Here is a 115343-nt window from a genome sequence, read left to right on the forward strand (position 1 = left end):
GTTTTTGCAGACGGGCGATCGCAACCTCAACTCTATGGTTGAAATCAGCACCCAGCAGGGCAAAGAGCCGGTGATGGTGCAGACCTACCTGCCCGCTGCCAAAGACGGCGACAAGCGAATCATTTTGCTCAACGGCGAACCCATCGGCGCGGTGAACCGCATCCCCACGGGCAGTGAGTTTCGCGGCAACATGGCGGTGGGGGGTCGGGTGGCTCAGGTAGACATCACCGATCGCGAACTCGATATCTGCCGCCAGCTCGCCCCTACCCTGATTCGCGATGGCCTCTACTTTGTAGGCATTGACGTGATTGGCGGCTACCTTACCGAGGTTAATGTCACCAGCCCCACCGGCATTCGCGAAATCGATCGCCTCAACGATGTGCGCCTGGGCGACCAGGTAATCGCCTGGGTCGAGCAGGGGTAAAGCGCTGATTGATGCGAGGTTACACTAGTGTCATACTCGCAAACAATGCCGTAGGGAAGCCTATGCAAGCGTTATCTGATCAAGAACGGCAACTGATCGACAAAATTCGTCAGTTCTCTCCTTTGCAGATTGCTGAGATAGAAGATTTTATTGACTTTCTCAGTCAGCGCTATTCAGATAGACAGCTAGTTGCTGCCGCTGCCCAGGCCTCTGAGCCGTCGTTAGCTCAGGTTTGGGATAACCCAGAAGATGCTGCTTACGATGACCTTTGAGTTCGGCCAGGTTGTGCTGGTGCCGTTTCCTTTTACTAACCAGAACGCCCAAAAGAAAAGGCCTTCAGTTGTCATCAGTTCGCAAGACTGCAATACAGCTCGTCCCGATCTCATTCTCATTGCGGTAACTAGCCAAGTGCGAACACCCTTGTTATTTGGTGAGGTGATGATTACTGACTGGCAGGCGGCAGGACTACTTAAGCTTTCGGTTATCAAGCCTGTGATCACGACAATTCAAAAAGATTTGGTGATTCGGCAGTTGGGCAACCTTGCGCCATCAGATAGTCAGTCATTGAAGGATTTGCTGCTGCTTTTGCTTAGGGAGTAAGGCGACAGCGGCTAGCCAAAGTATTGCTGGTGCTCTTCTGAGGCGAGCCAGTAGGCGCTGGCGGGTTCGATTTGAGTGACGATGGGTTTGGGGTAGTGGCCTGAGTCTTGCAGTTTGTTTTTGGCCTGGCGAGCGGCTTTGCCCTGTTCTGGGGTGTGGTAAAAAATTACGGAGCGGTACTGTTCGCCGCGATCGCCCCCCTGGCGGTTGAGGCTGGTGGGGTCGTGGATGCGCCAAAAGGTGTCGAGCAGCGCGTCGTAGGAAATTTCGGCGGGGTCAAACTGCACCTGACAAACTTCGGCGTGGCCGGTGATGCGCGACAGCACGTCGAGGTAGCAGGGGCTCTCGAAGTGGCCGCCCATGTAGCCGACGGAGGTATCGATCACGCCGTCGAGTTTGCGAAAGGCGGCTTCGACACCCCAAAAGCATCCGGCCCCAAAGGTGGCAAGTTCAGCAGTAGCGGTCATTGGCTTGAAACCTTTAGGAAAACCCCACCTCTAATTGTAGGAAGAAGTTACAGTTACATCGCCAAGTCTAAGGGCTCCGCTGCTGAATAAATGCACTAACAAATCAAGGATTGCTTGAGAGCACCCAGCATCGTTACAACGAGTTGCAAACAAAGCTCCAGAATGGTGCGCTCGCCCCAGAGGAACACCAAGAACTGCTGCGACTGGTTGACGTTGTAGAGCAATCTGATGCCTCTCGGTTTCAAGCTTTGGTGGGACTTGCTCTGTTGCGAGAGGGTACTTTGCATAACTTGACGACTCAGTTGGATCTGTAACCGCTAATGGTTTATGCCTATGCGATACATTGTTACTGCAAACTCAAGCTAAAATGGCAAAAATTGAGGGCTTAAGGACGTATGCCAGAACAATTCGACCCACTAAAATTCTTAGAGCAACTCTCACCATCAGAGAAACTAATTGGCATAGTATTAGTATCTCTTCTATTTCTATTACCTTCCATACTGGAGAAATTTAGCTCAGAGAACTTGAAGTTAATTGTATTAGTACTTTTCACAGGTTTAATCTTAAGCATTGCTTGGCTCGCTACTTACAAGAATAAGAAGATTGAAAACGATAGAAAGTTAAAAATATCTTTTGAAAATAAATTAAGGGCACTGAGAGATAGAGAAGCTGAATTAATGGGCGAGGAACAGAAAAATCTGACGGAAGTAATTCAGCGCTTGAGATTTATAAGCAATCAAGTAACTACATGTCTCGAGAGGAGCAATAAGAACTTGTCAGAAAGAGAAGAGGTTGCAACCTTAAAGCCAGTTGTACTAGATGTGCAAAAACAGGTAAGGCAGATTATAGTTAAGCTAGAAGTAAAGCTTCAAACTTCTGATAATCGAATCAATGATCTTATGGGTGCAAAAACCTTATTTGAGAAAAGTGATGAGATAGCTAAAGCTATAATTTCTTCTAAGGAATTAAAGTAGACAGGAAAAGCCGAGGAGAAAATCAATTTCTATAGAATAATCAATATTTAGACAACTCGTTTGCTAGATATTTGAAGTGTGAAGAAGTATTTTGGGGAACTATACCAGCTAAGCCACCTTTGAATACGCTGATATATTGCGAAACTGGCTCTGCTAGCACACGAAAAGCATTATTCGCGGGGTACTCCACACCCCATTTCTTCAAAAAAGCTATGTCATCAAGCACAATTGAGTGACCAACAAGTTCTATGTATGTCTTTACATCATTCTCAAATGACTTTGGACTGGAAGGAAAAGGTTTAAACCTGCCAAGATACTGCTCGACAATATTCTTGTAATCACTTCTTACTCGTAAAGTCTCGGTTTGACCATGCCAAAGTTCGTTTTTAAGCTCTAGGAGTTGAGACTCTAACTCCGTGTGATCAGAAGAAGAAAATGAATGCCTCAAGTTATTCATGGCCTGCTCTAAATCACTAATCCACAAGGATAGGTAGTCTCTGGTTTGCATGGCAAGAAGAAGTCATAGCTACAAAATTACTATTCATCCATTCCATTTAGAATCTGGACAAAAAGCAAAATCAGCTAGACTTAACAACATCTTGCATAAATTAGTTCATTAGTACTATATATCATGGCAAAGAACTTGGTCAAGCCCAATATTGCAAAGATTTTCTTGGGAAACTTCTTTCTGTGTTGCCCTATTTCTCATGCGTAGTCAAATTCTTACGCTTTGCTAAATGCTGGTGGCCCAAAATCTTCTGGTATGTCTTCTAAAGACCACTGAAGGACCTTGCAGAGCTTTTTGAACTCCCGAGGAGTCATTTTTGGCTCATAAATGCCGGTTTCCCAGTTGCTGATGGTCTGATCGGTCTTACCTAGAGCTAATCCAATATCCCGCTGGGTCAGCCCAAGCTCTTCCCTACGCCGCTTCAAGGGAGACTCTTTGGACTGTGGGACGTCATTACTCATTGATTACAAGCAGGCTTATACACGTACGCTTGACACGCTCGTTACAAGCGTGCTTGGATTGTTGTTGTGAATTACAAGCCGACTTGGATAGACAGCTGTCTCCGAGCCGAATCAGCTAGCTGAAAAGCTTCGGCTTGTTTCCATTTGTCATGCCACAGTTTCCCATTTCGCGGAAGGTTTCGCACTCTTCGTGGAGTTTCCTGCGGCAAAAGATCTCAAGGCTTTTCAAAGCCCTGAGATTTGGATCCCTTTTGTTATCCTTTATTCACCAATCGCCATGTCAGAATTCATCCCCAACAGCGAAATCTATAGCCAGCCGCCCTCCAGCAACCCACCCAGCGCAGAGCCAGCCGACCCGCGCGAACCCGTGCGAGTCATGCTCATCGGCACCGCCACCAATATGGAGCTAGTCATCGCCCATCTCCACAGCATCGGCTTCGCCGAACCCCGCGCCTGGAGCAAACCCCAGCTCGACCCCACCACCGGCCAACCCATGCGCATCCTCACCAAATGGATTCGCCGCTAGCGCTTTGGGCCATCTACCAATCCAGCGGTTTGCCATCGCGAAAGAACCCGCCCGTGGGACCATCGTTGGGCAGTGTCGCTGCCCACACAACGCTGGCAGCGCCATCGGCCACCGGGCGACCTCCGCTGCCGCCCATGTCGGTCGCCACCCAGCCAGGGCACACCGCATTCACCAAAATGCTCGTGCCCTATAGCTCAGCAGCCAGCAGTCGGGTAAACGCATTTAGGGCCGCTTTAGAGGTGCTGTAGGCCGGGGTGCCTGCCCCCATGCTGCTCAACGCCCCGGCTCCACTAGAAACATTGACGATGCGACCGCGCGGGCTGAGTTTGAGCAGGGGCAAAAACGCCTGAGCCATGCGCCAGGGGCCGAGCGTATTGGTGGCGATCGCCTCCTGCACCACCGCCAGGTCGGCATTGCTGGCCTGCTGCCACGTGTCGTAAAGAATGCCTGCATTGTTGACCAGCACATCGAGGCGGCCGAACCGCTGCTCTACGAACTCGGCCAGGCGGGCAATGCTGGCTGGGTCAGTCACATCCAAGGGCTGGGGCAAAACCCCCAAACCAGCCTGAATCATCGGCGCGGCGGCAGCTTCTCCTTTGGCTGAGTCGCGGCTGCCCAAAATTACCGTCATCCCCGCCTGGGCGAGCTGGCGGGTAACTTCTAAGCCAATGCCCCGGTTGGCCCCAGTGACCAGGGCAACAAGGGTTGAGGGAGAGGTTGCTTCGACCATCAACGGTGCCCGTAAGGAGGACTGTGACCACAATTCTGGTGCATGCCCTCATTCTACCGATCGGGCATGTTGCCGCCGTTGTATTGAGGCGGTTGAGCGCGCGATCGGCGCAGGCTAGATCATAAACTGAGGGACTTTGGCTAGCCCCCTTAGTTTGATAGAATCAAGAGCTTGCACAGAAAACACCGCAGCCCGTCAAGTTCAAGGAGAACCCCATGGCCCGCATGTATTACGACAGTGACGCCAACTTAGATTTGCTCAACGGCAAGACCGTCGCCATTATTGGCTATGGCTCCCAGGGCCATGCCCACGCCCTCAACCTCAAAGACAGCGGCGTCAACGTCATTGTGGGTCTCTACGAAGGCAGCCGCTCCACCGCCAAAGCTGAGGCCGAAGGTCTGACCGTCAAGCCCGTCGCCGATGCCGTCAAGCTCGCCGACTGGATCATGATTTTGCTGCCCGACGAAGTGCAGCGCACTATTTATAACGAGGCGATCGCCCCCAACCTAGAAGCGGGCAACGTGCTGCTGTTTGCCCACGGCTTCAACATCAACTTTGGTCAGATCGTGCCCCCCGCCGATGTGGATGTGGTGATGGTGGCCCCTAAAGGCCCCGGCCACCTGGTACGCCGCACCTACCAAGAGGGCCAAGGGGTGCCCTGCCTGTTTGCTGTGTATCAAGATGCCACGGGTCAGGCCCGCGATCGCGCCATGGCCTACGCTAAAGGCATCGGCGGTACTCGCGCTGGTGTACTCGAAACCACCTTCCGTGAAGAAACCGAGACCGACCTGTTTGGCGAGCAAGTGGTGCTCTGCGGCGGCCTCAGCGAGCTGATCAAAGCCGGTTTTGAAACTCTAGTGAATGCTGGCTACCAGCCCGAGCTGGCCTACTTTGAATGTCTCCACGAAGTGAAGCTAATTGTCGATCTCGTTGTGGAAGGCGGCCTCGCCAAAATGCGCGACAGCATCTCCAACACCGCTGAATACGGCGACTACACCCGTGGCCCCCGCATCATCACCGACGAAACCCGCGCCGAAATGCGCAAGGTGCTGAAGGAAATTCAGACCGGCCAGTTTGCTCGCGAGTTTGTGCTTGAGAGCCAGTCGGGCAACGCCGGCTTCACCGCCATGCGCCGCCGCGAAGCCGAGCACCCCATTGAAGAAGTGGGTAAGGATCTGCGGGCCATGTTTAGCTGGCTGAAGAAAGCGTAGGGGGTAACGGAGTGATGGGGTAATGGAGTAATGGGGTGATGGGGTAGCAGTCAGAAGTTCTGTACTCTCCTACTCCATCACTCCCCTACTAGCCCACCCTATCACTCTCCTACTCGCCTACGCTTCTACCTTCACCTTGTTGCTATAGAACGCCACGTAGCCCTTGATGTCGCTCGCGGCGGGCTTGGGTTCGGCGTAGTACCAGGCGGCACCAGAATTCACGTTGTTATCAACAACGATGTCGTAGTAGCTGGCAGTGCCTTTCCAGGGGCAGCCGGTGGTTTTGCTGATGGGCTTGAAATAGTCCATATTCAGCGAGTCGGGGGGGAAGTACTGGTTGCCTTCGACCACTTCGCAGGCGTCGCTTTCAGCTAGTACAACACCATTCCAGGTAGCTTTAGCCATGGGATATCCTCCGATTTTTCCTCTCAGACTATAGCGAATCTGGGGTAGGTGATGAGGGTGGAGATCCCCCCTGCCCTCTTATCACGGTGATACGTGACAAGTCTTTAACGGCAAGGAACTGAGGGATCAGAAGGCCCGCTTAGGAAGGCATTTCACCAAGCCCGAGCAACGCTACAGAATCGGCTCATAGGTTTTTTGCAGCCATGCTCGATCAGTCCCAAACCCCTATTCTCTCGGCGTTGCAGGCGAGCAGTCGGCGACCCCATGCGGCGTTTTACGCACCAGGTCACAAGCGGGGGCAAGGAGCATCTTCTCGACTGCGAGACCTGCTGGGGGCAGCGGCACTGGCGACAGATCTGCCAGAATTGCCGGAGCTAGATAACTTGTTTGCTCCAGAAGGCGTAATTCTGGAAGCTCAGGAACTCGCTGCCGAGGCGTTTGGGGCTGAGCGCACCTACTTTCTCACCAACGGCTCGACCTGCGGCATCGAGGCCGCTATTCTTGCTACCTGTGGCCCTGGCGACAAAATTATTGTGCCGCGGAACGCCCATCGCTCGGTGATTGCGGGGCTGGTGCTGTCGGGAGCAATGCCAATTTTTGTGGCACCCGAGTACAGCCCAGAACTGGGCTTGGTGCTGGGGGTGAAGGCAGAGGCGATCGCCGCTACCCTCAGCCACCATCCCGACACCCGCGCAGTGCTGCTGGTGTCACCCACGTACCACGGCATTTGTTCGCATGTGGGGGCGATCGCATCCCTCGCCCACCGCCACGGCATTCCCTTACTAATAGATGAAGCCCACGGGCCGCACTTTGCTTTTCACCCTGACCTGCCAATCCCGGCGTTGGAGCTGGGCGCTGATCTGGTGGTGCAGTCAACCCACAAGGTGCTGGGAGCACTAAGTCAGGCGGCGATGCTGCACACGCGGGGAGACCGCGTCGATCGCGATCGCCTGCAAGCGGCCCTACAGCTCACTCAATCTACCAGCCCCAATTCTCTGCTGCTGGCTTCCTTAGATGCCGCCCGTCACCAGGTAGCGATCGAGGGCAAGGGGCTTTTGTCGGATACTTTGGCCCTAACGGAGCACATGCGCACGGAGCTGGCTACGGTTCCTGGTTTGCGAGTGATCGGCAAACCGACGGTAACGGCATTCTCCAGTGCTAGCGATCTGGATCTGACTCGGCTGACGGTAGATGTATCAGGCTTAGGGCTCACGGGGCTAGAGGCTGACGAAATTTTGCACGAAGAACTCGGCGTCACCGTCGAACTGCCGGAGTTGCAACACCTGACCTTGATTGTCAGCCTTGGCAATACAGACGAGGATGGGAAGCGGTGCGTGGCCGGTTTTCGAACGCTAGCAGAGAGCTACGCCAAGCAGTGTGTCGCCGTCGAGGTCTGGCCTCAGCCCGCCCCCAGCACGGATACCTCATTTACCCTGCCGGTAGTATCGCCTCGCGAGGCGTTCTTTGCGACTACAGAAACCGTTGGGGCTGAAGCTGCCATTGGCCGCATTAGTGCCGATACGATTTCGGCCTATCCCCCAGGGATTCCCGCCATTGTGGCAGGCGAGGTGATTGGTGAAGGGGCGATCGCCCATCTCACTGCCATCAAACAACAGGGTGGCTACGTGACCGGCGGCGATGCACCAGAAGCTTTCCGGGTTCTGGCCTAAAAGCACGAACAACCATCGCTCTCAGCCTCTGAGTTAGGATAGTTTGGGTTTTTGTCAATCTATTCTTTAACCGTTTCTTGCCCCCATGGATTCTGTGTTTAGTTCCGTTGATCCCCAACTGGTGCTGTTGATTGCGGCGATTGCAGTCATCGTTTTAGCTGCCCAGCTGTTTCTCAGAATTTTGAGCGTAGGACTTGTCCCCCTCATTGGTCTGGTCGCGATCGTTGTGGCGCTGCAATACCTGTTTGGCATCAGCCCTAAGCAGCTGTGGCTTGAGGTCAGCCACCTACCCCAGATGGCGATGGAATTCTTCAATAGCCTGGCCTGATACTGAATTTGCCTTCTCACCCGGCTGGGCTGAGCAAACACCGTTTGCCCCTACGCCAGCCTCCTGTTTGGCCTCGGATAATGCAATTTGGATCTGGAATGGGACCCCAAATTTTCCCCTAGCTAGATAGGGGCGATTGGCGATCACCAATTGTGTCTTTTTAGACACCTAAAGCCTGATTTCGACCCATGAGGCTAGATTGGGACAGTTTAGATCGCCTCTTTGAAGCTGTGCCGATGCGTTTGTTGCCGCTGTTGACTCCGGTTCTCTGGGCGGGGGTAGCGCTGCCCGCCCTAGCCCAAGCCGAGCCCCTTCATACCAGCTTTGCCGCCTGGTGCAATCACTACGACAGTCTTGCCCCAGAGACGCAGCATACGGTTGAGGCCATGCTCGCCTACACAGGCACCGACGACTGTGCTGCGGCTGAGCAGCAGCTAACTAGCAGCACGGCGCTCAGTCTGGAGTATGCCAACATCAGCGATCTGCGTCCGTTGGCGTCCCTTACTCAGCTGGAGCAGCTCTACCTTTACAGCAACCAGATTACGGATATTCAACCCCTAGCTGGGATGACCCAGCTCATTGATCTGGGCCTCAGCGACAACCAAATTTCAGATATTAGCGCCCTGCGATCGCACCCCTCCCTGCAAGTTATCAACCTGGGCGGCAATCAAATCAGCGACATCAGCGACCTGGCCGATCTGCCCCAGCTCATTCAGCTCGATCTCTACGCCAATCAAATTTCAGATTTGGCCCCGCTGGCTGACCTTACCCAGCTCACCCGTCTCAATCTACGAGACAACCAAACCATTCAAGACCTGCGCCCGTTGCAGAGGCTTAGTCAGCTCTCGACCTTGATTCTTAGCAACAATCAGATTGACGACCTCACCCCGCTTCAGTCCCTCACCAATCTCTACGAGCTAGATCTGAGCCGCAACCAAATTAGCAATCTCAGGCCGCTACAGGCTCTATCCCTAAGCGAGCTACATCTTAACCACAACCAAATTCAGGATGTGCAGCCTCTAGCCACCCTGAGCGATCTACAAATTCTGACGCTCGATCACAACAACCTTGCTGACCTGACACCCCTGAGCGCTCTAGAAAATCTATTCTTACTGAGCCTGAGCGGCAATCAAATCAGTGAGCTGGCTCCGCTAGCCAACCTTCAGAACCTGCTGGATCTGGAACTCGACGCCAACCAGATTACCGATATCTCAGCAGTGCGATCGCTCACCCGTCTTACCCGCCTTTCCCTAGAAAACCGCGTTTGGGTCGATGATTACCGCCAGCCCCAGGGCGACAACTACGTCACCGATCTCACTCCCTTGCAACCGCTAACCGAGCTGTCTGAGCTGTATCTAGACGGCAACGGAGTCACCGATCTCAGCCCTCTGGCCAACAAACCCTACCTGTTTCAGCTCGGGCTGAGCCGCAACCCGGTCAGCGACCTGGCCCCCTTGGCAAATCTACCCGTAATAGAGCTCGATATTGACGCTACCTCGGTCAGTGATTTTGGCCCTCTGACCACGCTTACCGATCTCACCCGCCTCCACGCCAGCCACACGGGCTTAAGCGATCTGCACCGCCTGCCGGTTTTGCCCCAGCTCAGCACCTTGACCCTACAAGGCAATCAAATTGAAGATCTCAGCCCTCTAGCCCAGTTTCCCAACCTTCTTGGGTTAGACCTCAGCTCTAACCAAATTGAAGACCTCAGTCCCCTGGCTACGCTGTCGCAGCTAAGCTTCCTTTACCTGAGCGACAACCAAATCCGAGATCTGACGCCGTTGGCCAGTCTAGGTAACCTTTCTACCCTGGGGCTGACCAGCAACGCCATTGAGGATGTTATCCCCCTAGCCTCCCTCATCTCCCTCGGAACGTTGACCCTTGGGTTTAACCCGCTCCAAGACATTCGCCCCCTCTCGGAGCTAACCAGTCTAGAAACGCTAGTGTTGGTCAACACCGAGGTCCAAGATGTCAGCCCACTCGCATCACTGCTGAATTTAGAAGTGCTGTATCTAGACGAAACCCCCGTCACCGACCTGAGTCCGCTGGGCGCTCTGCCGAATTTGATGCGTCTTACCCTTGGGAGTGTCCCGGTAACGGAAGCAGATTGCCCCCTAGTCCCGCAAAGCGCGTGTGAATTTTAGACAGAAGCAGCCCATCGAATACGTTCTGTTTCAAGGCCAAACGGTGTAGGGGCAAATGGTTGTTTGCCCGCTGCAAAGCCCCCTGTTTTTAAGCAGAGCCGCTAATTTCAGTGCTAGTGCGATCCAGCCCTAGCGCGAGCACTCCATTCTGCCCCCCGAAGCCAAAGCTAAGGCACAGAGCCACCTCCAAATCAGTAGAAATGGGGTGAGTCACGAGCTTGGGGTAAATGCTCCCGCCCTGCCCCCCCGTGTTGGGCGGCAGCACTTGATGCCGCAGCGCCAGCAGGCAAAGCGCCGCCCCGATCGCCCCCGAAGCCCCCAACGTATGCCCTGTCGCTCCCTTGGTCGAACTCATCCACGGCGGTGGCGAAAACCCCTCAGTCAATAGCTGCACCTCATGGGCATCGTTGAGTCTAGTTCCGGTACCGTGGGCATGAATGTAGCTAACCTGCTGAGGCTTCAGCCCGCTGTAGTAAAGACAATTCTTGAGGGCCAAACGACTGCCCCCCAGTGTTGGATCTGGCGCCGTGCGGTGGTAGGCATCAACGCTAAATCCGCCACCCAGAATGCAGCCGTATACCTCTGGCCCCGATCGCTCTAGCCAAGAAGATACTGACTCTAGCACCAGCACCGCAGCGCCCTCCCCCAGCACTAAGCCTTCTCGTTGGGGGGCAAAGGGGTAGCAGCCGGTGGTTGCGAGGGCTCCTAATTGCTCAAAGCCTGCCAAGGTAAGGGGGGTAACGGGCGCTTCGGCGGCACCAACGATGACGCGATCGCACTGTCCCCGCCGCACTAGCTCATAGCCCTGAAAAATTGCCGTCAGCCCGGTAGCACAGGCCGCCATCGGGGCCAGCACCGGGCCTTGAGATTGAATCTGGCGGGCAGCGGCGATCGCCCCCATGTGCGGCAGCGCCTCCAGCCAGGGGTTGTCTGCCCAAAATTCATTGCGAGCCATCCGTTCCCAGCGGCCCTGAAAGCTGCGGCTAGAGCCGATTACCACGCCGCAATCGGTCAGGGGAGGTGTGAGCTGAGCATCGGCGATCGCCTCAGCCACCGCCAACCCCAGCAAATCCTCAATGTCAGTGGGCTTATCGCCTACCATAGCCAAAGGCCGAGGCGGCAGTTCCGGAAATGGCTGTCTGATCCGAATACCCGATTTTCCGGCCAGAAGATTGTTCCAGGTGGCCGTTGCTGTAGTCCCTAGGGCTGTGACCAGCCCCATGCCGGTTACAACAACGGCCCGATCTCTACCTTGCCTACTCAGTCTTCAGATTCTCCAGCCCGGCTGTGACTCGCGCCGATTCAATGCGATCGCCCTGCTGAATGGCATCCACCGCCTCCATACCGCTGGTGACGTAGCCAAACACCGCGTAGCTACCGTCCAAAAAGGGCAGCTCCGCCAGGGTGATATAAAACTGCGCCGAGGCCGAATCTACCGCCTGCGATCGCGCCATAGCTACAGCACCCCGAGTGTGGGGCAGTTCTGGGGCATCGCTGATGCCGGCTTCTTCAAGGGTTTGGCTATAGATTGGCTCTGCTGCCCCAGCGGGCTTAATTTCTAAGGGAACGTAGCGGGGAGCCTGGGTATCAGGGTCAATAAAGCTACCTGTACCCAACTGCTGAGCCGGCACGCTAGGGTCTTTGCTCTGGGGGTCGCCGCCTTGGGCAACAAAGGGCTGTGGGTCACGCACCACCCGGTGAAACACTAGGCCATCGTAGACGCCACGGTTCACCAAATCTACAAAGTTACCAGCGGTGACTGGGGCATTGGCACCGTCTAGCTCTATCACAATGGGGCTGCCGTTCACTACCATCTCCACCGTTGCCGTACCCTCTAGCACGGGCAAACCGGTTGGGGCCACCGCCACCGACTCAGTTAGGCCGGGGTCTGTGGGGGCTTCGCTAGTCGAGTCTAGGCTTGGGGAACTGGTGCAAGCGCCCAGCCATAGGGTTAGCAGGGCAGCTAGGGCTAGGGTAAACGGGCGTGTCGAGAGAGCCATCAATACGTCAATTCCTAATAGTTCAACCGACCCCCCATGTTATCGCACGGGCTCAAAGCCGGGGGCTGCCGCTCAGCATAGACCTTTAAACGGTCTATAGCCCCTCTAGCGGCACCTGCAAAAACCGCGCCAACTCTGCCCCCTGATTTTCTAAATCAGCTAGGGGAATCGGCTGGCCCACCCGAGTCAGCGGAATATCGGGGCGGCCCTTGATGCGCAGGTAGAGGGTGCGCTTGGGGTTGAGCCCTTCTTTAATCGCCACCCGCACTGCGGTCACGTCTTCTAGGGGATGCTCAAATTCAATGCGGCGGTTTTTGCCCCAAAAGCCTTTGCGTACAATCTGTAGGCGATTGCTGGCTTTGTCGAAGCTGTTGTACCCGCCGCCCACATCCAAACTGATAACAATCCAAAGGAACGTGGCCAGACCAAGGGCAGCCACCCCATAAAAGCCCATGGCAATGCCTTGGGGAATAAACACCAACTGAGTTGGGTCAGCGAAGGGCAGTAGGTTCTGTTTCAGGTAGCTAGAAGCTCCAGCCAGGGCAAACCCTAGCCCGCCTAGGGTGAGCACCACGGCCCAAAAAATGTTGCTCACACGACGGGCCCCCAGCACGGTGCGCTTAAGGGCTTGAGATTGAGTAGTCGACAGAGAGGCAGTCATAGATCTTAACAAGCGATAGTGATAGATGAAGAGCGACAAAAACCTAGAAAAAGCTTGGGTGGGGCGGCTTCAACGCCACCACTTTCTTCAAATTAAACTGAGCGAACTGGGTTACATCACCCGCTATTACTCTATATAAACACTGAATCAGCCCAGTCTAAACCCCACGGCGACTTCGCTAGTCAACCCCTGTGGCCAACACCGGCTTCATTACAGCCAAGCCCCCGACACTACTAGCCTGAGAAACTACGTGTCAGATTGTAAAAAATTAGAACACTCCTTATCATAAATAGAAACCCAGTCTTTAGACGCTTGTCTTCAAGGCTGCTGGTGCGACTCAGGCAGAGGTATCGGCGATTGGAGCAGGAATATTATTCTCCCTGGCTCTAATATCTGGAATACTTAGTAGTTACTAACCCCTGCTTTGAGGTGATGCTCTGCCAGACTAGTCTGGATCCACCAGAGTTGCGACCTTATGGATTGGATGTCATATAAAGAGGATTTGACATGACCATAGCAATGGGACGCGCGCAAGCCGAGCGAGGATGGTTCGACGTCCTTGACGACTGGCTAAAGCGCGATCGCTTTGTGTTTATTGGGTGGTCGGGCCTTTTGCTGTTCCCCTGCGCCTTCATGGCCGTAGGTGGATGGCTAACCGGCACCACCTTTGTCACCTCCTGGTACACCCACGGCCTCGCGTCGTCGTACCTGGAAGGGTGTAACTTTTTGACCGTTGCCGTTTCTACCCCCGCCGCTAGCCTGGGTCACTCCCTGCTACTGCTGTGGGGCCCCGAAGCCCAGGGTGACTTTGTGCGCTGGTGCCAACTCGGTGGCCTGTGGAGCTTCGTCGCCCTACACGGCACCTTCGGTCTGATCGGCTTCATGCTGCGTCAGTTCGAAGTGGCTCGTCTCGTCGGCCTGCGTCCCTACAACGCCATCGCCTTTTCGGCCCCGATTGCGGTATTTGTCAGCGTCTTTCTGATGTACCCCTTAGGTCAGTCGAGCTGGTTCTTTGCACCTAGCTTTGGCGTAGCGGCCATCTTCCGCTTTCTGCTGTTCCTACAAGGCTTCCACAACTGGACCTTGAACCCCTTCCACATGATGGGTGTAGCGGGTGTGTTGGGTGGAGCACTACTGTGCGCCATCCACGGCGCCACCGTTGAGAACACGCTGTTCAAAGACAGCGAGAACGCCAACACCTTCCGTGCGTTTGAGCCGACCCAGGCTGAAGAGACCTACTCGATGGTGACTGCCAACCGATTCTGGTCTCAGATTTTTGGGATTGCGTTTTCGAACAAGCGTTGGTTGCACTTCTTCATGCTGTTTGTGCCGGTCACCGGCTTGTGGATGAGTGCAGTGGGCATTGTGGGTCTCGGGTTGAACCTGCGGGCCTACGACTTTGTGTCCCAGGAGATTCGGGCGGCAGAAGACCCAGAGTTTGAGACCTTCTACACCAAGAACATCTTGTTGAACGAAGGCATTCGGGCTTGGATGGCACCGACTGACCAGCCCCATGAGAAGTTTGTATTCCCCGAAGAGGTACTCCCCCGTGGTAACGCTCTCTAGCAACTCGTATATTGCTGGGCGCGACCAAGAATCCACCGGCTTTGCCTGGTGGTCTGGTAACGCTCGTTTGATCAACCTATCCGGCAAGCTGTTGGGTGCCCACGTGGCCCACTCTGGTCTGATTGTGTTCTGGGCCGGGGCTATGACCCTGTTTGAAGTAGCCCACTTTGTTCCTGACAAGCCTCTGTATGAGCAGGGCTTCATTCTGCTACCCCACCTGGCTACTTTGGGCTGGGGTGTGGGTCCTGGTGGTGAAGTCATCAACACCTTTCCCTACTTCGTTGTCGGTGTGCTGCACCTGATTTCGTCGGCGGTGCTGGGTCTCGGTGGTATCTACCACGCCCTGCGCGGTCCCGAGGTGCTGGAAGAGTACTCTTCCTTCTTTGGCTACGACTGGAAAGACAAGAACCAGATGACCAACATCATCGGCTACCACCTCATCCTGCTGGGTTGCGGTGCGCTGCTGCTGGTTTTGAAGGCTTGTGTGTTCGGTGGTGTCTATGACACTTGGGCACCGGGCGGTGGCGATGTTCGCATCATCACCAACCCGACCCTAAACCCCGCTGTGATCTTTGGTTACCTATTGGGTTCTCCCTTTGGTGGCGACGGCTGGATTGTCGGCGTCAACAACATGGAAGACATCATCGGCGGCCACATTTGGGTTGGCCTAATCTGCATCGCTGGCGGCATTTGGCACATTCTGACCAAGCCCTTTGGCTGGGCCCGTCGTGCTCTGATCTGGTCTGGTGAAGCCTACCTGTCGTACAGCCTGGGCGCTCTGTCCCTGATGGGCTTTATCGCCTCCTGCTACGTGTGGTTCAACAACACGGCCTATCCTTCTGAGTTCTACGGTCCCACCAACGCCGAGTCTTCTCAGGCCCAGGCGATGACCTTCCTGGTGCGCGACATGCGCCTGGGTGCTAACATCGGTGCGGCCCAAGGCCCCACTGGTCTGGGTAAGTACCTGATGCGCTCCCCCACTGGTGAGATCATCTTTGGTGGTGAAACCATGCGCTTTTGGGACTTCCAAGGTCCTTGGTTGGAGCCCCTGCGTGGCCCCAACGGCCTTGACCTCGATAAGCTGACCAATGATATCCAAGATTGGCAGGTGCGTCGCGCGGCTGAGTATATGACTCACGCGCCCAACGCCTCGATCAACTCGGTGGGCGGTGTGATCACGGAAATCAATTCTGTGAACTTCGTGAACCCCCGCCAGTGGCTGTCGACCTCTCACTTCGTACTGGGCTTCTTCTTCCTGATTGGCCACCTCTGGCATGCTGGTCGCGCTCGCGCGGCTGAGGCAGGCTTCGAGAAGGGTATCGATCGCGAAACTGAACCCGTGCTCGCTATGGGCGACCTCGACTAAGGTTGAGGCCAGCCTAAGGCTCAATAAGAAAAGCTCCTGCCCTAGGGCAGGAGCTTTTTTGTTGTGAAGTAGGTGAATGGGACACAGCGGCACCGCGCCTTAGCCAGATAGCAGGCTAAGCTCTACTGGCAAAAACCTTTTTGAGGACACTACGGCAATTAAAAAGCCGCTGATCGACATCAGCGGCCCTAAGCGTCAATAAATTTCTGGCTCTGGCAGTGGGACAATAAAATTAGAGGGGTCATTGAGATAGCGGATGGTGTCTTCTTCAAGGCGGTGGACTAGGTATGGCTCGAGGGCGTCAGAGTGACGGAGGGCGGCTAGGTAGCCTTCAAGGTAAAGACGCAGCTCGCTGGTGCGATAGCCTCGGTTCCACTGGTCGACGAAGGCATCGGTAATCCGTTGATAGTACCGAACAGCTTTGGCATCCTGAAGCATGGGAGGTAGACCTATAAACTCGGCGGTGGTTAGGGGTAGATCTCGCTCTGTAACTAAATTTTCCCCCAAAGGGTGAAAAACCTGATGAGTTTCTTAACGTACCGTTATACGTATCTTTATACACCGTTTGCCTAGGGCAAGGAGTGCGGATTATGACACTATCTAGGCGACGGTTTTGGGGGGAGCGAAATTTTGGAGTTGGCTAAGGGCTTGGGCAAAACAGAACGGTAAGCGGCTAGGGTGTGATGGGCGATCGCATCCCAGTCGTAACACTCTCTAGCATAGGCTCTAGCTCGCTGCCCCCGTAGCTGCCGTTGGGCAGAATCTTTCAGCGCCTCAACTAAGGCTTGGGCTACACCGTCTACGCTCAAGTCGCACACCCAGCCGCTGCCGCTGCTGGTAATGTCAGGCCAGATGTATACGCCTTTAGACACTACCACCGGCACCCCCGCCGCCATGGCTTCCGCTACGGCAATGCCAAAATTCTCGTAGTAGGAGGGCAGCACGAATAGATCGGCAGCTTGTAGCAGGGCGGCTTTGGTATTGCCGGTGACAAAACCCGTGAGCGCGGTGCGATCGCCCAGTGAAGTAGCCCGCAGGCGATCGCCAATAGCCTGCTCATAGGCAGGATCCTGAGGATTTCCCCCCGCCAGCACCAGATGAAACTCTACGCCCTGAGCCGTGAGCTGCTCTAGAGCCGGCAGCAGCAAATCGAGCCCCTTTTTAGGATCTAGTCTAGAGAGGTAGAGCAGGAGAGGGCGATTATGAGGGATTCCTAGCTGGGCTAAGATTTGCTGACGTTCATCCACAGGTAATGCTTTTGGCGGCTGTACTCCCAGAGGGATCACCCAATCCTGAGTGCTGGCCCCAAACCGATAGGAGACTTCTGCCTCGATCGGGCTGGTGAAATGCAGCGCCGCCGCCCCACCAATATTGGGGGCCTCAAACAGCCGTCCGTAGATCTGCTTGAGGCGCTTTTTTTTCTGCAAATCTGCCGGGTCAAGGGTGCCCAGGGGGCGCAGCACGTAGGGCAGGCCGCGATCGCGCGCCACCGTTGCCGCCGCCGTGCTTAGGGGCGAAAACAACGCGTGAATGTGGACCAGGTCAAACTCATGGGCGTGCTGGTAGAGCCAGGCCAAAAGCCCCGCCGAAAACTTGTACCGCCGCCAGGGCGAACAGGCAAAGTAACGCACCGTATAGTTCTCTTCCTGTACCGGTACGCCTAAGGGAACCGCCAGCGGTGACTGACCTGAATCGCCATTGGCGTTAGTGGTAAGAATGGTTACCTCCGCCCCTGCCGCTGCCAAGCCCTGGGCAAAGCCGCGCACCATCTGGCTCGGACCGCCGTAGATAAGGGAGATGGAGGGGACGATTTGGAGGATGCGCATGGGGAAGTAGGGGAGTGGGGGTGAGGGGGTGGATGGGTAGGCGGGGGAAAGCTGGGTGAATCAGTTTTGAGTTTTGAGTTGGGCTTGAAGCTAAATTCAACATTCAAAGCTTCTCTATCTCCCTCACCTTCCCCATCTCCTCATCTTCCTTGCCTCCCTCATCCCTCGACCCCAATCTCCCGGTAAAACTCCAACAGCTGCTTCGCCAGTGCCCGGTTCGTGTAGCGGCTCATGGCGCGGTGATGACCTGCTTCTGCTAAGGCCTGCCGCTGTTCGGGATTCTCCAGCAGGAGGCGAAGGCAATTGGCTAGTTCAGGGGCATTGCCTTCGGGAAAGACGAGGCCAGACTGGTCGATGACGTGGGGAATCTCGCCGGAGTCGGAACCAATCACGGGGACGGCGCAGGCCATGGCTTCGATCAGCACGTGGCCGAATTGTTCTTTCCAGCCTTTGGAGGTGAGGGTTTTGAAGGTATTGGTGGTTTCGGAGGGCAGCACTAGGGTGTGCATGAGGTTGATGTAATTGGGGACCTGATCGTGGGGAATGTCGGTCACCCAGCGGAGGCGATCGCCGATGCCCAACCCATCAGCCTTGGCCTGAATGGTATCCCGCAGCTCTCCCCGACCCACTAGCAGCCACACCCAAGGTTGTGGGTGATCGCACAGAGTCGCCAGGGCATCGCAAAGAGTCAGCAGTCCCTTTTCTGCGACAAAGCGACCGCAGTAGCCCACCACAAAGGCATCGCTGGCGATGGCTAGGGCCTGGGACAACTCTGGCTGGGGCTGGGGACGGAACAGGGTTTCATCGACACCAAGCTGAGGCATCACCTGGTAGGGAGCAGTGCAGCCGCGATCGCGCAAGATATCGGCCCCGTCTTGGTTGCCCACCACTAGACCGTGGGTATGCCGCAGGTTGTAGGCTTCGAGGGCAGAGATGGGGAATTTGAGCTGGTAGGGCAAGTTCCACCAGGTGAAAAGAACGTTTTTGACCTTAAGACCCAGCAGGCGGTTGAGGGTAATGGTTTGGGTGTAGGCCAGCGCTTTAGCTCCCTGCTCAACCTGAATGACGTGGGGCCGAAATTCTCGCAGCAGTTTAACCAGATCGGGGCCAAAGGTGAGCAACCCTTGGTTGTTTTGGCTGAGATTGCTGAGGGGCTGCACCCGAAAGTTGCCCGCCTGGAGGGGTTCAGACACAATTAGCCGGTTTTGCACGCCGCCGGGCTGCCAGCGGCGAGGAACGCCCACCACTACCTCTATCTCTGGGGAAAGCTGGGCTAGGGCGCGCAGCTTTTCGCGGTTGAGGTCAACGATATAAGTGTGGCTGAGCACGAGCACACGCATGGTTGGCAACATCCGCAAAAAGGGGCACCTCTAGGTTGCCCAAAGGGTGCTTAGGGGTTGCACCGTCAGCCAGGCAGGCGAGGGCGATCGCTCAGATATGCAGGAGCCAAGCGCTGCTAGGGCTGCTCGCGTGCCTTTAGCCATCGCTTTTAGAAACTATGCCCTCATCCCCGCGATCGCCTGCTGCCCGCTTGGCCTGGCCGTAGCGAATCGGTCCCCTAGCTGTTTTGGGATCGACCACTTGCCCTCGCTGTCGGACAACAATTTCCCCCTCGGCGGCTAGCTCAACCCCGACCTCACGGACAGCAGGCATCAACTCGCGCCAGTCTTCATGACTGAGGGCGCGGGCGACTTCAGAGGGGCAGATCGTTTTGCTGGGGCCGCGCTGGGCAAGCAAACCGAGCAAGGTGGCGCGCAGGTCAGCAGAAACGGTCATGGCCCCAAGGCGAGGAATTCGTCCATGAGGGTATTGACCTGGTGAGGGCGCTCCTGCTGCACCCAATGGCTGCAATGGGGAATGTAGCGCAGGCGCAGATGGCGCACGTAGTCTTCAGTGCCAAGGGAAAGTTCTTTGCCCAAGGCTGCATCGGCTTCGCCCCAAATCAGCAGGGTGGGTACTTCGAGAATGCCCCAGGGTTGCCACTGTGGGCCGCTAAAGCTCAAAGCCCGGTAGTAGTTGACCATGGCGGTGAGGGCACCAGGCTTGGCAGCGGCGGTCTTGTAGGCTCGTAGATCGGCGTCGCTAAAGGTACTTTTATCGACGGCCATGCCCAGCAACATTTGCTCGATCGCCCAGTAGTCGCCCGCCTGCAATAGTAGTTCGGGCAGCAGCGGTAGCTGAAAGGCCCCGATATACCAACTGCGCAACAGCTGCTGGGGATGGCGTAGCCCTTCGGCAAACTTGGCTGGGTGGGGAATATTCATCACGATCAGCGACTCGAGCAGTTCGGGGTGGGCGTAGGCAAAGGCCCAAGCGATCGCGCCTCCCCAGTCGTGCCCTACCAGTACCGCGCGGTCATAGCCCAAGGCGGCGATCGCCCCCCGTACATCCTCCACTAAGACATCCAAACGATAGGCATTGACATCTGAGGGCTTGTCGCTGTCGTTGTAGCCCCGTAGGTCCAGGGCGACGCAGGTATATTTGGCCGCAAAATGGTCGAGCTGGTGCCGCCAGGAGTACCAAAATTCTGGAAAGCCATGCAAAAACAGCATCAGCGGCCCTTGGCCCTGGCGGACGTAGTGCAGGCGCAGGCCATTAGTTTGCAGAAACCCGTGCTGTTTGCTGACAGTTGCGGTCATGGCACCACCGGGGCCAACGTCTCCTTAACTATACTGAGAACTCCTAGGGCTGGGGGCGATCCCCCTGACTTGGACCGGGTTGTCAGTTACGTAAATATATTTAACCCATTTCTCCCAACCCCCGGATGCTGATTTTTACCACCTGTAAATGGTAGGGAGCACAGCAGAAGCTGACGTTGTGTGGGTGGCCTTCACAACACCTAACCAGATCACAGCTCAGAGTCGTTTGCTCACCCGCCAGACCTAATGGGGTTAACTGGCTTGCGAAGGCTCATTCTCTACGTGCTGCCCTTGGGGCGCTGGTTGCTGACCGTCGCGATCTGGAACGACCTGGGAAGGTTTGGCCCTCGTCACGTTCCTTGCGATTGTTCCTGATATGAACTCACTAGACGACTTGACCCTGTTGCAGTGGTTTGTTTCGGGGGATGCCTCCCTAGAAGCAAATCAGTCGCTCCGGATTCAGCCCGCCAACAACCTGCGCCAGCTCTTGGGCCGTAAAGGCTCGCTGCTGGCCACCGCCTACGATGCTGCCCTGCCGCCCCGCATTGAGGTGCGCCGCCACACCGAATACGCTGACATACTACACCAGATTTTGGTCGACCATCACTTTGTGCCCGTTGGCCAGGAGTTGGACAGCCAGGTGTTGTGCTATGCTCACTACCCAATTCCTGAGGGCTACCGCATTGTCTATGGCCAGGCTCGCCAGCTGTGGAAGCAGTGGTGGACCCACGCCAGTCGCCTCAGCGATCGCCACCTTCAGCTCGACCTGTTTGTGCTGGCGAGCAGCCAGTGGTACCCCATCCGCGACGTTGCCATCAACAGCGGCACGCTCTACATTGACACCTTGCGGGGCGAGACCGTTCACCACGGCGATGACATGATGGTGTGGCTCGAACAGGAGCGCTGTGATGAGACCGATGAAACCTGTTTTTGGGCATCGCCTTCAGGCCAGCTAGTGCCGCACCAGCTTCCAGAACAGACGCCTGCCGCCACCCTGACTAGCCCGCCCCATCAGTCTCAGCCCTCCGGCCGGCCGCTTTTGGATGGTGCAGTTTCCTCGGCTACTGTAGACTCCACCCTGGCCCCGGTTGTGTATGCCCTAGACGGCAGGGTCTACGTGCAGACCGCCCTAGGCGTTATCGTCGTCGAAGGCGAAAAACTGAGAGCCTACAAGCCTGCGCCCCCAATGGCGACCCCCAGGGATCGAGCTACGACCGTCGCCACCGTTCGACAGCGCCCCAGATAACCGGCGGCTCCAGCAATAGACTTCGCCAGCTTTGCCTAGCGTCTCGGTCAGCAACTAGACCCTAGGCAAATTATGGCGGCGATTGTGACACCCCAGCTACCGGCAAACTGTATAAGAATTTACAAAATCTTGTTGATATCACGGGGGAAACATCCGGATTCCTAACGTCAGATTTCATAGCATGGGATTGTGTCGATCCGATGCAGGGCATTGAGCAGCCTCTATCTGGATCAGCGTTCACGGCTCTCCTGCTAGACCCAATGGGCTTAATCAGTCTGCGATGGTAAAAGCTTTTCAGCGATCGCGGCTGAGATGATTTCCAGGGTTTGGCCCTCATCACGTTCCTGCAATTGTTTCACCCATGACCTCACTCGATGATTTAACTCTGTTGCAGTGGTTTGTCTCAGGGGATGCCACCCTAGAAGCGAACCAGTCGCTGCGCATTCAGCCCGCCAACAATGTGCGCCAGCTTCTGGGCCGCAAAGGATCGCTGCTGGCGATCGCCTACGATGCCACCACGCCGGCTCGCATTGAGGTGCGCCGCCATACTGACTACACGGACGTACTGCACCAGGTCTTGATCGATCATCACTTTCTACCCGTTGGTCAGGGGCTAGATAGCCAGGTATTGTGCTACGCCCACCACCCTATCCCCCAGGGCTACCGGGTCAATTACGCCGCCGCCCGACAGCTTTGGAAGCAGTGGTGGATGCAGTCAAGCCGCCGCGGCAAGCGCCCGCTGCAGCTTGACCTGTTAGTGTTGAGCCAAAACCAGTGGTACCCCGTCCGCGACATTGCCATCAACAGCGGCACCCTCTACGTCGATACCCTGCGCGGCGAGAACGTTTACCACGGCGATGACATGGTGGCCTGGCTCGAAAAAGAGCGCTGCGAAGAGGGCGACAAAACCTTTGTTTGGACATCGCCACCGGCTCAAGCTGTCCCAACTCCTCCTGAGCCGCCCGCTGCTGCAACTGTGCCGGCAAGGGCACCCGCTCCAGCCCCTCGCCCTGCCCCGCCGCCGAGATCACCGGTTACCCTAGCCCCTCTAGCTAGCATAGACCCCACTCTGGCCCCGGTGGTCTATGCCTTGGACGGTAAGGTTTATATCCAGACCGCCGTGGGAGTGGTTGTGGTTGAGGGCCAAGGGCTAAAGGCTTATAAATCTCTACATCAGCCGGCGATCGCCCCTGACCGGCTTGCGACCGTGACAACCGTCAGGCAACGCTTTAGGTAAACAGCCTAGGGGGCAGCAGCCACAGCAGGGTGCCTCGGCCATAGTCAATTTGAGACCAGGTGGTGATTTCAAACTCAAGGCAGACCATGGCCGCTGTGGGCATGTGCACGATACCGCCGCCCAAAAAAAACGAAGCTGCGTCAGACCAGGTCGGCTGATGGCCTACCAGCATAAGCGAGCGGTGATGGTCTGGCACCGCGTAAATCACCTGTAACACCTGGTCGATCGAGGCTTCGTAGAGGTCGTCGGTGACGCTCATGGGGCAGGGCCAGTGACCGGCCTCCATGGCAATCTCTAGGGTGGTGCGGGCTCGCACCGCCGACGAGGTAATGGCCAGGTCGGGGACTTTGCCTGCCGCCGCCAGCAGCTTGCCCATGGTTTTGGCGGCGATAATGCCGCGCTCGGCGACGGGGCGATCGCGATCGCGCCCGTTACCCACATTCCAGTCAGATTTGCCGTGGCGAAAAAGAATTAGCTGCTTGGTCATGGTAGGGGGGCGATCGTGGCTCCAGGGCGGTGTGCCCTTGATCACCTTAGGGGATCGCCCGGGGGGAATCAATGTTGGCCCCCAGTTTTCTCCAGCTTTAGGATGCGGCCCGCATCGATAGGCCGATGCGCTTGAGCTTGACATCTACCTCCATCACCCGCACCGTCACCACCTGGCCCACCTTGACAATCTCGTTGGGGTCGCTAACAAAGCGATCGGCCATCTGCGAAATATGCACCAGCCCATCCTGGTGCACCCCCACGTCCACAAATGCGCCAAAATTGGTGACGTTGGTGACGACTCCCTCTAGGGTGAGACCAGGCTTCAGGTCAGTGATTTCGTTAATGCCCTCCTGAAAGCGGGCGTAGGCAAACTGCTCGCGGGGGTCTCGACCAGGCTTTTCTAGTTCCTGCAAGATATCGCGCAGGGTGAGTTCCCCAGCCTCGGCGGTGGTGTATTTTTTGATGTCGAGCCGCTTCAGGCGATCAGCGGCTTTGGGAATCTGCTCTAGGGATAAGGAGAGATCGGCGGCGATCGCATCCACAATGCCGTAGCTCTCGGGGTGGACCGCCGTGTTGTCGAGGGGGTTTTTGCCGTTGCGAATACGCAGAAACCCCGCTGCTTGCTCAAAGGCCTTGGGCCCCAGTTTTTTGACTTTCAGCAGCTCCCGGCGCGACTGAAATGCCCCATTGGCATCGCGGAATTCGACGATATTGTTTGCCACCGCTGGGGTCAGCCCCGACACGTAGGTGAGCAGCTCGCGCGAGGCCATATTGAGATCCACCCCCACGTAGTTGACGCAGCTCTCGATGGTGTCGTCGAGCTTTTGCTTGAGCCGCTTTTGATCGACATCGTGCTGGTACTGGCCCACACCAATCGATTTGGGGTCGATCTTGACCAGTTCGGCCAGGGGGTCTTGCAGCCGCCGGGCAATGCTGATCGCCCCCCGCACCGTCACATCTAGGTCGGGGAACTCCGCTGCGGCCACTTCGCTAGCGGAATAGATCGACGCCCCCGACTCATTCACCAGCACTTTTACCGGGGGATTTGACAAGGTTTTGAGCACTTCCCCCACGAAAGCGTCGGTTTCGCGGCTGGCGGTGCCGTTGCCGATCGCAATCAGCTCGATCCTGTGTTTGCGAATCATCCCCGCTAAGGTCTGGGCCGCCTGCTGCCGCTGGTTTTGGGACTGGTGGGGAAACACCGCCTGGTATTCCAGAAACTTGCCGGTACTATCCACCGCAGCTACCTTACAGCCGGTGCGAAAGCCGGGGTCAACCCCTAGGGTGGGCTTCATGCCCGCCGGGGGCGATAGCAGCAGGTTCTTCAGGTTAGCCTCAAAGTTTTGAATCGACACCTCATCGGCCCAGGCCTTTTTCTCGGCCATCACCTCGCTGGTCAGCGACGGCTTCATCAACCGGCTGTAAGCGTCTTGAATTACCCCCCGGTAGAACTGGCGAACCTCAGGTACGGGAGTTTTCACCACCCGCTTTTCGAGGGTTTGCAGCACGGGGTCGGGCTCAACCTCCAGCCCCACCTTGAGAATGCCTTCGCGATCGCCCCGCAGCAGCGCCAGCAGATTGTGGGAGGCGATGGAGCGCACCGGTGCCTGGTAAGCCCGATACATCTCGTATTTGGTGCTGCCCTCGGGGTGACCTTTTTTGATGCTAGCGGTGAACTGGCCTTGCTTTAGCAGCTGATCTCTGACGTACCGCCGCAGCTCCGCCCGCTCTGCCACCTGCTCTGCCAAAATATCCGCCGCCCCCTGAAGGGCTTCGTCCGTAGACTGAACCCCTTTATCCGGGTTCACAAACGCTTGCGCTTCCTGAAGCAGAACCGCCCGTTTGCCCGTTTTATTCAGCTCCTCAATTTTTTGGGCCAGCGGCTCTAGCCCCTTTTCTTTGGCCATGGTGGCGCGCGTGCGGCGCTTGGGTCGGTAAGGCAGATAAAGATCCTCTAGCTCCGTCTTTTGCTGGCAGGCGAGAATGGCAGTCTTTAGTGCATCCGTGAGCTTGCCCTGGGATTGAATCTCGCTTAGCACCGTCTGCCGTCGATCCTCAAGCTCCGTTAGGTACTGGTGGCGCTCGGCAATCTGCCGCAGCTGCACCTCATCTAGATCCCCCGTGCGTTCCTTGCGGTAGCGAGCCACAAAGGGCACCGTAGCCCCTTCGGCAAACAGCGACAGGGTGGCCTCTACTTGGGCCGGGCGGATCTCAAGTTCGGCGGCAATGGTGGTCGCGAGCGAAGTCATGGGGCAGCTACTGAGGCAATAACAGTCCTCCATTGTAAATGTGGCCTGAACAGCTCAGAGAAAGTAGCTAGCATTCATTGCGATAGCTAGCTCAACCCTTTGAATAGTGATTAGTAACTGACGATCGCACCCAGGGATTTCAGCATTCGTTCTTCGGTGTCGGATAGGCCAGTGGCCCCACGGATATTGACGCCTTCGTAAGGGCGATCGGGGCGCAGGGTTTGCTGGCACAGGCCTGTCGCCAGATCCCATACGCGAATTTCGTCGTCTTGGCTGGCGGTAATTAGATGGGTGCCGCTAGAACAACCCGAGACTTGCCAAATATCTTGGCTGTGACCCTTGAGGGTGTGACGGCATTGGTTGGTTTTAACATCCCACACCTCGACCTGGGCGTTTTGGCTAGTCAGCGCTAAAATGTCTCCCGCCGGATTTAGGGTAACCCCTTGCAGCCATTGCTCTGTGGGGTGTTGCCACTGGCCGAGACAGCCATTGTCTTGCCCCAAATTCCACCAGCGCACGGTGCCGTCGTGGCTGGCGCTGGCCAGCCTCTCGCCCTGGGCCACAAGACTGTGTACCTGACTTTGATGGCCCGATAGAATGCGGCGATCGGAGCCCAGAGTGCCCTGCTGCCACGACCAAAGGCCAATGGTGCCATCCCTAGCACCTACTACAATCCAGTCGCCGTTGGGGCTAAATAGTAGGGCTGACGGGCTGTCAGGGGCGTCTTCTAGCTCTCCTACGGCGCTGCCAGTAGTGCAATTCCACACCAAAATGCCGCTGTCGGGGCCTGCGGTAGCTAACCACTGACAATCCGGGCTAAAGCGCAGCAGGGTGGCCGGGGTTGGCTTGGCGACCACCCACTGGCTCTGGCCGTTCGCGATCGCCCAGAGCCGCAGGGTCTGGTCGTCGGCGCTGCTAGCTAACCACTGACCATCGGCGCTAAGGGCGACGGTGCGCACCGAGCCGCTGTGGCCCGCTAGGGCACGAGGGCCGATGGCGTAGGGGCTATGGGCGTTGACCTGCCACAGCCGCAGGTGGGTATCGTCATGGCCAGTGAGAATGGTGCCGCTGTCAGCGCTAGCGCTAAAGGCCAGGCAGCGCACCGGATGCGCTTGGCTGAGAAAGCTGCGCCAGCACTGGCCCCGTTTAACGCTCCAGAGCTTGACGGTGTAGTTACTGCCGGTGACGAAATAGCGGCTGTCGGCGCTAAAGGCTAGGGTCCATACCGGCGCTCCCAGTGATGGCAGTGCATAGCAGAGGCGACGATTGGGAATATCCCACACCGTGACGGTGAAGTCTTGGCTGCTAGACACCAGATAGCGCCCATCAGGGCTGAGGGCGAGGGCGGGCAAAGCCTGTACGTCGATGGGCAAAATCCAGCAGGGCAGACCGGTGGCCAAATTCCAAATGGTCAGGCAGTGGTCGTCACAGCCCGCTGCAAAAGGAATTGCTTGGCAGTCAGGGTCGTTGGGGTCGGACAAAAACCCAACTGTGCGAATCGTCGCCGTCGATCGCGCCTGGAGATCTTTCAGCAGGGTGCGATCGCCCACATTCCACAGACAGGCGCGCTGGTCATCGCCGCCGCTCACCAGGTGGTTGCCCAAAGTGCTGTAGGTTAGGCTGTGAATAGCGCCAACGTGGCCTTCTAGACAGCCCTGGCTAAAACCTGATGCGACTTCCCACAGGCACAGCCGACCGCTGTCATCGCCGGAGGCTAGCTGGCTGCCGTCGGGGCTAAAGGCTAAGGCTCGCACTGGGGCCTGGTGATCGTCCAAAATGTCGGTTTGGTAGGTGGAGCCCACTGACCACAGCCAGATTTGCCCACTCTCGGTACCTACGGCTAGCAGATCGCCTCGGGGGCTAAAGGCCAGCGATCGAATGCGTTGGCCTTCGTCAAACATCCAGACCAGCTTGCCCCGCCGCAAATCCCACAGCAGCAGTCGGCCCTCGTGATCGCCCGTGGCTAGGTGCCATCCCTCCTCTAGAGACGATCCGCGCTGGCCTTGCTTATCTTTAGGACCGACGGGGCTGAAGGCGGCCACCGGATCGCGCCCGAGGGCGGTAGCAAAGGTGGTGTCGCTAAACTGAGCCTGGCTAAAGTTGGCTCCCTGCACGCTTACCCGCCGCAAATCGCTCTGCCAAATGGCTAGATGAGAAAAATCAACCCCACTAATACCCAGGCCCAGATGTTGGCAGAGGTGAATTATGTTGCCGGCCCCGTAGCCCGGCTGACCCACGAGGGGCTGTAGGGCCTCGAGCAGGCGATCGCCCTTAGCAAACAGAGCCCCATCGGTAGCGCACTGTTGTCGCAGCTCCTCTGCTAGAGGAAGCAACATAGCCGTCCGCTGACGTTCCTGTACCACCTCTCGGGCAGTCATGGTAACGAGGGGCAACCGCTGGAGCCAGTCAAACGTCTCGGCCTCTAGCTCAGCGGCCAGCACGCCCTGCAGTTGTTCTAGGACTAAGACCTGCACCGAGGGGCCGAGGCTCAACACTAGCCCACGCCCTCCAGTGGCCTGAGCCTGAACCCAGCCCCGCCCCAGGGCTGACTGCACCACCGCGTCGGTCAGGGGTGGCTGCATAGCCCCGTCGAGGTCGTCGAGTGTAACTGGCTCCTGGGCTAGGGCTAGCCAGTACAACAAGGCCCATTCGTCAGCCGGCAGTCGCTGGAGGGCTTGGGTAAAGGTGCGGTGTACAACGACGGGTACGACTGACTTAGCTGCCTGGAGCAACATCTGGGGCTGCCCCTGGTAGACCTCTCGTAGCGTCGCCCCTAGCCCCCGCAGCACCAGGGGATGGCTGCCGTAGCGATCGATCAGCGCTCCCCAGTCGTCAGGGGCAACTGGAACGGTCGGGGCCTGGAGCAGCGATCTGGCCGCCGATGCGGCCAGATCGCCGAGGGCATAATCTCGCACCCGTGGCCCCTGCACATGAGAAAAATCGGCGGGCTTTTCGCGGCTGAGCCAGACTAGACAACTCTGGTGATGGCGCTCGGCTCCCTGGTGAAAAAGATGCTGTAGGGCGTCGGTATGGGCGCGGTAACTGCCCGCTGGCTGCTGAGGTTCAAAGAACTGCTCTAGACCATCGATAATCAGCAGGGCGCAGCGCTGGCTTAGCTGATCGAGCACCCAGTCTACTTGGGCTGGGGGCGCGATCGCCGTCTGCGGGTCAAGCCAGTGAACGATTGCCCCCAGTACATCCTGCTCGGTGGCCTCGGCGGTTAGAGCCAGGTAGCCGCACTGATCGACCTGGGGGGCAACGGTGGCGGCGATCGCTGCTGCCACCGTCGTCTTGCCCACGCCTGGCAGCCCCCATAGCACTACCGTGCGGCAGCGCTCCGCCAAAACCCACTCGGTTAGGGTGGCCAGTTCTGCCTGGCGGCCCGCACAGTCGTCTAGATCGAGGCGTGGGGATTCACGCACCACTAGGGTGGGGGCGGGCAGGGGCGATCGCGGCTCCACTACAATATGCGGCGGCGGGGCCGGTTCAGTCGCCACTACCCCCTGCATCATCCAGGTGTGCAGCACGTTCTGAATATTGCGCTTCGTCACCCGAACGCCCTGGAGATCAGCATCTACCAGCTCGGTCAGCAGCTGCCAGAGCTTGGGGCCGACGTCTTTTTTGAGATAGTCTTCGGTGTAGCCAGCGGTGGGGGTTGCCATCGCCGCATAGGTCTTGTTCTCCCAAGATCCCTGTAGCACCAGACGCTCGACATCCTTTAGCGGTCGCCCCTTGCGCTCCACAGCAACTTGGTTGATGTGTACAGCAATTTTCTCAAAATCCATTGGCTAAACCGCCGCGATGCCCCAAATCTGGCCTCAGTCTAACCTGAATTTTTCAGAACTTCTCAGCCGCCGTGCCCAAGAAATTTGGCAAAAAAAATTCCCCAACCCAAGGGCAGGGGAATGATCAGGGTGCATCTACCAGTTCATATTTCTGCGCCAGGTGAGTGAATCAGGATGGTTTGGGAGGGATTTTGTTAGAGTGCCTGGGGAGGTGGGAGTAGATGGGTGGATGAGTAGATGGGTGGGAGGGTGTCTCTATATCTCTCAGTCCATCGGTGGGGCTCATCATATTGCTTCAGCTTTCTAGAGGGCAACTTTGCCCATCGCCGTGACTTTGGGTAGAAGGAAGAAGGGGCACATTGTTGGGCTGTTGGGAACTTTTTGAAGGCATTTCTTAGGAGCAAATTTTGTCGGATTCGCTGAACTTAAAGGCTTACGACCTTTGGAAAACCTATGGTGACGAGGCGGTGGTGCAGGGCATCAGCTTTTCCCTGGCACCGGGTGAGATTGTCGGTCTGCTGGGGCCTAATGGGGCGGGCAAAACCACGACGGTGGGCATGCTGTTTGGCACCGTTGTCCCCACTAGGGGGTTTGTGCAGTTTGGCCCCTGGCAACTGCCGGGGCAGGGACAGCTGGCCCGCGCCCAGATGGGCATTGTCACCCAGGAAGACAACCTCGACCCCGACTTTACGGTGTTTAAAAACCTTACCCACTTTGCCCACCACTACCGCATTACGGGCGCGGCGGCACGGCAGCGGGCGGGGGAGCTGCTGGCCCTGGTCAATCTAGAGCACCGAGCCGAGGCTCAGGTGGATGAGCTGTCGGGCGGCATGAAGCGCAAGCTGGTGCTGGCCCGCGCCTTACTCAATCGGCCCAAAATTGTGTTTCTAGATGAGCCTACCACTGGCCTCGACCCCGACGCTCGCCAGGATTTTTGGCGGCTGGTGCAGCACCTCAAGGCCAGCGGCTGCGGCATTTTGCTGACCACCCACTATATGGATGAGGCCCAAAGGCTGTGCGATCGCCTCCTTCTCCTACAGCAGGGCAAGGTGATTGACGAGGGCACCCCCACCGATCTAGTCGCGCGGGTGATTGGCCGCGAGGTGGCTGAAATCGGAGGGGTTGAGGCCCAAATTCTTCAGGATCTAGCGGCCCGCCACGGAGCCTGGTATCGGGCTTTTGGCAATGGTCACCTGGTGGCGCTGCCCGATCGCGAGCCTGAGGTGGTTTGGGATGCGATCGCCGCCCACCATCCCAGCCGCCTCCTGCGGCGGCCCGCCAATTTAGAAGATGTGTTTTTGCGACTCACTGGGAGCGTGCTGGAATGAAGCTGATTACCGCTACCCCTTGGGGGGTGTATTCGGTTTGGTGGCGACACTTTCAAGTCTATCGCAGCACCTGGTTGGTGAACTGTCTGCCGCCTGTCTCCGAGCCAATTGTGTATCTGCTTGCCTTTGGCTACGGTCTTTCTCCGCTGATTGGTGAGGTGGACTATTTGGGGCAGATGATTCCCTACGCTCGGTTTTTGGCTCCGGGGATGATTGCGATCGGAGTGCTGTTTCAGTCGTTTTTTGAAGGGGCCTACAGCAGCTTCATTCGGCTCAACTTTCAAAAGACCTGGCAGGCGCTGCTAACAGCCCCATTGAGCTATACCGACGTGTTTTTGGGCGACTGGTTTTGGGCGGCGACTAAGGGGTCAATCGCCGGCACTATCACCGGGCTAGTCGCGGTGTTGGCCAATCTCTACGACCTCTCTAGCCTGGTGCTGTCGCTGCCGCTGATTGTGCTTGGCAGCCTGCTGTTTGGGGCCTTTGGTCTGTTGGTAGCCGGGGCTGTGAATAAGGTTGACCAGGTAAATGTGCCGATTTTTCTGGTAATCATCCCTATGTTTACCCTCTGTGGCACCTACTTTCCGCGCGATACGCTGCCGCCGCTGCTAGCCAAGTTTGCCGCGTTTTTGCCCCTGGCCTCCCTGGTTGACCTGCTGCGCTGGCCCCTGGGTCTGCCCCCCTGGTGGCCCCTGCTGCTGGTCTGGCTAATCGGCTGGATGGTGCTGACGGCAAGGCTGGCCGCCCTGCGGATCTATCCGAGATTGTTTAGCTAGTAAGTTCATTCAGCTAGCCAAGTTGCAGGAGCGCTCTTGTCTTGCTCTTTTTGAGCAGGAACTGAGGCTGAAGCACGATATTGAGAGAAAAGTGACAGATTTGCTGGTTTCTGCCGTGATATGGTGTAGCCTTCCATAACCTTTGGAGTAGGAGTCGGCGGCCATGGGATCTGTTCAATCTACAGCGCTGACAGCTTTAGGGCTGGTCGCATTTGCGGGAGTCGGCATTGTTGCCCAAGATGCCGAAGCGGTGGAGACACTAGATGATGCGATCGCCCTCGACACCGCTTCAGGGCTCAGCAACTCCACCGTGGTCGACCTGAACGATCTGACGACCAACCCCAGCAACTACGACTTTTTTACCTTTAGGCCAAATTTAGAAAAGCTGATTCTCTCCGGTGCTGCCGACACTGAGCACATCAGCATCTTGTGGTACACCATTCCCGACGGCAGTGTGGGGCTGCACTACCATTCCATGACTGAGTCGGTCTATGCGATCGCGGGTACCCAGACCGACGCCAAGGGGTTTTACCCCACCGGGTCGCTCTACTTCAACCCGCCGGGTAGCGGCCACGAAGTCTCAGACAGCACCGGCTTCTTTCTGCTGGCCTACGCTTCGCCGCCGGATTTTGCTAGTACCGACCTGATCGAAGCTTACACCCCCATTAATATCAACACTGCTGAATCCGACTTTGAGACAATTTATCCATTTGAAGAGGTGCAAGCGGGTGTCTCCACCTACGAAATTCCGCTCGAGCCAGAGGGCGGCATGAGTTCTCAATTCATCAAAAGCACTTCTTTGGAGAGCTATGAATACACCGGCAACTATCTGCTCGTGCTGAAGGGCAGTTGCAGTATCGATGGCACTACCTTCGCCAAAGATATGCTGGTGGTGGCTACAACCGTTGAGACCCAGTCTTACCAAGTCAGTGCCGCTGAGGGTAGCGATTGTTTGGCCCTAGGTCTGTCGTTCTAGGCTGGCTTGTGGTTGAGGGGGTAATTCACCCCCTCAACAATTCTCAATTACGGCTGCGCGATCGCCATCAGGCTTCTAATAGTTGCTCAGCAGGCTCTACCGCCAACGGCTTCACCTCGCTTTTCCAGCGGTTGGCGATGGGCATGCGCCAGCCCAGGCCAAAAGCGCGATCGGTCACCTTCAGCACGGGCGGGGTCTGCCGCCGCTTAAATTCAGCCCGCGACACCAGCCGCAAGACTTTGTCGATCACTGCTGCATCGTGGCCAGCGGCGACCATCTCGGCTACCGACTCATGGCGCTGCACCAGGCGATCGAGGATGTCATCTAGCACGTCGTAGGGCGGCAATGAATCTTGATCGACTTGACCGGGCTTGAGCTCGGCGCTGGGAGGTTTTTCGAGAATATTCTGCGGAATCAGAGCGTCAGTGAGGTGGCTAACCCGTGCCGACAGTTCACCTAGGGCCGCTGGGGCTGCAGACCCAGAGCCGTTGCCCACTTGCCGATTGAGCCACTGACAGAGGGCGTAGACTCGCGTTTTGGGCACATCGGCAATTACCGCTAGGCCGCCATTCATGTCGCCGTAGAGGGTGCAGTAGCCCACTGCCATTTCTGACTTGTTGCCGGTTGACAGCAGCAGGTGGCCAAATTTATTTGAAACCGCCATCAGCAGATTGCCACGAATGCGCGACTGGATATTTTCTTCGGCAAGGCCGGTGGCAGTGCCCGCGAAGAGGGGATCGAGCACTTGGTCGTAATCGGCCATCAGCGGGCCGATCGCTAGGGTTTGGTGGTCAATGCCCAGGGTTTGGGCCAGGGCCAGCGCGTCGGTTACCGAGTGGTCGGAGCTATACGGGGAGGGCATGAGAATGCCGAGCACGTTGGTCGGGCCAAGGGCTGCCGCTGCGATCGCCGCCACCAGCGCCGAGTCAATGCCGCCACTGAGGCCAATCACCGCCTTAGAAAAGCCGCATTTGTGGGTGTAGTCACGCACTCCCAGCACCAGGGCCGACCAGATTGCCTCGTTTTCGTCGGCGGGCAGGGGGGCAATATCTCCAGGACACAGGTCGTGCTGGATGGGGTCATATTCCACCACCGCCAGCCCAGCCTGGTAAGAGGGTAGACGGGCCACCAATTCACCCTGGCGGTTGAAGGCCGTGCTGGTGCCGTCGAAGATCAGGTCGTCGTTGGCCCCCACCTGGTTGGCGTAGAGAATGGGGCAGCGAAACCGGGTGGCGCTGTGGGCCAGCATCGAGGCCCGCAGCTGCGCCTTGTTGACCGAGTAGGGCGAGGCGGAAAGGTTGATCACCACATCGACGTGGTCGTCGGCTAGGTCGGCGATCGGGTTGCGCGGGTAGCTGCGCCCGCCCCAAAACTCTTCGTCGTTCCATAGGTCTTCGCAGATGGTGACGCCGACCCGCAGGCCCCAGTCACCCAGGGGAATAGTGAAGCTGCTCGGCCCCGACCCGGGGGCAAAATAGCGATGCTCATCGAAGACATCGTAGGTGGGCAATAGCTGCTTGTGAAAGACCTGCTGCACCTTGCCGCCCTGGAGCAGGGCGGTGCTGTTAAACAGGGGCTTTTCGCCGTGGTAGCGGGCCTTGGGGTTGGCGGAGGCATAGCCCACCAGCACGGCGAGGTGGGGGGGCAGCTCGGCAGCCAGAGCGTCGAGCTGGTCAGCCATAGCTTGAATAAAGCTGGGCTGAAGTAGCAGGTCGCGAGGCGGGTAGCCGCACAGCACCAGCTCGGTGGTGACGAGCACCTGGGCCTCCAGGCGATCGGCCTGGCGAGCGGCATCGAGCACCTGCTGAGCGTTGTGGGCCAGGTCGCCAATGGTGGGGTTGAGCTGGGCGATCGCAAATTTCATAGGAATTAATTAATAAAAAAGGATTTCGACCAAAACGCTGGCTGTAATCGTCTTTAGGCTGCCGGCAATTTCGGCTTCAGCTACCGGCAATTGGCGGGGAAATAATCAGGCTTCTGAGGAAATGGACTTTTTGGGGCGACTGCGCTGGGCGGACAGGGTGTTTCGCTCCCAAAAGACGCCATCGGCGTAGCCCTGGATTGTGGGGTCTGCATTGGCTATGGCCAAACGCTTTTCAGCCAAGCAGCAGTAGTCGGAGTTTTGCTCAATGCCTACATACTGCCGCCCTAGCTTTTTGGCGACCACAGCAGTTGTGCCGCTGCCGAGAAAAGGATCGAGCACCACAGCGCCAGGGTTAGAACTGGCCAACAGCAGTTTGGCCACCAGTTTTTCGGGTTTTTGGGTGGGGTGATCGGTGTTTTCAGCCATAGACCAAAAGGGCACGGTAATGTCGGTCCATAGGTTAGACGGATGGGTGAGACGGTAGTTTTTTAAACCTGTGTCGTCCCAGTCTTTGGGTTGCCCGGCCAGGTCTCTGTAGGGAGCGATTACCTGACGTTTGAGCTTTACGGCATCCACGTTAAAAGTGTAGGTTTCGGAGACGGTGCAGAACCAAATATCTTCGCTGGCGTTCTTCCAATTAGCTTGGGCACCGCGTCCTTTTTCGCGCTCCCAGGTGATTCTATTCCTGACGGTAAAGTATTTTTCTAGCACTGGATACATTGCGGTTGAGGTCGCCCAGTCGGCGCAAAAATAGGCGGAAGCGTTGGGTTTGAGAATAGCTTTGAGCTGGGAGATCCAGCTGTCGAGCCAGGCGGTGTAGGTGGGGCGATCGCACTGCCTAAACTTGCTGCCATTGAAATCTTTGGTGAGATTGTAGGGCGGGTCAACAATTAATAGATCCACAAAGCTGTGGGGCAGCAGAGGCAGCACCTCGAATATATCCTGGCAGATTACCCTATCCACAAGTTGCTCCGGGACTGCGCTCTCGGCCAAACGCACCAGCCGCTGGCCAAAGATCTGCCGATCTTGCTCGGTGAGCTGGAGGGTTCTATTTCTACTTGCCCTAGTCTTCGTCATCACTTCGGTTTCTGTTCAGATTTGCGGGGATAGCTGAGCGCGTCTAGGTCAAGTCTGAGGCGATCGATTGCCCCGACATCTGAGCTTATAGTTCGAGTGTTTAACGCTCGCATGCGCTGCTCAACGGAGTGCACCAAACGATTAAACTCAATTGCTTGAATGGTGCCAGGCTGGTTAGAGTCACCCACAAAGCGCTCGGTGGCCAAAACTGTGCAAATCTCCTCTTCCAAATTTACGTAGCCGACATACTGAGTCAAATTAGCCTGATAAATTTCCTCAGCTGACAGTACGGCTGGCAGGTTCAAAAATAAAACGTAGGTACTGCCAAAAAGAATTAGGGGAAACACTAGGCCGGGGTTACTTTTGATCTTTCCTTCCCAAATATCGCCACTAATAAAAATCAGCACAATACTGCCAAAGAGAAGCGCCAGAGAAGCGCCAACAGAACCCGCCTGGTGAGTCGCGTAGAAGGTTCTGGTAATGTCGTAATGCACATAGATTCGATCTTGGATAGCCTGGTCCTGTTCACTTAGCTGGGTAACCTCGCCCATAGAAATTTTTGGTACGCCTAAAATCCTTAGAAGTTTATCCAGCTCATTGAGCCTATTGTCTCGCTCTTTGATTTTTTGCTCAACAGTTACTAAATCTGCTGTCTTCTTTTCCTTTTCCTCTTTCTTTTTCTTTTCTTTTTCCTTTTCCTCTTCCTTTTGCAACTGAGAAGTTGCTTCTGAGGTATTGTTTTGCGATGGAGCAGCGGCGCCCAGGTTCTGAATCTCGTTTTGCAGAGTGTTGCGCTGGGTTTCTAGCACCAGCCTATCGGCACTGATCTCCTGCCTTTGGTTGATGGCGCCGAGGCGAGAGTTTCTCAGGCTCTCCTCGCCATTGGCCGCATCGCTTGAGTTGGAATTGAGCATGCTAGGAAGCATGCCTTGAAAGTGCCTTTGCACACAGCTAAGTTGTGCTTGACCTTGTGCTCGACCATTTTTAATTGCGCCAATCTCCTGTCCTCGATTGAGCCAGTTGCTGGCCTTTAAATAGGAAAACGAAAACGTGAGTGCTGCGATCGCTAGGGTGGCAAACCAAGCGCCGAGAAAAATTTTGCCCGAAAGGTTTTTAGACGCCTCGGAAACAATCGCCGCCAACATAGGTTTTTCGGCTGAATTAGCTGTGGTGGTGGTTTGGTCAGTGCTGACAGGCGAGGCTGGCTCTGTCCCTGGTGTGCCTAAATCGGCAGTTTGGGTATCAACGGGCAGGGGGGCTTGCGGTGGCTCGGTATTAGCGTTGACGGGCGAGGCTGGCTCTGTCCCTGGTGTGCCTGAATCGGTAGGTTGCGGATCAGTGGGTAAGGGGTCTTGCTGTGGCTCGGTCATGGCGGCTCCTAGAAGCATGAATTAAGCTGCTGCCTGCTCTGGGCTGGCCCGACTAGGGGGCGCTGCCGCCAGGGCAAACCTGAGTAGATTGGCTCGAGCCTGAGCTGGGGATCCGGTGCGACTAGATAAACACCTTTCCGTCGGAATCCCCGACTATGCCCGCGCCATGGCCTACTATGCCCGCGCGCTTAAATAAACACCATCGCCTTTTCCTTTAGGGGCTCAAATGCAGCGGCGTCAAACCGATACAGGCTGGCAGGACGTCCGGCACCACGGGAGGTTTTTTTGCCCGTATCCTGCAAAAAACCCAGCTTGAGCAGTCGAGCTCGAAAGTTGGAATAATCCGAAAATCCTTCCCCCAAAACGGTGACGTAGAGCTGGTAGAGATCGCCCAGGGTAAAGACCTCGGGCAGCACGTCGAAGGCGATCGGGCTATATTCCAGCTTGTTGCGCAGCCGCCGGTAGCCGTAGGTAAGAATTTCGTTATGGTCGAAGGCGAGCTGGGGCACCTGGGCCAGTGGATACCAGGCGATGCCGCTGACCCCATCGGCAATCAGTTCGGCATCCTCAAAGCGCACCAGGGCAAAATGGCTGACCGACAAGTAGCGCACATTAAAGGCTTGGGGCGACTCGCGGGGGTCGCGATCGGGGCCGCCGAAGGTATAGAGCTGCTCTAGATAGAGGGTATTGACGCGGATTTTTTCGGCTAACACCCGGTAGGCGGCGGCTTCTAAGGATTCGCCCTGGCGCACCAGGGTGCCAGGCAGGCTCCAGTAGCCCGCGAAGGGCTCGTCGTGGCGCATCACCACCAGCACCATCAGCCGATTTTGCTGGGTATCCACAGAAAAAATCACGTTGTCGACTCCCACTTTGAAGTCGGCCAGGGGCACCGAGCTTAGGGGGTGGTCAGAGGTGCGGTGGAGTTTTGCGGACATGGGTAGAGGTGGTGTTGGGCTATGTAGGACTGCACCGCCGGGGGAATTTCGGGGGCGGTGGCGGCGGGGATGCCGTCGCACTGGCGATAGCGGGACGACGACACATCGATCGCAGGCATCTCGGCCACGGTAACGGTCGTATGTTGGCGCAGATTAGCCAAGTTGGCCTCCGTGAGGTCGTAGCCGGGGCGCGGAATCACCAAAATGTTCGCTGCCGCAAAGATTTCCTGAGCTCGATGCCAAGTGGGTAGCTGCTCCACCAGATCGGCCCCCACCACCAGCGAGAACTCGGCTTGGGGCCAGACCTGCCGCGATCGCTCCAGGGTGATCACCGTGCGCATGTGGCTAAGTTCGGGGTGTACCTGCACCCGCTGGGGCGGCACCGCCAGATCGTCGATCAGCAGCTCCAGCATGCGGAAGCGATCGCCCAGGGGGGTCTGGTGCTCTTTAAATGGATTGTTGGCCGTCCACACCGCCACGTGGTCAAACTGGGTGGCCAACCACGCGAGGATAGATGCGTGGCCCTTGTGGGGTGGGTCGGCACTGGTGCCAAATAGGGCGATGCGAAGCGCCAGAGAATTGGTTGCGGTCATGGGAGCCATCCTCAGGGCTGAGAGGGGGAATGCTGGCGGGTGCGGGCCGCCAGATCCACCAGGGCATCGGACAATGCTACGCCATAGTCAGCCGGTTGCTCTAGCTGGCGCACGGCGGCGGGCAAGCTGGCCACCGAGGCGGCGGTGCGGGCAGCGATCGCATCCAGCGATTCTAGCTCCTGCACGAGCAGCCCCTGCTTCACCACTAGCTCAAGCAGCGGCTTTTCGTCGGGAGCGGCGGTTTCTTCGAGCAGACCGAGGCGATCGCCCACCGCCTGCCCACCCTCATAGCGTCGAAAGATTTGCTTGCGTCCGGGGAGGGTAGTTTTGCCGCTGGCCTCTTTCATCACGGGTGTACCGTCGATATCGACTAGTTTATACACCCCATTCACCGGGTCGCCCGTCACCAGCTTAGTGCCCAGGCCGTAGCCGTCGAGCACCGCTCCAGCCTGCTTGAGGCGAACGATTTCATACTCATCCAGGTCGCCGCTGGCCAAGATTTTGGCGTTGGGCAGATGCGATCGCACCGCCTTTGACAGTTCTACTAAGTCGCCAGAGTCGAGCCGTACGCTGGCGACCTGGGTTTCCCCCCGCTGCACCTGGGCTGCCAGCCGCTTAGCTGCCGCTACCGTGTCGTAGGTGTCAATCAGCAGCGCCGCCCCCGGAAAGTAGCGCTGAAAGGCCGCAAAGGCCTCGTCCTCGTTACCTTCTAACGCCGTAAAGACCATTACAAGGGCGTGGGCCATGGTGCCCGCTGGCTGGCGTCCCAGCGCCACCGCCGCTAGCACGTTCGAGGTTTCGTCAAAGCCCGCTGCTAGGGCTGCCCGCGCTGCCCACAGTGCCCCCTGGGGACTAAAAGCCCGACGGGTGCCAAACTCCAGCAGCCTGGCGTCAGGCCCGGCCACATCCCTCAAACGAGCGGCGCGGGTGGCTACTAGGGTTTGATAGTTAAGCGTGTTGAGCAGGTAGGTTTCGGCAATTTGAGCCTGCCACAGGGGTGCTTCTACCCGCAGCAGCGGCTCGTTGGCGAAGACCGCCGTACCCTCGGGTACAGCCCACACATCCCCAGTAAAGCCCCCTTCGGCTAATCGCTGCCAAAATTCGTCAGGAGCATGGTCGAACAGCCCCGTTTGCCGCAAGGCCTCTAAATGGTGTTCTGAAAACCGCAGATTGTTCAAGTAGTCGATCGCCTGGGTCAGCCCCATGGCAATCAAATAGCTGTAGCCAGGGGGTAGCCGCCGGGTAGATAGCTCAAAACTGGCCCGGCGATCGGCCAAGCCCTCACCCGCATAGCAGCTCACCATGGTGAACTGGTACAGATCCGTCAGCAAACCGTAGTTGTCAGGGGTAGCCAGAAGAGTGGGATAGGGCATTGAGGCAACGGTAATTTTGGTTATTTACACCATAACTAATTCTTTCGAAACTCGCAATAATGTAGAGAGGTAAGGGTGATCACCCTCCGATTTACCCGTGTTTTTGGTGAATTTCACCGATAAAATTCTTTGAAAGGGGACACAATAGCTATGTATTACCCCCTCTGTCTTTAGACGGCTAACGCTTCAATATCTGTCACAGGGATGACGTTTAGCCGAGGCTCTGCCTTCTATCGTCCATCATTACTGGTTTAGAGCAGCCCTGGTTCAGAACACCTGTTAGAACTGGGGCCGCTCCAAAGCCTACGGCCTCTGGTTTGGAGCACCGTCCTTCAAATGTTGGCCCTGGAGTACCGCTATGCACATTGGGCTGTCACAGCCTGCACCCAACCATCACTAACAAGTAAGTACACACCCCATCTGGGACATCACCGGGAGGATAGCGATGAATCTGACCCACACTCTGGAACTTTTTGAAACTCCTAAAACCGCGCGGGTAGAGCGCCCCATTACCGCCCAATCACAGGGACGGGTCTACTACGAAGGTACCTACTGGCCCGCCAGAGTCTATGAAGGCGTCATTGACGCCGGTATTGCCCTAGCTCCCTCAAGCTGGGTGACGGTGGTGGGCCGCTATGGGCTCACCCTGCTGATCGTGCCACCGCTGGGGCCAACCTACGCCTAAGAACGGGGAATTGCTGGGGTAGAACGTCTTTGGCTAGATTGGGGCGATCGCTCCAGCAACCCGGCGTTTTCTGTGAAAATCTCCAGGGAATAGGTAAAAACCACTATGATTAAGGTAGTTTTGCCTATTCCTTCTGCCACCACCGTCGACCTATGGATAGCCTGGCCCAAAGCCTTCTTTGGCTCCTCTGGGAAACGCACCCAGATGTTGATCCTGTCCAAGCGGGTTCTGTCTCTACCTTGCCGTTAGCGCTTAGGCAGGGCAAAGGAGCACAGGTAGCGTCAGTGAGCAGCATGCCCTTGAGGAGCTGGTCACTGGCTGCGGTGGGGGCGGTCGCTTTAGGTAGCGGCCTAGGAACACCGGCCTTGGCCAATGGGCACCTCTGGGGCAGCACCGTCTACGTCAACACTCCCGAGGGGTACGCCCTCAACGCGCGCTGGGGACCAGGCACTAACACTGGCGTCTATCGTCGTGTGCGCCGAGGCAGTGCCCTGCAACTGTCTGGAGTGCGCCGCAATGGTTGGGTGCAGCTAGTCGATGCCACCTGGGTCGCAGGCAACTTGGTCAGCCGGTCTCCTGTTCCTGGATCTGGTGCCACTCCCCCCGGCAACGCAGAGAACCTGGCCACGGTAGTCACTCCGCAGAACTTTGCCCTCAACATTCGCTCTGGCCCTGGTCGCAACTTTCCGGTGGTGGGGCAGTTTGTTAACGGCAGTCGTATTGCGTTAACGGGTCGATTTAGCGTTGGCTGGGCGCAGCTCACCAACGGCAACTGGGTAGATAGTGGCCACATTCAATACAGTGGCCCTATTCAGGGCGGCAACCAGCCTAACCCCACCAACCCTAACCCCGGTCCAACCCCCAATGCCGACGTGTTGGAATTACAGCGGCTGCTGCGCCAGGCCGGCTTCTTACCGTCCAATTTTATTGCCTCTGGCATCTACGACCAGACGACTCAAAATGCTGTGCGTGAGTTTCAACGGGTGAATGGACTACCGGTCACCGGCGTCGTAGATGCGGCAACCTGGCAGGCCCTTTACCGGGCTACTGAGCTACCAACGCCGCTGCCTTCCCCTAAACCCGACCCTAGCCCCGACCCCACGAACCCACCGCCTAGTGGCACTAGTCAGCGGCGGGTGGTCACCGATGGCGACTCAACCTCCGTGTATGACGGCCCAGGCACTGAGTTTGGCCTCGTCAGAACCGTACCCAATGGCTCGATTGTGACTATCACCGGGCGCACCTCTGGCAATTGGTCAGAACTGCTCGATGGCGGCTGGATCTTCTCCGCCTGGCTAGATCCGATTTAGGATAACGGGCTATTGCTTAGCAGTACGTCAAGATGAAAGTCATCTAACCAATGGAATAGATCAAGCTATAGGAGTTTTTCTATGGTTTCTAAAAGTTTATTCCTAGCGGCTATGAAGAGCGTCAACCCCAACTGCTGCAAGGGTTTGAGTAGATCTAAAACTCTTTGCAGAAATTTCTGGCTGGGCGCAACATCTTGTGACTTAGTGACATTATGTGTATAACAATACTTAAGCAAAACTATTGAGTAGTCCACGAACCGTGCCGGATGCCTCAGTAGAAGCCCTGAAAGGTTAGTCAATGCGTCGGTTTACCGGTCTTGGCGAATCCTTACACCGGTCACTGGCGTTTCGAGGAGCTTAACCTTGTTTAACGACACTAAGTCATCTTCTACTCTTCGGACCTCTGTCCAAGACGCTGCCTTTTGGGTGCTGCAAATTGTTGATATTCGTCTGGCCTTGGTGATAGGTCTAGCGGCTTTTATGCTAGCTGTTGGGTTTGACTCCTCGGGCAACAAGGCTGAGGCCGCTGACCTAATGACAGGCCCATCGTTAGTGCCCGTCTCCGTAAGCGTGGCTGCTGCACCCAGCTATGGCTTTGAAGAGCAGCCCATAGTTAGAAACGCTCAGCTCGCTACTGCCCGTCGTCTGCGTCACGGCAGTTTGACCAGCGCAATCATCACCAGCAATCGCCTAACGGATTCCCACTTCTTCATTGACCTGCCCTCAGAGCATGAGTAGATAACCTGTTGCCGTAATACACAGGGACTCATGACAACCAAATATACTGACTGCGCTGAGGGCTAAAATGTTATGTTGGCCCCCAGCGTTGCTTAGTTTAAGCATCTTCTGGCACGGCCTTTGCTACCTGGTTCGTTTGTTTGCTTTGATTCTCTTCACGTCGGCACATTCCTATGACCTCCTCCATTCGTTTTCTCATGTGCGCCCCTCACCACTACGAGGTGGATTACGTCATCAACCCCTGGATGGAGGGCAACATTCACCGCTCGTCGCTTGAAGCCGCCCAAGAGCAGTGGCAAAGCCTCTACCAAGTTATTAGCGATCGCGCTGATGTCAATTTGGTCAAACCTCAGCAGGGCTGGCCAGATATGGTGTTTACCGCCAACGCAGGGCTGATCTTGGGCAACCAGGTAGTGCTGAGCCGCTTTCTGCACCCCGAGCGTCAGGGTGAGGAGCCCTTCTTTAAAGAATGGTTTGAGGCTCAGGGTCACCAGGTGTTTACCCTGCCCCCGGAACTGCCCTTTGAAGGTGCAGGCGATGCCCTGCTCGATCGCGAGGGGCGCTGGCTGTGGGCGGGCTATGGCTTTCGCACCGAGCTAGACTCCCACGGGCTGGTGGCCGAGTGGCTCAACATCGAAGTGCTGTCGCTACACCTGATGGACGAGCGCTTCTACCATTTAGACACTTGCTTTTGTCCGTTGACTGGTGGCTATTTGCTCTACTACCCCGCCGCCTTTGACGCATACTCTAACCGGCTGATCGAGCTACGGGTGCCCCCCGAAAAGCGCATCGCCATCGACGAACCCGACGCCATCAACTTCGCTTGTAACTCGGTGAACATCGATCGCACCGTGATCATGAACAAGGCCAGCGATGAGCTGAAGGCGCAACTGGCCGACGCGGGCTTTGAGGTGGTAGAAACGCCCCTAACCGAGTTTCTCAAGGCCGGTGGTGCCGCTAAGTGCCTTACCCTACGAGTCACCGAGCCCCTGCACCCCGAGCCCGCTGGCGAGAAGGGCATCATCGCTCGCACCGTCACCATAACTGGCCACTTGCTCGATTCCGGTCTGGTTAGCCGGGCGCTGGATTTAGTGATGGAGGGCGGCGGCAGCTTCCAAGTGCTGAATTTTGATCTGGGCGAGCAGCGCCAGAGCACCTCATCCGCAGAAATTCGCGTCTCGGCCCCCGATCGCGAGGTGATGGACGAGATCATGGCCCAGCTGATCGATCTGGGTGCGGTGGCTCTGCCTGAAGAACAGCAGGATGCCCATCTGGTGACCATTACCCAAGCCGGGGTTGCCCCTGACGACTTCTACAGTTCCACCATTTACCCCACTGAGGTGCGGGTGCGGGGGCAGTGGGTGCGGGTGCAGGGTCAGCGCATGGATGGCGTGATCGTGGTGTCGGAGACTGAACCGGTGGCCAGCTGCAAGCTGCTGCGCGACCTGGCGGTGGGCGATCAGGTAATTGTCGGCTACGACGGCATTCGCAGCGTGCGCAGCACCAAGGACCGCAGCCGCGCCGCTGCTATCACCGAAGAATTTAGCTTTATGGGCTCGGGGGTCTCTAGCGAGCGCCGCGTGGAGCTGATTGTTGAACAGGTAGCTTGGGATCTGCGTCGCCTGCGCGACCAGGGCGGCAAGGTGGCTGTAGTGGCTGGCCCGGTGGTGATTCACACTGGCGGCGGCGACCATCTGGGGCGGTTAATTCGCGAGGGCTATGTGCAGGCGCTGCTGGGGGGCAATGCGATCGCCGTCCACGATATTGAGCAGGCCATGCTCGGCACCTCTCTGGGTGTTGATATGAAGCAGGGCACTTCAGTACGCGGCGGCCACCGTCACCACCTGCGAGCGATCAACAGCATTCGCCGCTGCGGCAGCATTGCCAACGCCGTCGAGCAGGGCGTGCTGACTCGCGGCGTGCTCTACGAGTGCGTCAAGCACGATGTGCCCTTCTCTCTAGCCGGTTCCATTCGCGACGACGGCCCTCTGCCTGACACTAAGATGAACCTGCTTGAAGCTCAGGCTGAGTACGCTCGTCTGATCGAAGGCTGTGACCTGATTCTGATGCTCTCGACGATGCTGCATGCGATCGGCGTCGGCAACATGACCCCTTCGGGCGTGAAAATGGTCTGCGTTGATATCAACCCCGCCGTGGTGACGAAATTAGCCGATCGCGGCTCACTGGAATCCACAGGAGTGGTGACCGATGTGGGCCTGTTCCTCAGTCTGCTGGTGAAGCAACTTGATAAGCTCACCCAGCGCCATGTGATGGCTTAGCCGTAGAGGGCTACATAATCAGCGTCCTGAGTCTATTTCGACATTAGGACGCTGATTTTTTCTAAATTAAATGGTTTAGTCATCAATCCATCTTGGATTACCTAACGCTCCGTAGTTAGCCTCACAGGTTGTTTTGTAAATCTCTAGAGTCATTTGGAGAATTAATCGCTCTGAATCACTGATTGAAGCATCTTCTTTTACCAATCTATCGCTCAACTCTGTCCTCAGCTCCCCCGCGTACATTGCTGTTAAAGCAATAGCATCGTTCTCTTGCCGGTGAGTAAGATACTTTCCAGCCTTTGTGAAAAGTTGTTCGTTAGTAACAAAATCAAGCGTTCTATATAAAGATTCGGCTTGTAAAAAAAGGCTTCGTACAGCTTGATAAGCAACACCTTTCTGACCCTCTAAGCTAATTTTCTCTTTTACGGCTTCATGAAATTGGCTGGTGTTCGGCCTCATTGTTTTGGGATTGAAGTATTTCATCTTTGCTTCTCCTGGAGCAAAAAATTGTGTTGACGATTCCGAACTAATTAGCTACTGTAGCGAAGAAAAATCTAATGCTTAAGAAATCTTCGAGTTGACTTTTTAAGGACTCGAAAATACGTTCCAAACAGCACCAGTGACAGCGCCAGATAACTCAACGCATAGGTAACACTGAGCGAAATCAAGATCAAAAAAGGTATGAAAGTTGTCGCTAGAGCAAAAACCGAAAGAAAGGCGGCGAAAGTAGATCTATAACTCTGTAGAAGTTTTGCTTCTTTTTCAAGGTTAAGACCAAAAACCCCTGACCCTTCGATCACACTTAGTTCTTTTCTGATTTCTTCTTCGTAGCTCTGAAGATTGTCTGCAAAAAAGATAATAAAAGATTGCTTGATCAGATTCCAGAACCCTATGATTGCAATGATCAGCAGCAGGCTAAGAAAGCCCAAAAATAGCAACCCGCTAGCATCAATCTCAGGTTTTGCTAGCGAGACAAAATCGACGATGGGTTTCCAAAGAGCGATGGTGGCTCCAATCACTCCCATCAGCTTGAGATCTTCAAAGGCGCTTTGGATATAGTTTTCTGCCTGCTGGCTTAACCTCACATACTCTTTGTAGAGATAGTCCAATCGTTGTTCAGGTTCCATGGGCGTGCTTAGAGCAATAGTTAGTCGACTATGTTCAATATTGCCCACCAACCGGTCTATCAATCTGCAAACCAAAGATTAGTCGCCAACAAACCTACCGCTTTTAGAGAGGCACGAGTCGATGAACAACTTTGAAAAGCTTAACCACTCACTAGGGCTTCGACAAACTCATAGCTAGAGAAAGGTCGCAGGTCTTCGATGCCTTCCCCCGCACCGATAAAGCGGATGGGTAGCCCCAACTGCTCGACTACCGCCAGGGCGACGCCGCCTTTCGCGGTGCCGTCGAGCTTGGTGAGCACTACACCACTAAGGTTGGCGGCTTCGGCAAAGACTTCTGCTTGGCGCAGACCGTTTTGGCCCAGGGTAGCATCAAGCACCAGCAGGGCTTCGACATGGGCATCAGGAGCTTTTTTATCGACGATGCGGCGAATTTTTGCCAGTTCGTCCATCAGGTTCTTTTTGTTTTGCAGGCGTCCGGCGGTGTCGACCAGCAGCAGCTCAATGTTGCGAGACTGGGAGGCGGCGATCGCGTCATACACCACCGCTGCCGGGTCAGTGTTCTGCCCTGGGTTGGCGATTACCTCCACATCGCTGCGGGCACCCCAGGTTTTGACCTGCTCGACAGCGGCGGCACGGAAGGTATCGGCGGCGGCAATCAGCGTGTTGTAGCCCGACTTTTTGGCGATGTGGGCTAGCTTGCCGATAGTGGTGGTTTTGCCTGCGCCGTTGACCCCGGTCATCAACCAGATGTTGAAGCTGCCCTTCTCGGGGGTAAACGCCAGGTTGTGGGAGTTGGCCAAGGGCGCATTGAGCATATCCCGCAGAATCGATTTGAGGTAGGCGATCGCCTGATCGGGCGGCAGCACCTCCTGGCGCATGCGAGCTTGCAGCGCCTCAATCACTTTGTCGGTGGCGGCAACCCCTACATCGGCCTGCAGTAGCAGGGCCTCAATTTCCGTCACTGCGTCGTCGTTGAGCGGCCCCTGGCCGACGATCGCCTTAAGCTGGTTGACTAAGCCGAGGCGAGTTTTGTTGAGCCCCTGGCGCAGCTTGTTGAGCCAGGTAATCTCTTCGGCAGAGATGTCGTCGGGCCGTCGTCCTTGAGCAGCGAGGACTTCCGCCGACCAGAGAAAGGCTTCGTCTAAATCAATATCGGGTAGAACGGGAGCGGGGGGCGCAGCAACAGCGGCCATGGGTGCAGGCTCGGGCTCGGGTTCTGCGATCGCCGTTGCCTCCAGCTGAGCTAAACGCTGCAGGCGCTCTTCCTCCGCTTGTGCCCAAAAGGGGCGAGGCGCAACGGGTTCCGGCTCGGCTGCTGGCTCTACCGCTGCTGGTTCCACGGTGGGGACTTCAGCTTCAGCAGCGGGTTCGACGACAGAGGCTTCTACGGTAGATTCGACGGTTTCTAAGGATTCTGAAATGGCTGAATCTGGCTCAGCTGCCGATGTTTCCGCTGGTTCTGCAATCTCAGTCTCAACGGCTGACTCACCAGCCACAGACTCTTCAACGGCTTCAGCCTCAGTCTCTGTCACTGCAGCGACAGTCTCCTCCACCGCTTCAACAGGCGCTGCCTCGGCAGCTGAATCGTCAGTCTTAGTCTCAGCCTGCTGTTTTTGAATGTTTTGGTAGGCGGCCTTGGCCCACTTCAGATAGTCTTCTGATGAGAGTTGCGGGGTAGCCGGGGTGGGTGCCTGAGAGGGTTCTGGGGCTTTAGCTTCAGCCTGTTTAGCATCAGCATCGGCGCTGTTAGACTTATCAAAACTGCGCTGAAACCAATTGAACCCAGCCATATCAGAGCTACCTTGGACGTTGTTATTGTTGTTAATAGTATCGTTCTCAGGGCAAAGCACGGGTACGTTCATCCACACCCGAGCAGAGCTTGAGACCCCTTAGCAGAATGGATGGAACCAAGCTCCGCCCAGCTCAACCCGCCGCTAGCCTCCTAACCCATCCACTCCCTACACCACGGGACTATCGGTCTCTACTTCCACCTCACCCTCATCCCCTCGGCTCACCACTCGGCGCAGCACGCCATTGATAAAGCGGTAGCCGTCGTCGTCGCTGTAGCGCTTGGCTAGCTCCACCGCTTCGTTGATGGCGACTCGGTCTGGGGTGCCCAGGTAGTTCATTTCGACTACGGCCAGACGCAAAATGTCGCGATCGATGCGGGGCAGACGCTTGAGGTTCCAAGCTACCATCGCTTCATCGAGAACGCTGTCGACCTGGCTCTGGTACTTAGCGGTGTTAGTGAGCAGTTCTAGGGCAAAGGCTTCGATCTCAGACTGGTTGCTGAGGCGAATGAACTCGGGCAGCTCTACCGCGTGGGCCAGCCGATTGATGGCGGTTTGGGTGAGGGCGATCGCCTCTTCAACCATGGCCCGGCCCTTCTCCACATCGCTAGCGCGGGTGCCGCTGTCGACCAGGTGCTGGTTGCCCCGCTTCAGCTCATCAGCGGCGGTTTCGAGGGCGTCTTTGGCCTCGGCAGTCAGGGTTTGAATGGCCGCCAGCAGCAGTTTTTCAAAGTCTGGGGGCGCTAGTCTGCCGGGCTTGTCAGAAAGCTGGCTGAGGCCCAGTAGGGCCAACTCGCGGGCCATACGGCGAGCTTGCATAGTCATGTCTCCCAGGAGCGGCGGTGCAGGATCTTCCCAAGGCAAAACTGACCCGGCGAAGTTTTACGCACACCGACGGTCAACCTCACCCCAGGGCTAGAACCAGGCTATATCTTAGCAATCTTCGTCTACCGGCAAGACGGAAAGTTGCTGGGGATATTCGGCCAAGTCGGGGGCAAGTTGAGAAACGCCTAGATCTAGAGCAATGGGGCCGTTAGCTTGACCTTCATTGGCTATAGATACTATGCGATCGGGTGGAACCGCCGCCGCCAGGTTGGGCCCGACAATACCACCCGAGAGAATTAGCTTGAAAGCGTCTTCAATGGATATCGACAGGTTGACGACGTCGCTTTCGGGCACGATCGCATACCAGCCACTGGTCGGGTTAGGGGTCGTGGGCACAAAAATACTCAGCATCTTGGGGGTTGCTGAAGCTGTAGCCGTCATGGCTCCGGTGACAAAGGCAACTGCCCAAATACCCCGACGGGGATACTCCACTAATACTGCGCGCCGAAACCGCGTACTAGAGTCTTGAAAAACAGTTTGCAGCAGCTGTTGCAGCGTTTTGTACACCGACCCCGCTAGGGGAATTGACTGCACCACTTTTTCGCCCACATCTAGCAGCCAGCGACCGGCGATGTTGCGGGCCATCAGGCCAATAATCAAAATAGCCAGCAGGGGCACCGATAGGCCAATCAGCAGGTTGATCAGGTCGACCAGAAAAGGGTTGAGACCATCAAAGGGGGTCAGCTGCTTGGGAAATCGGGTGAGCAACCGCACCACCCAGGCCGAAATGGTGATCGCTAACCAGATGGTAGTTGCCAGGGGAATAACCACCACCAGTCCGGCAATTAGATCGTTCTTGAGGTCTTGCTTGATCTTTTGCAGCACAGGGAGCTCAGGGTGATCAGGGCTGGAGAGAGGAGGCTTGTTCAGAGTAGGCGAACCGTTTAAGTCCATAATCCCAAAATACTAGCTAGGGATGGCTGAAGCTGAGCAGGCGAAACAATAAACTGAGCTAGCCTGAAACGAACTTATTTAAGTATGGGCAGTCGGCTAGTCTGATCGGCAACGACCTTTAGAAGTATTGTAAACATTTGTATAGAGAACCGGGCAAAAAGACTGCCCGATTGGCTCAAGTCTGGCTTTTATGTTCTTCTATCCTAAAGCAAATCAGTAGCGTGGCTAACAGAATGGCCTGAGGGGCAGGGCCTGAGGTTTGGGATTGTTGGATACGGGTATAAATCAAAAGCCGTTTCTCGTAAGGGCAATCGGCCGTTCGTCCCTAACCCAGTTCAGGCTACCCTTTAGCAACGCCAAATTTAACCACTGGCCTGAAGACCCGCTCAATGTCTTGCCTAGGCCAACCCCAGCATGTGGCGGGCCAGGGTGAGGTAGAGCAGCACCCCCAGCACATCGACAATGGTGGTAATAAACGGAGCCGACATCAGGGCTGGGTCAAATTTCAGGGCATCAAACAGCAAAGGCAACGCACCTCCAGCCGTAGAGGCCAAAATAGAAATGGCTACCAAGCTGATGCCTACAGTTACAGCCACGGGCAGGTTGCCCTGGAGCACGTAGGCCCAGACGGTAACTACCGCCCCTAGCATTAGGCCTAGCACGGTACCGGCGATCGCTTCTCGCCGAATCACTGAGAGGGCCTGCTTAGTGCTAATTTCTTCGGTGTTGAGGCCGCGAATCACCACCGTAGACGACTGTGCTCCCACGTTGCCGCCGCTGCCAATCAGTAGGGGAATAAAGGCCGCTAGGGCCACTACCTGCTGCAAAATATCTTCCTGGCTGCGAATGACGGCGGTGGTAACGGTATTGGTAATCAGCAGCACCGAAAGCCACACCACCCGCTTGCGGGCCACATCAAACAGGTTTGACTGAAAATAGCTGTCACCGCCGCTTTGGACGCCGCCTAGAGCGTAGATGTCTTCGGTAGTTTCGGCCTCAATTACGTCGATTAGGTCATCGACGGTGATGATGCCCACCAGACGCTCTTCGGTATCGACCACGGGCACCGCCAAAAAGTCGTAGCGCTGCACCAGGCGGGCAACGTCTTCTTGGTCGGCGTCGGTGCGTACCGAGATCACATCGCGGGTCATCAGGTCGCCGATGGTTTGCTCAGGCTGGCCGGTGACCAGGTGCCGCAGCGAGAGAATGCCGGTCATGCGGCGGGCGGCATCGGTGACGAATAGGTAGTAGATGGTTTCGCTGACGAAAGCGCGGCTGCGGATGTAGTCTAACGCCCGTAAAACTGTCCAGCCTTCCTTGAGGGCCACGTATTCTGGGGTCATAATCCGCCCAGCGGTACCGGCTTCATAACCCAAGAGCTGAGCGGTGGCTTCGCGCTCCTGGGGGCTGAGCTGAGACAGCAGACTGCGCACAAACTTGGCGGGCAACTCGTCGAAGAGCCTGGCCCGGTCATCGGGTGACATTTTGTCGACAATGTCGAGCACATCCTGGCGCTTGAAATCTTCGATCAGTGCCTGCTGCACACTGGTGTCAAGGTTTTCGTAGACCTCGATCGCCTCACCTTTGCCCAGTAGCCGAAAGGCGATCGCCTGCATGGCCTCGGGTAGGTCTTCAATGGCTTCGGCAATATCCGCAGGTCGCACCGGCACCAGCAGCGCTTTGGCCCCTGGCAAATTGCCCTGCTCTAGCAGCACTTGTAGCTGCGATCGCACCAGCTCTTGCAGCTCCCTGCGGTCTATGGCGAGGGTACTTGGTGTGTTTTGCGTTTCACTCAACGCCTGTCCCCAGCTACAACATTGCCTCTAGTCTAGTGGCCTCTGGTCTCGCAGAGAAGTCAAACCGTTAGGATTATTCTCTTAACCCCAGCAAAGACAAATTTTAGGGCTGCAACTGGCCCAATTCGGCCGCCTCAGATAGTCTCAGCAGCCATTGAGATTTAGCCGCAGCCAGATTTTGTCAAGGGCATAATAGGGAAGCATAGGCCATCTTAAATCGTACCTCTGCCATGGAACCTACCCAGGCTACTAGCGCCATCATCGACGGTCGCTATCGAATTTTGCACCGCCTGGGTCAGGGCAGCAGCGGCACAACCTACGCCGCCGAACGGTTGGCCACAGGTCAGACCATCGCCCTCAAAGAACTTTCCCTGCGCGGCCTGCAAGATTGGAAGAAGATTGAGCTGTTCGAGCGCGAGGCCCACATTCTCAAAACCCTCAATCACCCCGCGATCCCTCAATACATCGACTTTTTTCAGGTTGATACTCCTGACAACCGCTGGTTTTATCTGGCCCAAGACCTGGCCGAGGGCACCTCTCTGGCCGACTGGATTGAGGCGGGCGGCTGGGTCGATGAAGCCGAGGCCCGCCGCATCGCTATCGCCGTTTTAGACGTGCTGATCTATCTGCATGGTCTCAACCCACCCGTTATTCACCGCGACCTAAAGCCGCAGAACATCATTCGTCGCGACGACGGCCACATTTACCTAGTCGACTTTGGCGCAGTGCAGACGGTTTATCGCGATAGCCTCCGTCAGGGCAGTACGGTGGTCGGCACCTACGGCTATATGGCCCCCGAGCAGTTTCGCGGTCAGGCCGTGCCCGCCACCGATCTCTATAGCTTAGGGGCAACGCTGCTGTTCTTGCTTACCCACCAGTCGCCCGCCGATCTGCCCCAGGAGCGGCTGCGCATCAACTTTCGCCCCTACGTGGCGGTGTCTGCCGCGTTTGCCAACTGGCTCGACCAGCTGCTTGACCCCTTAGTCGAAGACCGCTTTGCTTCGGCACAAGTGGCCCTCGCGGCCCTGACTCAGCCCGCCCCACCCGCCTCACCCGCTCTGCGCCGGTTGGCCCCGCGCCCCCCAGTGGGCACCCGCGTGCAGGTACAAACGTCGCCAACTGAGCTGTCTATCTATATTCCACCGCCGGGTCTGCGGGGTGAAACCGCAGGCATTGGCCTATTTGGTCTGTTTTGGAACGGTTTTGTGCTGGTCTGGACAATTGGGGCCGTTACCGGCGGCGGGTCGCTGCTGTTTGGCCTAATTGCTATTCCCTTTTGGGTGGCCGGCTTTAGCATGATTAGCGGCGTGGTCAATGCCCTGTTAGCCCACGTGCATCTGCGCATCGATCGCCAGCAATTTTCTCTCACCCGCCGCATGCTGGGTCGCACCCGCCGAATTGAAGGCTATACCGCCGACCTAGCGAAGGTAGAATTGCAAACCGCCTACACCCAAAACGATCGCCCCGTGCATACGATCGCCCTGCTGGAAGGCATCAACCAGCACAAGTTTGGCACTCCCCTGCAAACAGTCGAAAAAGTCTGGCTGGTGGACGAAATCGAGGCATTTATCAGGTCGTCTAAGGGCGATCGTTAAAGTTTTCTATCGTATTCAATTCCTCAGCATTAAGGAGTAAGCTTTCAGGGACGCACAGAATTTCTTGAGATACGCAGATTGCTTATTCATTGGGAATGGAGTCTTTCACGAATTTGGTCAATCCTTTCCTTCAATTGTTTATTGCCCCAATCGATCTCAATTCTATAAGACTTATCATGATTTGCAACATATAATTTCTCATGCTCTGCAAGCGGATTGAAACACTCTTCTAAATCTTGAGAAATAAGCGCGAACAATTCGCCTGATTCTGTAACGACAAACTCTAATTCACTAGAAGGCATACGTAATGGATCAGAGCTTGAGAAAGATGTTTTCAACCGAATCATCATTAAATTTGCTGTAACTAAGGAGCCATAGTTCTTTTTGTCGAACGTGGAATTCTTAAAAATTTTGTGCACGGTCAAGATAGAAGAGCCCCAGTATGATTTGCAAAAGAAATGAAAATCTTGCATGGATGCAAGATTTAGCGCTGACGACAAAGCGACAAACTCCCTCTCCTCAAGCTTGCCGACAATGTAGCAAGAGAAGATTTTTGCAAATAAATCGGATTTTGTGAAATCATCAAATTTATCAATTTTTAGAAAAATTGAATTATAAAGATTGTCTCTTTTGGCTTGGTCTTTTTTTATCTCCTTTGAAAACAACAATCTCTCTTCTTGGGTGGTTTTATTGTTGACTGTTTTAATAAATCTTTCAGCTTTTTTCAGGAAAATAATATCGGGAATAGATCTTGCTGCCTTAGCAATCTTCCAAAGCATTCCTGCCATAGGTATCTCTTGAAAAAGTTCGCTTTCTGTTAGAAGATCAATTGCGGTATCAATGCTGTCAGCACCAAGCTCAATTAGATTTTCTTTGGCTTCGTCATTCGCACTCATCTCACTTTGCTCTCTAACATTTGTTTTGTCATAAAATATTTAAATTTGATTAGAAGAAAAAATGCATTAATCCAATTTTTTGGCGTAATATTCTGCTTTTGAACATTTAAAGGTAAGTCGAATTAAAAAATATGTTGATAGTGCTATTCCCTGATAAGGTAATGGTAAATATCCCGAATTAGCTACTATCTCAAGGTGTACTATGACACCAGAAGAGCGTGCTGACGGGAATGGTTCGACGCGCACTTGTATGCATAATACACTCTGTCAATAGGTGGGATGACTTGCTTGAGACTTTCACTTTATTCTCTTGCAAGAGAGCATAGCAAGATTGCTCATTTGACGCCTGCTCATATCAAAAAGTAACTCGTGAGATAAGATTTGACTTCGCAAGAAAATGATCGCATTTCCCTAATTACCGGCCCGGCGCGATCGGGCAAAAGCGAATGGGCCGAATCCCTGGCCGCAAACTCTGGCCAATCGGTGATTTACATCGCCACCTCTAACGTTGACCCAGCGGATTTGGACTGGCAAAAGCGGGTAGAATTGCACCGCGATCGCCGTCCCGCCCACTGGCAGCTGCAAGAAGTGCCCGTCGCTTTACCCGAAGCTATCCTGGCCGCCACCGCCCAGGACTGCCTGCTGATCGAATCCCTCGGCACCTGGCTGGCCAATCTGCTAGAGCAAGACGACGCCACCTGGCAGGCCACTATAAATTCACTGGTCGAAAGCCTGCGGCAAACTCCCAGCACCGTGGTTCTAGTTTCCGAAGAAACCGGCTGGGGCGTGGTGCCCGCCTACCCAATCGGGCGGCTGTTTCGCGATCGCCTCGGCACCCTCACCCGCCGGGTCGGCACCGTCGCTGACGCAGTGTACCTAGTTATCGCTGGCTATGCGGTCGATGTGAAGGCGCTGGGTAGGGGGGTGGGAGAGTAGGAGAGTGGGAGGGTAGGGGGTGGGAGGGCAAGGCCGATTCGTTTACCCATCACCCCATTACCCCATCACTCCCCTACACCCCTACACCTCAATCCCCTCCATCTCATACCCCTTCCAATCGCCGTCGTACTTCTCGGCCACCAAAGGGGTGACCGTCAACTTGGGTGGGGTTCCCGCAGCTACATTGACCCGCAGTCCTGAGTAGGGGCGCTTAAGGCGACTGCGGCTACCACCGCGGCCCAGGTAGAGGTGAGATTTGGCCACGGCGCGGGTGCCGTTGTTATCGTCTTCCGTTAGCTCAGGGCCTTCTTTTCGCTGGCGACGTAGGCTGTAGCCGCTGCCGCCGCAGATCACCCAGGGAATGTTGGCATCGCCGTGACCGGTGTCGCCCGTGCGCACGTAGTCGAGGCAGTGAGCATGGCCATTGAGCACCAGATCGACCAGGGGGCGGTCTTTGGAAATGTCGGCCACTTCGGCGGCGACGGCATCGAGCACTTGGCGAATGTGATGGCGCACCGCTAGGGTTTGCCCCTGGTCCCACTTGGTGGCCTCGGTGACGTAGGGCGGGTGGTGAAAGAACAGCACGCGCCCGCGCACCGCTGGGTTTTGCCAGGAGGCAATTAGGCGATCGCGCAGCCAGTAAAGCTGTTCCGTATCCACCGTTTGCAGGCGAGAGCTGTTGAGCTGCTTGGTGATGTCGTTGATCTGCTCATCGATCGCTTCAATGCGCTCCGTGCGTTCTTCTTGCTCGTCTTCATCGGTGGGAGTCAGCGCCCCAATGCCCGCCTGCCGCAGGAGTTCATCTTTCTTGGCTTCGAGTAGCTGACATTGCTGCTGCAACTCCTTACGACCGGCTTCGCCATTGGCCATAGGCAACGGCTGGTTGAAGGTGTTGGAATCGAGGGCAAAAAAGTCGATGCCGCCGTAGCGAAAGGTGTAGTAGCGGTTGGGCAACCGGGTAAATTCGCCAGGGCGGTAGGTCAGCGCCCGCGCGTCGTCGAGCTTGCTGCTGTAGTGGGTATCTAAATGCGCCCCCAGCCCAGTCTCAGGCACCGCCTTTAGATAGTCTAAGAAGGCTCTGGCATAGGCGTCTCCCCGGTTAGAGCCGCGCCAGCTCACATCTAGATCGAGGTAAGAGCGCAGGGCATAGCGCAGCGGCCCGCTAATGCCCGACAGCAGCCCTACCACACTACGCAGATCGTAATAGTCGTGGTTGCCCAGGACAGGAAGAATTGGCCGCTTAAACACCATGCGATCGTAGGCAATCTTGCGGTAGTCATCGCCCCCCATCAGCCACTCCTGGTAGGGCTTGATGAAGTTTGAGCGATACTGATCGCGCGACCCCACCAGATACACCACATCGCCGGTGTGCAGTGTGAACCGGGCCGAGTCAAGGTGTTTCAACAGTTGCTCGGCCACCTGCCGCTGGGGGCTGCCGCTGCGGTGCCGCCCGGTGCCGCTGTCGCCCACCACTAAAAACGAGAATGTTTCGTCCTCGGCGCTCGGCTCGTCAATCACCAGGCTGGTTTGGTCAATGCCTCGCTCGGCAATCTGGCGGTGCTGCCACCGCACTCGCTGCTGCATCCGCTCAATTTTGGTTTCGATGGAAGGCTCAGTGACCAGTTTTGGAGGCATGGTGCTTTGGTGCGGTGGGTGGGCGGTGTGTAGAATAACCCCGTAGCTTGAATCTCGCTAGACCAGCGAAACAGCAGCCACTATGGGCCTTTATAACGACAGAATTCTGCCTTACCTGATCGAGCTTTCCATGGCCGATTCTATCCTGGGTTCTTATCGGCGGGATGTATTGGCCGATGTGAGTGGCGACGTGCTCGAAATTGGCTTTGGCACGGGGTTAAATTTGCCATACTACCCCGACCAGGTGCGCCAGATCGTCACCGTGGATCCTAACCCTGGGGTGCATCGTTTGGCCCAACAGCGCATCAATGCCTCACCTATCACGGTAGACCATCGCATGCTCAGCGGCGAAGCACTACCGATGGCTGACCACAGCTTTGACAGCGTCGTCAGCACTTTCACCCTGTGCAGCATTCCCAAAATTGAGCAGGCGCTGGCCGAAATCTATCGGGTGCTGAAGCCCGGTGGTCGCTTCTTTTTTGTCGAGCACGGCCTCAGTGATGAACCCTCGATTCAAGCCTGGCAGCATCGCCTGACGCCGCTGCAAAAGCGCATTGCCGGCGGATGTCACTTTGACCGCGACATGGGTCAGCTGATCGAGCAGCAGTTTGACCAGGTTGAACTAGAAGCCGCCTACGCCAAGCAGGTGCCCAAGGTAGCTGGATATTTCTATCGAGGTGTGGCGATTAAGCAGTAGCGATCGCGGCTACTGAGTATTCCTGGCACTATGCCATTAGTCGTAGGTACCGTTAGGCTAATAAGCACACCCAGCCATCAGTACCCTCAGCCCATTCCCAACTGCACCCGCCCGAAGCTATCCCCTAGAAGACTCTGCTTGCTATGGCCACCCGCCTCTGGAACTTTCTCACCACCGACCCCGACCTGGCTTCGCCAGAGACCGCCGATAGAGCGGCCGATGCCGCCGATGCCGTGCTGGGCCTGGCTGAGGTGCTAAAGGAAAAAAGTCCTAATCTGCGGCGAGTAGCTTCTTTGGTGAGCCAGCTTGACTCGCTATTGGAGGCGATCAATGCCCCCTTGGGCAAGCTCATCGGCGCAACGCTACCTTTTGTTCCCATCAGTACCGGGCTGCTGAAGGTCTACGGCGAGACTACAAAAAAAGAGCCGACCCTGGCTCAGTCGGTAGCCCTAATCAGTCAGGCGGCCTATTTGGAAAGTTTGCGAGAATTTGTCAAGCAGCACCCCAAAATCGAGCAGTGGCTGATTGCCAAAGACGGCACCCCCCAGGCTAGAACTATCACCCTCCCCGTTAAAGCGCTGGGCATTTTTGAGCTGACGGAGCAAGAAGCTCGCCTCGCTACCCTGCATTTCCATCAGTCAGCTTTGGCCGGAGTGTTCAACAGTGCGCTCCAGGCCCGATTGGTACAGTTGGGGACAACCCCTGAGCAAGCCGATCGCATTACCAAAGTTGTGGCCAAAAACACGAATCGACACATGAAAACGGCGATCGCCGACGTCGGCGACTCACTTAAGCATCAGCTGGACGGCGATCGCCTATAGGATACTGAGCTGCTGGTCAATACTTCGAGTAAAGCCGTAATATCCTACGATCAGCAACGCACTGCTGTTGCTAGATCAAGAAGTTTTTCCACTGCTAGAGACCAAAGCGAGGGCCGCCATTGATCATCTACCTCAAGCTTTTGGTCACCATGGTGCTGTGGGGCGGCACTTTCATCGCTGGGAGGCTAGTGGTGCAGGATATGGGGGCCTTTGCGGCGGCCTTCTGTCGCTTTGCGATCGCTTTCCTCGCCCTCATGGTGCTCACCTACACCGTCGAGGGCAGCCTCCCTAAACCACCCCGAAAACTGTGGCTGCCCATCGCCCTGCTGGGGTTAACTGGCATCTTTGCCTACAATGTGTTTTTCTTCTCGGGGCTCAAAACCGTTGAGGCGGGGCGAGCGGCGCTGATTATTGCGCTCAACCCGGTGGCGATCGCCTTGGGGGCCGCCCTTTTCTTCAAAGACCTGCTCAGCCGCGTCAAGCTATTGGGCATTGGCCTCTCGCTGCTGGGCGCAGCGGTGGTGATTAGTGACGGCGACCCAGTTCGTCTGCTGCGGGGGGATGTGGGCATTGGTGAACTGTTTATGCTCGGCTGCGTAGTCAGCTGGATGGGCTACAGCCTGCTGGGCAAAACTGTGATGCAAGAACTTTCCCCATTCGTGGCGACCACCTACGCCTGTGGGGTAGGGACGCTGTTGCTGCTGGGGCCAGCGCTGAAAGAGGGATTGGGAGACGCGATCGCCAGCGCATCTCTCACCACCTGGGGCGGACTGCTTTACCTAGGCCTGCTCGGCTCGGCGGTGGGCTTTACCTGGTACTACGATGGCGTGCGACAGCTCGGCCCCGCGCGTGCCGGGGTATTTATCAACCTGGTGCCGGTGTTTGCGATCGCCCTGGCCGCCCTATTGCTGCAAGAAACCCCCACCTCATCGCTGCTGCTAGGCGGCAGCCTGGTGATAGCTGGCGTGGTGATCACCAACCGCGAGGGCAAAAGAATGAAGATGTAAGGGCGAAGAATGGGTGTAGGGTTCAGGGTGTATGGTCTAAGGCCCGCCGTGAGTTCGAGACCTTGAACCTTACACCTTGAACCTTAGGCTTTGAGACTACCAGACTTCATCTTCGATCGCCGCTGCTCAGGCACTAGGTTTGCTGGGCCGCTTCTAGCAGCGGATATAGGGTATCGAAGGCAAACTCGTTAATCTGCCAGCTCAGCCAATCGATCAGGGCTTTTTGCTCAATGGGAATTTGGGCCAGCAGCTGGGTGAGCCGATCGCCGTCGAGTTGCACCGTGGCCTGCTGGAGCTGGGCCAGCAGCGGCTGAGGCAGCGATCGCAGCAGGGCGATCGCTGCCTCAGCGGACAGCACGGTAGCATTGCCTTCGGTGGCGAAGACCGGGCTATAGGTGTACTTGACCCCCAAATGCTCAGCCAGCTTGGCGAGCAAATGGTCAAACTGAAAAGGCTTGCGCACAAAGTCGTCACAGCCCGATGCTAGAGCACGGGCGCGATCGTCTTCAAAGGCGTTGGCGGTGAGGGCAATAATTTTGGTGGGAGCTGCGCCTGCGCGCAGCTCCTGACTGCGCAGGGCGCGGGCCGTCTCGGGGCCGCTGAGAATAGGCATGCGCATATCGAGCCAAATCAGCTGGGGTCGCCACTGCTGCCAGAGGTCGAGGGCGGTCTGGCCATTGTCGGCCTCGCGCACCTCAAAGCCCACCGCCCGTAAGAGCTCGCCCAACAGGTGCCGGTGAGTGCTCTCGTCGTCGACGACCAAAATACGGTAGCTAGGCTGCCCGGCCGCCAAGCCAGCGACGGGAGTGGTCGGTGACAGCGTTTCACCATCTACGCTATCAGCTACCTGCATCGTCAGGGTAAAGGCAAAGGTAGATCCCTGGCCGGGCTGGCTTTCGACCGTCAGATCGCCACCCAACATTTGCACAAACTGACGGCTAATCGAGAGGCCGAGACCGGTGCCTGCCCCTTGCCCCACCTGCACAAACGGCTCAAACAGGCGATCGCGATTGGCAGCGGTGATGCCAATGCCGGTATCGATGACGGCAAAGGTCACCCCCAGCAGGGCACCTAGCGGGGGGGACGAGGGCAGGGGATGGGCCGGAGTTACTCGCAGCGTGACCTGCCCGACTGGGGTGAACTTAATGGCATTGCCGAGCAGGTTGATCAACACCTGGCGCAGCTTGGGCTCGTCGGCGACTAGGTAGCGAGGCAGGGTCGGATGGCAGTCTAAGACCAGCCCCAGCCCTTTGTCTTGGGCCCGCAGGTAGAGCATATCGCCCAGGGCCTTGAGCAAGGTGTGGAGATCGAAACGGACGGCGTTGAGGCTGACCTGGCCCGCCTCGATTTTGGCCATTTCTAAAATGTCGTTGATCAGCATCAGCAGGTGCTCGCCGCTGCGATTAATAATGCTGAGGGCCTGACCGTGGTCGCCGCTGAGGGTGGCGTCGCGGGCCATGAGCTGAGCAAAGCCCAAAATGGCGTTGAGAGGGGTGCGCAGCTCATGGCTCATGGTGGCCAAAAAGGTGCTCTTGGCCTGGTTCGCCGCCTCGGAGACCTGGACGGCCTGCTGGAGTTCCCAGGTGCGCTCCCGCACTCGCTGCTCTAGCTCCTGGTTGAGCTGGAGTAGCGATGCTTCCACCTGTTTGCGGGCGGTGATATCTTCGTAGCAGCCCAGCACGCCGATCACCACATTGTCAGCGTTGGTGAGGGGCACCTTGCTGGTCAAGGTCCAGAGGTCCTTGTTGCCGACCGTGCTAGCACGCTCTTCGTAGCCCAGTTTGGGCTGGCGGGTGGCCATCACTTGCCCATCGTCGGCCTGGTACTTAGCGGCATATCTGGCCGAGGGCAGTTCATCCTCGGTTTTACCAATAACGCGATCGGGAGTCAGGCCGTAGTCGCTGGCAAAGGCTGGGTTACAGCCCAAGAACCGATGTTGGCGATCTTTCCAAAACACTCGCTGGGGAATGGTGTCGAGCACGAGCTTGAGCATGTTGCGAGACTCTTGCAGGGCTAGCTCGGCCTGCTTGCGATCGCTGATGTCGTTCACCACCCCCAGCAGATATTGCGGCTGGCCCTGGGCATTCCGCACTAGCGAAACCGCCAGCGCTACCCACACCGTCGATCCGTCAGAGCGCACGTAGCGCTTCTCGATCATAAAGCTGGAGAGATCGCCCTTGAGCAGCTGCTTGACGTGGGTGCGGTCGAGTTCCACATCGTCGGGATGGGTCAAGCGGGCGTAGGTCATGGTTAGCAGGTTGGCGGTGGTGTAGCCCACCAGGTCGCAAAAAATTTGGTTGACCCGCACAATGCGCTCGTTTAAATCGGCCTCGATAATGCCCATGGCCGACTGCTCAAAGATGCCGCGAAAGAGTTCCTCGTTCTCCCGCAGCGCTTGCTCCGCCTGGCGGCGCTCGGTAATATCGGTGGCCACCCCGACTACGCGGTAGACCTCGCCGGCTTCATTCAACACAGGAAAGGAGCGATCGCTAATCCAGCGCAGTTCGCCATCGGCGCGGTAGATGCGATAGACCTTGTCTAAGGTGGTGGCGGCTGTGGCCGGCAGGGTGGCCTCCACCGCTGGTCGGTCGTCGGGGTGAATGCTGTTGAGCCAGACCGATGTCGACTGGTAAAGCGCCTCGCAGGACAGGCCCCAGATCTGCTCAAAGCCAGGGCTGACGTACAAAATTTGGGCGGTGTCTGCGGTGCTCATCCAAAATACCTCTTCAATCGCCTCAGCAATTTGGCGAAAGCGGGTTTCACTCTCTTGAACGGCAAGCTCCGACCGTTTGCGATCGCGAATGTCGCGGCCAATGGTGGCCAGACACAGGGGCTCTTGGGTATTAGGGTCTTTGACTAAAAACATCACCTGCTCAACGGCGATCGCCTCCCCAGTCTGAGCATGGCAAAAGGTAGACTCCCCCTGCCACATCCCATCAGCCATCAGGGTGGGCAGGGCCTCCTGCTCAAATTGAGGCACTGTGGCGGCACTCAAAAGGCTTTTGATGGAGCGACCGGCGACGGGTTCATGCTCTAGCCCTACCAGGCGCTGGCCGGCTTGGTTGAGGTAGATGGCAACCCCGTCTAGGGTGGCCGTGCCGATTAAGTCGGTGCTGTTTTCAACCACGGCAGCCAGAGTTTGCATGGCCTGGGTGCGCTGCTGTACGCGTTGTTCCAGCTCTTCGTTAAGCTGTTTGAGGGCCAGCTCTACCTGCTTGAGGGGGGTAATGTCGGTGGTGGTGCCCAAAAAAGCCTCGGGCTGGCCCTGGGCATTGCGTCGCAGATGCCCTCGCGATAGCACCCAGACCACCGAACCGTCGCGGTGGGGCATGCGGTACTCAAACACGAATTCCTCGGTCTTGCCCTGGATGCAGGCTTGAATCGCAGCGTTCAACGGGTCTCGATCTTCGGGATGAATCAGGGTGAGCCACTGATCGAGGCTTTCATCGATGACCTCACTGTCCCATCCCACCAGGGCTTTGATGGTGGGGTCGAGGTAGCCTGTGTTGGTGGCAAGGTTGAGTTCCCACACGCCCGCTCTGGCCGCCTGGGTGGCGCGACGGTAGCGCTCTTTGGCCAGCTCTAGGGCCAGCTCAGTGCGCTTGCGATCGGTAATGTCTGTCACCCGCACCAGCAGCATGGGGGTGTCGGCTACGGAGATGGGCTTGGCGGCCAGGTTGCCCCAAAATCGCTCCCCCTTGAGGGTCAAATATTCGACCTCAGTGCTCCAGAAGCCGTGTTTGGCCACTTCCTGGCGGGCTACTGTCAGCTCAGCCTCGCTAAAGGGCTGGCACTGAAGGCTGTTGCCCCGCCGCTGGAGCAGGCGATCGCCGCTGTCGGCCTCAAACAGCATCACCGCCCGCTGGTTGCAGTCGAGAATTAAATCGGTCTCGCTATCGACGATAAACAGGGCATCGGTCGATTCGTTGAATATGGCCTCCCGCAGATCGCGGTGGCGGCGCATTTCCATCTCAATGCCCTTGCGATCGCTGATGTCGCGCACCAGCACCAGCACCTGGTCGGCTTGGTATGGCACCATGCGCACCACCTCATACTGCGTGCGATCGCCAAAGCTTAGCTGCTGCTCAAAAAACTGTGCGGTGCCCGTGGCCAGAGTGCGCTCGATCGCCGTCAGCCACTCGTAGGCAAGCTCGGGGGACAGCACGTCAGCAACGTAGGCACCCACAATACCTTGGGCGACTTGGGGCAGGAGTTCTCCTGTAAAGCGGTTGTAGGCAAAATCGACATACTGCCCCTGGGCGTTGACCACCGCCGTTAGGTCGGGCACCGCCGAGAAAATCGCCTGGTTTTTAGCCTCGCTTTGCCGCAGGGCCAGCTCCGCCAGCTTGGCCTCGGTGCAGTCTTGGCCGGTGCCCCGCAGCTGCACCACCTCTCCCTGGTCGTTATAAACCGCCTCGCCCCGGCCCAAAAGGTAGCGCACCGAGCCATCGGGGCGGACAATGCGGTGCTCGACCTCGTAGGGGGTTCCCAGGGCGATCGCCTTCCCAATGGCCGCCTCTAGGGGTAGCCAATCCTCCGGGGGAATCATCTGTCGCCACTGGTCGTAGTCGGGCGCGGGCTGGGCCGGGTCGAGCCCGTAGATGCGCAACAGCTCTGCCGACCCGCTGATGGTTTGGCTGGCCAGGTCAAGCTCCCAGCTGCCCAACTGGGCAATGCGCTGGGCCTCGGCTAGGCCGCTCTGGCTGCGGCGCAGGGCCCGCTCGGTCTGAGCGCGATCGCTGGCGCTAGCTACGCCCCAATCAAGCTGCACCATCAGCGCCGACATCCGCCTTCGCAGCACATCTAGCTGCCGGTGGGCGTCGGCTAGGGCGGCTTGGCTCAAAGTTAGCTGCTGCTCCTGGCGATAGTGCTTCAGGGCAGCGGTCACCGTAAACACTAGCTCGGCATCGGTGCCAGGGTGGGGCAATCGGCGATAGACCGATTCAGAATAGTCGGTGCTGGGTTGATCGGCCAGGGGCGGCTTCACTACCGGATCAAGCACTACCATCAGCGCCTGGGGAAAGCGATCGCAAAACGAGCGCAGAGCCTCGGTGCCAAGCCAGCTTGCGGGAACGATGGCGATCGCCACCTCGGCGGAGTCTAGCTGTGCGAGGTAGTCCGTCACCGCCGAGCCTGTGGTCGCCAGCACCACGCGACAGTCGGGAAATCTGGCGGCGAGTAGGGGGGGCACCTGGGCTAGGGCGTCGGCAAAACAGAACAGAGTGAGCGAACTCATGGGGGTTCCGAGAGCAACTTAGAGAGAAGACGAGGCTAGCCGTCACTGTCGGGGACAGCCCGCAGGGTGAAGTAAAAGGTGCTGCCCAGGCCCGGCTGCGATTCTGCCCAAATCTGGCCGCCGTGGCGTTCGACAATCTTTTGACAGGTAGCCAAGCCAATGCCGCTGCCAGGGTAGCTCTGGGCATCGTGAAGGCGATGAAAGGCCTCGAAAATTTGCCCCAGGTGCTCGGCCTCAATGCCAATGCCGTTGTCGTGAATGCTGAATTGCCAGGCCTGGGGTAGGGGTTCTACCGACAGAGTGATCTGGGGCACCGTATCCGGCCGGACAAATTTTAGGCCGTTGCTGATCAGGTTTTGAAACAGCTGCATGAGCTGCACTTCGTTCCCCATCACGGTGGGCAAATCGCCATAGCACAGCTGTGCCTGGGACTCGGTCAGGGCCACCTTGAGATTGAGAATCACCTGGTCGAGCAGGGCGTTGCCATCAACCGGGGCAAAGGTCGGCTGGGCCTGCCCCGCCTGGGCGTAGGCCAGCCAGTCTTGAATCATCTGCTGCATGCGATCGCTGGCATCCAGAATGCTTTTCAGGTAGGGCTGGGCCGGCGACTGCTGCACGGCGGGGCAGGTGAGGCCAATCAGTTTGGTGTAGCCCAAAATACTCTGTAGCGGCTGCTGCAAATCGTGGGACACCACCGATGCAAACTGCTCGAGCTCTCGGTTGGAGCGCACTAGCTCTTCGTTCTGAGCCACCAGCTGGGCCTGAAGCCGCCGCAGCTCTAGCTGGTGGGCAATGCGAGCCAGCACCTCCGCCTCCTGAAACGGCTTGGTGATGTAGTCGGCCCCGCCGGCAGCAAAGGCCTTGACCTTGTCGATCGCATCGTCGAGGGCGCTGATAAAGATCACCGGAATGGCTTGGGTTAAGGGATCAGCCTTCAGCCGCTGGCAGACTTCATAGCCGCTCATCTCCGGCATTTTGATGTCGAGCAAAATTAGGTCGGGGGGGGCGGCCTGGGCAGCGGCGATCGCCCACTGACCGGTCAACGCCTTACGCACCCCCAGTTGATGGCGTCCTAACATCGCTGAGAGCAGCCGTAGATTGTCGGGAGTATCGTCAACAATCAAGATGTCGCCCTTGACGACTGCATCGTTAGGGGAAGTCATGGGGTACCTCCCGCCTCGATCTTGTACACCGTTCACCTCCGTTCTCTAGATCTGTTGTATCGCTCTGCGATCGCCGTCTCAGCCTACCGATCCTCACCCCTGCGGTGAATCTAGCTGGGGAAAGGCAACATTTATCTACACCGCAGCGTCTCCCTGGCGGGTCGCCTCGGCCCTAGGGCGCAGACAGTCAAGAATGCGATCAAACTCAAAGTTTCTGGCCCAGCCAGTCAAGGTTTGAGCCACGCTAACTGGAGCGTCGGGCATCTGGTTGAACAGCTCAAGCAGACGATCGTCGGAACCGGCAATGGCCGCCTGGGCCAAACTTTGTTGCCACTCAGGGGACATCGTTCGTAACCACAGCCCCAGCTCCACCAGTGCGGGCGGGGTAACTCCTACTCCAGCCCCCCTAGCAGCGCTGGGAGAAGGGGGAGAGGCGTCAGCCTCAGCAGCGTAGCGGTAGCGCACCGGCAGATAGGCAGCGATCTTTTGCAGTATCGCCTGCATCTGAAAGGGCTTGCGTACGAAATCATCGCACCCGGCGGCTAAGATTTTAGCTCGCTCTTCTTCAAAAGGGCTGGCGGTGAGGGCAATAATCACTGGTTTAGGGTCAAGGTGCAGGGCCCGAATTTGGCCCGTAGCAGCATAGCCGTCGAGACCGGGCATGCGAATGTCCATCCAGATCAGGTGAGGACACCAGCTGCGAGCCTGGTCGACGGCGGCGTAGCCATCCTGGGCCGCCTGCACCTCAAATCCGGCGGCGGTGAGCAGGCGCACCAGCAGGTAGCGGTTGGCCGGGTGGTCTTCAACCACCAACAGCCGCCAGGGGGGGTGATTGTCGGCCAGACCGATAATTGGGGGTTCGTCGAGGGCCGGAAACACCGCCGATCGCTCGATCCGCTGCACGGGCAGCACAAAGGTAAAGGTTGATCCCTGGCTAACTCGGGTCTCAAGGGTGAGCTCACCTCCCATCAGCTGCACAAACTGTTGGCTGATGGGCAGACCCAAGCCGCTGCCCTGGTGCGATGGCCCTAAACCGGCCTCTGACCATCGCAGCCCCGCCGCACTCTGAATGAAGGGCTCAAACAGGCGGTTAATATCCTCAGGGTCAATGCCGGGGCCGGTATCAACTACGGCAAACTCCAGGGCTACGTTGGCTTCAGGACTGGCCACCCCGGGCTGTTCCAGAACTGGCTGGCAGCGCACTCGCAGCATCACCCGACCGGCTTGGGTAAATTTGATGGCGTTGCCCAGCAGGTTGATCAACACCTGGCGCAGTTTGCCCTCGTCGGTGGCGATGTAGGTGGGCAAGGCCGGGTCACAGTCAAAGCTCAGACTGAGCCCTTTGGCCTCGGCCTGGAGGGTAAGCATGGCCTCTAGGCTAGACAGCAGGTACGACAGATCAAAGGTGGTGACATGGAGCGAAATCCGCCCAGCTTCAATTTTTGACATCTCAAGCACGTCATTGATTAGCGCCAGCAGGTGCTCGCCGCTACGGCTAATAATTTTTAGGTAGTCTTGGGCCTGGGTCTCTAGATGGCAATCACGGGTAATCAGCTGGGCAAAGCCGATGATGGTGTTGAGGGGTGTGCGCAGCTCGTGACTCATATTGGCTAAAAAGGTGCTTTTGGCCTGGTTGGCGGCGTCGGCGGTTTCGCGGGCCTGGCGCAGGGCATCTTCGGTCTGCTGGCGCTCTAGCTCCGCCGCCGCCCGAGCTGCAAAAATGCGCAAAATTAGCTCGCGGGTGTGGTCGTCGACCATGGGTTTGTCGTCGATCACCGCCAGGTGGCCAATCACCTGGGAGGCCGCATCCACTAGGGGAATGCCCAAGAAGCTGATTGCCCCTAGCGACCTCAGCTCGGCATCGTCAGGGTAGAGCACTTGCACCCGCTGAGGTATATAGATCACTTCGCCCGCTATCAGTCGCTCACAGGGAGTGCCCGCTAGGTCATGCTCTAGGCGATCGCCCAGTTGACCCTGCTGCCAAAAGGCCAGGGTGCGGGTGCGGCTTGGGTCTGCCGGCAGCCGTTGGGTGACCAGGACATGGCGCACCTGCAAAATATCGGCTAGATAGCGCACCAGCGACTCAAAGAAATCGCTGCCTGTTTTGGCGGCAGTGCCTTCCACAATCAGCCGTAGCGATTCCTCTTGGCGCTTCACCTGGGTCAGGTCTTCAGCTACCCCCACCAGGCGATAGACTTCCCCCTGCTCGTTGCGAATGGGAAAGGCCCGCACCCGCACCCAGGCTGGTTGGCCTAGGGGACGAGTGATGCGAAATTCTTCGTCGTAGCTGAAGTGGGCCAGAGCTTTAGGCGCCGGACGGCGGGGCAGGCCTCGGATTACCCGATCGCGATCGTCAGGGTGCACCGCCTCGACCCAGGCCCGCGCGTTGTGGTAAAGCTCTTCCCGACTACGGCCCCAAATGCTTTCGTAGGCGGGGGAAACGTAGGCAAACTGGCGCTGCTGGGGCTCGTAGATCCAAAAAACGCTGTCAATGTATTCCGCCAGCTGGCGAAATTTTTCTTCGCTCTGGCGCAGGGCGGCCTCAGCCTGCTTGCGTTCGGCTTCAAGCCGCATCCGTTCGCTGATATCGCCAGTCGAGCCCACTAGGCGAATCGGCCGACCCTGCTCATCCCACAGGGCTTGACCCCGGGAGATCACCCACTTGTAGCTCTGGTCGCGGCAGCGCAGCCGATACTCAACTTCGTAGGTGGGCAGGCGGCGCTGAATTAGGTAGGCGTGGTGCACCGCCATAACGCGATCGTAATCGTCGGGGTGAATGCGCGACTCCCAGCGCAAGTCGTCATCGCTCAGCCGTTCGTTCGTAGCCGGGTCGCTGAAGCCCAGCAGCGCCCTGTAGCGCTCGGAGAAAAACGCCGTTTGAGTGCGAAAGTCGAGGTCGTAGATGCCCGCGTTGCTGCCCTGAATGGCCAACTGCCAGCGCTCTTCACTCTGCTGGAGTTTGACCCTGGCTCGCTGCCGCTGCTGCTCTAGTCGGTCGGTGCTGATCACCTTGCCAATGCTCTGGGCCATCAGCTCAATAATTTCGGTTTCGTGCTGATTGAACCCATGGGGGCGCGGGGTGGTGTCAAAAAAGCACAGGTTGCCATAGACCTCGCCCTCCACCCAGATTGGGGTGCCCAGGTACGACTCTAGCCGCAGTGCTTGATATAGGGGGTGCTGGCGCAGCTCCGGCTGGGTACCAATGTGGGTAAAGCTGACGGTGCGCTGCTGATAAATAGCCAGGCTGCAAAAGGTGTCGTCGAGGGGGCAGCGCCAGTCGGGCTTTAGCCTCGGTAGATTGGCCTCCGTGGCGATCGCCACGTAGTCTCCGTCCTCGATCTTGCCCACTAGCCCACCGGTAAATCCCAGCATCTGACGGCCGGTATTGAGGTAGTCGTGGAGCAGGGCATCAAAGCTGTCAAACTGGGTCAGGCTGAGGCGGTGCAGGTGCTTTAGGCTCTGGCTAAAGTGGTTGAGCGCCTGGGAGTTTTGCAGCAAAATTTGCTCGGCTTGCTTGCGGGCAGTAATGTCGCGGTACTGCCAGAGGTGACCCTCTAGGCCGCGATCGCCTCCTAGGGGCACGTAGTCGCGCTCTAGAGTGCGACCATCGGCTAGGGCAATCTCTTCGGCCACCACCGGCTGCTGGGCCTGCCGCAGGGCTGCTATGCGCCGAGTAAAGGCGATGGCATCGACCCACAGACCGGCACTATCCTGGGCAAAGGCTTGGCCATCGGCCCCAACTAGAGCGGCTGGGGGCAGATCCAGGCGAAACAGGTCGCAACAGGGCTGGTTGACCATGAGCACCTGGCCGGTTGGGGTCTCCAATATCACCCCCACCTGAAGGTGCTCAATCAGCGTAGACAGCTGAGCCGTTGCTTGATGAAGGCTGGCCTCGGCCTGGTTGCGATCGCAGATTTCCTGCTGAAGCTGCTGGTTTTGCACCGTCATGCAGTGCTGCAAGCGCCGAATTGTCAGCTGATTTGCCACTCGGGCCAGCAGTTCTTCAACTTGGAAGGGTTTGGTGAGATAGTCGGCAGCCCCCACCTCAAAGGCCTTAACCTTATCGAGCGCCTCATCCAGGGCGCTGAGAAAAATCACCGGGATGGCCTGGGTATTGGGGTCAGCCTTCAGCCGCTGACACACCGCATAGCCATCCATCTCGGGCATGCGAATATCTAGCAGAATCAGGGCGGGCTGGGTGGTGTTGACGGCCAGCAGCGCCATGGCCCCGCTGCGGGCGCACCGCACCCTATAGCCCTGGCCCTTAAGGGTTTTAGAGAGAAACCTGAGGTTTTCTAAGGAGTCATCTACGATCAGCAGAGTTTCGCCCGCCGCAACTCGATCGGCGTAGCGCATTGCAGGGTCGGGGCAGGGAAGCGGCATGACTCGAGGCGTTAGAGCAAGACCAATGTAGCCAAGATTCCCGAATTGGAGGGGTTTTGCCCAAAACTAGCCAAACCGCTGTTGGCGACGACGGGAAATTTGGTTGGGGGCCTCAAGCATTTCATCGGCCAGCTACGCCACCACGGTAGCTAACCCGTAGCCATTGGGGAGGGGGGTTAGATCCCTCTTCCCGACAACTCTTACCCCGGGGCGGGCTATAGACAACCGGCGGAACTCCTGCTCCCTTGCTGTGACGCTATCTTGGGAACATATTCATAGCGAGCGGCAACTGTGGCAACAGCGTGAACGCAGCAGCGGCAATCCGATCAGGCTGGGGCGGGGCGATGCTGCTGGCGCGGAAATTCTGCGATCGCTGCGGGCATTCTAAGCTACGCACCCCTGCGACGGCTGAGGCCACCATGAAAATTCTTCTGGTCGACGACGACGAGGTCTTAATCGAGCGGCTGACCAGCGATCTAGCCGCCCAACATTACGTTGTCGACACCACCACCGACGGGTTGCTGGGCTGGGAGTATGCCCGGTCTACCTCCTACGATCTGATCGTTTTAGACATTGATATGCCGGGTTTAGATGGGCTGTCGCTGTGTCGTCGGCTGCGCCAGACGGGCTATGTCGGGCCAATTTTGCTGCTGACCGGGCGCGGCAGCAACAGTGACAAGGTCGAAGGGCTCAATGCCGGTGCCGACGACTACCTGGTTAAACCCTATACCCTGACTGAGCTGACCGCCCGCCTGCGCGCGCTGCTGCGCCGCCCCACGGTGATGAGCAGCCCCACTCTGCACTGGGGCCAACTCCGGTGCGACCCCAAGGCGAATTTGGTAACAGTAGCCGACCAGACGGTGGTGCTTTCTCCCAAGGAATATGGGTTGCTGGAACTGCTGCTGCGCCACCCCGATCGCATTTTCAGCAACACAGTGTTGCTAGAACGGCTGTGGAGCGCCGACGACTGCCCTGGAGAAGAAACCATTCGCACCCATATTAGGCGGCTGCGGCGCAAGCTCAAGCAGGCCGGTGCCGACGATATGGTCGAGAACGTCTACGGCATGGGCTATCGCCTCAGGCCTGCTCCACCGGCCGCCGAGCCAGAGTTGCCTCAGCCCGACCCCTCCCCAGAGCAGGCCAAAGCAGCGGCCGCCCGAGCCGCGGCGATCGCCGCCTTTGACCAGTTTCGACCCATCCTTAGCGATCGCATGGCCACTCTGCGCCGGGCGGCGGCTGCCCTCAACCAGCCTCCTTTGCCCGAGGAGATGCGATCAATGGCCCAAGGCGCTGCCCACAAGCTGGCCGGCTCCCTGGGCCTGTTTAGCCTGACCGAAGGCTCACACCTAGCCCGCCGCCTTGAAGACTGGCTCATGCAGCCCGATGCAGCCCAGGGAGCCGAGTTTATCGCTCTAGTGGCTCAGCTCGATGCTCAGCTAGCCGCCGGCCCCAAGGAGATCTCCACGCCCCCCGTTGAGTCACGCATTGTGCCCTTGGCCGTGCCGCCGCGCCCCACAGATACCCGGTATCGGGTGCTGGCCGTTGATGACGACCCGTTAATTTTGGCTCAGCTCCAGCGCCTGCTGCCCCCCTGGGGCCTCGACGTGGTGACGCTCGACGACCCCCGCCAGACCTGGGCTGCCTTGGAGGCCAGCCCTCCCGACCTGGTGCTGCTCGATTTGGACATGCCCCATGTCAGGGGTGTGGAGCTCTGCCGGCAGCTGCGCCAGCAGGAGCGCTGGCAGACCCTGCCGATTTTATTTCTCACCGCCTGCCGCGAGGCGGCTGCCGTCTACGAGCTTTACCAGGCGGGAGCCGACGACTATCTGCCCAAGCCCATTCTGGAGCCGGAGCTGGTCAACCGGCTGTTTCAGCGACTAGAGCGGGGCCGCCTGCTGCAAACCCTAGCCGGCACCGACCCGCTCACCGGCCTGGCCAACCGCCGCAAGGGCACCATTGAATTCGACCTGCTGCTGCACCTGGCCCACCGCTCCCCGCAGCCCCTCAGTCTGGTGCTGCTGCACCTGAGCCCTGATCTGGCCTCAGTAAAGGACTTAATGGTGGCTCTGGCGGCGGTGCTGCCGACCCTGACGCGCCAAGGCGATGCGATCGCCCGCTGGGGATCGCAAGAAATTTTGATCGGAGCGCTGGCCCCTGCCTGGTCTTCCCCCCAGGATGCGCTGGGACCACCCCTGGCTCAGCTCTTAGCTGACCAGCTGCGCTCAAGCTCAGGCAGTCTAGATCTACCCCTGGGCTTGCTCTTGGGCGCAGCCACTTTCCCAACCGATGGCCATACCCTAGACCGCCTGTACCAAGAGGCGACCCACCGCCTAGCTCCCCTCGGATAGACTGACCGAGAGCAGGCTCTGGGTGGGGTTTAGCCCCGCAGTGATCGAGTTCTGTATTTCGCAACCGGTATGCACCGGCATTTGTATCATGGCCGCCAAACGCATTTTAATTATTGATGACGAAGCCGACGTGCGCGAGATTGCCAAGGTCAGCCTAGAAATCACCAAAAACTGGGAGGTTACAACCGCCGCCTCTGGGGAGGAGGGCGCGGCCTTGGCAGCCACCTATCGTCCCGACGCCATTTTGCTCGATGTGGTCATGCCCAAGGTTGACGGTCTCGCCACCCTGCTCAAACTCGGTGAAAATATTGAGACTCAGCACATTCCAGTGATTTTACTGACGGCTACCCTGCGGCTGGCCACCCAACAATCCTTTGTGGCGGCGGGGGCACGGGCCGTGCTGATCAAGCCCTTTGATCCCGGCCTGTTAGGCGGACAAATTGAGTCTGTTTTGGGATGGCAGTAGCGCCACTGTGAGAAGATTTAATGTGTTCACATAGCTGTCACTTTTGTTTTCTATTGTGAAGAAGACGTCTTGCCAGCAGCCCCGCTATGCTCCCCCTAATAGTGGTCGAGGAGTTCATCTCTTCCTTTAAATTCTGGAATCAGGGCATTCATGACGGCATGCTCTACCGGAATGACTTTTACATTAGCTTGCAGCAGTTCCCCCTAGCTGACCGGCTCCAGGCCTACCGCCAAGCTACCCAGGAAAGTAACAAAGGATTTAAGGTGTGCATCACCGTGTCAAAGACCCACTACACCATCTGGGTCGAGATGCGATCGCAGACCGCCTAGTCTCCTGGTACCCCCGCCCTGCTTGCTCCACCTAGCCTCGCCCCCAATGTCTCAACCCACTAACGTTTCTATAGCCTTAAGCATCTTCCATGGCGTACTCCAACTCGGCTCAGCCCAGTGAGGATTTGTGTTCGATTGCCGACTGCTCAGCCCACCCCTTTGATGATGTCTCGCTGCTAATCTGTCACGAGCTACGCACTCCCCTCGCCTCAATTCAGGGGGCGCTTAAGCTTTTGGGGTATCAGCAGTCGGGGTCGCTCTCCGACGATGGTCAAAGGCTGCTGGCGATCGCCATCAACAACGCCGACCGCCTCAACCGGCTGGCCAACGCCCTGGAGAACCAGCCCACGCCCCTACTGACGCTGCTCTCAACGGCCGAGCTAGAGCTGCTTCAGCTCGAAAACGATCTGCACCAGGCGGTGGAGGAGCAGGCCATCCACCTGGCCTACCAGCCGATTGTGTCGATTGAGCACAACCGGATTATTGGCTTTGAGGCGCTGGCCCGATGGCAGCACAGCAGCCGGGGCATCATTTCGCCAGAGGTATTTATTCCCCTGGCCGAGAAGGCCGGTCTGATCGATACCCTGGGGTTGTTTTTGCTCGATCAGGCCTGCCAACAGCTGCACCAGTGGCAGGTGCAGTTTCCGGCGGTGGCTCCCCTCAGCGTCAGCGTCAATCTCTCGGCGGTGCAGCTGCGCCATCCCCAGCTGGTGGAGCACATTGGCCAAATTCTTGAGCGCCACCACATTGCCCCCCACAGCCTTAAGCTCGAAGTCACCGAGAGCGCGCTGATTGAAAACAAGGACTTAGCCCTCAGAGCTTTAGTCGAACTGCAACAGCTGGGCATACAGCTCTACATCGACGATTTTGGCACGGGTTATTCTTCCTTGGGGCGGCTGCAAGACTTGCCCTTTGACACCCTCAAAATCGATCGCTCGTTTATCCGCAACAAAAACTGGGCGATGAGCGAGGCCATCTTTATGTTGGCCGAGCGGCTGCGGCTCGATGTGATTGTTGAAGGCGTAGAGACTCTCGACGACTTGATCACCCTCAAAGAGCTGGGCTACAAGAAGATGCAGGGCTACTACTTCTCCCGGCCCATCGACGGCCAAGAGATTGCCTGCCTGCTGATGCGCCAGGTGCTGGATGGTCAACTGTCGTTTGCCCCTGAGCTAGCACGGGTCGCCTAGGCAACCTCGCTCCCCTCAACCGGCCGGGAAACGCGCTCTACAACTGGTGCCCTGTATGATGACCCAAATTAAAGAGACTCCGTGCCAGGAGCGGGAGGATGACTGCCCCAATCTGGCCCTGCTGATCCAAGATGGTGAGCGCCGCCAGATTATGCCGCTGGGCAAGCGGTTTTACTCCATTGGCCGCGATCGCACCAAAGATATTCGCCTGGTGTCTGAGGGGGTCTCGGGCCACCACGCCAGCCTAGTGTGGCTCGACCACTGCTATGTGATTCACAGCGACGATGCTACAAACGGCCCCAGCTGTCAGCCGCTGACAATTAACGACACCCCGGTGCAAACTAGCCCCCTCCGCCCCGGCGATGCCATTGGCTTTTGCCATGGCGTACGCGCCCGGCTGATTACTGTGCGATCTGGGCTTCCGGTTGCTCCGCCTCTCTGTCTGCTGCCGCCGGCCCATACGATCGAGCCTGGTGCCGGCCTGCTGAATCACTTCCCTGACCTGATGCTGAAGTTTGATGCCAATGGCTCCATTCTCGATGTTAAGCCTTCTGTAGACCCCGACCTCAGTCGGTTGCCCATCGCGGCGGGCCAGTCGATTGTGAGCTGCTTTGAGTCGAGCTTTGCCGCTAAATTGTTTAGCTACGGTCAGATGGCCAGTCGCACTCAGTCGCTGCAATGCTTTGAGGCCGAGTTGACTGTAGAGCAGCAGAAGATTTTTTGCGAAGCCCGCCTGCTGCCCACCGAGCAAGGCCACCGAATTGCCATTATTCGCAATGTCACGGAGCGCAAGCGGCTGGAGCTGGAGTTGCGATCGGGGGCAATTCACGACACCCTAACTAGCCTGCCTAATCGCCGCTTTTTTATGGAAAAGGCGGCCCAGGCGATCGCCCTCAAACGCACCAGCGCCGCCTACAGTTTTGCGGTGTTGTTCATTGATCTAGACGACTTTAAAGGAGTCAACGATAGCTTGGGCCATCGGGTGGGTGACCAGCTGCTGGTGGAAATTGCCCTTCAGCTCAAAGCCTGCCTCCGCCCCCAAGACACCGTGGCCCGGCTGGGGGGTGACGAATTTGCCATCTTGCTGCACGAGGTTGCCTCGGGCGAAGCCGCCGTTGCGGTGGCCACCCGAATTCAGCAGGCGTTAGCCCTGCCGCTGCTGCGCGACCACCCGGAGGTGTGTTCGAGCGCCAGCATTGGTATTGCCCTAGGGACTGAGGGCGATGACAGTGTAGAGGCTATGCTCAACCACGCCGATATGGCCATGTATCGGGCCAAAGCCCTAGGCGGGTCGCAGTACGCGGTGTTTGATCCAGCCATTGATCCCGCTTGACAGCGGCCAGTGACAACGCTGGCCAGTAGGTAAGGGAGGCGATCGCCTGTGAAAGACCAGATTGACCTAACCTTCGCCGCTGCTCCCCATCGCACAACGAAAGGGAATGGCCTTGAACCCTTCACCTTGTACCCCACAGCTTTCACAAACCGCTAGGGATTTTCTTTGCCGTAGGCCTGCCAGGCTAGGTCGACTAGGCCGTTGACGATCGCAGCGGCAACTACAGGGCTGCCTTTGCGGCCGTTGATGGCCACATGGGGCACCATGGTGTCTTGCAGGCGGCCTTTGATCACAGCGGTTTCTATGAACCCGGCGGGGGTCGCGACCACCAGCGCCGGGCGCACCTTGTCGGCGTCGATCAGGTCGACCAGGGTAGACAGGGCCGCCTCTGAAGACCCGATGATAAAGATGCCTTCGGGGTAGCGCTGGGCTAGGGTTTCTACCCCCCACGAGGCCTGGCTTTTGCCCTTCTGAGGCCGGGTCAAGGCGTCCATGCTGCAATAGACTGGGTTGGCAAAGGTCTGCTGAATGCAGGGGGTAATGCCCACCTGCACCATGGGCACATCGACAACAATGGTGGTGCGGGCCGCCAGGGCTGCGGCCCCCGACTGCAGCGCCTGGTCAGAGAAATGAATGAGATCTTTGAAGGCAAAGTCGGCGGTGGCATAGATTACCCGGCGCACAATTTCGTATTCCGACGGCGAGAAGCTGTGGTCGCCAATTTCGGAGTCAATCACGCGCAGGCTTTGGGCATCGGTCACATGCCATTCCATAGGGGGCCGGTTAAGAGGGGTGGGTCAGTTTGCTGGGCTAAGTTTAGCCAGGTCTGGGGTGTAGCGCAACCAGCAGCGCGATCGCCACAGCTGGATCCCTCAAAGATTAGATCCCGAAGGCGCTGCGGACCACGTTCCTTAAACCCTACACCCTCGCCGCCGATTGTCCTGCTGTTGGGGTCAATGCCGGCCCAGAATAGTGCCCATGGCCGCTAACAGCCGCTCAACCTGGGGCGGCTCAATCCAGTAGTGGGTGACGGCTCGCAGGCGGCGATCGCCATACCCGCCGATATGCAGTCCGTACTCAAGCTTCAGCGCTTTGATCAAGGCTTCTGGGGAAATAGCAACTCCCTCAGCTAAGTCAAAAAACACCATATTGGTTTCAACCGCCGCTGGGTCAATTTCAATGCCTGGAATGGTCGCCAATCCCTGAGCTAGAGCCTGGGCGTTATCGTGATCGCTCTGCAATCGCTGGCTCATGGTCTTGAGGGCAATGATGCCTGCTGCAGCTAGCCCGCCGGCCTGGCGCATGCCACCGCCTAGCAGCTTGCGGTGGCGGCGGGCCTGGTGGATAAACGCCTCGCTGCCCACCAGCAGGGAACCCACTGGAGCGCATAGCCCCTTGCTGAGGCACACGCTCACCGAATCGACATGGGCGGTAATGTCGGTGGGCTCGACCCCAAGAGCGGTGACGGCATTGAACAGTCGCGCTCCATCTAAATGCACCTTGAGATGATGCTCGTGGGCTAGGGTGCCGATCGCGGCAAAGTACTCGGGCTCGATCGCCGCGCCATTGTTGCCGCCGGAGCTGTTTTCGAGCAACACCAGGCGGCTGTGGGGCAGGTGTGGATTATCCACTCGAATTGCTGATTTGATCTGATCGATCGCCATGCGGCCTCGACTGTCGGTAGGCAGCGGTCGAGTGGTGATGCCGCCCAGCACAGCGATGCCGCCCGCCTCCCAGCAGAAGGTGTGGGCGTCTTCGCCGAGGATGGCTTCGTCACCGCGCTGGGCGTGGGTGAGGGCGGCGATCAGGTTGCCCTGGGTGCCGCTGGTGACAAACAGCCCCGCCTCTTTGCCTAGCAGATTGGCGGCTAGGGCTTCTAGCTCGTTGACGGTGGGGTCTTCGCCGTAAACGTCATCTCCCAGTTCGGCGGTGGCCATGGCCTCAACCATGGCGGGGGTGGGCCAGGTGACGGTGTCGGAGCGGAAGTCTGTGGCGGGGTGGATGGTGGACATGGGAGGGGTAGGGGTAGGGGGTGGATGGGTGGGGGGTGGATGAGTGGTCGGGTAGAGGGTAGGGGACGGGGCTTTCAGGATGGATACTTGTTTTGCACTGTGGGGTTTTCTTTAGGGCTGTAGTTCCTCGATGATGCGGGCGGGGCTGACGAAGGATAGGCCCTGCTGGGAGGCGGTGCTGATCATCACTGCTTCGATGACTGGGTTGCTGACGGGGGCAGCGGATTGCCAAGTGACGATGAAGTTAGCTCCTACCCCGCCTGCGACGTTGGTACGATCGACAACGACTTCGGTGGAGGCGAGGGGGGCGAGCTGAATGGGGGCATCAAGGTAGGTGACGAGGCGATCGCCTCCTGAGTTGTAGTAGTCCAGCGTGGTGATGGTGATGGGCTGGTTGCGATCGCTGTTGCGCAAACTCAGGGTCACGGTCAGTTGAAAGGTGCGATTGGCTTCGGAGTCAAAAATTTCGGAATACACCGGTACGTAGAGGGTTTGCCCCTGCACCGCCGAGGCGGGAGTAGTGGCTAAGACGGTGACGCCGGGGCGATCGCTGAAGCGCTCCTGGGCAGAGAGCAGGGAGGCTGGGCTGGTTGCTGGGGTTTGGATTGCGCAGGCCGACAGCAGACTCAGGCTTAAACAAATCAGCGCTACTCTAAAGCTCATCATTAGACGGGTTCCTCTGATTAGTTGACCCACGCGCACCGACAGTATCACTGGTTGCTCAGGCCGCTAGCTCGGCTCGGCGATCGCCACATACGCGCCCAGACCAATCATGGTGCAGCCTGATGTGAGGCGCTGACCGCGTCTAAAGCTGCCGCTCGTCCGCAGTCTCTGCCCCAGCGGTCCGGCGAAAGACGCCACAAAAACATCCACTGCCAGATTCAGAAAATCTGTAATCAAACCCAGCACCAAAAACTGGGTAAAAATACTCCCGCTTTCAACATTGATGAACTGCGGAATAAAGGCCAAAAAAAACAGTGCCGTCTTCGGGTTGAACACCTCAGTAATCACGCCTTGATAAAACGCGCTGCCTCGACGGGGCAACGGTACAGCAGCATCAGCATTGACGAGTAGCATATCTCGACTCAACAGCGTGCGCAGCCCCAAATAAATGAGATAAGCAGCGCCGGCATATTTCACCAGGGTGAACGCCACAGTCGAGGTCATCAGCAGGCTAGAAATGCCGACAGCGGCGGCAAAAACATGCACCAGCCCGCCGACAAACAGGCCCAGGGCCGATGAAATGCCCTCAGATTTGCCGCCGTTGAGGCTGCGAGCCAGCGTGTAGAGAATGCCCGGCCCTGGCGTAATGCTGAGAACAAAAGCGGCGGTAAAAAACAGACTAAGCGTTGCTACATCGGGCATGTCAATCTCCGTTAGGTTGAAGTCTTCTATCTAATATCCGCGGTTCTCCAATATCTACAATGGCGACCCAGCAGACTGTGCCCTACTCCCCAAACCGGGCGGTTCGGCGTTTGGTGCCAAACAGATGGGCGTAGACAAACGAAAACTCGCAGCCCGCAAAGAAAATTTGACAGGCCAAAAAGATCCACAGCATCAGAATCATCACGCTGCCGATCACGCCGTAGGAGACGAAGCGGCTGCCCAGGGTAATGACGCTGTTGCTGACCAGCCACTGCAAGCCCGCCAGCAGCAGAGTGGTGAGCAGGGCCCCGGGCCAGATGTCGCGCCAGGAAAGTTTGATTGAGGGCAGAATGCGGAACAGCCCGGTGATCGCAAAACCCAGCGCCAAGAATGACCAGCCTGCTTCCAAGCTTTTGCCCAAAATTGCTTCGTCAATGGTGAGGAAGTCAAAGGTGGCCTGAAAGGTGTTTACCAGGGTGAGAATGACCTTGATGACAATCTGCGACAGCAGCGAGGCCAACAGCAGTAGCGCTGTGGCGATCACTAGTACAAAGGCCGACAGTTTGTTGACAACAAAAAACAGCGCTATGCGGGCCGGCGACCCCGCTTCGCTGACGCGGCTGGGGGTTTCCCAGATTTTGTTCACCGATCGCTTCAAAATCGCAAAGATGGTGCTGGCGGCAAACAGCAAGATGCCAAAGCCAATTAGTCCTGCCCCAACGCTATTTTCGTTGAGGGCGATGATGGTGTCTTTGATCAGATCGTGCACCTCGGGGGGCAGGTAGCGCACAATGATCTCCTGCATGGCGACCAAGGCCTCTGAATCGGGGCCAACCAGCGCCCCCACCACGCCGAGAATCACCAGCAGCAGCGGAAACAGCGAAAACAGCGCGTAGTACGACAGCGCCGCCGCCATGCCGGGAACATTGTCGCGATCCCACTTCAGCCAGGTTTGAATCAGCAGCTGGGCGGGTTTGGAGGGCAGCACCTGGGTGCGCAGATAGGGCAGCAGGCGCGATCGCACGTATTGCAGCATAGGTGACGGGCAGAGCAACCGAGGCTATTATCGCCTACCCCCAGAGCCGGTGCAGAAGAGAGCGATACATCTAGTAGTCTGCCAGGCCAAAGGTGACAGGTTAGAGAGGGCATAGGGTTTAAGGGTGTCCAGTTCAAGGTAGGTCATGAACCGGACACCTTAAACCCTACACCCCTAGCTGTTAGAGCTTGTCACAGTCAGCTTGGCTAAACACTAACCGCCGGTTGCCGGTGGCGGCTGCACCAGCGTGGCGATCGCGCTCACCAGCAGGTCTGGTTCAATGGGTTTGGCTAGGTGCAGCTGAAAGCCAGCGGCCAGGGCATGCTGCTGATTGATCTCTCCCGCGTAGGCCGTCAGGGCGATCGCAGGAATATTGCCGCCCTGGTCGTGGCGTCTTTTGCGGATTTGCTGAATCAGCGCGTAGCCATTCATCTCCGGCATGCCGATGTCGCACAGTAGCAGGTCGGGCACAGACTGATTGAGCTGGCCGAGAGCTTGCAGGGCTGAGGCGGCAACGGCTACCTCGGCCCCCGCCTGGGTGAGAACGAAGGACGCCAACTCCCGCATGTCGGCCTCGTCGTCTACGACTAAGACCTGTAGCCCGGTTAAGTCGGTCGCTTTTTTTAACGGTTCAGCGGCAGAGGGTTGATCCTGCCCTTCTAGGTTGAGGGGCAGCAGCACCGTAAAGGTCGCGCCCAGGTTTTGTCCCGGACTGTCGGCCCACACCATCCCGCCGTGCAGTTCGGTGAGCTGGCGCACGATCGCCAGGCCCAAGCCGAGGCCGCCAAACTGTCGGGTGGTGGTGCCGTCTTCTTGACGGAAATAATCAAATACGTGGGGCAGAAAGTTGGGATGAATGCCTTTGCCGGTGTCTCTCACCTGAATTTGAGCATAGGCGTCAACCTGCTCTAGGGTGATGGCGACTTGCCCACCCGCTGGGGTGAACTTGACCGCATTGGAGAGCAGGTTCCAAATCACTTGTTGGAGCCGGTTGGTGTCGCCTAAAACCTGGCCCGCGATCGCATTCAGCGTGGTTTGAATGCGAATCCGTTTGGCTTCCGCCGCCAGGCGCACGGTTTCAGTCGCCGCTTCAATGGTGGTGACGAGATTTACTGGGGCTACGGTCAAAGTCAGCTTGCCCTGCAAAATGCGGGAGACATCGAGCAGGTCTTCGATCAGCTGCGCCTGGAGTTTGGCGTTGCGCTCGATGGTTTCTAGGGCTTGGTCAGTTTTAGCGGCATCCAGCTGTCTGCTGCGCAATATTCTGGCCCAGCCCAAAATCGGATTTAGGGGTGACCTGAGCTCATGAGACAAGACGGCCAAGAATTCGTCTTTGATGCGGTTGGCGGCTTCGGCTTTGGTGCGATCGCGCTGGGCCGCCTGATAGAGCTGAGCATTTTCGATCGCCAATGAAGCTCGGTGCGCCAATTCTTCTGCGAGCTGCAAATCTGCGGTGGTGTAGCGGCGGCCCGACTCCGCCGAGATAAACGAGATCACGCCAATGATGCGGTCCTGGGTGCGTAGCGGCACCGTCATCACCGAGCTAAAGCCCACCTGTCGCAAAATCTCTAAATGCTCAGGGTCTTTGGCGGCATGGACCAACAGCTCATCGGGAATTTCAGGCACCAGGTCGGGTTGCCCAGTGCGCAGGGTCAGGGCGGCACCGCGCTCTGCATTGGTATCTAGGGGATACTTGTCTCGGATTTGGTGGGCCCATTCTAGCTTGGCCGGGTCAACGTGGGCCACGGCAATTTGGTCGATTGCGCCATTCTCTTCCACGATGTGAACGGTGCACCAGTCGGCCAATTTCGGTACGGTGAGCTGGGCAACTTTCTCTAGGGTCGTTTGGTAGTCGAGGGAAGAGGCCAGCACGGCGCTCGACTCAGCGAGATACTGCTGGGCGCGCTCTAGTTTGACGCGCTCTGTGACATCAATAACGTAGGCTAAAAGTCGTTCTACCCGCTGATTTGAATCAACCGTTGGCAAATAGTAAACGTCGTAATAGCCGGGGCGGCGATCCTCATGGCCAGGGGCATTGAGGGGCAGGTTGGGCGAAATAAACGGCTGTCCCGTGGCATAGATCTGGCGAATAACCTCGACGATGGCGGGGTCAGACGCACCAAATAGGTCTGCAACGGATTTACCCAGGTGATGGTCACGGGGCAACCCATTGATCCCAGCCATGGCGTCGTTGATGGCGATAAATTGCTGCTCACCGTCTAAGAGCGCCAGCCCAATTGGGGAGGTGTCAACCAGGGTGGCCAGCTGCTGTTGGGCAGCTTCAGCCTGGGCCCGGGCTAGCCGTTCCCGCCCGAGCAGTTGTTCTCGCTCCTGCTCGGCTCGCTTACGATCAGTGACATCCATCACCAACGACAGGATAGAGGTCATCCGTCCCGACTCGTCTTTAAGGCTGGAGTTGTACCACTCGCAGTGAACCACGGCGCGATCTTTGGTGTAGTTGCGGTTGGAGGAAAAAATGTGGGACTCTTCACCGTAAACTAACCGGCGGCAGGATTCAGTAACCGGTTCTAGATCGTCTTCATAGACAAGGGGGATCTCGGCTAGCGTTTTGCCCAGCATTTCGTCGGCCCGCCAACCCAGAATGCGCTCTGCACCCGCCGACCACCGAGTCACGCGAAAGTCTCGGTCCCACTCGATCACCGCCATGGGGGTGTTTTCAACGTGGAAATTGAGCTTCTGCAGCGCCTGATGCAGGGCCTCCTCTGCTTGCTTGCGCTCGGTAATGTCGATCACCGCTCCGAGCGACTGCTTAGGATGGCCTTGAATATCGTAGGAAAACTGCCCCCGAACCTCGACCCAGCGAGTGGAACCATCGGGCCAGCGCAGTCGATATTCGTGGTGGTAATCGGTGCGATCTCGAACCGCCTGCTGGAGCTTTGCCCTGGTCAAGGCTAGATCGTCGGGATGGACGCGATTGGCCCACATTTTGTAGCTCGGCTCGCATTCGTTGGGCTGGTAACCCAGGATGGTGAAATGCCCAGCCGACCAGCGGATGGTGCCAGTTTGCATGTCCCATTCCCAAGTGCCCATGCGGCCGATATTGAGGGCGAGCTGGAGCCGTGCTTCGCTTTCGCGCAGGTTCGCTTCGGCCCGCGATCGCTCTACGGCCAGCCAGGTTTTTTCGGCGATGCGCTCCATCAGGGCCACATCGTTTGCCGTCCAGGGGCGGGGTGCCGCATGGTGCAGCACCAGTAGGGCAACGAACCGCCCGCGCTTGACCAGGGGCACGCAGAGCAGCGATTGGGTTTCAATGGCGGCAAAAGCCGCCTCGCCAACGCCAGCGGTGCGGGGGTCGCGAGCGACATCGTCGACCACAACGGTTTTGCCCTGCTTTAACTGGGCAATGATCTCAGCCCCAAACGAATCCATGTGGTGCTTACCCACAACACTGATGACGCCGTCGCAGTAGTCGCGATCGACGATCACATGTTCTTGGGCCTGATCAATTTCACCGTAGGCACAGCGCGTGACGTTGAATTGCTTGCCGGTGGCGTTGACGACCTGCCAAACAATTTCCTCTGGGTCTTGCAGGGTGCGAGCGGCATCGTTCAGTTCAATCAAAAATTTCTGCTGCTGTTCTTTGCGCTGTAACTCTGCGAGTAGGGCCTCGCGGTTGGCTTCGATTTGCTTGCGCTCGGTAATATTGATTGAAACCCCGGCCATGCGAACAGCTTGCCCAGATTCATTGAGATAAATCTGTCCCTGACCCTTGAGCCAGCGCACCTCACCGTCGGGAGCGACCACGCGATATTCTTGGGCAAAAGTCTGGTTTCCCTCCAGGGCCTCTACGGTCGCTTGCCTGAGCAGTGGACGATCCTCTGGGTGAATGAGGGCCCGAAATGCCTCTGTGGTGCCGACTTGCATGCCCCAAATTTCTTCGGCATTAGGAGAACACACGACCTGATCCGTTTCTAGATCCACATCCCAGGCCACCATTTGGGCCGATGAGAGGGCTAGCTGTAAGCGTTCTTCGGCCTGCCGCAGGTTCGCCTCAATCTGCTTGAGACGGGTCACATCCTGAAACATGCCAATGCCGATCGCCGGATGCCCATACATGGCGGGCAATATTTCTCCCCAGCAAAGGGTGGCCCGCACGCCGTCAGGGGTATGCCAGTTCATCTCATAGTTCTGTAACTGCTCCCCACGGGCAACTAGCACGGCTGGCATTTGTTCAGTGGCAATGCGATCGCCCTGAGCATCGGTGCAGTAATAGGCGCTGGCGTATTCCTCTAGAGATTTGTTTTTAGGTAGATCACCGCCGGCTAACTCATTCGCTATTCGGTTAGCAAAAATCACTTTTGCGGTTTCTGGTTCAATAAAAACGGTCGGCGTTGGCATTGAATCGAGAACGGCTTCTAACCATTTTTGCTGGTTTTCGAGGTGTTCCGCCTGCTGCCTGAGGAGCTTTTCGGTTTGCTGGCGTTCGGTAATGTCTTGAAACACTACGGCGGCCGCCAAAATTTGCCCTTGCCCATCTAAAATTGGGGCGGCATTCACTGTAATTACGGTCCGTTGACCATCGTCCTGGCGAAGCTCCATCTCCTCGTCGGTGACGACTTCGCCGGTTCTCAGCGATCGCGGCAGGGGAAATTCATGGGGCTCATATTTTTGCCCATCGGGGCGAAACGCTTCAAAGGGAGTGATGGGTACATAGGCTTCTAGTTCGTAGGACTGCTCGTAGCTACAGCCCAAAATTTGTTTCGCCTGCTCATTGGCTAGGATCAATTTGTTAGACCCGGCCTCAGCAATCAGCACGCCCGCCGGCATCTGCCGCAGCACCGCTTCAAACTGGGCATGTTCTGTTTCCAAATCGCGGAGCAGTCGCTCCCGTTCTACCTCGGCCTGCTTGCGATCGGTCACATCTCGAAAGTAAACCGCGATTCCTTCAGCGGACGGATAGGCTTTGACCTCCAGGCAGCGTTGAAGGGGCTCGCCAAACTCTTCCCAAGCCACCGGAATTTGCTCTGCGATTGCCCGGTGCATGGCCTCGTAGGCCACCCCACCCACTAGCTCCGGAAAAACGTCGTTCCAAACCTGTTTGCCAATCAAATCTTCAGGGGCTTTGTGCAGAATTTGGGCCGCGGCCTGGTTGACGTAGGTGTAGTGCCACTGGCGGTCAAAGGCCACAAACGCGTCGGTGATGCTTTCTAAAATAGCTGCGACTTTGTGCTCTGTCGCCTGCTCGACTGGGCCTGGCGTATGGGCTAACCGCGCTTCTAGCGCCTGGTTCTGCTGCTGTAGCTCAAGTAGTTGGTTTTGCAGCCGTACAACTTGAGCATTGTCTCCAGGGTCGCAGACAGCATGCTCTGCCTCTAAGCTGCGGGCAAACTGCTCGATTACTTCAGAGCGAGAAGTTTTCTGTTGTTGGGCCGTTTGCTCGAGCGATCGCCAAGCCGTGTGGGTTAGAGATAGGCTGACTCGATGCTTGGTCTCTCGCTCCCAATTGTTCACAAACTTCCCGCTCGCGTTGCGTTTCATGGAGGATGGAGCCGTATACATAAACGGTAAATCCATTCAACCCGACTTTGGCAAGGATATAAATCATCCTTTAGATAGACGTTTAACTTAAAGAGGTTTGCACGGGGTTGTATTCAGCAGTTGGACGGGTTGGCGGAGAGCACTCTGAGGTGCAGGTAGGGGAGAGTGTGATCGCACCTATTGCAGCGTAGGTGACAGGGCTAAAGAGTCCGAAGGTATCATCGCCCATTCTTGGAGAAGGTGCAGAAAAAGTTGGCACGACCAGTTGCCTAATCCTGATACAAAGTTGATCAACCGGGATAGCGTTCCAGTTGGCAGTTGCTAGTAGCCTTTTTTGCAACATTGACCGACTTCACCAGTCCGCTTCAACTGAGTTGTTACGTCGCGATCGCTTTCTTAACAGCCGTTGCTGTCATCATTCCCCACAACCAATCAATTTTGTATTTCTCAATTGAAACTTTAGCTAATCCTTCATCTTGGAGCATTCTTTGGCATTCACTTGTGCCATACGTCCTAAAATGAGCGCGATTGAAAAGGCGTAGAAAAATATCGCAAATACGACATGTCAGATAATCGTCGCACCAGTCTGTAATCACTAGATGCCCATTAGGCCCTAGAACTCGCTTTACTTCTTGGATGGCCTGATAAGGATGACGAAAGTAATGAAACGCATTGGTTGAGATCACCAAATCAAAACTCTCGTTTGGAAATGGAATATTATCTGCACTACCGATTCGCAACTCAACTGACTTCGGTAATTTCTGTCGAGCTACATTTAACATCTCTGCGGAAGGATCTAATCCGATAATCTCTGTTTCTGGATTTAGGCGCAAAAGGCACTGAATTAACGTTCCTGTTCCACAACCCAGATCTAAGATGCGCTCATGAGAATTGAGCTCTAAACGATGCATGGTCTCTTGAACAGTGGCATCAACATAAAATGACCAACGGCGATCGTACCAAGGCGCAAGACGGGCGTATTCCTTCTGAACAGGATCAGCGTGCATGTCCTTTACCTCCAACTAAATTACGAAAGATGTAGATCAAGTCCTTACGTTAAACCGACTGGGGCAAGCCCTGTGGGAAAATAGGCCCCCTACCTTTCAAAGGTTAGGGGGCTGTTGCCGCTCAGGGGTTAAGCCTTCAGACTCCATCCTTCACTGACCTCCTGTCTAGGCTCTGCAATATGCCCCCATGGGGCATGCCTAAGGAAACAGCCGGTGCATCTCTCAATGGTTCCTGTTCCTTATAATCGTTGCCGTGATGCCAAAGCTATTGGCTCAGTCTATAGGTGCGCTTCGCCGCCGTCGGTTTATGCAGCTGGCAGCGGCAGCGGGGATGGCGAGCTTAACCACCTGCCGACCGTCGGCTCGACCTCCTACAGATGGAGCGGCGATCGAGTCGGGCCAGAATTTTGACTGGCGTCAGTTTGCGGGTAATCAGATCGGGTTGCTACTGGATGATCACCCCTGGACCACGGGCCTACTGCCCTACCTGCCCGACTTTGAGGCCCTGACCGGCATCACCCTAAAGCCGCGCACGGTGGCGGAACCAGCCTATTTTGCGGAGATGGAGGCCCTGTTGCGGGCTGACCCTGTGCCGATGGATGTCTTCTTTTTACCAATGGATTCCACGGCCTACCGGCTGTGGGAAGACGATCTGCTGCTACCGCTGACGCCGCTGCTCAACAACCCCAAGCTGACGGCGGCTAACTACAACCTGTTTGACTTTCCTGAGGGGTTTCGGCTGGCGGCCATGTATCCGCCAGACAGCAGCAGCCCCCAGCTGTTTGGCATTCCCGCCACCTTTGAGGCGTACATTTTGTTTTACAACAAGCGCCTGGTGAATCAGTTTTTGGCGGGTCAGGTGCCCCAAACTATGGTTGAGCTGGTGCAGGCCGCGAACCAGATCAACGAGAGCGGGCAGGCTATTGGGGCAGTGATGCGTGGGGTTAAATCGGACGTCATTATCGATACGGTAGCGGGGATTGTGCTCAACGGCTGGGGAGCCGAGCCCACCCCGCTGCCCTTTAACCTCTGGTTCGACGGCGACTGGCAACAGCCTAGCCTCACCGATCCTCGCATTGTTGAGGGGTTGACCACCTACGCCCAGCTGATGCAGGCGGGGCCAGCCAACATCAAACAGATGAACTGGCCCGAGGCTACCCAGCTCTTTCAGGCGGGGAAAGCGGCGTTTTACATCGATGCCAGTCTGTTTGGGCCTGTCTTTGAGCGGCGTGACACTTCTGCGATCGCCGGTCAGGTGGGCTACACCGTGCTGCCCCGGGTTCACCAACAGAGCCTGACCGGTCACTGGCTTTGGGGGCTCGGCATTCCCCGGCTGTCTAGTCACCCCCAAGCCGCCTGGCTGTTTATTCAATGGGCCACCAGCCCGGAGATGGAAGCCAAAATTGCTGTGGCCACGGGTGGGGCACCCCGATTTTCGAGCTGGTTGACGCCGTCGGTCTACACCGAGGCGATCAACTTTGACTATGCTCTAGCCGTACAGACCGCCATGCAAACCTCGCGCCCGACAGCGGTGCTGCACCCCCGCTGGAACCAGGTTGCCCTGGCGATCGCGGCCACCATTCACGATATCTACGATGGGGTAGAGCCAGCCTTGGCCGCCGACCAGCTCCAGTCCACCGTGAGGCAGCTGATGGCGAGTGAGGGCCCGCCATGATCGGTCGTCTGCGGTGGTTTAGAACCATTCGGGCTCAGCTAATGCTGGGGTTTGGCATTATTTTGCTGCTGCACGGCATCAGCGCCGCCATTGGCTACGGCAGCTTGCAGCGGCTCCGCTTGCGCAGCCAGGCCACCCTCGACAACGCCGCTCAGCTGCGCGAGCTCAGCCTAGAACTAAAAACCAACTTTTTGCTGGCTCGCCAGGCTGAGGAGGCCTATTTTGATACCTGGCAAGGGGGCAACATCGACGCTAATGCCCGGGTGCATGTTCAAACCAACCAGGACTATTTGGCCCAGGCCCGCCAGAACTTAGCCGCTCTGAGGGAATTGGAAGCCCAAAACCCCGAGCTGGCCGAAGAATTTGCCCTACTGGACTCGCTGTTCGACAACTACGAATCGGCCTTTGAAACTACCACTCGCCGCATCGCGGAGGATAGCCTGAACCATGAGGTTCACCGACAGCTAAAGGATTTGCTCGCCATCCTACCCGACAGCCAGCGCGCAGAGATCACGACTTTGCGCATGCTGGTGTGGCAGCTGATGGCTCAGCAGCAGACCTACCTAAATACCCAAGACCCTGCCTATCTCGACGATCTGCAATCGAGTCTAGACCAGCTATCTGCCGCCCTAAAGCAGCTACCGTTGGAGTCGTTAGACCCTGAGGCCCGGGCGCTGATGCAAACCTACCGGATCTCCCTCAATGCCCTGCTGTTTCTCGATCAGCAGGTGCAGGTCAACCGCATCATTGCGGCCAATATCAACCAGGACATTAACGAGATTATTCAAACCGTTAGCGATCGCTCAGCAGCCCGCGCCGCTGCGGCCCGCCTAGAGTTAGACAACACTGCCAATCAAAGCAGCGCGGCCCTGCTGGCTACGGCCTTAACGGCCCTGGCCCTGGCGATCTGGGCCAGTGTTGTGCTGGGGCGGCGGATTATCACCCCCCTAACGCTGATGGCGATCGCCGCCGAGCGCATTGCCCAGCAAGATCTAAGCCAGCCCCTGCAACTCACCGGAGACAACGAATTTACGGCGGTGGCTCAAGCGTTTAACCACATGGTGAACCAGCTGCGGCAAACCCTAGACACCCTAGAGCAACGGATCGACGAACGCACTGTGGCTCTGGCCACCGCGAATCAGACGCTACAGCAGCAAACCTACTCGCTAGAGATTGCTCTGCAAAAACTGCGCCACAGCGAGGCTAACTATCGCCTGCTGGTCGACCATCTCCACGCTGGGGTGATTGTCCACGCTCCCGACACCACCGTTGTCATGTGCAACCAGATGGCGGTGCAGCTGCTGGGGAGGCCGATGGAAGACATGGTGGGCCAGCGGACTGACAATCCCCCCTGGACGATTGTGGATGAAACCGGCGCGGCGTTAACGCTCGATCACTATCCAGTGACGCAGGTGCTCGCCAGCCAACGCCCTCTGCAAAACCGCGTATTGGGTATCCGTCGCCTCCAGGCCCCAGACTGCACCTGGGTCTTAGTCAATGCATTTCCCACCTTTGACGATGCCCAGCAGCTAACCCAGGTGGTGGTGACCTTTATCGACATCAGCGATCGCAAATTGGCTGAAGAAGAACTGCGCCATCAGGCCCTGCACGACGCCCTCACCGGCCTACCCAACCGAGCCCTGTTTACTGAGCGATTAGAGCAGGCGGTGCAGCGGTTCAAACGCCACCCCGAGCAGCTGTTTGCGGTTTTGTTCATCGACCTAGATCGTTTTAAGGTGATCAACGACAGCCTGGGTCACCTGGTGGGCGATCAGCTGCTGGTGCAAATTGCCCACATTCTGCAACGCCACGTCAGGGCCAGCGACACGGTCGCCCGCCTGGGGGGCGATGAGTTTGTTATTTTGCTGGAGCAAGTCACCAGCTTGAACGAAGCCATCCAGGTGGTGGAGCGCATTCAGAGAGATATCAAAGCGCCATTTAGGCTGACGGGCCACACGGTGTTTACCTCTGCCAGCTTGGGCATTACCCTGGCCAGCCCCAACTACATTCGAGGCGAAGACATGCTGCGCGATGCGGATAACGCCATGTATCGAGCCAAGGCCCAGGGGCAATCCTCTGGCTACGAAATCTTCAGCCCGGCGATGCACACTAGCGCGATCGAGCTATTTGAGTTAGAAACCCATCTACGCCAAGCTTTGGAGCGCCAAGACTTCATTCTTCACTATCAGCCCATTGTCAGCCTGCGCGATCGGCAGCTACTAGGGTTTGAGGCGCTGGTGCGGTGGGTGCATCCCCAGCGCGGGCTAATTGCCCCCGGCGAATTTATTCCCCTGGCGGAGGAAACGGGGCTGATTATTCCCTTGAGCCAGTGGATTTTTGAGACCGCCTGCCGCCAGATGGCCGATTGGTGTCACCGGTTCCCAACCGTCGAGGAGCTGAAGATGAATGTGAATGTGGCGGCGGCGCAGTTTGAGCGGCCCGAATTTTTTGAGCAGATCAAGGCTACTTTGGAGCGAACATCGTTGCCGGCCACCAACTTTGGTTTAGAGGTGACCGAAAGTCTGCTGCTGCTGAACGTGAAGGGCGTGCTGTCAACACTGTCGAACCTTCAGAAGCAGGGGGTTGATATCAAAATTGATGACTTCGGCACCGGCTATTCATCCCTGAGCTATCTCAAACGCTTTCCCATCAATACCCTGAAGATTGACCAGTCGTTTGTTGAAAATATTGATGTTGACCACGACGATGTCAGCATCGTCAAAGCCATTATTCAAATCGCCAAGTCGCTGGGCATGACCGTGATCGCCGAAGGAGTCGAAACTGAGTTTCAAACCCGCCGACTGGAGCAGTTGGGCTGTGACGCTATTCAGGGCTACTGGATTGCGCCGCCGCTGCCCCCCGACCAGGTGGAAGCATTTATTCAGCAGCCTAGCCATAGATCGACCTAAACAGTTGCTATTCGCAGGGTGGATGGGGCTACCGGTTTCGAGCTGGCCAGCCGCTGGTCCCACGACCTGCGCCTGGCCAGCCGAAAAACTGGATGACATTAGCGCTATCGTGCTGGTACGCGCTCGCGCTCGCTTTACCGCCTTCCGGGTAGCCGGTCTGATCATCAAGCCCTTTGACCCGTTCACCCTGGCTCAGCAAATTGCTAACCTGCTCCATTGGGCGCTTTAGAATTGGTCACCAGCTGCATCTTCCGGTTACAACTGGTATAGCCATCGCCCGGACGGTTACGACATTCTGTATAACCCTCAGCCGCGATCGCTATCTGCCAGTGCGCCAACCCAGTTTTTGCCAGTAGCAGTGACTACTATTCGCGCAGTGGCCAACGCTATCCAGTACGTTTGCCAAGGGTCTGCTCTATGTCGTCACCATCTCAGCCAGGCTGCCCCATCACCGATTTAGTTAGCCAGTTCATTCAGGCCCGCGCCATAACCAAGACCCAGTATCAGGAGCTAACCACCCTAGTACTGGCCGACGGCACCATTGATGAGAGCGAGCGCAAGCAGGTCAATCGCCTATTCGACGCAATTCAGCTCGGGCGAGTGAAGATTTTGGACTAGGAAATGGGGTGACGGGGTAAGGGAGTGTTGGGGTGATGGGGTATTGGCAAAGCCTGACCAGAGGACTTAGGGATGACTCGCTCTAACTCCCCCACTCCGTTACCCTCCTACTCCATTACTCTCCCACTCTCTTACTCCATCACTTCCCTACTCCGTCACCCGCCCCGTCAGCGGCGAGCTAGCACTGGCTACCCCCTGCACCGGAATCCGCCCGGCGCGGTAGGCCAGGCGACCGGCGAGGGTAGCTAGCCCCATGGCGCGACCCATGGCAATCGGGTTGACGGCTTTGGCGATCGCGGTATTAATCAGCAGCGCATCGGCCCCCATTTCCATGGCTTCGGCGGCTTCGCTAGGGGCGCCAATGCCAGCATCTACTACGACTGGCACCTTGGCAGTTTCGATGATGATTTGAATATTAGCGGCGTTGCGAATGCCCTGGCCCGAGCCGATGGGTGACCCCAGCGGCATGACAGTGGCGCAGCCCGCCTCTTCTAACCGCTTAGCCAGCAGCGGGTCGGCGTTGATGTAGGGTAGCACCGCAAAGCCTTCTTTGACCAACTGTTCAGCGGCTTCCAGGGTGCCAATCGGGTCAGGCAGCAGATACTTGGCATCGGGAATGACTTCGAGCTTGACGAAGTTGTTGTCTTCTTGGCCTAGCAGTTTGGCCATTTCGCGGCCCAGGCGGGCGACCCGGATGGCTTCCTCGGCGGTTTTGCAACCAGCGGTGTTGGGCAGCATCCAGATCTTTGACCAGTCGAGGGCTTCGGCTAACCCCTGGTGACCGGGGGCGTTGGTCTGCACCCGCCGCACCGCTACGGTGACAATTTCGCAGCCGCTGGCGGCAATACTCTGGCGCATCACCTCAAAGTCGTCATACTTGCCGGTCCCGGTCATCAGCCGAGACGAAAAGGTTCGCCCAGCGATGATCAGGGGTTGGTCGGTCAAGTCGTTTTCTAAGGACATAGCCCCCAATGGGGCGGGGGTAGGCGGGGCGACATTGGTAAAGGTCATAGCTTGAGGGGTAGGAGAAACAGCGGGAAGGTTAGGAAGGGTTGGCGGGGCGGTGTGGAAGCGCTGCCAAGAGAAGGCATCTAAGCGCGGGTCTGGCTTGCCCAGCACTGCCTGAGCCACTAGCTGAGCGGTAATGGGGGTGAGCAAAATGCCGTTGCGGTAGTGGCCGGTGGCTAGGGTGAGGTTGGCGGCGGGGCCAGGGCCAAGGATGGGCCACTCGTCGGGGGTAGCGGGGCGGTATCCCCACCAGGTTTCTTCAAGGGTGAAGTCGGCCAGCAGGGGCAGCAGGGCGATCGCATTGCCCACCAACTGATGCACTCCGCCCGCCGTATTGTGGGGCGCGAACCCAACGTCCTGGCTAGTGGCCCCCAGCACAATACGACCATCCCGGCGGGGCACGATGTAGATGTCTTCGCCAAACAGTACCCGCTGTAGGGGTTGCGGTGTGCCATAGCCGAGGGGCACCCGCAGGCTCGCCATTTCGCCTTTCTTGGGAAATACCGGTAGGGGTAAGAGTTCGTGGGCCCAGGCTCCGGTAGCCAGCACCACCTGGTCAGCGCTAAAATCGCCTGCTTGGGCTGTGCAGACCTGCTCAACACGTCCCTGATAGTGGCGTAGGGCGATCGCTCCAGTGCCCTCGTGCAGAGTAACCCCCAGGTCAATCACCGCCGATCGCAGCGCCTGCACCAGCAGGCGGTTGTCCACCTGGCCTTCATCGGGGTGCCAAAATGCTCCCTGCACATCCCGTCCCAGGCCCGGCTGGTAGTAGGCCAAAGTTGTGGCATCCAGCCAGCTCTCGGTGGGTAGCTCTGGTGCCGTGCGGCGCGGGGCCAAAATGCCGCAGGGCCAATAGCCCGCCGACTGTCCGGTGAGTGCTTCTAATTTATTCACCCAGCTGGGATACAGTGCCAGACTGGCGAGGGCGAGATCGAGCATCGGCCCTGGTGGTAACCCTTCTGCCTGGGGGGCTAGCATACCCGCAGCGGCGTGGCTGGCAGCCTGCTGAAAGTCGCGGCTGAGCACAGTGACGGTCGCCCCCTGCTGTCGCAGCTCCAGGGCGATCGCCAAGCCAATAACCCCGCCGCCCACTACCAGGACGTCGCTTCCCTGATTTGCCATGCCGTTTAACTTAAGTGCTCAGCCTCATTTTAGGCCACTGGAGGGCGCGACGCCGCGTCTCTACCGCAGGAGAATGGGCCTACCACAGGGCTGGAATCGAGTCTAATTCGGGGTCGGTTGCCGGACGCTGGACCGCACCGGGCTGCACCAGGCCCGGCTGAATGGGCGCAATGTCGCCGCTCGTAGCGGGATAGGTGGTCGCCGCCCCGGTGCGGGGAATCACGTTGCCGGAGGCAGGGGTTGTGCCGTTGGCTCCGGTCGTCCCTGTGTTGTTTGGTGAGATGGTGGGGCGATTGCTGCCTTGGTCGGTAAACGAGCTGTTGCCCGTGGCCGCAGTGCCGTTGGTGCCCACCTCGCTCTGGCGCTGTACCAATTGACCAGCCTGTTCGAGGGGCAGTGCGCCCAAACCATCGGCATTCTGAGCAGTTGTATTCTGTTGGCTAGCGAGCCGTTCTCTTTCGGGGCGATCGCCCGAGAGCCGACTGAGGCCGCTCATCAGCATCAACACAAGACCCGCCAAAACGCCACCGATAATAAAGCGATTCATAGCCTTCCTCACCCATACCTACGTTCTATGATTGCGTAGATTGACCCCGTTAACCCGATGGACGCAGCTCCTCGCCTGGCTTTGCCCTCTTAATGTTACGCCGGTTGAAGAATTACGACCTCAATCCTGAGGTCATTAAAGTCGTCTAGGGAGTCTTGATCTTCAAAGTCAACCTCGTAGCGGTTGCCGTTGGTGTACCGAGTGCGTCTGACTTTCACCCCAAAGCCATCGCGCCAGGGGCTTCTGGCCGTCAGACGATTGTCGCCGTCGAAATAGTAGGTAAACACATCTGCCTCGGGGGCAAAGCGATACCAGCGGGTGGGGTCGTTATCAGTAATTTCTGCCTTCAACTGTGACTCGGGGGGAAGCTGATTGATGGGGCGAGGGCCAGCATTTTCTTGATAGACCCGCAGCCGCTGCCGAAATAGAGCATTACCACCATGGATGCGATACCACACCTGGTGAGGAGTCGTAAGGTTATTGGTATAAACCGAGTAGGCGGTAGCGGTGGGCATGCTCAGCATCTCGTACTGCCGCACGACGCTACCGAGGGGCGGGGGAGAGCCAGCGCTTTGCTGGGCCGGGGCTCGTAACCCCAAGGGCCAGATCAGCATCACGGTAACCGCGATCGCTAAAAACAAACTATTGACTATGCCGCGCCGTTTCATGCTCTTAGCCACCCGAAGGAATTTGTCCAAAGAATACCCTAGATGGCTAGGCCGAGAACACTGACGAGCCAGCTTGAGCTGGCCAGTGTTGCTGGAAAATGGCCAGCCAGGACAGTCATCCCACAAGATTTTTCTGGCGAGAAAGTAATCGGTCGGCAGGTGCGCTACCGTCCTGTGGGTCTCAAACGGTGCGGAGGGCCTCTTGCAGGGCCTGGAGGTCAGCCCCACAGATAATGGGCAAGTGGCGGGTGATTTTTTCAATCTCCCAATGCCACCATTGAACTTCTAGCAGGGCCTCAATGGTGGCTTCGTCGAAGCGGTAGCGAATCACCTGGGCGGGATTGCCGCCGACAACAGCGTAGGGAGGCACGGCCTTAGTCACCACCGACTGAGCCGCGATAATCGCCCCATCCCCCACCTGCACGCCGGGCATGAGGGTCGCGCCGTAGCCAATCCACACGTCGTGGCCGATGACGGTGTCGCCTTTGTGGGGCCATTCACTGGGCATGACCGACTCCCAGCCCTGGCCAAACACGGGAAAAGGGTAATTGGTAAACCAGTCGGTGCGGTGGTTGCCGCCGTTCATGATGAATTTGACGTCGGAGGCAATAGAGCAGAATTTGCCGATGATCAGTTTGTCGCCGACAAAGTCGAAGTGGTAGAGCACGTTGCGCTCAAAGTTCTCAGGATTCTCAAAATCGTCGTAGTAGGTGTAGTCGCCGACGAGAATGTTGGGGTTAGTGATAAGGGTGTTGAGAAAGGCCGTGCGGGTGACGCCGGAGATGGGGTGGCGGGTGGTGGGGTTGGGTCCGTGCATGGGAGGGAGATGGGGGAGGTGAGGAGGGTGGGGGAGGTGAGGAGGGTGGGGGAGTAGGAGAGTGGGAGGGTGAGGGAGAGTGGGAGGGTGAGGGAGATGGGGCGGAAAATAGGGAGGTTATTTTTCGCCGAGGAAGAGGCCGCTTTCGGAGCAGACGCCGGCGAGGGGTTTGTCCCACACGTCTTTCGGCAAGCTAGGCAGGCGGGCGTATTCGAACACAATGCCCACGGTGGGAATGCTTTGCCAGGGGGGCTGGCTGAGCAGGCGATCGTAGTAGCCGCCGCCGTAGCCGAGGCGGTAGCCGCGCACGTCGCAGGCGACGGCGGGCACGAGGATGAGATCTACTAGGGAAAGGTCTACCTGGGGCGACCTGGGGTGGGGTTCAATAATGCCGTAGGAGCCTTTGCGCAGGGGCCAGCGGCTGTTGGCCGACCAGTAGTGCCAGGTCAGCTGGTTTTTATCGACGCAGCGGGGCAGCCCCCAGTGGGGATGGTGCGCTGTTAGGGGGCTGAGGTCGGGCTCTTGGCGAAAGCTGGTGTAGGCCAGGATAATGCGGCACTGGCGAAAGTAGCTCCAGTTGAGCAGGTGGGCGCAGATGCGATCGCTCTTCTGCTTCCACAGCTGGGGGGGAATGCTCTGGCGGGCGCTGATGAGGCGACGGCGCAGATCGGATTTGGCCTGATGGTTGAGATCGGAAGCAGAGGGTTGGGTCACGGGGGGCAGAAAACGGTCGGTGGATAGCCAACAGCGGCGCTAGAAATAAATCAGCAGGTTCAACCCTGGGATGGTGCGCGAGAGCGTCCACAGGAGCAGCGCTGTGTAGAGCAGACCCAACCCCCATTGATACCACACCAAAGCGGTAATCAGCCCCGGCACATGCTCGTCTCGTAATCGAATGTCATTAAAGCCAAATTTTAGCCAGTTGTTGAGACTAAAGTCTAAATAATTGAGCCAGTTCCAGCGGCGATCGAGCAGCAGGTAAGTGTAGCGATCGCGAAAAAACGGAAACTTCGGAATTACCGGCAGGCGGGCGATCAAGAGCCGCAGCTGGCGCAGGCTGCCGTCTTCGACAAAATAGCTTTCTGCCATCAAGTCATGGTAGCGCCCCCGCTTGATCAACAGACCAATCAGCACGGCGGGCACCGGCACTAGCAGCATAAACAAAAAGCCCAGGGTGAGCAGCGGGTAGTCGGCGGAGCGCAGTAGGGCATTGAGCCCCAGCCCCAGCAGCAGGCTACAGCCTCCCCCCAGCCACAGCCCCTCCGCCAGCGGCGGCAGAATTGGGGTGGCCCGGCGGCGACGGTAGCGATCGACCAGCCAAAACATCAGCGCAAAGGTAGGAATCGCCACCAGCCCCAGACCAAAGGTGAGGCCAAAGCTGGTGCCGTAGCGGCTCAGCACCACCAGCGCCCCCAGCCACAGCCACTGCAAAGCCAGGGTGAATCGCCGGGTAATGGGGAAAGTGTCGCGGGCAAAGATGCGATCGCGCACCTTTAGATACGCTGCCAGGTCAACCCCCGGCACGCTCAGCACCCCCTCAGTGCCAATAAAGGTCCGGATTTGGCGCTGGTTGACCACCGCTGCCGCCTGGGTTTCGGTAAAGCCCGCCCGCACCAGGGCCGCCACCGAAGCGGTGTTGACGTTGGTGCCCAGCAGCCGCTGCTGCCAGCTTTTTAGCCGTAGGCGCTCGGCGGTATAGGCAATCGAGTTAGCGTCGCTAATCTGCTCCTGATTGCGAAAGTTGCGCTCCAGGTTGCGCAGCAGGGTCTCGTTACCCGCCAGCTGCGGCACCGAAAACACCCGACCAATTTTGCCGGGGGTGCCCAAGATCTGGGTTTGCTCCAGACTAAACTCCAGACCGGCTACGTTCAGGTAGGCCCCTGGCAGAAATATCGCATCTCCCAGATCGACCTCGCCACCGACCATGGCGTTGCGCAGGTTGACCGGCTCGCCAAAGCGGGTCTGACGCAGCACCAGCGGCGCGTCAAAGCGGGCTTCGGTAAAAAATAGCGCCTTGGCAAAGTAGCTGCGCACAAAGAAGGCGCTGCTCTGCCACACCGTGCGGGCAAAGTCGGCCACCCCCTGCCACTGCACTCGGCCAAAGTTTAGATCGCCCGCCAGCACCGCCCGACTAAAGTTGGCATCGGCCTTAAACTCGGCTCCCTGAAAGGTGGCACCGCTGCGCAGCTGACTCTGATCAAACCGGGCTGGCTCAAAAAACAGGCTGCCCTTGGCCTGCAATCGCTGGCGAAAGTCGGCCCCCGAAAAATTTACCGCTTGGTTGAAGCGCGCCCCGCCCACAGAGAGCCCCTGCTTAAACACCGCCCCGCTAGCCAGCACTCGCCCCAAAAAGAACGTGTCGCCCCCCAGCACCTGGCCCGTGAAGCGGGTCTGCACCGCCACCAGCGGCGCTTTGAACAAATAAATTTGCTGGCTGCTGCCCTGCCCCTGAATCAGCAACGATTGGGAGAGCCGGCTGAGCTGAAGCAAGCGCTGGCGATCGCGCCTCAGTTGCGCCCGCCCAGCATCGCTCAGCAGCGGTGAGAGGTTGTCGCCATAGAGGGGTTCGCGCTGGCCTAGGCGCTGCAAGTCGAGATCGCCCTGCACTATGGCATAGCTGAGGTCGAGCGCTGGGGTCGTAGCCGGTTTTTGCAGCCCGCTGCTCAGCAGTCGGTAAAAGCTATCGGTCAGGGGGCTGTCCGGCCCTAGATCGATGGTGTAGTAGCGTAGGTCAATGGCAGGCCTGCCCTCCCGCTGCACTGGGGCCGCCAATCGCTGGCGCAACAGGTCCAATGTCAGAGGTGGGTGGCTATCAGCCGCCAGGGCCGGGAGCGGCTGAGCGATCGCCACTCCCGTCACCAAAACCACAAGTCCCAACCAGGCTATCCACCGCCGCCAGGGGTTAGGCACCGAACCCTACAGCGCCGCCTGCTGGCCAACATACATAGCCCGCAGCACCAGGGCTGGGTCAACCCAGTTGTCTTGATACTTTAAGGCCCAGTGCAGGTGCGGCCCGGTGGTGCGGCCCGTCATGCCCACTCGGCCAATGCGCGCCCCCGCCGGAATGGCCTGGCCCGCCCGCAGCTGAATGCCGCCGTCGCGATCGACCATGACCTTGTTCTGGCCACTGCCCTCCACATGCCCCTGCATGTGGCAGTAGATGTGGGTCCATTCCCCCGATTTAATCGCCATGGAGGTGCCGCAGGCCCCGTCGCCTTCAACCCATAGCACTTCGCCCGCCCACCAGTTGCGAATATAGCTGCCGTTGGGGGCTGCTAAGTCAAGGCCGTAATGAAAACGAGAGCCACCGTTGTAGGGGTCGCTGCGGTAGCCAAAGGGGGAGGTGTAGGTTTGGAAGTTCTCGACCGGAAACGAGGCTCGAGTCCAGAGCGCAGCGGTCAGGTCTTGAGCGTTGGCCACCGGTACCGAGCGGGGCACCGCTACTGAGATTAAGAAGGCTGTAGCCAACCCTAGCCCGAGCAAGGCTCTGCGGCGAGGTCTTTGCCTCCAACCGCTCGCCAAACTACGAACTAAAGTCTTAACCACGCCGGGTTTGAATTGAGCAGCAGAAGTCAGTCTGGGGAGATTGCAGAGTCGCCAATTCATGGTGTAAATCGCGATCGGAGGAGCAGCGAACGTCGCCAATTAGCTTATCCCAGATCTCAGAAGTGGGACACTTTTCAAATTGGATTTTTACTCACCCCCGAGAAATGGTGAGCGGTGCATGAATTAGCCTGTTTTATGCTGCCAAAATTTCGTTAGAGCGAAATTAAAGATTGCCGCAATATCCCCAGGCTGGGACCATAGGGAGAAGCCCTTCTATCCCCTGTCCATCGGCTTTCTGCCAGACTCAACCGTGAGCCAGCGCTACACTGGATGCCCCTTACCTGAGCTAGAAACGGGACAGGCCAAGTTGCAATAAGCTTTGTTGCAGCAAAGCTACATTGGTTGATGAAGTTCCTTGGGGAGATGCTGACGCCGAACTGACTATATGTCGGCGTTGGCTGAGGATTCTAGAGACAGTGGGCGAGTTTCTCAATTAGGCGATCGCATTCCTCAAGGGTGTTGTAGTGCACCATGCTGACCCGCACCACGCCCTGCTGGGGCAGCAACCCCAAGTCTTCGATTAGCCGCAGCGCATAGAAGTGGCCGTAGCGAATGCCAATGTTGTGGGCGTCGAGCTGGGGTGGAATTTGGTCGCTGTTCACCCCCTCCACCACAAAAGAAATGGTGGAAACGCGCTCCGTCGGGTCGGCGGTGTCTCGACCGATAATGCGAACTCCGGGCCGACTGTGTAAGAACGAGAGCAGCCGTTCGTTGAGCGCTCCTTCATGCTTTTGAATCAGATCAAAGGCTTGGGCAATGGGGTCAGCATCACCAGGCTCGCCATGGTGCCGTGCCAGGGCTGCAAAATATTCGGTGATTGCCGTCAGGCTATAGCTCAGCTCGTAGCTGCTGCCCCCCGGCTGAAATTTGTAGGGTATCGCCGTGTCGTCGATGAAGTAGTGGTTGTAGCCAGGCAGGGCCAGCAGCAGCTCTTTTTTGCCGTAGAGCAGCGCCATGTGGGGGCCATACACCTTATAAAGGCTAAAGGTGTAGAAATCGACATCGAGAGCTTGCACGTCGATGCGACGGTGGGGTGCAAAGGCGACCCCATCGACACAGAGCAGAGCCCCGTGGGCGTGGACGAGATCGGCGATCGCCCGCACCGGATGAATGCTGCCTAGAACATTTGACGTGTGGGTGACGGCGACTAAGCGAGTTTGCGGTGTCAGCAGAGCTTCCAAATCCGCCAGATCGAGCTCAAAGGTAGTGGGGTTTACCTGCCAGATTTTGACCACAATGCCCTCGCGCTCTAGCTCCACCCAGGGGCTAATGTTGGCCTCGTGGTCGGCATTGGTGACGATAATTTCATCGCCCGGTTCAAGGGTCGGGCGAAAGCACTGGGCCAGCATGCGCAACAGTGCCGAGGTACTGGGGCCGAGCACCACCTCTGCTGGGTCGGCGGCGTTGATCAGTGTGGCCATGGCCTTGGCCCCTGCCGCTACTCGCTCCGTCGCCAGCTGCGACACGGCGTAGCTAGCCCCTAGCTGCACGTTCGACTCGTAGAGAAATTCGGTGATGCGATCGACCACGGGCTTGAGAATCTGCGCGCCGCCCGCATTGTCAAAAAACACCCAGTCGCTCGCCAGTGCGGGGAACTGCTGACGGACAAAGTTGAGATCGAGGGTGGCGGGGGGATTGTGGGTAAGGGGCAAGGTTGACTTATCCAAATGTTCTTGCAGGGCGGGTTTGACGCCATGGGAGACGTTCTGATCGCCTCTCAAGCTCCCCAATTCTAAAGGGATCTACAGCGAGTGTGGGCTTGAGCACTCCCAGGCGTGAGGAATCGGTGACGAGCTGGGTGTACGGGCCTGCCGCAAGGAATTGTCTTTGACAAATTGAGGATGATACCCAACTAAATTCCAATTGCCTGGTGTCATGGGTGAGGCCGCGATCGCCAACCTCATTTGTTCCAGGTTCAAATCTGGCGACCTCCTATAAACCAACCCGCTCCGGTAATATTTTGGGATGACTGAAACCCCATCCCTTCCCCAGATTCCGTCCCAAGCGTGGCAACGACCCCTCGGCCAGCCGTGGGAGCACCACTACATCGTGCGCTACGCCAGCAACCTCGACGATGGGCCCAACCACGGGGCTCCCCTAGGTGGACTGGGGGCGGGCTGTGTTGGGCGATCGCCTAACGGTGACTTCAACCTCTGGCACATGGATGGCGGCGAGCATGTGTTCCAGAGCTTCCCGGGGTGTCAGTTTAGCCTGTGGGAGCAGGGGGGCGGCAGAACCCAGACCTACGCCCTCAGCACCCAGCCGCCCGAGGATGGCAGTCTGTCGTCGTGGTCGTGGTATCCGGCATCGACCAAGGCCTGCACCACGGGCAGCTACCACGCGCTGTATCCCCGGAGCTGGTACCGCTACGAGAATGTGTTTCGCGCCCATATCACCTGCGAACAGATTTCGCCTATCTGGCCCGATAACTATAGAGAGGCTAGCTACCCGGTGGTTGCCTTTGAGTGGACGGCCCACAACCCCACCACGACACCCATCACCCTGAGCATCATGGTGAGCTGGCAAAACATGGTGGGCTGGTTCACCAATACGCAAAAATCGCCCGAGGTGCTGCTGCGCGATGACGGCAGCCCCTACTACGACTACGTACCCGCGATCGCCCAAAGCACCGGCAACTTCAACGAGTTCATTAACGCCGACGGTCTTAAGGCGCTCGTAATGAACGGAGCTTGGCAGGGTGAACCTAAAGAGGGCGATGGCCAGTGGTGCATCGCCGCGCTGGACGACTCCAATGTAGAAGTTTCCTATGATCTGCGCTGGAACCCGGCGGGCAACGGGCGCGACCTGTGGGATTCTTTCGCCAAACTGGGGCGGCTGATGAATCTGCTGGATACCTCTCCGGCAGAGGCAGGCGAGCAGATCGGCTGTGCGATCGCCCTGCGCTTCACCCTGCAACCCGGCGAAACACGCCAGATCCCCATTGCCCTAGCGTGGGATTTGCCCGTCACAGAATTTGCCGCTGGGGTAAACAACTACCGCCGCTATACCGATTTCTTTGGCACTGATGGGCGGAATGCGAGGGCGATCGCTTTCGATGCTCTAACCGAGTACAAGACCTGGCAGCAGCAAATCACCGCTTGGCAGCAGCCGATTCTCGATCGGCCTGACCTGCCCGACTGGTTCAAAATGGCGCTGTTCAACGAACTGTACGACCTGGCCAGCGGCGGCACCCTGTGGAGCGCCGCTACTGAGGCCGACCCCGTGGGCCAGTTTGCGGTGCTGGAGTGCATCGACTACCGCTGGTACGAAAGCCTGGACGTGCGCCTCTACGGTGGTTTTGCCACCCTGTTGCTGTGGCCCGAGCTAGAGAAAGCCGTGCTGCGCGCCTTTGCCCGTGCCATCCCTGCCCAAGACGAGCGGCGGCGGATTATTGGCTACTACGTCACTATGGGGCTAGAAAATCCCCCCGCCATCCGTAAGCTGAAAGGGGCCACCCCCCACGACCTCGGTGCCCCCAACGAGCACCCCTGGGCGCAGACCAACTACACCAGCTACCAAGACTGCAACCTGTGGAAAGACCTGGGCAGCGACTTTGTGCTCCAGGTCTACCGCGCCTACCAATTCACGGGCGCGACGGATGTGGCCTTTCTCAAAGACTGCTGGCCCGCTGTGGTTGACACCTTACAATACCTGAAGCAGTTCGATCGCGACGGCGATGGCATTCCCGAAAACGAGGGTGCCCCCGACCAGACCTTCGACGATTGGCAGCTGAAGGGCATTAGCGCCTACTGCGGCGGGCTGTGGCTCGGGGCAATGGAGGCGGCGATCGCGATCGCCGAAATCCTCACCGCCGCTGGACTGGCCCCCGGCAACACCCCGATTCTGCTCAGTCAGTACCGCCGCTGGCTCGACAATGGCCTCAAGGCCTACCACCCCAAGCTGTGGAACGGCCGCTACTACCGCCTCGACACTGGCAGTGGCTCGGATGTGGTGATGGCCGACCAGCTTTGCGGCCAGTTTATGGTGCGCCACCTGGGCCTGCCTGACCTGGTGGAGGAGGAATTTACCCTGTCGGCCCTCGATGCCATCTACGACGCGTGTTTTGTGAAATTTAACCAGGTGGTCCAAAGCCAGGAACGGCCGCCCCAGCAAAAGTTTGAGGGGGCTCAGCTCGGCAACTTTAGCGCCGCGACGTTGAAGATGGCGATCGGTGCAGCGAATGGCGTGTTGCCAGACGGTTCTCCCGAAGACCCTGACAGCACCCACCAGCAGGAGGTATGGACGGGCATCAACTTTGGTCTGGCGGCGTTCTTTGCCCAGATGGGGAAGACGGAAGAGGCTATGGCGATCGCTCAATCCGTCATCCAGCAAATCTACGCCTACGGCCTACAATTTCGCACTCCAGAGGCGATCACCGCCCTGGGCACCTACCGCGCCTGCCACTACATGCGCCCTATGGCAATCTGGGGTTTGTACGATGTGTTAACCACGGGTCGGAATTTCTAGGCCGGGCTAGGATAGAAGGCGACGCAACGGCTTTCCTGTTGGCTCGTTTTCATTTAGGTCTGTTCCCTATGAAAATTACGCTCAATGTTGATGAAAAACTGCTTGAGGAGGCGCTGCAGCTCACGCAGCTCACCACCCAAGAAGAGTTATTGAGCCTTGCCTTACAGGAACTTGTCAAATCACGACGTAAGAAAAACTTGCTCGACCTAGCAGGGAAAATCCGTTTTTCTCCAGATTTTGACTATAAAGCTCTGCGCGAAACTCGTCATGTTGCTGATTGATACATCAGTGTGGATTGGTATCTTTCGCGATCGCAGTGGTCAAGTGCGCCAAAAGCTCGAAACCTTAATTGCCGCTCGTCAGGTCTTACTCAACCGATTCACTCAGCTTGCACTGCTTCAGGGCAGCTTAAACGAGCAAGAGTGGACAATTCTCTCGACTTATCTAGACGAACAGGACTACGTTGAGCTGACAGCTTCCTCTTGGCAAGCCGCTGCCCGCATTTACTATGACCTACGCTGTCAGGGCCTGACCGTTCGCAGTCCAGTTGACTGTTGCATCGCTCAATCTGCAATCGAAAACGATTTGCTTTTGGTTCACAATGATCGCGACTTTGAAACCATTGCCCAAGTTTAGATCGCTCCACAACCTTCGCTTTCAACCTTAAATCCTGTCTAACCCGAGACCTGCGCCTAAAGATGACCCGTAAAAGAAAATACACTTGAACTATATTTCTCGTCTTCCTTAACCTTATCCATTTGTCCGTCCGCCTAGTACCTACTCCCCGCCCATGCGCCCTGCTCCTCCCGATCGCAAACTGCCCGACCCGCTGCCGCCGCGCTATGTAGACCCCAGCGTTCCGGCTGAGCCTTGGCCTACATCAACCCCGCAACCTGTGCCGCAGCAGCCTCGTCGATCGCCCTTCCGTCCCATTCGCACGGTTTTCAACGCGTTGATTGGTGGCGCGGTGCTGGTGGGTATTGCAGCAGGGGTTGGGTTTTGGCGATCGGGCGATCGCTTTCTCGAAGGCGTGCGCATCATGCTGACCCCGGCCCCAGCAGAGCCGCAGGTGGATGTCCGATCCGTCGTCGTTCAGCAGCTGCGGGGGGCCAGCGAGCTGACCACGGCGATTTTTGCCATGGAGGCGGTGGTACCGACCAAGAGCGATCGCACCTTGGCGGGCTACGTGATTGGTTCCACCAACCTTCTCTATATTGCCTACGGCGAAGTGCGGGCCGGTGTCGACCTAGCCGAACTTACCGCTGCCAATGTCCAGGTGAGCGGGGAGAACTCAATTCAGATCACCCTGCCGCCGCCCAAGATTCTTGACAGCAAAATCGATCTCAGCAAATCAAACGTGTTTGACTACAGCCGCGGTTTTTTAGGCCTTGGCCCAGATACCGCCCCCGAGCTACAAGAAAAAGCTCAGCAGGAGGCGCTGGTCAAAATTGAAGAGGCCGCCTGTAGCGAGGGTCTGCTGGCCGAGGCCAACCGTCGCGCCGAAATCACGGTTGGTCAGCTCCTGGCCACTGCCGGCTTTGAAACCGTCACCGTCACCACCCAGCCGCCGACTAATTCCGCCTGTGCAGCGCCTGCAAATAGCGATACAGTGTTACCGGGTTTACCAGTACCCAATTTGCCCCCTGAAGAACCTGGCCAATAAGGATTCCCATGCTAGAGCTGTACCAGTTTGAAGCCTCCTCTTTCGCCGAAAAGATTCGGCTGATTCTCGACTACAAGCAGGTGCCCTACCACAAGGTCGAAGTAACCCCCGGCGTAGGCCAGGTCGAAGTGTTTCAAATGTCGGGCCAGCGCCAGGTGCCGGTGCTCAAAGACGGTGAGCAGGTGATTCCCGACTCCACTGCGATCGCCCTGCACATCGAAAAAGCCTATCTCGACCGGCCCCTGATCCCTACCGAGCCCAAGCAAAAGGGTCTGTGCCTAGCGCTAGAGAGCTGGGCCGACGAGGCGATCGTGCCCAAAGCTCGCATTGTTATGGTCGGTGCTTTTAAGCAGCATCCCAACTTTCGCACGGCGTTATTGCCCAGCTTTACCCCCGCGCCCTTGCGCAGCCTGGTAGGTGCTCTACCCGGCGACTTGCTCAACCTAGTTGGTACAGGCGTCGGCTTTGGCCCCGACGACATTAAAGTCGCCACCGCTGGCCTGCGTCAGGATCTCGAAGCCCTGGTGCTGATGCTGCAAAACAGCCCCTACCTGCTGGGCGATCAACCCACCTTGGCCGACTTCGCCGTGGCCGCTGCCACCATGTACCTCAAGTTTCCCACCGCTCAATATGTCGATCTGCCTGAGGGCATCGGCGGTAAGGGTGTCCCCGGTATTGCCGATGTGCCCGAATACAAAGCCTTCTTTGACTGGCGCGCTCGCCTGTATGCCGAGTTTCGCACCGCTCGCACCAATGTGCCCCCCGCCACCGGTTCGGCCAGCGGCCCCACCCCCATCAGCATCGACTAGGGTATGGCTAACGTCGCTGATGCCTTAGGAGCCGTGGTCGGCAGCGACTGCATCCTCTCGCCCACCGCCCTCGATCTGCCGGAATACCTGACGCCGCAGGCTATTGTCTGCCCCACCACCGAAGCCGAACTGGCGGCGGTGATGGCCTGCGCCCACAAGCATCGCTGGCGGGTGGTGCCCTGCGGCAGTGGCAGCAAACTGTCCTGGGGCGGTCTAGGTGCTGGGGTGGATCTCGTCGTGAGTACGGCCCGCCTCAACCAGGTGATCGACCACGCGGTGGGGGACATGACCCTCACCGCCCAGGCAGGGACAAAACTAGCGGATCTGGCTCCCAGGCTAGCCACGCACAACCAGTTCCTCGCTGTGGACCCTGCCTATCCAGAGCGGGCGACTCTGGGGGGAATTGTGGCGACCGCCGACACCGGCAGCCTGCGCCAGCGCTACGGCGGCCTGCGGGATATGTTGATCGGTATTTCCTTTGTGCGCTTTGATGGGCAAGTAGCCAAGGCGGGCGGGCGCGTGGTCAAAAATGTCGCGGGCTATGACCTGATGAAGCTGCTCACCGGCTCCTACGGCACCCTGGGAGTGATTTCTCAGCTCACTTTTCGTCTCTATCCAGGCCAAGACACCTCTAAAACCGTAGTGGTTACTGGAGCGGCGGGGGAAATGGAAGCTTTGGTGAATGCTCTACGCCTATCGCCGTTGACCCCGGTAGCCCTCGATATCCTATCCCCTGCCCTAGCTAGCTATTTGGGCTATGGAGAATTTGCCTTGGTAGCTCGATTTCAATCTATTGCGCCGGGAGTAGACGAGCAGGTTGAGGCTCTCTTGGCTGTGGTGAGGCCAGCGCTATCTGCCCAGGTGTTGCAGGGCGCGGAGGATGAGCAAATTTGGGCAGGGGTCGGTGCTGCTCTCTTCCCTCAATCTGAGGAACAGAACGAGGCGATCGTGGCTAAAGTGGGTCTACCTCCAGCTAAGGTCGTGGCTTGGCTCGACCAACTGCCCTCGGGTAGCCTGGCGCGCATCCATGGCGGTAGCGGCATTGGCACAGTGCGCCTGGCAGCGGCTACGGCGGACATGGTGAAGGAATTGCGCAAGGGCTGCACCACTAACCAAGGCTATTTCACCCTGCTCGAAGCACCTCTTTCCCTGAAAAAATCAGTGGACGTGTGGGGTTACAGCAGCAACGCTTTGAGCGTCATGCAAGCGATCAAGGCGCAGTTTGACCCCCACAACGGTCTTAGCCCAGGGCGCTTTGTGGGCGGCCTTTGAAGCAAATTGGCTGCCTCTATAATCTAAAGACTGTTGCTTACCCTCTCCATGCCGGAAGCCAGCGTTCAGACATTGCGCGTTGCTGAGGTGGCGTTTCAGGCCTTTGCCCAAGGGCTAGCCAGTGGTGAATGGTCACCATTCTTAGACCAGCTCAGCGATGATTTTACCTTTTGGTTTCCAGCGGGTTCCTTTAAAGGCTTAAACCACGGAAAAGAAAAGGCGAAAGCATTTTTTGAACTGGTGTCTAGCCTGTTTCCGGAAGGTCTCACCCTGAACGTTATTCAAGTAGTCTCTAATTCGACAACGGTTATCTTTGAGGTCCGTTCATCAGGTTTAATGGCAGGGCATCCCTACGAAAATCAGGCTGCGATCGCCTTTGATGTTAGGGACGATAAAATTTGCGCTTACCGAGAGTATTTGGGCGTTGTGTTTCAGCTTAACCAATAGTTTTAGTTGAGGCTTAAGCCATCTGAATTGTTTGTAAGCTGCCTTATCGCACGATTCTCAGCATTTTATTGCCGCCTTTCTGAAACTCGTAGGCAACAGCCTCTATCTGGACGCTGTAACCTTTGCTGGAGAATTCCTCTAAGGCAATATCTAAATATGGACAGGGTTCACAGTTGAGTTGAATCAAAGGAAAAATCCGCACTTCGGACGCAACCCGCAGCAGCTCATGAATTGATGCGATATGGAAGTCAAGTGTCAGGTGCTCTGCATACAAAAACAATAAATGAGAGCATAGGCATAAATCAAATCGATCGTCGTCAAAATCTAAGCTTGGCAAAGCCTGGTGCAAATATCGGCCCTCAGCTTTTCCTAATTCATAATCTGATAAAAATTTCTCCATGGCGTTGAGACGAGCCTTGCCCAAATCATCAGCATCGCAAAAATTCTTCCAGACGTAGCGATCGGCATTTTGCTTGACTTGAGAAATGATTGATTGGTAAGTGGCTCGCACCCGTTGCTCAATTTGCTCAGCCGAAAACTGATACACCGGGTCGATAGATATAACGGATCGCGTGAGTTCTGTCATCTCAGCATTAAAGCTGGCTGGACCATCGCCACAGCCGAGAATTTTCAGAGTTAAATCTGCCTCTGACAGACTAAACATTGCCTTATATTCATCTAGCGTTCGGCCCCAGGGAACAATCTCGCTGAGTTTCATGGGTGGAGAATCAGTCTCGAAACGGTAGTTCAGGGTGAGAAGCTAGTGTGCCATAGCAACCTGCACAACGGGTCAAACTGCTTTAGATTGCGCTAGCCAGGCTTGTACCGACGGTCGTTGCCACTGGTGCTCCACGTACTCTACCAGCGGTGCGGGCACGCGATCGCCATTAGCAACCAGCTGATTGAGCATGAGCGCCAAATCGGTGTCGGCAATGCACCACTGACCAAAGAGCGAAAGGCGATGGTCTTTAAGTAAAGCTTCTGCCGCTTGAAACAACGTCTCAACCGCGACTCGCGCTCCGTCTGACAGGGGCAGGTCGCAGGGCTGGTGGAAGATAACCGTTGTCGGTCGCTCGTCGCGAATGGATAGCAGATCGCTGCGCAACCAGGCCTGCACCTGTCGCGCTCTGGCCCTATCCCTAGGATTTTGTGGGTAAATGGCTGTGTACGTGGGCGGCGGGAAACTCTCTTCTAAATATTCTGTGATGGCGGACGACTCTGACAGGGCAAACTCGCCATGCTCAAGGGTTGGCACTCGACCGGTGAGGGAGCGCTGCTGGTAATTGGCTTGTCGATTTTCCTGGGTGGCTAGGTCAATGCAGACTAGGTCGTGGGGGAGCCCCTTCTCTTGTAGGGCTACGAATGCAGATAGCGCGTAGGGACTGGTGAACTGAGCATCGACAAATAGCTTGGGGTCAGAATTGCCCATGCTTTCCTCCGGGAGAGTTGATGGTATCGCTAAAACTGTAAGGTGCTAACCAGTTTCTTCCCCAGTAATCTAGCGCTTCAAAATCCAGTTCACTAAGGGAATAGCGGCTTTAGCTGGGAGGGGCTGAATGGCAAAGCGAAAAGGCAGCAGCAGCATGATCGGTCGGCCCCCGCGGCCGCTAAAGGGTGTTAGCTGCACCACTAGGTCGAGGGAATAGTTACGGAGGGGCTCTTTGAGGTTGGCCATTTTGGGGATGTCGACCACTGGCGCAGCCTGCTGAAGCACCTGGTTGTCGGGGCTGCGATCGAAGCAGTCTTCGCTGACCACGACGGTGCTGAGATACTGGTTGGGGTTGACTGCGCTGGCTACCTGGGGCGCGGCCAGGTCGAGGCGCATGCCGGGGGTGTGGCGAATCACCCGACGAATTTCGTTGGTCATGCGGCTGATGGAGCTGCGGTCCCAATCAATAGTCACCTGAACGGCCCGGCTTTGATTAACCACCTGCACCGTGAGCCCTTTTACGGGCTGGAGCGGGTGAGGCCCCTGGGGCAGCACCTGCACCGTAATTTGACCTTCGTCAGGTTCGTCTGGCTGGTCTTCCGTGGAGGCGAGGCTTCTGGGTTCGGGCACCACTAGGCTGAGGGCGACGGCCTTGCCCAAGGCTCCTTCTCCGGGCTGAAGCACGGTGGCGGCGGTTTCGGCAAAGCCCTGACGCACCAGCTGCGATCGCACGCTGCTCTCTAAACTAACGACGTCTGGCACCAGCACTACCTGGTCTTCGAGTTCTTCCTCAATCGACAGTGCCATCTTATAGACCACATAGCCCATGCAGATGAAGTACACCGTCAGAATCAGGATGTCGATCTCCATGGGGGCCGGTAAGAAGGGAAACGTTGGACGGTAAAGGAATAGGGACGATTTTTAACTGGCGATCGCAAAGCGTCCCCAGTTAAAGCCTTAACGGCTTCAAACATCGCTCAAGGGTAGCATCGATGGCTGCCTTGCAAGCAGCGAGAACGCCCTGGTTTACCAGCGCCCTACGCTGGCAGCGCAAAGGCGCTTTGCTTCACCAGCTGAAATGGCCCCATCAGAGGTCCCCAAGTGGGTTTGTCAGTATCGGGGTCAACGCCCCGATCCTCCAGGTACAGCACCATGGGGCTGTTGGCTGCGGGCGACTCGGGGCCCAGATCAAACTTGAGCCGCACGTAGGTGGTGATGCCGTTGGCGGTAAAGCTGCACAGGCTATTCCCCGGCAAGCGAGCGCTAAAGGTTTGGCTGGCCGGCTGATACTCAATCGCCACTCCACAGGTGGGCAGAGCAATTAGATCGGCGCGGGTGAGGGAGGCGAGGCGATCGGGTTGGGTAGCTGCACCACTGTAGGCGATCGGGTCGGGCAGCGCATAATATTGGCCCCAGAGCTGACCGTCGCGGGTGGTAAGGTGCAAAATGCGCTGGCGATAGGGCGGGTTCCCCGAGGCCACACTGATTTGCTCAATAAAAAAGCTGTACCCTTCACCAAATAGGGCAATGGGTAGCGGCCGTTGCCACAGCCGCAGATGCAAAAACCAGGTTGGGTCTGCCAGAGATTGCTGACGATTGTCAAACTCTCCAGCCATGTGGGTGGCCAGCTGATGCAGCAGGGCCTCGCTCATAACATTACCGCGATCTCTCTAGCCCCGATGCTACCGGAAAGTGGGGCAACTGGTGCGGCTAGACCTACTTCAGTATGGGCAACCCGACAGGTGGGGTGAAGGTGAGGTTAGCGGGGGTGATGGTGTCGGCCTCAACCCCCAGCAAAATGGCCTCGGTGGTGGTCTGACCCAAGGGCGTGCTCACCTGCACATGGGTATCGGCCCCCACCTGCACAAATTCCAAAAGGCTTAGTAGATCTCTACCGACAAACGGAGACTGAGCTGCAATCAGGCTAAAGTCAAGCAAGTCTCCCTCGGCGGCGTTAAAGTCAACCAAGGTATCTGGCGGGGTCGTAGCGCCGGTAGCAGCTAGCGTGTTGAGCCTAAAAATATCGGCACCGCTACCGCCTACCAGCACGTTGGCGCCACCCCCGCCGTCAAGCACATCGTTGCCGGGGCCGCCCATCAGCAGGTCATCCCCCTCGCCGCCCTCCATCGTGTCATTGCCCGCCCCACCAAACAGGCCATCGTCACCGGCCCCACCCACCAACGTATCGTTGCCGAGACCGCCAAAGGCCAGATTTTGGCCTGCTCCTGTCAAAACCAGGTCGTCGCCGTTCAGGCCAAAGACGGCGTCATTGGCAGTGGTGCCAATAAGAAAGTTTTTGCCGTTGCTGCCCTGCACTAGGGTGAAAACTTGGTTGGTGGCGGGTTGCTCAGTTCCAACTGGGGGAGCTAGGGGCTCGGCGGCAAAGAGTCCGTCTATGGTGGTGGGGAAAAGGTCTGGTGAGGCAGTAACTGGAGACCGGGTGCCATTGGATAGGTCAACTTCGTAGAGGGCGGGGGTGCCGTTGCTGGTTTGACCATAGAAAAAGAAATTGTCTACCGTTGCCAAGGTCGTGTCGGCAGAAACCTGCGCCTGAGGCACTGCGTCGATTGCCAAGGCCGTTCCAGCGATCGCTTCGCCTAGACCTGCTATCGGGGAAGGCGCTATGGGTGTGGTCGCGACCTCTACGATAGGAACTGCCGTCTCGCCGGGCACCTCGGTGGGGGCAGCGGGCTCTTCTAGAATGACGGGCTCTATTGCAGGGACGGTTTTAGGCGGGGGGACAAAGAGGTCAGACATAGGAGCACGGGCAAAAACAACAGCAGAGGGTGAAGCTAGGGCTGTAAATTCGAGCGAAGCGCGATCGCTGGGCGCTGGGTTCTATTCCACATTCTGGCGTGGGGGCTAAAATCCGGAAAAAATGGCTTGGTATCGATACGAACAATTCAAGCGATCGCCCCAGTGGTCAAGATTCCGTAAAATTACGGTGAATCCTAGGCTACATTGCTGGGGTCTACCGATACCCACTTCTCGAATGGGCCGAAAAACTGAGCCAGGGTAATTAGGTGAATCTTGCTTGCCGGTGTAGCGTTCATAGAGTGTCCACGAAGGGGAATCGCGCGATCCGCCGCTGTGTTGTAACCCCAGTCGGCCAAAAACAGCCCCACATCGCCTAGATCGGGCTGGGCCTGCACCGCTTGTAGCGCGTTCACTCGGTCTTCCACAAACCAGAGGTTGGCTCCCGGTTGAACGGCTTTAATCTGCCGCAGCGTCTCGTACTTGGGCCGTTTGACCTCTTTACCCAGAATCCGATGGATTGGCTCGGGACCTAGGGGGCCATTGCCGGGCAGCACAACGCCGCTCTTGGCCAGCAGCTGCTGAATAAACCGGCCTTCCTTAGTTGAAACAATGACTAACTCTACCCCTGCTGCTATCGCCTGCTGGAGGCGATCGATCACGCCGGGGTAGAAGCGCTGGTAGCTCAGCCAGTCCTCAACATCGGTTTGAATCCAGCGATCGCGCACCCCATCCACCGCTTTGCCAATGGTGGCAGGCTCGACCCCCGCCTGGGCCAGCAACTGCGGCACGAGTTCAGCCCAGCGATCGAGAATATCGCCATCGGCCACCCCAGACATCAGTCCGTAGAGCACCAGCGGCATTTCCCACCCCGTTTCGACCACAGGTCGCAGCGGATAGAAGCGCTCCGCCAGCCCCTCCGGCGGTACCCCCGCGCCCGGTTCAAACACCTCGCTGTAGGCCCGCCAGGCCGTTTGAAAATACTCCCGCAGCCCGTCGCAGACCACGCCATCAAAATCGAGCGCCAGAATATCGGGGCCAGCCATAGGGGTAAGGGATTTGTAGGGATTTACGGTACAAGGTACAGGTTACAGGGCCACATCCTAAACCCCAAACCTTAAACCCTTCACCGTCCACCCATTCACCCCCTACTCCCCCACTCCCCCACTTCCCTCCGCCTGCTGCCCAATCAACTGCTGCACCGCCGTCAGGGCTCGGTTCAGTTCCGGGCCTCGATAGGTGGGGTGCTGCTCAAAGGCCTGCTGCTCTTGCTCCAGCATCAGCACGTCTTCGCGCACCAGCCGTCGCAGCACAAAGCTCGCCGAGTTGGTAAAGGCCCGTTTAACAAACCGCCGCATGGCTAGCGGGGTTTTGTGCAGCTTCGGAAATCGCTCTAGGGAAGTAAAGTGCAGCAGGTAGGCGCGGGTGTGGGTCTCGCTCACCGGGCAAAACAGGCAATAAATGACGAAGTCATCGCCCAGGGTCGATCGCCAGTGGGGGTAATAGTAATAGACATCCAGCGGCTCGGGGTGCAGCTGACGCAGGGCCGGAATGACGAGCTGGCTGGCTGACCAAATTTTGTCGATGCGGTAGTAGCTCTCGGCGTCGTAATGGGCATGGACGTGGGTCTCGTCAGCCGCTAGCTCGACCAGCACCGGGTTGGCCCATACCTGGGCACCGCCGTGCAGGTGACCGTGGTACATGTCCATTAAATTCTCAATTAAGAATGAGTAATGGGCCTGCACGTCGATGGTGGTCAGCGAGCCGATGAAGTTGAGATGCTCCCACTCGGGCACGCCCATCGGGTCAACCTGATCCGCCAGAGCCGCTTCACCAGAAAACAGCCAGATAAAGCCGTCCCGCTCTTGCACAGGGTACTGCCGCAGCTGGCAGGTGGGCAGCTTTTGCTGGGGCTCTAGGTAGGGCACGTGGGCGCAGCTGCCGTCGGGGGCAAACTGCCAGCCGTGGTAGGCGCAAGCAATGTTGTTGCCCTCAACCGTGCCCTCGCTGAGTTTGACTTGGCGGTGGGGGCAGCGGTCTTCGACAGCGATGGGGGTGCCAGTGCGATCACGATATAGCACAATCGGCTGGTGCCACAGGTTCACCGCTAGGGGCTGAGTGCCCAGTTCCTTGCTCTGGGCCACCACGTACCAGTGGTTGAGGTTAATTCCCAGTTGTCGCAGGGGGCGTTTCGGGGTCGATGTCACCTCTGAATCTGAGGAATTCTGGCTGCTGCCCGGCTCAGGCTGTTCGAGGGTTGTGATCGTTGCTTCTCTTTCTAATCCGTCCATCTCACACCTGTCCTATCGCTGCAAATCATCTGCCTATGCCGAGGATGACCCCTAAATCTTCAGCACTCCTTCGGGATTGACCGAAAGAATGGGGCGGCGCTGCACCCCTTCACGCTGCAAAATGGCGTTGGCTGCCAGCAACCCGCTGCTCACCGCCCGCTCCATCAGGCCGCAGGGGAAGGGCATGCGCACCCAGTCGCCGGCAAACAGCAGGTTATCGACGGCAGTGGCGGTTTGGGGGCGATTGGGAAAGCTACCGGGGGGAAACCCGGCAAAATTCTTTTGGTTCACCAACTGGCGGTGCAGCACGGTTGCGCCCTTTAGCTCAGGCACAATCTCGTATAGCTCGGCCTCAAAGGTGTCGAGAATATCGGCCTGGGTGGGAAATTCTTTCTCCTTATAGCAGTAGGCGTGCAGCTCGACGACGCTGCCCCCAGTGCGCTCACCCCAGGCAATGTAGTCGTCTTGAATGCGGTGGTAGAGGGTAATGCTGTCGGTGAGTCGGTAACCCGAGAGCGAGGTAAACCAGCTGTGCTGCCAGTCAAAGTCGCGATCGAGCCAGAAGCGGCCCACGGCAAAGGGATCAGCCACCTGGAGCTGATCGATCTGGGAGACTAGGGTGGGTTCTACCTCGCCGTCGGATAGCGAAAATAGCGCTTTGATGCCGGGAATGTCGGCGGCCATGACGTAGTAGTCGGCGGTGAGGTCGTGGGCGACATTGGGGATGCCATCGACGTTGGCGGCGATTAGCTGGATGCGATCGCTCTCTCGCTGCAAGACCTCAAACGTTGTCAGATTTTCCCGCGCAGGGCCGGCCAACACTGCGCCGTCGCTTGCGTAGGCGGCCCCGTGGCAGGGGCAAAGGTAGCCCTCAGTCGTCGTGGTTACCTGGCGCTGCACGCTACAGCCCTGGTGGGTGCAGGTCAGCGATAGCGCGGTCTTGGCCCCTGGGGCAACGGAGTAGACGCTGTCGCCGGCG

General features: G+C 57.5%; 99 protein-coding genes (2 of these 99 cut by a window edge). 42 read left to right on the forward strand and 57 right to left on the reverse strand.

All coding sequences use genetic code 11. The features are described from left to right. From gshB to NC979_RS21735, 3 genes are all read left to right on the forward strand, one after another. On the forward strand, window positions 1–424 hold the end of the coding sequence (gshB, locus tag NC979_RS21725; RefSeq protein WP_190515922.1) for a glutathione synthase. It extends 536 nt beyond the left edge of the window; the window shows 424 of its 960 coding nt (coding positions 537–960); its start codon lies beyond the left edge, outside the window; its stop codon occupies window positions 422–424. A gap of 62 nt (window positions 425–486) precedes the next feature. After that, window positions 487–696, forward strand: a complete 210-nt coding sequence (locus NC979_RS21730) for a toxin-antitoxin system, antitoxin component, Xre family protein (RefSeq protein WP_190515925.1) — start codon at window positions 487–489, stop codon at window positions 694–696. Continuing rightward, a complete protein-coding gene (locus tag NC979_RS21735) occupies window positions 686–1024 on the forward strand; it encodes a type II toxin-antitoxin system PemK/MazF family toxin (RefSeq protein WP_242023885.1) in 339 nt (112 codons plus the stop codon). Before NC979_RS21730 ends, NC979_RS21735 begins: the two co-directional genes overlap by 11 nt. 11 nt (window positions 1025–1035) lie before the next feature. Here NC979_RS21735 and msrA read toward each other — a convergent pair whose 3' ends face one another. After that, window positions 1036–1491, reverse strand: coding sequence for a peptide-methionine (S)-S-oxide reductase MsrA (gene msrA / locus NC979_RS21740; RefSeq protein WP_190515930.1), 456 nt, complete (start codon window positions 1489–1491; stop codon window positions 1036–1038). 395 nt (window positions 1492–1886) lie between these two features. On the opposite strand from msrA, the gene NC979_RS21745 reads away from it, so the two are divergent. Then, window positions 1887–2465, forward strand: a complete 579-nt coding sequence (locus NC979_RS21745) for a hypothetical protein (RefSeq protein ID WP_190515934.1) — start codon at window positions 1887–1889, stop codon at window positions 2463–2465. A gap of 40 nt (window positions 2466–2505) precedes the next feature. On the opposite strand, the gene NC979_RS21750 is transcribed toward NC979_RS21745, so the two are convergent. Together NC979_RS21750 and NC979_RS21755 are read right to left on the reverse strand one after the other, a co-directional pair. Next, a complete protein-coding gene (locus NC979_RS21750) occupies window positions 2506–2973 on the reverse strand; it encodes a hypothetical protein (protein WP_190515937.1) in 468 nt (155 codons plus the stop codon). Between the two features lie 215 nt (window positions 2974–3188). Continuing rightward, a complete protein-coding gene (locus NC979_RS21755) occupies window positions 3189–3434 on the reverse strand; it encodes a helix-turn-helix transcriptional regulator (protein WP_190515939.1) in 246 nt (81 codons plus the stop codon). Between the two features lie 277 nt (window positions 3435–3711). Between NC979_RS21755 and NC979_RS21760 the strand changes: the two genes are divergently transcribed. After that, window positions 3712–3960 carry a hypothetical protein gene (locus NC979_RS21760; RefSeq protein ID WP_190515942.1) on the forward strand — a complete coding sequence of 83 codons (249 nt, stop codon included), beginning with the start codon at window positions 3712–3714 and terminating at the stop codon, window positions 3958–3960. Window positions 3961–3973: 13 nt separating this feature from the next. Here NC979_RS21760 and NC979_RS25445 read toward each other — a convergent pair whose 3' ends face one another. Continuing rightward, complete coding sequence (locus tag NC979_RS25445) at window positions 3974–4132, reverse strand: Rossmann-fold NAD(P)-binding domain-containing protein (RefSeq protein ID WP_242023886.1); 159 nt, start codon at window positions 4130–4132, stop codon at window positions 3974–3976. Window positions 4133–4147: 15 nt separating this feature from the next. Beyond that, window positions 4148–4690: an SDR family NAD(P)-dependent oxidoreductase gene (locus NC979_RS21765; protein WP_242023887.1), complete on the reverse strand. Its 543-nt coding sequence runs from the start codon at window positions 4688–4690 to the stop codon at window positions 4148–4150. Window positions 4691–4905: 215 nt separating this feature from the next. On the opposite strand from NC979_RS21765, the gene ilvC reads away from it, so the two are divergent. Further along, complete coding sequence (gene ilvC / locus NC979_RS21770; RefSeq protein WP_190515945.1) at window positions 4906–5901, forward strand: ketol-acid reductoisomerase; 996 nt, start codon at window positions 4906–4908, stop codon at window positions 5899–5901. Between the two features lie 117 nt (window positions 5902–6018). On the opposite strand, the gene NC979_RS21775 is transcribed toward ilvC, so the two are convergent. After that, window positions 6019–6306 (reverse strand): DUF427 domain-containing protein, encoded by a 288-nt coding sequence (locus tag NC979_RS21775; RefSeq protein ID WP_190515948.1) that lies wholly within the window; start codon window positions 6304–6306, stop codon window positions 6019–6021. A 203-nt stretch (window positions 6307–6509) separates the two neighbouring features. Here NC979_RS21775 and NC979_RS21780 point away from each other — a divergent pair, with 203 nt between their 5' ends. The 3 genes from NC979_RS21780 to NC979_RS21790 all read left to right on the forward strand — a co-directional run bounded on the left by NC979_RS21780 (window position 6510) and on the right by NC979_RS21790 (window position 10448). Then, window positions 6510–7976 carry an aminotransferase class I/II-fold pyridoxal phosphate-dependent enzyme gene (locus NC979_RS21780; RefSeq protein WP_190515951.1) on the forward strand — a complete coding sequence of 489 codons (1467 nt, stop codon included), beginning with the start codon at window positions 6510–6512 and terminating at the stop codon, window positions 7974–7976. A gap of 85 nt (window positions 7977–8061) precedes the next feature. Continuing rightward, complete coding sequence (locus NC979_RS21785) at window positions 8062–8304, forward strand: hypothetical protein (RefSeq protein ID WP_190515953.1); 243 nt, start codon at window positions 8062–8064, stop codon at window positions 8302–8304. A gap of 188 nt (window positions 8305–8492) precedes the next feature. Continuing rightward, the gene (locus NC979_RS21790; RefSeq protein WP_190515955.1) at window positions 8493–10448 is read left to right on the forward strand and encodes a leucine-rich repeat domain-containing protein; all 1956 of its coding nucleotides are present in this window, start codon (window positions 8493–8495) and stop codon (window positions 10446–10448) included. An 88-nt stretch (window positions 10449–10536) separates the two neighbouring features. Here NC979_RS21790 and NC979_RS21795 read toward each other — a convergent pair whose 3' ends face one another. The 3 genes from NC979_RS21795 to NC979_RS21805 all read right to left on the reverse strand — a co-directional run bounded on the left by NC979_RS21795 (window position 10537) and on the right by NC979_RS21805 (window position 13109). Then, window positions 10537–11712 (reverse strand): beta-ketoacyl-ACP synthase, encoded by a 1176-nt coding sequence (locus NC979_RS21795; RefSeq protein WP_255524792.1) that lies wholly within the window; start codon window positions 11710–11712, stop codon window positions 10537–10539. Beyond that, complete coding sequence (locus NC979_RS21800) at window positions 11705–12448, reverse strand: peptidylprolyl isomerase (protein ID WP_190515960.1); 744 nt, start codon at window positions 12446–12448, stop codon at window positions 11705–11707. The genes NC979_RS21795 and NC979_RS21800 overlap by 8 nt, the downstream gene beginning before the upstream one ends. Before the next feature lie 94 nt (window positions 12449–12542). Further along, window positions 12543–13109 carry a photosystem I assembly protein Ycf4 gene (locus NC979_RS21805; RefSeq protein ID WP_190515962.1) on the reverse strand — a complete coding sequence of 189 codons (567 nt, stop codon included), beginning with the start codon at window positions 13107–13109 and terminating at the stop codon, window positions 12543–12545. A 507-nt stretch (window positions 13110–13616) separates the two neighbouring features. On the opposite strand from NC979_RS21805, the gene psbD reads away from it, so the two are divergent. Both psbD and psbC read left to right on the forward strand, forming a co-directional pair. Beyond that, window positions 13617–14675, forward strand: coding sequence for a photosystem II D2 protein (photosystem q(a) protein) (gene psbD, locus NC979_RS21810; protein ID WP_190515964.1), 1059 nt, complete (start codon window positions 13617–13619; stop codon window positions 14673–14675). After that, window positions 14659–16041 carry a photosystem II reaction center protein CP43 gene (gene psbC / locus NC979_RS21815; RefSeq protein ID WP_190515967.1) on the forward strand — a complete coding sequence of 461 codons (1383 nt, stop codon included), beginning with the start codon at window positions 14659–14661 and terminating at the stop codon, window positions 16039–16041. Before psbD ends, psbC begins: the two co-directional genes overlap by 17 nt. Before the next feature lie 195 nt (window positions 16042–16236). Here the strand turns inward: psbC and NC979_RS21820 are convergent, their stop codons facing one another. The 5 genes from NC979_RS21820 to NC979_RS21840 form a co-directional block, all read right to left on the reverse strand. Beyond that, window positions 16237–16479, reverse strand: a complete 243-nt coding sequence (locus NC979_RS21820) for a DUF6761 family protein (RefSeq protein WP_190515970.1) — start codon at window positions 16477–16479, stop codon at window positions 16237–16239. Between the two features lie 158 nt (window positions 16480–16637). Further along, on the reverse strand, window positions 16638–17867 hold the full coding sequence (gene hpsP / locus NC979_RS21825) for a hormogonium polysaccharide biosynthesis glycosyltransferase HpsP (RefSeq protein WP_190515972.1): 1230 nt from the start codon (window positions 17865–17867) through the stop codon (window positions 16638–16640). 158 nt (window positions 17868–18025) lie between these two features. Beyond that, window positions 18026–19207, reverse strand: a complete 1182-nt coding sequence (hpsO, locus tag NC979_RS21830; RefSeq protein ID WP_190515975.1) for a hormogonium polysaccharide biosynthesis glycosyltransferase HpsO — start codon at window positions 19205–19207, stop codon at window positions 18026–18028. A gap of 136 nt (window positions 19208–19343) precedes the next feature. After that, entirely contained in the window at window positions 19344–19643 is a 300-nt protein-coding gene (locus NC979_RS21835) for a DUF3253 domain-containing protein (RefSeq protein WP_190515977.1), read from the reverse strand. Further along, entirely contained in the window at window positions 19640–20506 is an 867-nt protein-coding gene (locus tag NC979_RS21840) for an alpha/beta fold hydrolase (RefSeq protein WP_190515980.1), read from the reverse strand. The genes NC979_RS21835 and NC979_RS21840 overlap by 4 nt, the downstream gene beginning before the upstream one ends. 376 nt (window positions 20507–20882) lie before the next feature. On the opposite strand from NC979_RS21840, the gene NC979_RS21845 reads away from it, so the two are divergent. Further along, window positions 20883–21752 carry a hypothetical protein gene (locus NC979_RS21845; protein ID WP_190515982.1) on the forward strand — a complete coding sequence of 290 codons (870 nt, stop codon included), beginning with the start codon at window positions 20883–20885 and terminating at the stop codon, window positions 21750–21752. A 361-nt stretch (window positions 21753–22113) separates the two neighbouring features. After that, a complete protein-coding gene (locus NC979_RS21850; RefSeq protein ID WP_190515985.1) occupies window positions 22114–22989 on the forward strand; it encodes a hypothetical protein in 876 nt (291 codons plus the stop codon). Here NC979_RS21850 and NC979_RS21855 read toward each other — a convergent pair. The 3 genes from NC979_RS21855 to NC979_RS21865 all read right to left on the reverse strand — a co-directional run bounded on the left by NC979_RS21855 (window position 22982) and on the right by NC979_RS21865 (window position 29512). After that, window positions 22982–23620 (reverse strand): SixA phosphatase family protein, encoded by a 639-nt coding sequence (locus tag NC979_RS21855; protein ID WP_242023888.1) that lies wholly within the window; start codon window positions 23618–23620, stop codon window positions 22982–22984. The two genes, NC979_RS21850 and NC979_RS21855, sit on opposite strands and share 8 nt — an antisense overlap. Next, window positions 23574–25727, reverse strand: coding sequence for a Tex family protein (locus tag NC979_RS21860; RefSeq protein WP_190515989.1), 2154 nt, complete (start codon window positions 25725–25727; stop codon window positions 23574–23576). The genes NC979_RS21855 and NC979_RS21860 overlap by 47 nt, the downstream gene beginning before the upstream one ends. 110 nt (window positions 25728–25837) lie before the next feature. After that, the gene (locus tag NC979_RS21865) at window positions 25838–29512 is read right to left on the reverse strand and encodes a WD40 repeat domain-containing protein (protein ID WP_190515991.1); all 3675 of its coding nucleotides are present in this window, start codon (window positions 29510–29512) and stop codon (window positions 25838–25840) included. Between the two features lie 407 nt (window positions 29513–29919). Here NC979_RS21865 and NC979_RS21870 point away from each other — a divergent pair, with 407 nt between their 5' ends. The 3 genes from NC979_RS21870 (at window position 29920) to NC979_RS21880 (ending at window position 32592) form a co-directional block, all read left to right on the forward strand. Continuing rightward, window positions 29920–30840 carry an ABC transporter ATP-binding protein gene (locus NC979_RS21870; protein ID WP_190515994.1) on the forward strand — a complete coding sequence of 307 codons (921 nt, stop codon included), beginning with the start codon at window positions 29920–29922 and terminating at the stop codon, window positions 30838–30840. After that, complete coding sequence (locus tag NC979_RS21875) at window positions 30837–31616, forward strand: ABC transporter permease (RefSeq protein ID WP_190515997.1); 780 nt, start codon at window positions 30837–30839, stop codon at window positions 31614–31616. The genes NC979_RS21870 and NC979_RS21875 overlap by 4 nt, the downstream gene beginning before the upstream one ends. Before the next feature lie 163 nt (window positions 31617–31779). Beyond that, entirely contained in the window at window positions 31780–32592 is an 813-nt protein-coding gene (locus tag NC979_RS21880) for a cupin domain-containing protein (RefSeq protein WP_190515999.1), read from the forward strand. Window positions 32593–32659: 67 nt separating this feature from the next. Here NC979_RS21880 and NC979_RS21885 read toward each other — a convergent pair whose 3' ends face one another. The 6 genes from NC979_RS21885 to NC979_RS21910 all read right to left on the reverse strand — a co-directional run bounded on the left by NC979_RS21885 (window position 32660) and on the right by NC979_RS21910 (window position 39804). Next, complete coding sequence (locus tag NC979_RS21885; RefSeq protein WP_190516001.1) at window positions 32660–34456, reverse strand: NAD+ synthase; 1797 nt, start codon at window positions 34454–34456, stop codon at window positions 32660–32662. A 105-nt stretch (window positions 34457–34561) separates the two neighbouring features. Beyond that, window positions 34562–35533 carry a DNA-methyltransferase gene (locus tag NC979_RS21890; RefSeq protein ID WP_190516005.1) on the reverse strand — a complete coding sequence of 324 codons (972 nt, stop codon included), beginning with the start codon at window positions 35531–35533 and terminating at the stop codon, window positions 34562–34564. After that, window positions 35533–36678, reverse strand: coding sequence for a hypothetical protein (locus NC979_RS21895; RefSeq protein WP_190516008.1), 1146 nt, complete (start codon window positions 36676–36678; stop codon window positions 35533–35535). Before NC979_RS21895 ends, NC979_RS21890 begins: the two co-directional genes overlap by 1 nt. A 413-nt stretch (window positions 36679–37091) precedes the next feature. Further along, window positions 37092–37838: an NUDIX hydrolase gene (locus NC979_RS21900; RefSeq protein WP_190516010.1), complete on the reverse strand. Its 747-nt coding sequence runs from the start codon at window positions 37836–37838 to the stop codon at window positions 37092–37094. Then, on the reverse strand, window positions 37799–38431 hold the full coding sequence (locus NC979_RS21905) for a nicotinate-nucleotide adenylyltransferase (RefSeq protein ID WP_190516013.1): 633 nt from the start codon (window positions 38429–38431) through the stop codon (window positions 37799–37801). Before NC979_RS21905 ends, NC979_RS21900 begins: the two co-directional genes overlap by 40 nt. A gap of 11 nt (window positions 38432–38442) precedes the next feature. After that, a complete protein-coding gene (locus NC979_RS21910) occupies window positions 38443–39804 on the reverse strand; it encodes a nicotinate phosphoribosyltransferase (RefSeq protein WP_190516016.1) in 1362 nt (453 codons plus the stop codon). 445 nt (window positions 39805–40249) lie between these two features. Here NC979_RS21910 and NC979_RS21915 point away from each other — a divergent pair, with 445 nt between their 5' ends. The 4 genes from NC979_RS21915 (at window position 40250) to argZ (ending at window position 44816) form a co-directional block, all read left to right on the forward strand. Beyond that, window positions 40250–40489: an NfeD family protein gene (locus NC979_RS21915; RefSeq protein ID WP_190516019.1), complete on the forward strand. Its 240-nt coding sequence runs from the start codon at window positions 40250–40252 to the stop codon at window positions 40487–40489. A 293-nt stretch (window positions 40490–40782) separates the two neighbouring features. Further along, a complete protein-coding gene (locus NC979_RS21920; RefSeq protein WP_190516021.1) occupies window positions 40783–41799 on the forward strand; it encodes a peptidoglycan-binding protein in 1017 nt (338 codons plus the stop codon). 363 nt (window positions 41800–42162) lie between these two features. Beyond that, window positions 42163–42537, forward strand: a complete 375-nt coding sequence (locus NC979_RS21925; protein WP_190516023.1) for a hypothetical protein — start codon at window positions 42163–42165, stop codon at window positions 42535–42537. A gap of 173 nt (window positions 42538–42710) precedes the next feature. Then, window positions 42711–44816, forward strand: a complete 2106-nt coding sequence (gene argZ, locus NC979_RS21930) for a bifunctional arginine dihydrolase/ornithine cyclodeaminase (RefSeq protein WP_190516026.1) — start codon at window positions 42711–42713, stop codon at window positions 44814–44816. A gap of 75 nt (window positions 44817–44891) precedes the next feature. On the opposite strand, the gene NC979_RS21935 is transcribed toward argZ, so the two are convergent. The 6 genes from NC979_RS21935 to mgtE all read right to left on the reverse strand — a co-directional run bounded on the left by NC979_RS21935 (window position 44892) and on the right by mgtE (window position 51308). Next, entirely contained in the window at window positions 44892–45299 is a 408-nt protein-coding gene (locus NC979_RS21935; RefSeq protein ID WP_190516028.1) for a hypothetical protein, read from the reverse strand. Between the two features lie 71 nt (window positions 45300–45370). After that, on the reverse strand, window positions 45371–45943 hold the full coding sequence (locus NC979_RS21940; protein WP_190516030.1) for a hypothetical protein: 573 nt from the start codon (window positions 45941–45943) through the stop codon (window positions 45371–45373). Between the two features lie 140 nt (window positions 45944–46083). Further along, window positions 46084–47733, reverse strand: coding sequence for a signal recognition particle-docking protein FtsY (gene ftsY / locus NC979_RS21945; protein WP_190516033.1), 1650 nt, complete (start codon window positions 47731–47733; stop codon window positions 46084–46086). Window positions 47734–47901: 168 nt separating this feature from the next. After that, window positions 47902–48552 carry a transcription antitermination factor NusB gene (gene nusB / locus NC979_RS21950; protein ID WP_190516035.1) on the reverse strand — a complete coding sequence of 217 codons (651 nt, stop codon included), beginning with the start codon at window positions 48550–48552 and terminating at the stop codon, window positions 47902–47904. 114 nt (window positions 48553–48666) lie between these two features. Beyond that, window positions 48667–49443, reverse strand: coding sequence for a DUF502 domain-containing protein (locus tag NC979_RS21955; RefSeq protein ID WP_190516038.1), 777 nt, complete (start codon window positions 49441–49443; stop codon window positions 48667–48669). A gap of 467 nt (window positions 49444–49910) precedes the next feature. After that, window positions 49911–51308 (reverse strand): magnesium transporter, encoded by a 1398-nt coding sequence (gene mgtE, locus NC979_RS21960; protein ID WP_190516040.1) that lies wholly within the window; start codon window positions 51306–51308, stop codon window positions 49911–49913. Between the two features lie 230 nt (window positions 51309–51538). On the opposite strand from mgtE, the gene NC979_RS21965 reads away from it, so the two are divergent. Then, on the forward strand, window positions 51539–52903 hold the full coding sequence (locus tag NC979_RS21965) for a serine/threonine protein kinase (RefSeq protein WP_190516042.1): 1365 nt from the start codon (window positions 51539–51541) through the stop codon (window positions 52901–52903). An 86-nt stretch (window positions 52904–52989) separates the two neighbouring features. Here the strand turns inward: NC979_RS21965 and NC979_RS21970 are convergent, their stop codons facing one another. Next, on the reverse strand, window positions 52990–53799 hold the full coding sequence (locus tag NC979_RS21970; RefSeq protein ID WP_190516044.1) for a hypothetical protein: 810 nt from the start codon (window positions 53797–53799) through the stop codon (window positions 52990–52992). A gap of 381 nt (window positions 53800–54180) precedes the next feature. On the opposite strand from NC979_RS21970, the gene cobU reads away from it, so the two are divergent. After that, a complete protein-coding gene (gene cobU / locus NC979_RS21975) occupies window positions 54181–54735 on the forward strand; it encodes a bifunctional adenosylcobinamide kinase/adenosylcobinamide-phosphate guanylyltransferase (protein WP_190516047.1) in 555 nt (184 codons plus the stop codon). Window positions 54736–54816: 81 nt separating this feature from the next. On the opposite strand, the gene NC979_RS21980 is transcribed toward cobU, so the two are convergent. Next, window positions 54817–56370, reverse strand: a complete 1554-nt coding sequence (locus NC979_RS21980; RefSeq protein ID WP_190516050.1) for a metallophosphoesterase family protein — start codon at window positions 56368–56370, stop codon at window positions 54817–54819. 130 nt (window positions 56371–56500) lie between these two features. Between NC979_RS21980 and NC979_RS21985 the strand changes: the two genes are divergently transcribed. The 3 genes from NC979_RS21985 (at window position 56501) to NC979_RS21995 (ending at window position 58895) form a co-directional block, all read left to right on the forward strand. Beyond that, entirely contained in the window at window positions 56501–57067 is a 567-nt protein-coding gene (locus NC979_RS21985; protein ID WP_242023889.1) for a class I SAM-dependent methyltransferase, read from the forward strand. Between the two features lie 143 nt (window positions 57068–57210). Beyond that, on the forward strand, window positions 57211–57888 hold the full coding sequence (locus NC979_RS21990; protein WP_190516055.1) for a hypothetical protein: 678 nt from the start codon (window positions 57211–57213) through the stop codon (window positions 57886–57888). Window positions 57889–58007: 119 nt separating this feature from the next. Beyond that, on the forward strand, window positions 58008–58895 hold the full coding sequence (locus NC979_RS21995) for a DMT family transporter (protein ID WP_190516057.1): 888 nt from the start codon (window positions 58008–58010) through the stop codon (window positions 58893–58895). A 133-nt stretch (window positions 58896–59028) separates the two neighbouring features. Here the strand turns inward: NC979_RS21995 and NC979_RS22000 are convergent, their stop codons facing one another. From NC979_RS22000 to NC979_RS22010, 3 genes are all read right to left on the reverse strand, one after another. After that, window positions 59029–64131, reverse strand: coding sequence for a PAS domain S-box protein (locus tag NC979_RS22000; RefSeq protein WP_190516060.1), 5103 nt, complete (start codon window positions 64129–64131; stop codon window positions 59029–59031). A gap of 35 nt (window positions 64132–64166) precedes the next feature. After that, window positions 64167–65294, reverse strand: a complete 1128-nt coding sequence (locus NC979_RS22005) for a response regulator (protein ID WP_190516062.1) — start codon at window positions 65292–65294, stop codon at window positions 64167–64169. A 135-nt stretch (window positions 65295–65429) separates the two neighbouring features. Further along, window positions 65430–69677: a response regulator gene (locus NC979_RS22010; RefSeq protein ID WP_190516064.1), complete on the reverse strand. Its 4248-nt coding sequence runs from the start codon at window positions 69675–69677 to the stop codon at window positions 65430–65432. A gap of 250 nt (window positions 69678–69927) precedes the next feature. Between NC979_RS22010 and NC979_RS22015 the strand changes: the two genes are divergently transcribed. From NC979_RS22015 to NC979_RS22040, 6 genes are all read left to right on the forward strand, one after another. Then, a complete protein-coding gene (locus tag NC979_RS22015; RefSeq protein ID WP_190516066.1) occupies window positions 69928–70065 on the forward strand; it encodes a hypothetical protein in 138 nt (45 codons plus the stop codon). Between the two features lie 31 nt (window positions 70066–70096). Then, window positions 70097–72025, forward strand: coding sequence for a response regulator (locus tag NC979_RS22020; protein ID WP_190516068.1), 1929 nt, complete (start codon window positions 70097–70099; stop codon window positions 72023–72025). 88 nt (window positions 72026–72113) lie between these two features. Further along, on the forward strand, window positions 72114–72491 hold the full coding sequence (locus tag NC979_RS22025) for a response regulator (protein WP_190516071.1): 378 nt from the start codon (window positions 72114–72116) through the stop codon (window positions 72489–72491). Between the two features lie 86 nt (window positions 72492–72577). Continuing rightward, window positions 72578–72820, forward strand: coding sequence for a hypothetical protein (locus tag NC979_RS22030; RefSeq protein WP_190516073.1), 243 nt, complete (start codon window positions 72578–72580; stop codon window positions 72818–72820). A gap of 89 nt (window positions 72821–72909) precedes the next feature. Next, window positions 72910–74010: a putative bifunctional diguanylate cyclase/phosphodiesterase gene (locus NC979_RS22035; protein ID WP_190516076.1), complete on the forward strand. Its 1101-nt coding sequence runs from the start codon at window positions 72910–72912 to the stop codon at window positions 74008–74010. A gap of 55 nt (window positions 74011–74065) precedes the next feature. After that, on the forward strand, window positions 74066–75343 hold the full coding sequence (locus NC979_RS22040; RefSeq protein WP_190516083.1) for a GGDEF domain-containing protein: 1278 nt from the start codon (window positions 74066–74068) through the stop codon (window positions 75341–75343). A gap of 152 nt (window positions 75344–75495) precedes the next feature. Here NC979_RS22040 and NC979_RS22045 read toward each other — a convergent pair whose 3' ends face one another. The 7 genes from NC979_RS22045 to NC979_RS22075 form a co-directional block, all read right to left on the reverse strand. Then, window positions 75496–76116, reverse strand: coding sequence for a precorrin-8X methylmutase (locus NC979_RS22045; protein ID WP_190516085.1), 621 nt, complete (start codon window positions 76114–76116; stop codon window positions 75496–75498). 180 nt (window positions 76117–76296) lie between these two features. Beyond that, entirely contained in the window at window positions 76297–77355 is a 1059-nt protein-coding gene (gene ltaE, locus NC979_RS22050; RefSeq protein WP_190516088.1) for a low-specificity L-threonine aldolase, read from the reverse strand. A 111-nt stretch (window positions 77356–77466) separates the two neighbouring features. Beyond that, window positions 77467–78021 carry a DUF3124 domain-containing protein gene (locus NC979_RS22055; RefSeq protein ID WP_190516091.1) on the reverse strand — a complete coding sequence of 185 codons (555 nt, stop codon included), beginning with the start codon at window positions 78019–78021 and terminating at the stop codon, window positions 77467–77469. A gap of 63 nt (window positions 78022–78084) precedes the next feature. Then, on the reverse strand, window positions 78085–78720 hold the full coding sequence (locus tag NC979_RS22060) for a LysE family translocator (RefSeq protein WP_190516093.1): 636 nt from the start codon (window positions 78718–78720) through the stop codon (window positions 78085–78087). 82 nt (window positions 78721–78802) lie between these two features. Beyond that, window positions 78803–79756 (reverse strand): YihY/virulence factor BrkB family protein, encoded by a 954-nt coding sequence (locus tag NC979_RS22065; protein WP_190516095.1) that lies wholly within the window; start codon window positions 79754–79756, stop codon window positions 78803–78805. A gap of 213 nt (window positions 79757–79969) precedes the next feature. Further along, window positions 79970–85255, reverse strand: a complete 5286-nt coding sequence (locus NC979_RS22070) for a PAS domain S-box protein (protein ID WP_190516098.1) — start codon at window positions 85253–85255, stop codon at window positions 79970–79972. 377 nt (window positions 85256–85632) lie between these two features. Next, complete coding sequence (locus tag NC979_RS22075) at window positions 85633–86262, reverse strand: class I SAM-dependent methyltransferase (RefSeq protein ID WP_190516100.1); 630 nt, start codon at window positions 86260–86262, stop codon at window positions 85633–85635. 256 nt (window positions 86263–86518) lie between these two features. On the opposite strand from NC979_RS22075, the gene NC979_RS22080 reads away from it, so the two are divergent. From NC979_RS22080 to NC979_RS22095, 4 genes are all read left to right on the forward strand, one after another. Continuing rightward, a complete protein-coding gene (locus NC979_RS22080) occupies window positions 86519–87937 on the forward strand; it encodes an ABC transporter substrate-binding protein (RefSeq protein ID WP_199308690.1) in 1419 nt (472 codons plus the stop codon). Further along, window positions 87934–90846 carry an EAL domain-containing protein gene (locus NC979_RS22085; RefSeq protein ID WP_190516103.1) on the forward strand — a complete coding sequence of 971 codons (2913 nt, stop codon included), beginning with the start codon at window positions 87934–87936 and terminating at the stop codon, window positions 90844–90846. Before NC979_RS22080 ends, NC979_RS22085 begins: the two co-directional genes overlap by 4 nt. Window positions 90847–90868: 22 nt before the next feature. Then, window positions 90869–91075 (forward strand): response regulator, encoded by a 207-nt coding sequence (locus NC979_RS22090; RefSeq protein ID WP_190516106.1) that lies wholly within the window; start codon window positions 90869–90871, stop codon window positions 91073–91075. A gap of 188 nt (window positions 91076–91263) precedes the next feature. After that, complete coding sequence (locus tag NC979_RS22095; RefSeq protein WP_190516108.1) at window positions 91264–91464, forward strand: tellurite resistance TerB family protein; 201 nt, start codon at window positions 91264–91266, stop codon at window positions 91462–91464. A 147-nt stretch (window positions 91465–91611) separates the two neighbouring features. Here NC979_RS22095 and thiO read toward each other — a convergent pair whose 3' ends face one another. The 8 genes from thiO to NC979_RS22135 all read right to left on the reverse strand — a co-directional run bounded on the left by thiO (window position 91612) and on the right by NC979_RS22135 (window position 100953). Next, window positions 91612–93594 (reverse strand): glycine oxidase ThiO, encoded by a 1983-nt coding sequence (thiO, locus tag NC979_RS22100; protein ID WP_190516110.1) that lies wholly within the window; start codon window positions 93592–93594, stop codon window positions 91612–91614. 79 nt (window positions 93595–93673) lie between these two features. Continuing rightward, window positions 93674–94141, reverse strand: a complete 468-nt coding sequence (locus tag NC979_RS22105; RefSeq protein ID WP_190516112.1) for a hypothetical protein — start codon at window positions 94139–94141, stop codon at window positions 93674–93676. A gap of 95 nt (window positions 94142–94236) precedes the next feature. Then, complete coding sequence (locus tag NC979_RS22110; protein ID WP_348253808.1) at window positions 94237–94809, reverse strand: hypothetical protein; 573 nt, start codon at window positions 94807–94809, stop codon at window positions 94237–94239. Window positions 94810–94990: 181 nt separating this feature from the next. Next, a complete protein-coding gene (locus NC979_RS22115) occupies window positions 94991–95626 on the reverse strand; it encodes a CatB-related O-acetyltransferase (RefSeq protein WP_190516116.1) in 636 nt (211 codons plus the stop codon). 117 nt (window positions 95627–95743) lie between these two features. Continuing rightward, window positions 95744–96340 (reverse strand): 5-formyltetrahydrofolate cyclo-ligase, encoded by a 597-nt coding sequence (locus NC979_RS22120; RefSeq protein ID WP_190516119.1) that lies wholly within the window; start codon window positions 96338–96340, stop codon window positions 95744–95746. A 39-nt stretch (window positions 96341–96379) separates the two neighbouring features. Further along, the gene (locus NC979_RS22125) at window positions 96380–98503 is read right to left on the reverse strand and encodes a pentapeptide repeat-containing protein (protein ID WP_199308702.1); all 2124 of its coding nucleotides are present in this window, start codon (window positions 98501–98503) and stop codon (window positions 96380–96382) included. 39 nt (window positions 98504–98542) lie between these two features. After that, window positions 98543–99064, reverse strand: coding sequence for a M23 family metallopeptidase (locus NC979_RS22130; RefSeq protein ID WP_347403894.1), 522 nt, complete (start codon window positions 99062–99064; stop codon window positions 98543–98545). Window positions 99065–99639: 575 nt separating this feature from the next. Continuing rightward, a complete protein-coding gene (locus tag NC979_RS22135; protein ID WP_242023890.1) occupies window positions 99640–100953 on the reverse strand; it encodes a cysteine desulfurase-like protein in 1314 nt (437 codons plus the stop codon). A gap of 244 nt (window positions 100954–101197) precedes the next feature. Here NC979_RS22135 and NC979_RS22140 point away from each other — a divergent pair, with 244 nt between their 5' ends. The 7 genes from NC979_RS22140 to NC979_RS22170 all read left to right on the forward strand — a co-directional run bounded on the left by NC979_RS22140 (window position 101198) and on the right by NC979_RS22170 (window position 107890). Continuing rightward, window positions 101198–103699 carry a GH116 family glycosyl hydrolase gene (locus NC979_RS22140; RefSeq protein WP_190516124.1) on the forward strand — a complete coding sequence of 834 codons (2502 nt, stop codon included), beginning with the start codon at window positions 101198–101200 and terminating at the stop codon, window positions 103697–103699. A 68-nt stretch (window positions 103700–103767) separates the two neighbouring features. After that, window positions 103768–103980 carry a type II toxin-antitoxin system VapB family antitoxin gene (locus NC979_RS22145; RefSeq protein ID WP_190516127.1) on the forward strand — a complete coding sequence of 71 codons (213 nt, stop codon included), beginning with the start codon at window positions 103768–103770 and terminating at the stop codon, window positions 103978–103980. After that, window positions 103967–104335, forward strand: a complete 369-nt coding sequence (vapC, locus tag NC979_RS22150) for a type II toxin-antitoxin system VapC family toxin (RefSeq protein ID WP_242023891.1) — start codon at window positions 103967–103969, stop codon at window positions 104333–104335. The genes NC979_RS22145 and vapC overlap by 14 nt, the downstream gene beginning before the upstream one ends. A gap of 154 nt (window positions 104336–104489) precedes the next feature. After that, window positions 104490–105362 (forward strand): DUF4230 domain-containing protein, encoded by an 873-nt coding sequence (locus NC979_RS22155; protein WP_190516130.1) that lies wholly within the window; start codon window positions 104490–104492, stop codon window positions 105360–105362. Window positions 105363–105370: 8 nt separating this feature from the next. Next, complete coding sequence (locus NC979_RS22160; RefSeq protein ID WP_190516132.1) at window positions 105371–106171, forward strand: glutathione S-transferase family protein; 801 nt, start codon at window positions 105371–105373, stop codon at window positions 106169–106171. 3 nt (window positions 106172–106174) lie between these two features. After that, window positions 106175–107443 (forward strand): FAD-binding oxidoreductase, encoded by a 1269-nt coding sequence (locus tag NC979_RS22165; RefSeq protein WP_190516134.1) that lies wholly within the window; start codon window positions 106175–106177, stop codon window positions 107441–107443. Window positions 107444–107491: 48 nt separating this feature from the next. Further along, window positions 107492–107890, forward strand: a complete 399-nt coding sequence (locus tag NC979_RS22170; RefSeq protein ID WP_190516137.1) for a nuclear transport factor 2 family protein — start codon at window positions 107492–107494, stop codon at window positions 107888–107890. 43 nt (window positions 107891–107933) lie between these two features. Here the strand turns inward: NC979_RS22170 and NC979_RS22175 are convergent, their stop codons facing one another. The 8 genes from NC979_RS22175 to NC979_RS22210 all read right to left on the reverse strand — a co-directional run. Then, complete coding sequence (locus NC979_RS22175; RefSeq protein WP_190516140.1) at window positions 107934–108608, reverse strand: SAM-dependent methyltransferase; 675 nt, start codon at window positions 108606–108608, stop codon at window positions 107934–107936. A 72-nt stretch (window positions 108609–108680) separates the two neighbouring features. Next, the gene (gene yfcF, locus NC979_RS22180) at window positions 108681–109319 is read right to left on the reverse strand and encodes a glutathione transferase (protein ID WP_190516142.1); all 639 of its coding nucleotides are present in this window, start codon (window positions 109317–109319) and stop codon (window positions 108681–108683) included. Window positions 109320–109388: 69 nt separating this feature from the next. After that, window positions 109389–110189: a hypothetical protein gene (locus NC979_RS22185; RefSeq protein WP_190516145.1), complete on the reverse strand. Its 801-nt coding sequence runs from the start codon at window positions 110187–110189 to the stop codon at window positions 109389–109391. Between the two features lie 167 nt (window positions 110190–110356). Continuing rightward, a complete protein-coding gene (locus NC979_RS22190; protein WP_190516147.1) occupies window positions 110357–110971 on the reverse strand; it encodes a chromophore lyase CpcT/CpeT in 615 nt (204 codons plus the stop codon). Between the two features lie 64 nt (window positions 110972–111035). Next, window positions 111036–112076, reverse strand: coding sequence for a calcium-binding protein (locus NC979_RS22195; RefSeq protein WP_190516150.1), 1041 nt, complete (start codon window positions 112074–112076; stop codon window positions 111036–111038). A 194-nt stretch (window positions 112077–112270) separates the two neighbouring features. Beyond that, window positions 112271–113119, reverse strand: coding sequence for an HAD family hydrolase (locus NC979_RS22200; protein ID WP_190516153.1), 849 nt, complete (start codon window positions 113117–113119; stop codon window positions 112271–112273). Window positions 113120–113221: 102 nt separating this feature from the next. Next, window positions 113222–114364, reverse strand: coding sequence for an aromatic ring-hydroxylating dioxygenase subunit alpha (locus NC979_RS22205; RefSeq protein WP_190516155.1), 1143 nt, complete (start codon window positions 114362–114364; stop codon window positions 113222–113224). A 51-nt stretch (window positions 114365–114415) separates the two neighbouring features. Further along, on the reverse strand, window positions 114416–115343 hold the end of the coding sequence (locus tag NC979_RS22210; RefSeq protein WP_190516158.1) for an FAD-dependent oxidoreductase. It continues 1028 nt past the right edge of the window; the window shows 928 of its 1956 coding nt (coding positions 1029–1956); its start codon lies beyond the right edge, outside the window; it ends in the stop codon at window positions 114416–114418.

It is taken from the genome of Leptolyngbya subtilissima AS-A7 (assembly GCF_039962255.1).
Classification (GTDB): domain Bacteria; phylum Cyanobacteriota; class Cyanobacteriia; order Phormidesmidales; family Phormidesmidaceae; genus Nodosilinea.

What these genes read in the sequence shown, in the direction of transcription:
- NC979_RS22035 (WP_190516076.1), top strand. Translation starts at nt 72,910, where the DNA reads ATGGCGTACTCCAACTCGGCTCAGCCCAGTGAGGATTTGTGTTCGATT.
- NC979_RS21895 (WP_190516008.1), bottom strand. Translation starts at nt 36,678, where the DNA reads ATGTTGGCGGCGATTGTTTCCGAGGCGTCTAAAAACCTTTCGGGCAAA.
- NC979_RS22075 (WP_190516100.1), bottom strand. Translation starts at nt 86,262, where the DNA reads ATGCACGCTGATCCTGTTCAGAAGGAATACGCCCGTCTTGCGCCTTGG.
- NC979_RS22155 (WP_190516130.1), top strand. Translation starts at nt 104,490, where the DNA reads ATGCGCCCTGCTCCTCCCGATCGCAAACTGCCCGACCCGCTGCCGCCG.
- yfcF (WP_190516142.1), bottom strand. Translation starts at nt 109,319, where the DNA reads ATGGGCAATTCTGACCCCAAGCTATTTGTCGATGCTCAGTTCACCAGT.
- NC979_RS21915 (WP_190516019.1), top strand. Translation starts at nt 40,250, where the DNA reads ATGAATCTGACCCACACTCTGGAACTTTTTGAAACTCCTAAAACCGCG.
- NC979_RS22040 (WP_190516083.1), top strand. Translation starts at nt 74,066, where the DNA reads ATGATGACCCAAATTAAAGAGACTCCGTGCCAGGAGCGGGAGGATGAC.
- NC979_RS21880 (WP_190515999.1), top strand. Translation starts at nt 31,780, where the DNA reads ATGGGATCTGTTCAATCTACAGCGCTGACAGCTTTAGGGCTGGTCGCA.
- NC979_RS22020 (WP_190516068.1), top strand. Translation starts at nt 70,097, where the DNA reads ATGAAAATTCTTCTGGTCGACGACGACGAGGTCTTAATCGAGCGGCTG.
- psbD (WP_190515964.1), top strand. Translation starts at nt 13,617, where the DNA reads ATGACCATAGCAATGGGACGCGCGCAAGCCGAGCGAGGATGGTTCGAC.
- NC979_RS22000 (WP_190516060.1), bottom strand. Translation starts at nt 64,131, where the DNA reads ATGAGTTCGCTCACTCTGTTCTGTTTTGCCGACGCCCTAGCCCAGGTG.
- NC979_RS22055 (WP_190516091.1), bottom strand. Translation starts at nt 78,021, where the DNA reads ATGATGAGCTTTAGAGTAGCGCTGATTTGTTTAAGCCTGAGTCTGCTG.
- hpsO (WP_190515975.1), bottom strand. Translation starts at nt 19,207, where the DNA reads ATGCGTGTGCTCGTGCTCAGCCACACTTATATCGTTGACCTCAACCGC.
- NC979_RS21860 (WP_190515989.1), bottom strand. Translation starts at nt 25,727, where the DNA reads ATGACTTCGCTCGCGACCACCATTGCCGCCGAACTTGAGATCCGCCCG.
- NC979_RS21780 (WP_190515951.1), top strand. Translation starts at nt 6,510, where the DNA reads ATGCTCGATCAGTCCCAAACCCCTATTCTCTCGGCGTTGCAGGCGAGC.
- NC979_RS22060 (WP_190516093.1), bottom strand. Translation starts at nt 78,720, where the DNA reads ATGCCCGATGTAGCAACGCTTAGTCTGTTTTTTACCGCCGCTTTTGTT.
- NC979_RS21730 (WP_190515925.1), top strand. Translation starts at nt 487, where the DNA reads ATGCAAGCGTTATCTGATCAAGAACGGCAACTGATCGACAAAATTCGT.
- NC979_RS21900 (WP_190516010.1), bottom strand. Translation starts at nt 37,838, where the DNA reads ATGTCCGCAAAACTCCACCGCACCTCTGACCACCCCCTAAGCTCGGTG.
- vapC (WP_242023891.1), top strand. Translation starts at nt 103,967, where the DNA reads ATGTTGCTGATTGATACATCAGTGTGGATTGGTATCTTTCGCGATCGC.
- NC979_RS22140 (WP_190516124.1), top strand. Translation starts at nt 101,198, where the DNA reads ATGACTGAAACCCCATCCCTTCCCCAGATTCCGTCCCAAGCGTGGCAA.
- NC979_RS21905 (WP_190516013.1), bottom strand. Translation starts at nt 38,431, where the DNA reads ATGACCGCAACCAATTCTCTGGCGCTTCGCATCGCCCTATTTGGCACC.
- NC979_RS22005 (WP_190516062.1), bottom strand. Translation starts at nt 65,294, where the DNA reads ATGACTTCCCCTAACGATGCAGTCGTCAAGGGCGACATCTTGATTGTT.
- NC979_RS21875 (WP_190515997.1), top strand. Translation starts at nt 30,837, where the DNA reads ATGAAGCTGATTACCGCTACCCCTTGGGGGGTGTATTCGGTTTGGTGG.
- NC979_RS22095 (WP_190516108.1), top strand. Translation starts at nt 91,264, where the DNA reads ATGTCGTCACCATCTCAGCCAGGCTGCCCCATCACCGATTTAGTTAGC.
- NC979_RS21755 (WP_190515939.1), bottom strand. Translation starts at nt 3,434, where the DNA reads ATGAGTAATGACGTCCCACAGTCCAAAGAGTCTCCCTTGAAGCGGCGT.
- NC979_RS21840 (WP_190515980.1), bottom strand. Translation starts at nt 20,506, where the DNA reads ATGACCGCAACTGTCAGCAAACAGCACGGGTTTCTGCAAACTAATGGC.
- NC979_RS22105 (WP_190516112.1), bottom strand. Translation starts at nt 94,141, where the DNA reads ATGAATCGCTTTATTATCGGTGGCGTTTTGGCGGGTCTTGTGTTGATG.
- NC979_RS22115 (WP_190516116.1), bottom strand. Translation starts at nt 95,626, where the DNA reads ATGCACGGACCCAACCCCACCACCCGCCACCCCATCTCCGGCGTCACC.
- hpsP (WP_190515972.1), bottom strand. Translation starts at nt 17,867, where the DNA reads ATGCGCATCCTCCAAATCGTCCCCTCCATCTCCCTTATCTACGGCGGT.
- NC979_RS21735 (WP_242023885.1), top strand. Translation starts at nt 686, where the DNA reads ATGACCTTTGAGTTCGGCCAGGTTGTGCTGGTGCCGTTTCCTTTTACT.
- NC979_RS21885 (WP_190516001.1), bottom strand. Translation starts at nt 34,456, where the DNA reads ATGAAATTTGCGATCGCCCAGCTCAACCCCACCATTGGCGACCTGGCC.
- NC979_RS22160 (WP_190516132.1), top strand. Translation starts at nt 105,371, where the DNA reads ATGCTAGAGCTGTACCAGTTTGAAGCCTCCTCTTTCGCCGAAAAGATT.
- NC979_RS22200 (WP_190516153.1), bottom strand. Translation starts at nt 113,119, where the DNA reads ATGGCTGGCCCCGATATTCTGGCGCTCGATTTTGATGGCGTGGTCTGC.
- NC979_RS21855 (WP_242023888.1), bottom strand. Translation starts at nt 23,620, where the DNA reads ATGTCAAGCTCAAGCGCATCGGCCTATCGATGCGGGCCGCATCCTAAA.
- NC979_RS22030 (WP_190516073.1), top strand. Translation starts at nt 72,578, where the DNA reads ATGCTCCCCCTAATAGTGGTCGAGGAGTTCATCTCTTCCTTTAAATTC.
- NC979_RS21760 (WP_190515942.1), top strand. Translation starts at nt 3,712, where the DNA reads ATGTCAGAATTCATCCCCAACAGCGAAATCTATAGCCAGCCGCCCTCC.
- NC979_RS22080 (WP_199308690.1), top strand. Translation starts at nt 86,519, where the DNA reads ATGCCAAAGCTATTGGCTCAGTCTATAGGTGCGCTTCGCCGCCGTCGG.
- nusB (WP_190516035.1), bottom strand. Translation starts at nt 48,552, where the DNA reads ATGCAAGCTCGCCGTATGGCCCGCGAGTTGGCCCTACTGGGCCTCAGC.
- NC979_RS22165 (WP_190516134.1), top strand. Translation starts at nt 106,175, where the DNA reads ATGGCTAACGTCGCTGATGCCTTAGGAGCCGTGGTCGGCAGCGACTGC.
- NC979_RS21910 (WP_190516016.1), bottom strand. Translation starts at nt 39,804, where the DNA reads ATGCCCTATCCCACTCTTCTGGCTACCCCTGACAACTACGGTTTGCTG.
- msrA (WP_190515930.1), bottom strand. Translation starts at nt 1,491, where the DNA reads ATGACCGCTACTGCTGAACTTGCCACCTTTGGGGCCGGATGCTTTTGG.
- NC979_RS21775 (WP_190515948.1), bottom strand. Translation starts at nt 6,306, where the DNA reads ATGGCTAAAGCTACCTGGAATGGTGTTGTACTAGCTGAAAGCGACGCC.
- NC979_RS22190 (WP_190516147.1), bottom strand. Translation starts at nt 110,971, where the DNA reads ATGAGCGAGGCCCTGCTGCATCAGCTGGCCACCCACATGGCTGGAGAG.
- NC979_RS21890 (WP_190516005.1), bottom strand. Translation starts at nt 35,533, where the DNA reads ATGACGAAGACTAGGGCAAGTAGAAATAGAACCCTCCAGCTCACCGAG.
- NC979_RS22145 (WP_190516127.1), top strand. Translation starts at nt 103,768, where the DNA reads ATGAAAATTACGCTCAATGTTGATGAAAAACTGCTTGAGGAGGCGCTG.
- NC979_RS21800 (WP_190515960.1), bottom strand. Translation starts at nt 12,448, where the DNA reads ATGGCTCTCTCGACACGCCCGTTTACCCTAGCCCTAGCTGCCCTGCTA.
- NC979_RS21850 (WP_190515985.1), top strand. Translation starts at nt 22,114, where the DNA reads ATGACCTCACTCGATGATTTAACTCTGTTGCAGTGGTTTGTCTCAGGG.
- NC979_RS22170 (WP_190516137.1), top strand. Translation starts at nt 107,492, where the DNA reads ATGCCGGAAGCCAGCGTTCAGACATTGCGCGTTGCTGAGGTGGCGTTT.
- NC979_RS22025 (WP_190516071.1), top strand. Translation starts at nt 72,114, where the DNA reads ATGGCCGCCAAACGCATTTTAATTATTGATGACGAAGCCGACGTGCGC.
- NC979_RS22090 (WP_190516106.1), top strand. Translation starts at nt 90,869, where the DNA reads ATGGGGCTACCGGTTTCGAGCTGGCCAGCCGCTGGTCCCACGACCTGC.
- NC979_RS21965 (WP_190516042.1), top strand. Translation starts at nt 51,539, where the DNA reads ATGGAACCTACCCAGGCTACTAGCGCCATCATCGACGGTCGCTATCGA.
- NC979_RS22195 (WP_190516150.1), bottom strand. Translation starts at nt 112,076, where the DNA reads ATGTCTGACCTCTTTGTCCCCCCGCCTAAAACCGTCCCTGCAATAGAG.
- NC979_RS22065 (WP_190516095.1), bottom strand. Translation starts at nt 79,756, where the DNA reads ATGCTGCAATACGTGCGATCGCGCCTGCTGCCCTATCTGCGCACCCAG.
- NC979_RS21820 (WP_190515970.1), bottom strand. Translation starts at nt 16,479, where the DNA reads ATGCTTCAGGATGCCAAAGCTGTTCGGTACTATCAACGGATTACCGAT.
- NC979_RS21865 (WP_190515991.1), bottom strand. Translation starts at nt 29,512, where the DNA reads ATGGATTTTGAGAAAATTGCTGTACACATCAACCAAGTTGCTGTGGAG.
- NC979_RS21745 (WP_190515934.1), top strand. Translation starts at nt 1,887, where the DNA reads ATGCCAGAACAATTCGACCCACTAAAATTCTTAGAGCAACTCTCACCA.
- NC979_RS21990 (WP_190516055.1), top strand. Translation starts at nt 57,211, where the DNA reads ATGGCCACCCGCCTCTGGAACTTTCTCACCACCGACCCCGACCTGGCT.
- NC979_RS21790 (WP_190515955.1), top strand. Translation starts at nt 8,493, where the DNA reads ATGAGGCTAGATTGGGACAGTTTAGATCGCCTCTTTGAAGCTGTGCCG.
- NC979_RS22205 (WP_190516155.1), bottom strand. Translation starts at nt 114,364, where the DNA reads ATGGACGGATTAGAAAGAGAAGCAACGATCACAACCCTCGAACAGCCT.
- NC979_RS22070 (WP_190516098.1), bottom strand. Translation starts at nt 85,255, where the DNA reads ATGAAACGCAACGCGAGCGGGAAGTTTGTGAACAATTGGGAGCGAGAG.
- NC979_RS22085 (WP_190516103.1), top strand. Translation starts at nt 87,934, where the DNA reads ATGATCGGTCGTCTGCGGTGGTTTAGAACCATTCGGGCTCAGCTAATG.
- NC979_RS21845 (WP_190515982.1), top strand. Translation starts at nt 20,883, where the DNA reads ATGAACTCACTAGACGACTTGACCCTGTTGCAGTGGTTTGTTTCGGGG.
- ltaE (WP_190516088.1), bottom strand. Translation starts at nt 77,355, where the DNA reads ATGTCCACCATCCACCCCGCCACAGACTTCCGCTCCGACACCGTCACC.
- NC979_RS22175 (WP_190516140.1), bottom strand. Translation starts at nt 108,608, where the DNA reads ATGAAACTCAGCGAGATTGTTCCCTGGGGCCGAACGCTAGATGAATAT.
- NC979_RS21920 (WP_190516021.1), top strand. Translation starts at nt 40,783, where the DNA reads ATGCCCTTGAGGAGCTGGTCACTGGCTGCGGTGGGGGCGGTCGCTTTA.
- NC979_RS21985 (WP_242023889.1), top strand. Translation starts at nt 56,501, where the DNA reads ATGGCCGATTCTATCCTGGGTTCTTATCGGCGGGATGTATTGGCCGAT.
- NC979_RS21785 (WP_190515953.1), top strand. Translation starts at nt 8,062, where the DNA reads ATGGATTCTGTGTTTAGTTCCGTTGATCCCCAACTGGTGCTGTTGATT.
- NC979_RS21805 (WP_190515962.1), bottom strand. Translation starts at nt 13,109, where the DNA reads ATGACTGCCTCTCTGTCGACTACTCAATCTCAAGCCCTTAAGCGCACC.
- NC979_RS22010 (WP_190516064.1), bottom strand. Translation starts at nt 69,677, where the DNA reads ATGCCGCTTCCCTGCCCCGACCCTGCAATGCGCTACGCCGATCGAGTT.
- ilvC (WP_190515945.1), top strand. Translation starts at nt 4,906, where the DNA reads ATGGCCCGCATGTATTACGACAGTGACGCCAACTTAGATTTGCTCAAC.
- thiO (WP_190516110.1), bottom strand. Translation starts at nt 93,594, where the DNA reads ATGGCAAATCAGGGAAGCGACGTCCTGGTAGTGGGCGGCGGGGTTATT.
- NC979_RS21940 (WP_190516030.1), bottom strand. Translation starts at nt 45,943, where the DNA reads ATGGAACCTGAACAACGATTGGACTATCTCTACAAAGAGTATGTGAGG.
- NC979_RS22110 (WP_348253808.1), bottom strand. Translation starts at nt 94,809, where the DNA reads ATGAAACGGCGCGGCATAGTCAATAGTTTGTTTTTAGCGATCGCGGTT.
- NC979_RS22185 (WP_190516145.1), bottom strand. Translation starts at nt 110,189, where the DNA reads ATGGAGATCGACATCCTGATTCTGACGGTGTACTTCATCTGCATGGGC.
- NC979_RS21835 (WP_190515977.1), bottom strand. Translation starts at nt 19,643, where the DNA reads ATGACCGTTTCTGCTGACCTGCGCGCCACCTTGCTCGGTTTGCTTGCC.
- NC979_RS21980 (WP_190516050.1), bottom strand. Translation starts at nt 56,370, where the DNA reads ATGCCTCCAAAACTGGTCACTGAGCCTTCCATCGAAACCAAAATTGAG.
- NC979_RS21970 (WP_190516044.1), bottom strand. Translation starts at nt 53,799, where the DNA reads ATGAGTGCGAATGACGAAGCCAAAGAAAATCTAATTGAGCTTGGTGCT.
- argZ (WP_190516026.1), top strand. Translation starts at nt 42,711, where the DNA reads ATGACCTCCTCCATTCGTTTTCTCATGTGCGCCCCTCACCACTACGAG.
- NC979_RS21765 (WP_242023887.1), bottom strand. Translation starts at nt 4,690, where the DNA reads ATGGTCGAAGCAACCTCTCCCTCAACCCTTGTTGCCCTGGTCACTGGG.
- NC979_RS22045 (WP_190516085.1), bottom strand. Translation starts at nt 76,116, where the DNA reads ATGGAATGGCATGTGACCGATGCCCAAAGCCTGCGCGTGATTGACTCC.
- NC979_RS21935 (WP_190516028.1), bottom strand. Translation starts at nt 45,299, where the DNA reads ATGAAATACTTCAATCCCAAAACAATGAGGCCGAACACCAGCCAATTT.
- NC979_RS21750 (WP_190515937.1), bottom strand. Translation starts at nt 2,973, where the DNA reads ATGCAAACCAGAGACTACCTATCCTTGTGGATTAGTGATTTAGAGCAG.
- ftsY (WP_190516033.1), bottom strand. Translation starts at nt 47,733, where the DNA reads ATGGCTGGGTTCAATTGGTTTCAGCGCAGTTTTGATAAGTCTAACAGC.